At 67.9% G+C, this 112,937-nt stretch carries 103 protein-coding genes, 1 tRNA gene and 1 other RNA gene (1 of these 105 only partly in view); 41 read left to right on the forward strand and 64 right to left on the reverse strand.

From position 1 onward, the window contains the following. The 3 genes in view from A3AG_RS0119260 to A3AG_RS0119270 are tightly spaced (at most 56 nt apart) and all read right to left on the reverse strand, a layout consistent with a single transcriptional unit that may run on beyond the window. A protein-coding gene (locus tag A3AG_RS0119260) for a methylglyoxal synthase (protein WP_018007002.1) crosses the window boundary here: on the reverse strand, window positions 1-115 show its 5' portion. The gene continues 284 nt to the left of window position 1, outside the view; only the first 115 of its 399 coding nucleotides appear in the window; the start codon lies at window positions 113-115; its stop codon lies off the left edge, out of view. A gap of 47 nt (window positions 116-162) precedes the next feature. Beyond that, a complete protein-coding gene (locus tag A3AG_RS0119265; RefSeq protein ID WP_012352178.1) occupies window positions 163-951 on the reverse strand; it encodes an SDR family oxidoreductase in 789 nt (262 codons plus the stop codon). A gap of 56 nt (window positions 952-1,007) precedes the next feature. Beyond that, window positions 1,008-1,895 (reverse strand): DMT family transporter, encoded by an 888-nt coding sequence (locus A3AG_RS0119270; protein WP_026164312.1) that lies wholly within the window; start codon window positions 1,893-1,895, stop codon window positions 1,008-1,010. A gap of 215 nt (window positions 1,896-2,110) precedes the next feature. Between A3AG_RS0119270 and A3AG_RS0119275 the strand changes: the two genes are divergently transcribed. Further along, on the forward strand, window positions 2,111-2,587 hold the full coding sequence (locus A3AG_RS0119275; RefSeq protein ID WP_018007004.1) for a MarR family winged helix-turn-helix transcriptional regulator: 477 nt from the start codon (window positions 2,111-2,113) through the stop codon (window positions 2,585-2,587). Between the two features lie 147 nt (window positions 2,588-2,734). Here A3AG_RS0119275 and A3AG_RS0119280 read toward each other — a convergent pair whose 3' ends face one another. Beyond that, entirely contained in the window at window positions 2,735-5,023 is a 2,289-nt protein-coding gene (locus A3AG_RS0119280; RefSeq protein ID WP_018007005.1) for a xanthine dehydrogenase family protein molybdopterin-binding subunit, read from the reverse strand. A gap of 83 nt (window positions 5,024-5,106) precedes the next feature. On the opposite strand from A3AG_RS0119280, the gene A3AG_RS0119285 reads away from it, so the two are divergent. Then, window positions 5,107-5,862 (forward strand): TetR/AcrR family transcriptional regulator, encoded by a 756-nt coding sequence (locus A3AG_RS0119285; protein ID WP_018007006.1) that lies wholly within the window; start codon window positions 5,107-5,109, stop codon window positions 5,860-5,862. Window positions 5,863-5,888: 26 nt separating this feature from the next. Here A3AG_RS0119285 and A3AG_RS0119290 read toward each other — a convergent pair whose 3' ends face one another. Genes A3AG_RS0119290 through A3AG_RS0119305 form a run of 4 tightly spaced genes read right to left on the reverse strand, consistent with a single transcriptional unit; the run spans window position 5,889 to window position 9,216 of the window. Beyond that, window positions 5,889-6,524, reverse strand: a complete 636-nt coding sequence (locus A3AG_RS0119290; protein ID WP_018007007.1) for an N-carbamoylsarcosine amidohydrolase — start codon at window positions 6,522-6,524, stop codon at window positions 5,889-5,891. Further along, window positions 6,517-7,605, reverse strand: a complete 1,089-nt coding sequence (locus A3AG_RS0119295; RefSeq protein ID WP_018007008.1) for a 2,5-dihydroxypyridine 5,6-dioxygenase NicX family protein — start codon at window positions 7,603-7,605, stop codon at window positions 6,517-6,519. The genes A3AG_RS0119290 and A3AG_RS0119295 overlap by 8 nt, the downstream gene beginning before the upstream one ends. A 16-nt stretch (window positions 7,606-7,621) precedes the next feature. After that, a complete protein-coding gene (locus A3AG_RS0119300) occupies window positions 7,622-8,452 on the reverse strand; it encodes an alpha/beta fold hydrolase (RefSeq protein WP_018007009.1) in 831 nt (276 codons plus the stop codon). Between the two features lie 11 nt (window positions 8,453-8,463). Beyond that, on the reverse strand, window positions 8,464-9,216 hold the full coding sequence (locus A3AG_RS0119305) for a maleate cis-trans isomerase family protein (protein WP_010812897.1): 753 nt from the start codon (window positions 9,214-9,216) through the stop codon (window positions 8,464-8,466). A 378-nt stretch (window positions 9,217-9,594) separates the two neighbouring features. Between A3AG_RS0119305 and A3AG_RS0119310 the strand changes: the two genes are divergently transcribed. The 6 genes from A3AG_RS0119310 (at window position 9,595) to A3AG_RS33530 (ending at window position 17,385) form a co-directional block, all read left to right on the forward strand. After that, entirely contained in the window at window positions 9,595-10,755 is a 1,161-nt protein-coding gene (locus A3AG_RS0119310; protein WP_018007010.1) for an FAD-dependent monooxygenase, read from the forward strand. 90 nt (window positions 10,756-10,845) lie between these two features. Then, entirely contained in the window at window positions 10,846-11,343 is a 498-nt protein-coding gene (locus A3AG_RS0119315) for a (2Fe-2S)-binding protein (RefSeq protein ID WP_018007011.1), read from the forward strand. Next, window positions 11,340-14,291 carry a c-type cytochrome gene (locus A3AG_RS0119320; RefSeq protein ID WP_018007012.1) on the forward strand — a complete coding sequence of 984 codons (2,952 nt, stop codon included), beginning with the start codon at window positions 11,340-11,342 and terminating at the stop codon, window positions 14,289-14,291. Before A3AG_RS0119315 ends, A3AG_RS0119320 begins: the two co-directional genes overlap by 4 nt. Before the next feature lie 601 nt (window positions 14,292-14,892). Then, a complete protein-coding gene (locus A3AG_RS0119325) occupies window positions 14,893-16,293 on the forward strand; it encodes an MFS transporter (RefSeq protein WP_018007013.1) in 1,401 nt (466 codons plus the stop codon). Window positions 16,294-16,442: 149 nt separating this feature from the next. Beyond that, the gene (upp, locus tag A3AG_RS0119330; RefSeq protein ID WP_012352165.1) at window positions 16,443-17,093 is read left to right on the forward strand and encodes a uracil phosphoribosyltransferase; all 651 of its coding nucleotides are present in this window, start codon (window positions 16,443-16,445) and stop codon (window positions 17,091-17,093) included. A 127-nt stretch (window positions 17,094-17,220) separates the two neighbouring features. Then, window positions 17,221-17,385 carry a DUF3149 domain-containing protein gene (locus tag A3AG_RS33530; protein WP_018007014.1) on the forward strand — a complete coding sequence of 55 codons (165 nt, stop codon included), beginning with the start codon at window positions 17,221-17,223 and terminating at the stop codon, window positions 17,383-17,385. Window positions 17,386-17,562: 177 nt separating this feature from the next. On the opposite strand, the gene A3AG_RS0119340 is transcribed toward A3AG_RS33530, so the two are convergent. Next, on the reverse strand, window positions 17,563-19,086 hold the full coding sequence (locus tag A3AG_RS0119340) for a helicase HerA-like C-terminal domain-containing protein (RefSeq protein ID WP_018007015.1): 1,524 nt from the start codon (window positions 19,084-19,086) through the stop codon (window positions 17,563-17,565). 209 nt (window positions 19,087-19,295) lie between these two features. Between A3AG_RS0119340 and A3AG_RS0119345 the strand changes: the two genes are divergently transcribed. The 8 genes from A3AG_RS0119345 to rng all read left to right on the forward strand — a co-directional run bounded on the left by A3AG_RS0119345 (window position 19,296) and on the right by rng (window position 26,797). Beyond that, window positions 19,296-20,021, forward strand: coding sequence for a YebC/PmpR family DNA-binding transcriptional regulator (locus A3AG_RS0119345; RefSeq protein WP_018007016.1), 726 nt, complete (start codon window positions 19,296-19,298; stop codon window positions 20,019-20,021). 89 nt (window positions 20,022-20,110) lie between these two features. Next, a complete protein-coding gene (gene purD / locus A3AG_RS0119350; RefSeq protein ID WP_026164314.1) occupies window positions 20,111-21,379 on the forward strand; it encodes a phosphoribosylamine--glycine ligase in 1,269 nt (422 codons plus the stop codon). A gap of 143 nt (window positions 21,380-21,522) precedes the next feature. Next, a complete protein-coding gene (gene hemF / locus A3AG_RS0119355; protein ID WP_018007018.1) occupies window positions 21,523-22,434 on the forward strand; it encodes an oxygen-dependent coproporphyrinogen oxidase in 912 nt (303 codons plus the stop codon). Window positions 22,435-22,444: 10 nt separating this feature from the next. Beyond that, entirely contained in the window at window positions 22,445-23,182 is a 738-nt protein-coding gene (locus A3AG_RS0119360; RefSeq protein ID WP_018007019.1) for a nicotinate-nucleotide adenylyltransferase, read from the forward strand. Window positions 23,183-23,245: 63 nt separating this feature from the next. Continuing rightward, a complete protein-coding gene (gene rsfS / locus A3AG_RS0119365) occupies window positions 23,246-24,004 on the forward strand; it encodes a ribosome silencing factor (protein WP_018007020.1) in 759 nt (252 codons plus the stop codon). A gap of 62 nt (window positions 24,005-24,066) precedes the next feature. Next, window positions 24,067-24,546: a 23S rRNA (pseudouridine(1915)-N(3))-methyltransferase RlmH gene (gene rlmH, locus A3AG_RS0119370; protein ID WP_011614787.1), complete on the forward strand. Its 480-nt coding sequence runs from the start codon at window positions 24,067-24,069 to the stop codon at window positions 24,544-24,546. Between the two features lie 44 nt (window positions 24,547-24,590). Next, window positions 24,591-25,205, forward strand: a complete 615-nt coding sequence (locus A3AG_RS0119375; RefSeq protein WP_018007021.1) for a Maf family protein — start codon at window positions 24,591-24,593, stop codon at window positions 25,203-25,205. Window positions 25,206-25,330: 125 nt separating this feature from the next. Next, the gene (rng, locus tag A3AG_RS0119380) at window positions 25,331-26,797 is read left to right on the forward strand and encodes a ribonuclease G (RefSeq protein WP_018007022.1); all 1,467 of its coding nucleotides are present in this window, start codon (window positions 25,331-25,333) and stop codon (window positions 26,795-26,797) included. Window positions 26,798-26,864: 67 nt separating this feature from the next. On the opposite strand, the gene A3AG_RS0119385 is transcribed toward rng, so the two are convergent. Further along, complete coding sequence (locus tag A3AG_RS0119385) at window positions 26,865-27,194, reverse strand: hypothetical protein (protein WP_026164316.1); 330 nt, start codon at window positions 27,192-27,194, stop codon at window positions 26,865-26,867. Between the two features lie 303 nt (window positions 27,195-27,497). On the opposite strand from A3AG_RS0119385, the gene A3AG_RS0119390 reads away from it, so the two are divergent. After that, window positions 27,498-28,004 (forward strand): hypothetical protein, encoded by a 507-nt coding sequence (locus A3AG_RS0119390; RefSeq protein WP_018007024.1) that lies wholly within the window; start codon window positions 27,498-27,500, stop codon window positions 28,002-28,004. Between the two features lie 44 nt (window positions 28,005-28,048). On the opposite strand, the gene A3AG_RS0119395 is transcribed toward A3AG_RS0119390, so the two are convergent. After that, window positions 28,049-28,639 carry a peroxidase-related enzyme gene (locus A3AG_RS0119395; protein WP_018007025.1) on the reverse strand — a complete coding sequence of 197 codons (591 nt, stop codon included), beginning with the start codon at window positions 28,637-28,639 and terminating at the stop codon, window positions 28,049-28,051. A 180-nt stretch (window positions 28,640-28,819) separates the two neighbouring features. On the opposite strand from A3AG_RS0119395, the gene waaC reads away from it, so the two are divergent. Beyond that, window positions 28,820-29,797 carry a lipopolysaccharide heptosyltransferase I gene (waaC, locus tag A3AG_RS0119400; protein WP_018007026.1) on the forward strand — a complete coding sequence of 326 codons (978 nt, stop codon included), beginning with the start codon at window positions 28,820-28,822 and terminating at the stop codon, window positions 29,795-29,797. Window positions 29,798-29,870: 73 nt separating this feature from the next. On the opposite strand, the gene msbA is transcribed toward waaC, so the two are convergent. Both msbA and A3AG_RS0119410 read right to left on the reverse strand, forming a co-directional pair. After that, window positions 29,871-31,595, reverse strand: a complete 1,725-nt coding sequence (msbA, locus tag A3AG_RS0119405; RefSeq protein WP_172583517.1) for a lipid A export permease/ATP-binding protein MsbA — start codon at window positions 31,593-31,595, stop codon at window positions 29,871-29,873. Window positions 31,596-31,694: 99 nt separating this feature from the next. Continuing rightward, window positions 31,695-32,468, reverse strand: coding sequence for a glycosyltransferase family 25 protein (locus A3AG_RS0119410; protein ID WP_026164317.1), 774 nt, complete (start codon window positions 32,466-32,468; stop codon window positions 31,695-31,697). Window positions 32,469-32,781: 313 nt separating this feature from the next. Between A3AG_RS0119410 and A3AG_RS0119415 the strand changes: the two genes are divergently transcribed. Both A3AG_RS0119415 and A3AG_RS0119420 read left to right on the forward strand, forming a co-directional pair. Next, the gene (locus A3AG_RS0119415) at window positions 32,782-33,546 is read left to right on the forward strand and encodes a glycosyltransferase family 2 protein (protein WP_018007029.1); all 765 of its coding nucleotides are present in this window, start codon (window positions 32,782-32,784) and stop codon (window positions 33,544-33,546) included. 46 nt (window positions 33,547-33,592) lie between these two features. Continuing rightward, window positions 33,593-34,663 (forward strand): glycosyltransferase family 4 protein, encoded by a 1,071-nt coding sequence (locus A3AG_RS0119420; protein ID WP_018007030.1) that lies wholly within the window; start codon window positions 33,593-33,595, stop codon window positions 34,661-34,663. Between the two features lie 28 nt (window positions 34,664-34,691). Here A3AG_RS0119420 and dnaE read toward each other — a convergent pair whose 3' ends face one another. Beyond that, window positions 34,692-38,204 (reverse strand): DNA polymerase III subunit alpha, encoded by a 3,513-nt coding sequence (gene dnaE / locus A3AG_RS0119425; RefSeq protein ID WP_035849280.1) that lies wholly within the window; start codon window positions 38,202-38,204, stop codon window positions 34,692-34,694. A 208-nt stretch (window positions 38,205-38,412) separates the two neighbouring features. Here dnaE and A3AG_RS0119430 point away from each other — a divergent pair, with 208 nt between their 5' ends. After that, on the forward strand, window positions 38,413-39,261 hold the full coding sequence (locus A3AG_RS0119430; RefSeq protein ID WP_018007032.1) for a sulfurtransferase: 849 nt from the start codon (window positions 38,413-38,415) through the stop codon (window positions 39,259-39,261). 20 nt (window positions 39,262-39,281) lie between these two features. Here the strand turns inward: A3AG_RS0119430 and A3AG_RS0119435 are convergent, their stop codons facing one another. The 5 genes from A3AG_RS0119435 to rpsP all read right to left on the reverse strand — a co-directional run bounded on the left by A3AG_RS0119435 (window position 39,282) and on the right by rpsP (window position 42,413). Then, window positions 39,282-39,962, reverse strand: a complete 681-nt coding sequence (locus tag A3AG_RS0119435; protein ID WP_026164318.1) for a CoA pyrophosphatase — start codon at window positions 39,960-39,962, stop codon at window positions 39,282-39,284. A gap of 143 nt (window positions 39,963-40,105) precedes the next feature. Then, window positions 40,106-40,498, reverse strand: a complete 393-nt coding sequence (gene rplS / locus A3AG_RS0119440) for a 50S ribosomal protein L19 (RefSeq protein ID WP_012352117.1) — start codon at window positions 40,496-40,498, stop codon at window positions 40,106-40,108. A 74-nt stretch (window positions 40,499-40,572) separates the two neighbouring features. Next, window positions 40,573-41,355, reverse strand: coding sequence for a tRNA (guanosine(37)-N1)-methyltransferase TrmD (gene trmD / locus A3AG_RS0119445; protein WP_018007034.1), 783 nt, complete (start codon window positions 41,353-41,355; stop codon window positions 40,573-40,575). A 52-nt stretch (window positions 41,356-41,407) separates the two neighbouring features. Continuing rightward, complete coding sequence (gene rimM / locus A3AG_RS0119450) at window positions 41,408-42,097, reverse strand: ribosome maturation factor RimM (RefSeq protein WP_018007035.1); 690 nt, start codon at window positions 42,095-42,097, stop codon at window positions 41,408-41,410. Between the two features lie 64 nt (window positions 42,098-42,161). Then, entirely contained in the window at window positions 42,162-42,413 is a 252-nt protein-coding gene (gene rpsP, locus A3AG_RS0119455) for a 30S ribosomal protein S16 (protein ID WP_018007036.1), read from the reverse strand. Window positions 42,414-42,565: 152 nt separating this feature from the next. On the opposite strand from rpsP, the gene A3AG_RS0119460 reads away from it, so the two are divergent. From A3AG_RS0119460 to A3AG_RS0119475, 4 genes are all read left to right on the forward strand, one after another. Further along, window positions 42,566-43,690 carry a PQQ-dependent sugar dehydrogenase gene (locus A3AG_RS0119460; RefSeq protein ID WP_018007037.1) on the forward strand — a complete coding sequence of 375 codons (1,125 nt, stop codon included), beginning with the start codon at window positions 42,566-42,568 and terminating at the stop codon, window positions 43,688-43,690. Window positions 43,691-43,843: 153 nt separating this feature from the next. Further along, window positions 43,844-44,239: a hypothetical protein gene (locus tag A3AG_RS0119465; protein ID WP_018007038.1), complete on the forward strand. Its 396-nt coding sequence runs from the start codon at window positions 43,844-43,846 to the stop codon at window positions 44,237-44,239. A gap of 286 nt (window positions 44,240-44,525) precedes the next feature. Continuing rightward, window positions 44,526-44,684: a hypothetical protein gene (locus A3AG_RS34245; RefSeq protein ID WP_018007039.1), complete on the forward strand. Its 159-nt coding sequence runs from the start codon at window positions 44,526-44,528 to the stop codon at window positions 44,682-44,684. A gap of 143 nt (window positions 44,685-44,827) precedes the next feature. Beyond that, window positions 44,828-45,319: an NINE protein gene (locus tag A3AG_RS0119475; RefSeq protein WP_018007040.1), complete on the forward strand. Its 492-nt coding sequence runs from the start codon at window positions 44,828-44,830 to the stop codon at window positions 45,317-45,319. 315 nt (window positions 45,320-45,634) lie between these two features. Here A3AG_RS0119475 and A3AG_RS0119480 read toward each other — a convergent pair whose 3' ends face one another. Then, complete coding sequence (locus A3AG_RS0119480) at window positions 45,635-46,864, reverse strand: PA0069 family radical SAM protein (protein WP_172583504.1); 1,230 nt, start codon at window positions 46,862-46,864, stop codon at window positions 45,635-45,637. Between the two features lie 11 nt (window positions 46,865-46,875). Then, window positions 46,876-47,379 carry an Lrp/AsnC ligand binding domain-containing protein gene (locus A3AG_RS0119485; protein WP_018007042.1) on the reverse strand — a complete coding sequence of 168 codons (504 nt, stop codon included), beginning with the start codon at window positions 47,377-47,379 and terminating at the stop codon, window positions 46,876-46,878. 108 nt (window positions 47,380-47,487) lie between these two features. Between A3AG_RS0119485 and A3AG_RS0119490 the strand changes: the two genes are divergently transcribed. Continuing rightward, entirely contained in the window at window positions 47,488-48,792 is a 1,305-nt protein-coding gene (locus A3AG_RS0119490) for a D-amino acid dehydrogenase (RefSeq protein WP_018007043.1), read from the forward strand. Between the two features lie 78 nt (window positions 48,793-48,870). Here A3AG_RS0119490 and A3AG_RS0119495 read toward each other — a convergent pair whose 3' ends face one another. The 8 genes from A3AG_RS0119495 to A3AG_RS0119530 all read right to left on the reverse strand — a co-directional run bounded on the left by A3AG_RS0119495 (window position 48,871) and on the right by A3AG_RS0119530 (window position 57,119). Beyond that, window positions 48,871-50,655, reverse strand: coding sequence for an acyl-CoA dehydrogenase (locus tag A3AG_RS0119495; protein ID WP_018007044.1), 1,785 nt, complete (start codon window positions 50,653-50,655; stop codon window positions 48,871-48,873). Between the two features lie 126 nt (window positions 50,656-50,781). Then, window positions 50,782-51,717 carry an electron transfer flavoprotein subunit alpha/FixB family protein gene (locus A3AG_RS0119500; protein ID WP_018007045.1) on the reverse strand — a complete coding sequence of 312 codons (936 nt, stop codon included), beginning with the start codon at window positions 51,715-51,717 and terminating at the stop codon, window positions 50,782-50,784. A gap of 19 nt (window positions 51,718-51,736) precedes the next feature. Then, window positions 51,737-52,486, reverse strand: coding sequence for an electron transfer flavoprotein subunit beta/FixA family protein (locus A3AG_RS0119505; RefSeq protein ID WP_018007046.1), 750 nt, complete (start codon window positions 52,484-52,486; stop codon window positions 51,737-51,739). Between the two features lie 220 nt (window positions 52,487-52,706). Then, window positions 52,707-53,504 (reverse strand): MetQ/NlpA family ABC transporter substrate-binding protein, encoded by a 798-nt coding sequence (locus A3AG_RS0119510; RefSeq protein ID WP_018007047.1) that lies wholly within the window; start codon window positions 53,502-53,504, stop codon window positions 52,707-52,709. A 33-nt stretch (window positions 53,505-53,537) separates the two neighbouring features. Beyond that, window positions 53,538-54,191, reverse strand: coding sequence for a methionine ABC transporter permease (locus tag A3AG_RS0119515; RefSeq protein WP_018007048.1), 654 nt, complete (start codon window positions 54,189-54,191; stop codon window positions 53,538-53,540). Beyond that, window positions 54,181-55,215 carry a methionine ABC transporter ATP-binding protein gene (locus A3AG_RS0119520; protein ID WP_026164319.1) on the reverse strand — a complete coding sequence of 345 codons (1,035 nt, stop codon included), beginning with the start codon at window positions 55,213-55,215 and terminating at the stop codon, window positions 54,181-54,183. Before A3AG_RS0119520 ends, A3AG_RS0119515 begins: the two co-directional genes overlap by 11 nt. A gap of 164 nt (window positions 55,216-55,379) precedes the next feature. Beyond that, window positions 55,380-56,183 (reverse strand): enoyl-CoA hydratase, encoded by an 804-nt coding sequence (locus A3AG_RS0119525; protein WP_018007050.1) that lies wholly within the window; start codon window positions 56,181-56,183, stop codon window positions 55,380-55,382. Between the two features lie 12 nt (window positions 56,184-56,195). After that, window positions 56,196-57,119, reverse strand: a complete 924-nt coding sequence (locus tag A3AG_RS0119530) for a histone deacetylase family protein (protein WP_018007051.1) — start codon at window positions 57,117-57,119, stop codon at window positions 56,196-56,198. 169 nt (window positions 57,120-57,288) lie between these two features. On the opposite strand from A3AG_RS0119530, the gene mltB reads away from it, so the two are divergent. Further along, the gene (mltB, locus tag A3AG_RS0119535; RefSeq protein WP_018007052.1) at window positions 57,289-58,395 is read left to right on the forward strand and encodes a lytic murein transglycosylase B; all 1,107 of its coding nucleotides are present in this window, start codon (window positions 57,289-57,291) and stop codon (window positions 58,393-58,395) included. Window positions 58,396-58,465: 70 nt separating this feature from the next. Here the strand turns inward: mltB and cysM are convergent, their stop codons facing one another. The 11 genes from cysM to cmk all read right to left on the reverse strand — a co-directional run bounded on the left by cysM (window position 58,466) and on the right by cmk (window position 69,904). Beyond that, the gene (gene cysM, locus A3AG_RS0119540) at window positions 58,466-59,368 is read right to left on the reverse strand and encodes a cysteine synthase CysM (RefSeq protein ID WP_018007053.1); all 903 of its coding nucleotides are present in this window, start codon (window positions 59,366-59,368) and stop codon (window positions 58,466-58,468) included. Between the two features lie 124 nt (window positions 59,369-59,492). Beyond that, the gene (locus tag A3AG_RS0119545) at window positions 59,493-60,794 is read right to left on the reverse strand and encodes a solute carrier family 23 protein (RefSeq protein WP_026164320.1); all 1,302 of its coding nucleotides are present in this window, start codon (window positions 60,792-60,794) and stop codon (window positions 59,493-59,495) included. Between the two features lie 237 nt (window positions 60,795-61,031). Further along, a complete protein-coding gene (locus A3AG_RS0119550) occupies window positions 61,032-61,427 on the reverse strand; it encodes a ComEA family DNA-binding protein (protein WP_018007055.1) in 396 nt (131 codons plus the stop codon). Between the two features lie 164 nt (window positions 61,428-61,591). Next, window positions 61,592-62,587 (reverse strand): ADP-glyceromanno-heptose 6-epimerase, encoded by a 996-nt coding sequence (gene rfaD, locus A3AG_RS0119555; RefSeq protein ID WP_018007056.1) that lies wholly within the window; start codon window positions 62,585-62,587, stop codon window positions 61,592-61,594. Between the two features lie 27 nt (window positions 62,588-62,614). Continuing rightward, window positions 62,615-63,562, reverse strand: a complete 948-nt coding sequence (gene rfaE1 / locus A3AG_RS31790; protein WP_018007057.1) for a D-glycero-beta-D-manno-heptose-7-phosphate kinase — start codon at window positions 63,560-63,562, stop codon at window positions 62,615-62,617. A 77-nt stretch (window positions 63,563-63,639) separates the two neighbouring features. Further along, complete coding sequence (locus A3AG_RS0119565) at window positions 63,640-65,031, reverse strand: UDP-glucose dehydrogenase family protein (RefSeq protein ID WP_018007058.1); 1,392 nt, start codon at window positions 65,029-65,031, stop codon at window positions 63,640-63,642. Window positions 65,032-65,066: 35 nt separating this feature from the next. Beyond that, a complete protein-coding gene (gene lapB, locus A3AG_RS0119570; RefSeq protein WP_018007059.1) occupies window positions 65,067-66,296 on the reverse strand; it encodes a lipopolysaccharide assembly protein LapB in 1,230 nt (409 codons plus the stop codon). 3 nt (window positions 66,297-66,299) lie between these two features. Continuing rightward, window positions 66,300-66,641 carry a lipopolysaccharide assembly protein LapA domain-containing protein gene (locus tag A3AG_RS0119575; RefSeq protein ID WP_018007060.1) on the reverse strand — a complete coding sequence of 114 codons (342 nt, stop codon included), beginning with the start codon at window positions 66,639-66,641 and terminating at the stop codon, window positions 66,300-66,302. A gap of 284 nt (window positions 66,642-66,925) precedes the next feature. After that, window positions 66,926-67,345, reverse strand: coding sequence for an integration host factor subunit beta (locus A3AG_RS0119580; RefSeq protein ID WP_020384470.1), 420 nt, complete (start codon window positions 67,343-67,345; stop codon window positions 66,926-66,928). A 30-nt stretch (window positions 67,346-67,375) separates the two neighbouring features. Beyond that, entirely contained in the window at window positions 67,376-69,070 is a 1,695-nt protein-coding gene (gene rpsA / locus A3AG_RS0119585; protein WP_018007062.1) for a 30S ribosomal protein S1, read from the reverse strand. A gap of 165 nt (window positions 69,071-69,235) precedes the next feature. Continuing rightward, window positions 69,236-69,904, reverse strand: coding sequence for a (d)CMP kinase (cmk, locus tag A3AG_RS0119590; RefSeq protein WP_018007063.1), 669 nt, complete (start codon window positions 69,902-69,904; stop codon window positions 69,236-69,238). Window positions 69,905-70,029: 125 nt separating this feature from the next. Here cmk and A3AG_RS0119595 point away from each other — a divergent pair, with 125 nt between their 5' ends. Next, on the forward strand, window positions 70,030-70,275 hold the full coding sequence (locus A3AG_RS0119595) for a DUF2061 domain-containing protein (protein ID WP_018007064.1): 246 nt from the start codon (window positions 70,030-70,032) through the stop codon (window positions 70,273-70,275). On the opposite strand, the gene aroA is transcribed toward A3AG_RS0119595, so the two are convergent. The 7 genes from aroA to gyrA all read right to left on the reverse strand — a co-directional run bounded on the left by aroA (window position 70,265) and on the right by gyrA (window position 79,677). Continuing rightward, entirely contained in the window at window positions 70,265-71,569 is a 1,305-nt protein-coding gene (gene aroA / locus A3AG_RS0119600) for a 3-phosphoshikimate 1-carboxyvinyltransferase (protein ID WP_018007065.1), read from the reverse strand. The two genes, A3AG_RS0119595 and aroA, sit on opposite strands and share 11 nt — an antisense overlap. Before the next feature lie 49 nt (window positions 71,570-71,618). Next, entirely contained in the window at window positions 71,619-72,518 is a 900-nt protein-coding gene (locus A3AG_RS0119605; protein WP_018007066.1) for a prephenate dehydrogenase, read from the reverse strand. A gap of 87 nt (window positions 72,519-72,605) precedes the next feature. Continuing rightward, on the reverse strand, window positions 72,606-73,736 hold the full coding sequence (hisC, locus tag A3AG_RS0119610; RefSeq protein ID WP_018007067.1) for a histidinol-phosphate transaminase: 1,131 nt from the start codon (window positions 73,734-73,736) through the stop codon (window positions 72,606-72,608). A 28-nt stretch (window positions 73,737-73,764) separates the two neighbouring features. Next, window positions 73,765-74,928, reverse strand: coding sequence for a prephenate dehydratase (gene pheA, locus A3AG_RS0119615; protein WP_018007068.1), 1,164 nt, complete (start codon window positions 74,926-74,928; stop codon window positions 73,765-73,767). A 103-nt stretch (window positions 74,929-75,031) separates the two neighbouring features. After that, window positions 75,032-76,189, reverse strand: a complete 1,158-nt coding sequence (gene serC / locus A3AG_RS0119620; RefSeq protein WP_018007069.1) for a 3-phosphoserine/phosphohydroxythreonine transaminase — start codon at window positions 76,187-76,189, stop codon at window positions 75,032-75,034. A 160-nt stretch (window positions 76,190-76,349) separates the two neighbouring features. Beyond that, window positions 76,350-76,913, reverse strand: coding sequence for a DUF2059 domain-containing protein (locus A3AG_RS0119625; protein ID WP_018007070.1), 564 nt, complete (start codon window positions 76,911-76,913; stop codon window positions 76,350-76,352). 94 nt (window positions 76,914-77,007) lie between these two features. After that, complete coding sequence (gene gyrA, locus A3AG_RS0119630) at window positions 77,008-79,677, reverse strand: DNA gyrase subunit A (protein ID WP_018007071.1); 2,670 nt, start codon at window positions 79,675-79,677, stop codon at window positions 77,008-77,010. Window positions 79,678-80,110: 433 nt separating this feature from the next. On the opposite strand from gyrA, the gene ompA reads away from it, so the two are divergent. The 6 genes from ompA to A3AG_RS0119655 all read left to right on the forward strand — a co-directional run bounded on the left by ompA (window position 80,111) and on the right by A3AG_RS0119655 (window position 84,679). After that, the gene (gene ompA, locus A3AG_RS0119635) at window positions 80,111-80,764 is read left to right on the forward strand and encodes an outer membrane protein OmpA (protein ID WP_012352078.1); all 654 of its coding nucleotides are present in this window, start codon (window positions 80,111-80,113) and stop codon (window positions 80,762-80,764) included. Between the two features lie 114 nt (window positions 80,765-80,878). Next, complete coding sequence (gene ubiG, locus A3AG_RS0119640) at window positions 80,879-81,637, forward strand: bifunctional 2-polyprenyl-6-hydroxyphenol methylase/3-demethylubiquinol 3-O-methyltransferase UbiG (protein WP_018007072.1); 759 nt, start codon at window positions 80,879-80,881, stop codon at window positions 81,635-81,637. Continuing rightward, complete coding sequence (gph, locus tag A3AG_RS0119645) at window positions 81,634-82,308, forward strand: phosphoglycolate phosphatase (protein WP_018007073.1); 675 nt, start codon at window positions 81,634-81,636, stop codon at window positions 82,306-82,308. Before ubiG ends, gph begins: the two co-directional genes overlap by 4 nt. A gap of 85 nt (window positions 82,309-82,393) precedes the next feature. Then, window positions 82,394-82,752: a transfer-messenger RNA gene (ssrA, locus tag A3AG_RS33535) on the forward strand. Between the two features lie 404 nt (window positions 82,753-83,156). Then, window positions 83,157-84,179: a fimbrial protein gene (locus tag A3AG_RS0119650; RefSeq protein ID WP_051073544.1), complete on the forward strand. Its 1,023-nt coding sequence runs from the start codon at window positions 83,157-83,159 to the stop codon at window positions 84,177-84,179. Window positions 84,180-84,277: 98 nt separating this feature from the next. Then, entirely contained in the window at window positions 84,278-84,679 is a 402-nt protein-coding gene (locus A3AG_RS0119655) for a hypothetical protein (protein WP_026164322.1), read from the forward strand. A 54-nt stretch (window positions 84,680-84,733) separates the two neighbouring features. On the opposite strand, the gene A3AG_RS0119660 is transcribed toward A3AG_RS0119655, so the two are convergent. Both A3AG_RS0119660 and A3AG_RS0119665 read right to left on the reverse strand, forming a co-directional pair. Then, window positions 84,734-85,228, reverse strand: a complete 495-nt coding sequence (locus tag A3AG_RS0119660; protein WP_018007076.1) for a cyanophycin metabolism-associated DUF1854 family protein — start codon at window positions 85,226-85,228, stop codon at window positions 84,734-84,736. Further along, window positions 85,218-87,512 carry a cyanophycin metabolism-associated ABC transporter gene (locus A3AG_RS0119665; RefSeq protein WP_018007077.1) on the reverse strand — a complete coding sequence of 765 codons (2,295 nt, stop codon included), beginning with the start codon at window positions 87,510-87,512 and terminating at the stop codon, window positions 85,218-85,220. The genes A3AG_RS0119660 and A3AG_RS0119665 overlap by 11 nt, the downstream gene beginning before the upstream one ends. A 238-nt stretch (window positions 87,513-87,750) precedes the next feature. On the opposite strand from A3AG_RS0119665, the gene cphA (A3AG_RS0119670) reads away from it, so the two are divergent. Beyond that, the gene (gene cphA / locus A3AG_RS0119670) at window positions 87,751-90,384 is read left to right on the forward strand and encodes a cyanophycin synthetase (protein WP_018007078.1); all 2,634 of its coding nucleotides are present in this window, start codon (window positions 87,751-87,753) and stop codon (window positions 90,382-90,384) included. Between the two features lie 42 nt (window positions 90,385-90,426). Further along, complete coding sequence (cphA, locus tag A3AG_RS0119675; protein ID WP_018007079.1) at window positions 90,427-92,997, forward strand: cyanophycin synthetase; 2,571 nt, start codon at window positions 90,427-90,429, stop codon at window positions 92,995-92,997. Window positions 92,998-93,246: 249 nt separating this feature from the next. Here cphA (A3AG_RS0119675) and A3AG_RS0119680 read toward each other — a convergent pair whose 3' ends face one another. From A3AG_RS0119680 to A3AG_RS0119695, 4 genes are all read right to left on the reverse strand, one after another. Next, window positions 93,247-93,906, reverse strand: a complete 660-nt coding sequence (locus tag A3AG_RS0119680; protein WP_018007080.1) for an amino acid ABC transporter permease — start codon at window positions 93,904-93,906, stop codon at window positions 93,247-93,249. A gap of 109 nt (window positions 93,907-94,015) precedes the next feature. Then, complete coding sequence (locus A3AG_RS0119685; RefSeq protein ID WP_018007081.1) at window positions 94,016-94,837, reverse strand: transporter substrate-binding domain-containing protein; 822 nt, start codon at window positions 94,835-94,837, stop codon at window positions 94,016-94,018. Window positions 94,838-95,031: 194 nt separating this feature from the next. Continuing rightward, window positions 95,032-95,943, reverse strand: a complete 912-nt coding sequence (locus A3AG_RS0119690; protein ID WP_026164323.1) for a glutamate/aspartate ABC transporter substrate-binding protein — start codon at window positions 95,941-95,943, stop codon at window positions 95,032-95,034. Window positions 95,944-96,048: 105 nt separating this feature from the next. Further along, on the reverse strand, window positions 96,049-97,332 hold the full coding sequence (locus A3AG_RS0119695; RefSeq protein WP_018007083.1) for a D-amino acid dehydrogenase: 1,284 nt from the start codon (window positions 97,330-97,332) through the stop codon (window positions 96,049-96,051). Window positions 97,333-97,475: 143 nt separating this feature from the next. On the opposite strand from A3AG_RS0119695, the gene A3AG_RS0119700 reads away from it, so the two are divergent. Together A3AG_RS0119700 and paeA are read left to right on the forward strand one after the other, a co-directional pair. Next, entirely contained in the window at window positions 97,476-98,441 is a 966-nt protein-coding gene (locus A3AG_RS0119700) for a LysR substrate-binding domain-containing protein (RefSeq protein WP_026164324.1), read from the forward strand. An 83-nt stretch (window positions 98,442-98,524) separates the two neighbouring features. Continuing rightward, window positions 98,525-99,844: a polyamine export protein PaeA gene (gene paeA, locus A3AG_RS0119705; protein ID WP_018007084.1), complete on the forward strand. Its 1,320-nt coding sequence runs from the start codon at window positions 98,525-98,527 to the stop codon at window positions 99,842-99,844. Here paeA and A3AG_RS34575 read toward each other — a convergent pair. From A3AG_RS34575 to A3AG_RS0119735, 7 genes are all read right to left on the reverse strand, one after another. Then, the gene (locus A3AG_RS34575) at window positions 99,726-100,457 is read right to left on the reverse strand and encodes a phosphatase PAP2 family protein (RefSeq protein ID WP_081610756.1); all 732 of its coding nucleotides are present in this window, start codon (window positions 100,455-100,457) and stop codon (window positions 99,726-99,728) included. The two genes, paeA and A3AG_RS34575, sit on opposite strands and share 119 nt — an antisense overlap. Next, window positions 100,418-100,855 carry a hypothetical protein gene (locus tag A3AG_RS34580; protein ID WP_051073545.1) on the reverse strand — a complete coding sequence of 146 codons (438 nt, stop codon included), beginning with the start codon at window positions 100,853-100,855 and terminating at the stop codon, window positions 100,418-100,420. Before A3AG_RS34580 ends, A3AG_RS34575 begins: the two co-directional genes overlap by 40 nt. Then, window positions 100,848-101,786, reverse strand: coding sequence for a DUF1653 domain-containing protein (locus A3AG_RS0119715; RefSeq protein WP_018007085.1), 939 nt, complete (start codon window positions 101,784-101,786; stop codon window positions 100,848-100,850). The genes A3AG_RS34580 and A3AG_RS0119715 overlap by 8 nt, the downstream gene beginning before the upstream one ends. Before the next feature lie 167 nt (window positions 101,787-101,953). Then, a tRNA-Ser gene (locus tag A3AG_RS0119720) sits at window positions 101,954-102,043 on the reverse strand. 102 nt (window positions 102,044-102,145) lie between these two features. Beyond that, a complete protein-coding gene (serS, locus tag A3AG_RS0119725) occupies window positions 102,146-103,450 on the reverse strand; it encodes a serine--tRNA ligase (RefSeq protein WP_018007086.1) in 1,305 nt (434 codons plus the stop codon). A gap of 75 nt (window positions 103,451-103,525) precedes the next feature. Next, complete coding sequence (locus tag A3AG_RS0119730; RefSeq protein ID WP_018007087.1) at window positions 103,526-104,920, reverse strand: replication-associated recombination protein A; 1,395 nt, start codon at window positions 104,918-104,920, stop codon at window positions 103,526-103,528. A 78-nt stretch (window positions 104,921-104,998) separates the two neighbouring features. Then, on the reverse strand, window positions 104,999-106,132 hold the full coding sequence (locus A3AG_RS0119735; protein ID WP_018007088.1) for an ABC transporter ATP-binding protein: 1,134 nt from the start codon (window positions 106,130-106,132) through the stop codon (window positions 104,999-105,001). 153 nt (window positions 106,133-106,285) lie between these two features. Between A3AG_RS0119735 and A3AG_RS0119740 the strand changes: the two genes are divergently transcribed. Beyond that, window positions 106,286-107,929, forward strand: coding sequence for an ABC transporter permease (locus A3AG_RS0119740; RefSeq protein WP_018007089.1), 1,644 nt, complete (start codon window positions 106,286-106,288; stop codon window positions 107,927-107,929). 105 nt (window positions 107,930-108,034) lie between these two features. Continuing rightward, window positions 108,035-108,706: a hypothetical protein gene (locus A3AG_RS0119745; protein ID WP_018007090.1), complete on the forward strand. Its 672-nt coding sequence runs from the start codon at window positions 108,035-108,037 to the stop codon at window positions 108,704-108,706. A 101-nt stretch (window positions 108,707-108,807) separates the two neighbouring features. Here the strand turns inward: A3AG_RS0119745 and A3AG_RS0119750 are convergent, their stop codons facing one another. Together A3AG_RS0119750 and A3AG_RS0119755 are read right to left on the reverse strand one after the other, a co-directional pair. Continuing rightward, entirely contained in the window at window positions 108,808-109,845 is a 1,038-nt protein-coding gene (locus A3AG_RS0119750; protein ID WP_018007091.1) for a Fe(3+) ABC transporter substrate-binding protein, read from the reverse strand. Window positions 109,846-110,026: 181 nt separating this feature from the next. Continuing rightward, window positions 110,027-110,380, reverse strand: a complete 354-nt coding sequence (locus A3AG_RS0119755) for a hypothetical protein (RefSeq protein ID WP_018007092.1) — start codon at window positions 110,378-110,380, stop codon at window positions 110,027-110,029. 243 nt (window positions 110,381-110,623) lie between these two features. Between A3AG_RS0119755 and A3AG_RS0119760 the strand changes: the two genes are divergently transcribed. After that, window positions 110,624-111,724 carry an NAD(P)-dependent alcohol dehydrogenase gene (locus A3AG_RS0119760; protein WP_018007093.1) on the forward strand — a complete coding sequence of 367 codons (1,101 nt, stop codon included), beginning with the start codon at window positions 110,624-110,626 and terminating at the stop codon, window positions 111,722-111,724. A 27-nt stretch (window positions 111,725-111,751) separates the two neighbouring features. Here A3AG_RS0119760 and A3AG_RS0119765 read toward each other — a convergent pair whose 3' ends face one another. Both A3AG_RS0119765 and lolA read right to left on the reverse strand, forming a co-directional pair. Next, entirely contained in the window at window positions 111,752-112,189 is a 438-nt protein-coding gene (locus A3AG_RS0119765) for a hypothetical protein (RefSeq protein WP_018007094.1), read from the reverse strand. Window positions 112,190-112,197: 8 nt separating this feature from the next. After that, on the reverse strand, window positions 112,198-112,833 hold the full coding sequence (gene lolA / locus A3AG_RS0119770) for an outer membrane lipoprotein chaperone LolA (protein WP_018007095.1): 636 nt from the start codon (window positions 112,831-112,833) through the stop codon (window positions 112,198-112,200). Window positions 112,834-112,937: the final 104 nt, after the last annotated feature.

Consider the following 112,937-nt stretch of genomic DNA (forward strand, 5'->3'; position numbering starts at 1 on the left):
TGCCGGTGGCAAGCAGTTCGCACTGCGACAGGAAGTCGCGATGGCGTGCGGCGAAGGCGACGATGTCGTCCTTCTTGTGGTCATGGGCGATCAGCGCGATACGGGGCCGGGTCATTCAGGGCTTCCTTTTGCGGGGTACGGGTAAGGTCTGGACACTGCGGCTCAGAACGTGCCAGGGAAGGCGCCGCCGTCGAGCAGGATGTTCTGGCCGGTGATGTAGCCGGCATGGCGGCTGCACAGGAACGCACAGGTGGCGCCGAACTCGGCCGGTTCGCCAAAGCGGCGCGAGGGGTTGGCCGCGGCGCGGCGCTGCGCCACTTCCTCGACGCTCAGGCCGGCCTTCTTGGCGCCGCCTTCCATGGTCTTGAACAGCCGGTCGGTATTGAACGGACCGGGCAGCAGGTTGTTGATGGTGACGCCGTGCTGCGCCACTTCGCGCGCGACGCCGGCGACGAAGCCGGTCAGGCCGGAGCGTGCGCCGTTGGACAGGCCCAGCACATCGATCGGCGCCTTGACCGCGCCGCTGGTGATATTGATGATGCGGCCCCACTTGCGCGCGATCATGCCGTCGACGGTGGCCTTGATCAGCTCGATCGGGGTCAGCATGTTGGCGTCGAGCGCGGCCAGCCAGTCGCTGCGCTCCCAGTCGCGGAAATTGCCCGGCGGCGGGCCGCCGGCGTTGTTGACCAGGATGTCGAGGTCGCCGAGTTTGGCGGCGGCGTCCAGCGCCGCCTTGCGCCCTTCCGGCGTGGTGATGTCGGTCGCCACCGCGATCACGCGGCGGCCATGGCGCGCGCGCAGGTCGGCCGCGGCCTTTTCCAGGGCCTCGGCGCCGCGCGCCACGATCACCACGTCGACGCCCTCGGCGGCCAGCGCATCGGCGCAGGCGAAGCCCAGGCCCTTGCTGGCGCCGCATACCAGCGCATGCTTGCCGCGCAGTCCCAGATCCATGTGTTTCTCCCTAGTCTGTTGTCTGTGACGGACCCGCACCCGGCGGGTCCCCCGAATCAGTTTTTCCTTGCCGACAGCAAGTACATGCCGCCCATCACCAGCGCGCTGCCGGCCAGCTGCACGCCGCTGACGGGCTCGCCGAGCAGCCAGAACGCCAGCAACAGCGTCGACACCGGCCCGATCATGCCTGCCTGCGACGCCATTGGCGCGCCGATGCGCGCCACCGCGACCATGGTCAGCGACACCGGCAGCACGGTGCAGAACACCGCGTTGACGAGCGACAGCCACAGCACCGGCGCCGGCTGCGCGAGCTCCGCCAGCGGCCGGCCCAGCACCAGGTACTGGATCACGCAGCAGGCGGTGGACACGCACATGGCATACGCTACCAGCCGCAGCGAGCCGATGCGCTGCACCAGCTCGCCGCTCAGGATCAGGTAGATACCGTAGGTGATGGCGCTGCCCAGCACCAGCGCGCCGCCCAGCCACACCTGGCTGCCGCTGACATCGAGGTCATGCGCGAACACCAGCACGATGCCGGCATAGGCCAGCAGCAGCGACAGCCACTGGTGCCTGCCGATCGGCCGGCGCAACAGCAGCGCGGTGGCCAGCAGCACGAACGACGGCGTCAGGAACAGGATCAGCCGCTCCAGTCCGGCGGTGATGTACTGCAGCCCGATAAAGTCCAGGAAGCTGGACAGGTAGTAGCCGATAAAGCCGAGAAACACCACCCGGCCCCGGTCCGCCCACGACAGCGGCGCCAGCCGCCGCGACTGCCACCAGCCGATCGCCATGAACAGCGGCACCGCGAACAGCATGCGCAGCGTGATCACCATCACGGCATCGACGTTGTAGCGGTACATCAGCTTGGCGACGATGGCCTTGGCCGAGAACAGCACCGCGCCCACGGCGGCGATGACAAGGCCCGAGCGCTGCGGCGACGGCAGCGCGGCGGGCACGGCGAGAGACTTCTGGGAGGCGGCCACGAAGCGTACGGGGAAGCGAGGGAGAGCGGGCCGGCACGGCGGCCCCGCAAAACGACCCGACGATTGTATTCGAAAAGGCGCGAGGGCATCGGACGCCGCCCCGGGCGCGCGCGGCCCCCTGTTCCACGGCCTTCCTCGGTATACTCTGGGTCACCTCAAGCCACCGCGCCTGCTTCGTGCCCCAGCCCGCCGACACGCCTTCCGGCAAGCCCGCCGCCGACTATGACTTCACCGAGCAGGTGGGCCACCTGCTGCGGCGCGCCTACCAGCGCCATGTGGCGATCTTCCAGCAGACCATCCCCGATTCGCAGCTGACCGCGGCGCAATTCGTGGTGCTGTGCGCGGTGCGCGACCGGCAGCCGTGTTCGATGAACGAGGTGGTGCGGGCCACCGCGATCGACCAGGCCACGGTGCGCGGCATCATCGACCGGCTCAAGTCGCGCAAGCTGATCGCGGTCTCGCACGATCCCAACGACCGGCGCAAGGTCGTGGTGACGGTCACGCCCGCCGGGCTGGCCCTGATCGACGAGACCGTGCCGTTCGCAAAGGAAATCTCGGAGCAGACCTTCGGCAGCCTGAATCCGGCCGAGCGCGTGGCGGTGACTTACCTGCTGCGCAAGATGAGCGAGATCGACGAGGGGAATGGCGGCTAGCGCCGCCGAGGGTTTTCTCCCCTCTCCCGCTTGCGAGAGAGGGGCCGGGGGAGAGGGCAGGCGCTTGCGTACCGCGGCGGCCGCACTTCGTCGACGCTCCCGCCCTCACCCCAACCCTCTCCCGCAAGCGGGAGAGGGAGTACACAATCAGCCTTTGTTTGCGGACATCGCCGCCATCGCCGCCAGCACCGTCTCCGGCACGAACGGCGGCCGGCGCAGGCGCACGCCCAGCGCATCGAACAACGCATTGGCAAGCGCCGGCGCGCCCGGCAGCGACGCCGATTCGCCGGCGCCCAGCGGCGGCTCTGACTGGCGCGGCATCAGCACCACATCGATCGGCGGGATTTCCGGGAAGGTCAGCAGCGGATAGCTGCCCCATTCGCGACTGGCGACACCGTCGGCATCGAAGCGGACCTGCTCCTTCAGCACGCGGCTGAGGGTCTGCACCACATTGCCGTGGACCTGGTGGCGCACGCCGTCGGGATTGACGACCATGCCGGTGTCCTGCCCCACCACCACCTTGTCGATGGCGATGCGGCCCGTGCCCGCATCGACGGACAGGTCTACCACCCAGGCGGCCCAGGCCGCGCCGAATCCGGGAAAACGGCTGTGGATATAGCGCGCGTAGGCCACGCCCCGGCCGCGCAACCGTCCGTCGGCATCCGGCACGCCGCGGGATCCGGCAGTACCGCGCCGCCAGCCGGACGCGTCGGCGACGGCCCGCAGCAAATCCGCGGCGCGTTCGTCAGGCAGGTGCCGCAGGCGGAAATCGACCGGGTCGGCGCCCGCCGCCAGGGCCAGTTCGTCGATCACGCACTCGTGCGCGAAGGCATTGGGCAGCGCCGATACGCCGCGCAGCCACGACGCGCGCACGATCGCCGGCGTGTCGTCGCAGCCGATGCGGCGCGCGGCATAGGCATAGGGCGGCACGGCGGTACGGTCGCCCATCTCCAGCGTGCGCGGGGCATTGGATACGGCACCGGTCAGCACCAGCGCCAGCGTGGGCGCGTCGTTGGACGGATAGCGGCTGGTGAAGTCGTAGCCGAGCAGCGCGCCGTCGGCGCCGAGCGTGGCGCTGACGTCCATCAGCTGGGCCGCGCCCTTGGGCTCCCACAGGTGCTCCTGCTCGCGCGACAGCTGCACGCGCACCGGCCGCCCCACCGCGCGCGACAGCAGCGCCGCGTCGGCACAGACGTCGTCGGCGCAATTGCGCCCGTAGCAGCCGGCGGCCTCCATGCGCACGATCTCGATGCGGTCCTCGCCCAGTCCGCACAGCCGGGACAGGTCGATGCGCAGCATGTGCGGGTTCTGCGTGCCGGACCATACCGTCAGGCCCTCGTCGTGCCAGTCGGCCACGGCGCACGACGGGCCGATGGAGCCGTGCATCTGGTACGGCCACACGTAGCGCCGCTGCAGTACCGCGCCGGCGCCGCTGGCGGGCAGCTCGCCCTCTGTCAGCAGCTCGCGCCGCGTGGCGGGATTGGCGCGCAGCGCCGGCTCCGGATCGTCCAGCGCGGGCAACGGCGGCACCGGCTTCCACTGCACGCGCAGCCGGCGCGCGGCCTGCACCGCATATTCCTCGCGCTCGGCCACCACGCCGATAAAGTCGCCCTGTACCACCACCCCGACCAGGCCGGGCACGTCGCGCACCGAATCCCGGTCGACGGCCAGCAGGCTGTTGCCGACGCAGGCACCGCTGTCGCGCCCCGCATACGGCGGGCGCACCACGCGGCCGTGCAGCATGCCGGGCACGCGCACGTCGTGGACGAAGGTCAGCGCCCCGCGCGCCTTGTCGGGGATATCGACGCGCGGCGCAGCGCGCCCGACGATTCGGTAGGACTCGACCGGCTTGACCGGCACGTCTTCGGCCAGCGGCAGCTCCACGTGCTCGCCGGCCACCAGCGCGGCGTAACCGATGTCGGCCTGCGTGCCGCGCACGCGGAATACGCCGTTGTCCGCTGCCAGCGCGGCGACGTCGACGCCGAGCTGCCGCGCCGCGCGCGCCTGCAGCCACGCGCGCGCCTGCGCCGCGGCGCGGCGCAGCGGCAGTGCCGAGATCTGGATCGAGGCGCTGGCGATGGTCGGGCCCTGGTTGGGCGTGGCCTCGGTATGGCCCAGCACCATGCGCACGTTATCGAGGGATACATCGAGTTCCTCGGCGACGATCTGCGCCAGCGCGGTGCGGATGCCTGTGCCGAGGTCGACGTGCCCGTTGAAGGCGAGCACCTCGCCGTTGTCGCGCACGGCGATAAACAGGTCCGGCAGCGCCGGCACATAGTCCGACGCCGCGCCGGGCTGGCCCGGCGCCGGGCGCGCGGCTGCCTGCGGGGCGCGCGTCACCAGCAGCACGCCGGTGGCCTGCAGCAGCGCCAGCCGCAGCGCGCGCGGCGTGGCGGCATCGGCCTGTGCCGGGGGTTGCAGCTGGGTTGCGGTCATGGTTCTACTCTCTTCATCATCGGCCGTGGCGCGGGGCCGCCGTTATACTGCCAGCCAACAGGCACACGGCAAGAACATCCACCATGACCACCAAGACTGCGGCCGCGCCCGCCACCCGTCGGGCGGCAGCCGGCACCCGGGCCCGGCAGGCGCAGGACAGCCGCGAGCGCATCCTGAAGGCGGCCATCAAGGTTTTCGCCCAGCGCGGCTACGACGGCGGCCGCATCGAGCGCATCTCGTCGCTGGCCAAGACCTACGACCGGATGATCTATTACTACTTCGGCAGCAAGGAGAAGCTGTTCGTCGAAGTGCTGGAGACCATCTACCTGCAGCTGAACCAGGCCGAGCAGCAGCTCGAGCACGAGCTCGATGCCGCCGACCCGGTGCGCGCGCTGTCGCAGCTGATCGATTTCGTCTGGCAGTACTACCTGGACCATCCCGAGTTCGTCGCCATCCTGACCAGCGAGAACATGAGCCAGGGCAAGCACGCGAAGAAGTCGGTGCGGCTGCGCGAGATCTCCAGCTACGCGCTGTCTGTGCTCGACGGCATCCTCGCGCGCGGCAAGGCCGCCGGACTGTTCCGAGCGGACGCCGGCGCGCGCGACGTGTATATGGTGATCGCTTCGCTCGGCTACTTCTACAACTCCAACCATCATACGCTCAGCGCCTTCCTGGGCGAGCCCATGATGAGCCCGCCCGCGCTGGCGCACTGGCGCGATGTGATCCAGCAGACCGTCCTGCGCACGGTGGCCATGCCCGGCGCCGTGCCGGAGGCGCCTGTGCCAACCGCTGCCGCGCCGCGCAATGCGGCACGCGGCAGGCGCGCGGCGGCAGGCTGAGACCGGCACGGCGCCATCGGCCAGGCTCAGGCGGCGGCGCGCACGCCTGCCACCTGCGCCAGCGCCTCATCCCGCGTCAGCACCGTGGCGTACTTCTGCGCCATGTCGAACAGGTTGGCCTCGTGCGGTCCCAGCGCGCGGTCGCCCACGCAATCCGACACCACCAGCGGGCGGAACCCCAGCGACATCGCATCGACCACGCTGGCGCGCACGCAGCCGCTGGTGACGCAGCCGGCCACCAGCAAGGTCTGCACGCCACGCTGCGTCAGCCATGCCGCCAGCGAGGTGCCGAAGAACGCCGACGGCACCGTCTTGCGCACCACCAGCTCACCCGGCGCAGGCGCGAGTTCGGGCACGATCTGGCTGTTGTGGCCCGCTTCCTTCAGCGTCAGCATGCCCGGCACCTTCAGCGTGAAGATGTTGTGGTCGCTGTCGTCGTCGGCGAACACGATGCGGCTGTGCGCCACCGGCCAGCCTTGCTCGCGCGCGGCGCGCAGCAGCGGCTGGGTGTTGCGGATGGCCTCGGGGATATTGCCGCCGCCGAACACCGCCGGATCGGCAAAGCCGTTGACGAAGTCGATGATCAGCAGCCCGTACGGCGCCTTCGGTTCCATCGCCGCGCCGAAGCCCTGGCGCTGGTAGGTCTGCACTGCGTCATCCATGGCGCGAGTCCTTGTCTGCCTTGTAGAGCGATGCGGCCGGGGCATGGTGCCCGTCCATCACCTTGCCGCGCACCACCACCGGCTCGCCGTCGAGGCTGACGGTGCAGTGGCGCACGGGGATATCGATATGGCAGGCGGTGGTGCGGCTGCCGCCGGCTTCGTTGTTGGGGCCGAACGAGCACAGGAAGTTGCCCTCGTACGCGCGCGCATCCATGCCGATGGTGGCCTCGCGGTCGTACATCGCCAGCGCCGACCAGCTCGCGCGCGGCTGCAGGCCCCAGCCGATATGCGACATGGCATACGCTTCCGGGTCGTTGAACGAGGCCATGTAGTCGGCCAGCAGCTCGGCATCGACGCCGCCTTCGATGCGGCGCACGTAGCCGGCCTCGACCGTGATGCGGATCGGCGCCTGCAGATAGGACTTCATCGGCAGCAGGATGTCGCCGCGGTCCAGCACGATGGTGCCGTCGGTGCCGCCCTCGTCGGGCCAGGTCAGCACGAAGCCGCTCGGCCAGTGGTCCCAGCGTCCGGGCTCGTCGACAAAGCCGTACTCGCTGATCGCGGGGAATTCGCCCAGGCGGCAGCGCAGGTCCATGCCGGCATCGGACACGATATGCATCTCGCGCGCCTTGCCCAGCCGCTGCGTGGCAGCCTTGACGCGGGCGCGGTCGGCCTCGGTCGGCACCAGCCGCGCCAGCACTTCGGGCGGCTCCACCGCCAGCAGGATTTTGGTGCCGCCGGACAGGATCTCGTGCTGCTCGGGCGAGAACAGCAGCGTCATCAGGTCCAGCACCAGGTCGCTCGCCTTCAGCGCGGCGATCGCCGCCGGATTGCCGGTCAGCGGCGTGGTGCCCAGATAGGCCAGCGCATCGCGGCTCAATGCCTTCTCGCCGTTGACCGGCGGCAGGTCGAGCCGGTTGACGATGGCGCCCATCGACGCCGCCGCCACCATGGCCGTGCGCAGCGTCTGCGGATGCGTGGCGGCACCGGTCAGCACGGTGACGGTCTGTCCCGGCTGCAGCTTCGACAGCGTCAGCACCTGCTTCCACGCTGCCGTCAGGTCGTAATCGCTTACGGGCATGTTCGCTCCCTATCCATCAATTCAGCGGCGCGCCGAGGAAATCGCCGAAGGCACGGTAGAAGCCGGCCTCGTCGTCCCACGGGATCATGTGCCCGGCATTGGCGACGTGCGCGACCAGCAAGCCCGGCAGCAGCGTGCGCATCTCCTGCACGTCATCCGCGCGGATCACGTCGCCGCGGCCGGCCGTCATCAGCAGCGCCGGCACGGCGACCCGCGGCAGGTCGGCGTGGATATCGTCCTCATGGAAGCCGTTGAAGCTGGCCAGGATCGCGCGCTCGTCGCAGGTATGCAGCCATTGCGCGCGCAGGCGCAGCTGGTCTTCGGTCCACGTCGGGCAGAAGGCGCGCATGCCTTCGGCGTCGATGCCCTGCTGCGCCAGCCGGATCGAGTCGATGTACCACGGCAGTTGCGACGGATAGGCGCGGCGGCCCGGGCCCGACACCGGCGGATCGACCAGCACCAGCCGCGTCAGGCCCGCGGGCCTGGCGCGCGCGGCGCGGATGCCGATGCGCGCGCCCATCGAATGGCCAACCACGGCATAGCGCTGCAGTCCCAGCGCCGCGGCCAGGGCGACCACGTCGGCGGCCTGCGCATCGAGGCTGTAGTCCAGCTCCGGGCCGGCCTGCGACAGGCCGCGGCCGCGCACGTCGAGCACATAGGTATCGAACTGCTGCCCGAAGCGCTCGCCGACGAAGCCCCAGGTCACCGCGGGGCTGGTGATGCCCGGCACGATGATGACGGCATCGCGCTGCGCGCGCGCGCCCTGCTGTCCGCCATAGCGAAGGTAGTGCTGGCGGATGCCGTTGGCGTGGACGTGGGCGCCGTAGAGAAAGGTGCTGTCTGCCATGGCCCGCCCCTTCAGTACGCGCCCGACAGCAACGCGCCGGCGCCCGGCACCACCGGCTCCAACCCCAGCCGCTTGAGCAGCGCATACGTGGTGGCAACGGCGGCGGTCACGACCGGCTTGCCGGTCATGGCCTCGACCTTGGCGACCGCGGGCAGCGACGGCATCTGCACGCAGGCCGACAGCACGATGACGTCGGCGTCGGCGGTGTTCATCTGCGCGACGATCTCCGGCAGCCTGGCCGGGTCATGGCGGCCGACCTCCAGGTTGTCGGGAATCTCCAGCGCGCGGTAGTCGACCACCTCGTAGCCTTCGTTGCGGATGTAGTCGACCACCAGCTCGGTCAGCGGCTTCATGTACGGCGCCACCACCGCGATGCGCTTCGCGCCCATCACCTTGAGCGCATCGACCAGCGCGCCGGCGCTGGTGATCACCGGCGCGTCGCCGCCGTTCTCGGCGGTATGCGCCTGCAGGCGCTGCTCGGAGACGCGGTGGTAGCCGTGGCCCATCGCCATGATCGCCACCAGGCAGGCGTAGCCGAGCACGTCGACGCGGGCGTCGCTCAGTTCCACCGCGCAGCGGTCGGATTCCGCATCCATCGCGGCCAGCTCTTCCTTGACCACCTTCTTCATCCGCATCCGGCTCGAATGGAAGGTGAAACGCTCCGGGCGCACCAGCTGGCGCGCGGCCAGCATCGCCGGGATCTCGGTTTCCATGGTGGTGTTGGAGCTCGGCACGATCTGGCCGATTCGGAAAACTTTCTGCACTGTCGACTCCGTCATCTGTTTGTCTGCCCTTGGTTGCGCTTTGGTCGCGCTCTCGGTCGGTATGCCTGCAGCGACCCGGGGGCCTGCATACTGCGAACGATTGTAGTGTACACACTTTATATAGGCAAACAGATTCTGCACCGGCCGCGATTCACTCGTTCAGTGCACACTGAATCCATGAATCCCTGTTTTTGCGCATGATTTCCCCATTGCAGCGCATCATTGCAAATCCATCACATCGTCATCAGGGTTTTCCATAGGTTCATCTGATTTCGCCTTTACCTCGATATTTTGAGTGTGTACACTCGTTTTCAACGGTAGGCCGCGTGGCCGCCCCAGCCCCCCATCGACTTTTGTGTCATTGCCAGGAGAAATAACGTGCAAGGCAAACCGCGAATCGCAGTTGTCGGCGCCGGACTCGGAGGGACGGCCGCGGCCGCCCTGCTGCAGCGAGCCGGCTTCCAAGTCAGGCTGTATGAACAGGCACCGGCGTTCTCGCGCCTGGGCGCGGGCATCCATGTCGGGCCCAACGTGATGAAGATCATGCGGCGCATCGGCATCGAGGACGCGCTCAACGACATGGGCTGCCACCCCGACTACTGGTACAGCCGCGACGGCCTCACCGGCGAAGTGATCGCGCAGATCCCGCTTGGCGACTATGCGGTGCGCCACTACGGCGCCAGCTACCTGACCGTGCATCGCGGCGACTTCCACAAGCTGCTGACCGACGCCGTCGCGCCCGGCACGCTGTTCTTCAACAAGAAGCTGGAAAGCGTCACCGACCAGGGCGATGTGGTGCAGCTGCGCTTCACCGACGGCACGGTCGAGGAGGCCGATATCGTGATCGGCGCCGACGGCGTCAATTCCCGCATCCGCGAGACCCTGCTGGGCGCCGAGCCGCCCAAGTACACCGGCTACGTCGCGCACCGCGCGGTGTTCCCGATCTCGCGCGTCAAGGGCTTCACGCACGACCGCTGCACCAAGTGGTGGACCGATGACCGCCACATGATGGTCTACTTCGACACCAGCAAGCTCGACGAGATCTACTACGTCACCGGCGTGCCCGAGCCCGAGTGGGACATGAGCAAGAGCTGGGTGCCGAGCAGCATCGAAGAGATGCGCGCGGCCTTCGACGGCTGGCACGAAGGCGTGCAATCGCTGATCGAAGGCACGGTCGAAGTGACCAAGTGGCCGCTGCTGGAGCGCGACCCGCTGCCGCTGTGGAGCCGGGGCCGCCTGGTGCTGCTGGGCGACGCCTGCCACCCGATGAAGCCGCATATGGCGCAGGGCGCCGCGATGGCGATCGAGGATGCCGCCATGCTGACGCGCTGCTTCGCCGAAGCCGGCACCGACGACTACGCCGCCGCCTTCGCGCTGTACGAGGCCAACCGCGCCGAGCGCGCCGGCAAGGTCCAGCTGGTCTCGCACAACAATACCTGGCTGCGCAGCAACGAGAACCCGGACTGGTGTTTCGGCTACGATGTGTTTAACGTGCCGCTGGTGTCGGCCGGGAGCAAGCCGCTGTCCGAAGCCGCCTGATCGCCTGACCGCCCCTGCCCGCCGCCGCCCCTCGCCAAGGAAGGGGCGCGGCGCCGCGATGCGTGATGTTCAAACCGCCCCCAGCCCCCGATGAACACGCCCCGCCCCCTGACCCTGCAGGTCAACCACGCCGAGCACACGCTCGAGGTGGCGCCTGACACGCCGCTGCTCTACATCCTGCGCAACGACCTCTGCTGCAACGGGCCCAAGTACGGTTGCGGCCTGGGCCAGTGCGGCGCCTGCACGGTGCTGGTGGACGGCCTGCCGGCGCGTTCGTGCGTGCTGCCGGTCAAGGCCGTGGTGGGCCACGCGGTGACCACGCTCGAGGGCCTGGGCACGGCACAGCATCCCGACCCCGTGCAGCAGGCATTTATCGAAGAACAGGCCGCGCAATGCGGCTATTGCCTGAACGGCATGATCATGACCGCCAAGGCGCTGCTGGCGCAGAACCCCGATCCCGACGAAGCCCAGATCCGCGAAGCCTTGCGCTTCAACCTGTGCCGTTGCGGCACGCATGTGGAAATCGTGCGCGCGGTCAGGCGGGCCGCGGTGCTGCAGCGGCAGGCCGCGCAAGGGGCGGCGTCGTGAGCTCGGGCATCGTGCAAGCCTCCACGCAAGCGACGGCACTGGCCACCGGCCTGCCGCCGCACGCCGCCGATTGCCTGGTGGCCCATGTGCTGACACCGCCGGGCCTGCGCTGGGTGGGCGGCGAGCCGCTCGCGGCGCGCCTGCTGCACGCCGGGCGCGATGCCGCGCTGGCGCTGCCCGGCATCCGCGCCGTGCTGGTCCGCAACAACTTTGCCGGCGTGGCCGCGGTCTCGGCCGCCCAGGCCGCCGACGCGGCGCGCGCCCTGCGGGCGCGCTGGTCTGGTCTGCCGCGCGCCAACGCCACCCCTGCGGCGCGCCACACACTGGCGCAACGCGGCGATGCCGCCTCTGCGCTCGAACATGCCCGCGCAACCCACACACAGCATTACCAGTGGCCGCTGGCGGGCACCCGCGACGATGGCTGCTGCACCGTTGTCGCCGAGTGGCGCGACGGCACGCTGACCGTATGGCTGCCGGCCACGCGCCCCGGCGCGCTGCGCGCCGAACTGGCCGCGCTGCTGGGCATCGCGCCAACGCAAGTGCGACTGGTCTGCTGGCAAGACCAAAACGACCGCGCCGACCCCACGCTGCTGGCTCCGCACGCCGCCGCCGACGCGGCCCTGCTGGCGCACGCCAGCGGGCAAGCGGTGGTGCGCCGGCTGCGCGCCGCCGAGGTGGGCCTGGCCGATGCCGCGCTCGATATCCGCGTCGATAGCGCGCGCAGCGGCGCCACTGTCGACGCCTACGCCGCCACGCTGGCGGGCACGCCACCCCCGGCAGCGCCGCTGGCGCTGTGGCTCACGCTCACGCCGGCGCCGGTGGCCGACGCCATCGAGGCGAGCCATGACGGCGACGCTGCGCTGCCGCCGTATGGCATCCCGCATGTCGAACTGTCCGTGTCCGGCGACCCGGCTGCATTCGCCGCCGCGCCGCTGACGGCAGCCTGCGCGCAAGTGTTCGCGCGCGAATCGCATCTCGACGAGCTTGCCGCCGCCAGCGACGCCGACCCGGTGGCGCTGCGCCTCGCGCATCTGGACGACCCGCGCGGCGCCGCGCTGGTGCGGCAGGTGGCCGGGCGCGCCGGCTGGGACCCGGACGCCCATGCCGCCGCGCCGCGCGCGACCCCCGCCGCAGGCAATGTGCGGCGCGGCCGCGGCTTTGCCTACGCCCACACCATCGACCACGACGCCGGCCAGAGCTGGTCGGCGTGGGTCGCGGAAGTCGAGGTCGACGGCACCACCGGCGAGCTGGCGGTCACGCGCGTCACGGTCGGGCATGACAGCGAATCGCTGCCGCCACCGCAAGCCGCCGCAATAACGCGCTCGATGCCGCGCTCGATCGAGCGGGACGTGGCCGCAACCGCGCTGCAACTGACCGCCGCCACGCCGGCGTTCGACACCTGGCCGGCCGACACGCGTGTTGCGGGGGAAACCTTGCCTGCCATGCCGGCCCGGGCCCTGCCGGAAGTGCGGCTGGCCGGCACGCTGGCCACGCCCGATGCGCTGGCTGCCGGCCCCACCGATTCGATGCCCGCGGCCGCCGCCGTCGCCAATGCCATCTTCGACGCCACCGGCGTGCGCCTGCGCAAGCCACCGTTCAGCGCCGAACGCATCCGCCTGGCGCTGGCCGAGGCCAATCCCGGCAAGCAACGCAAGAAGCGCGGCTGGATCGCAGCGGCGGCCGCCGCCGCGGCCGGCGTGTGCGCCACGCTGTTGCCCTGGCGCGCGCCGATCGCGCCGGTGGCGCCGCCCGAGCCCGGCTTCTATTCCGCCGCCACGCTCGAACGCGGCCGGCTGGTGGCGGCCGCCGGCGACTGCGCGGTCTGCCATACCGCGCCCGGCGGCGTGAAGAACGCCGGCGGCCTGCCGCTGGAAACACCCTTCGGCACGGTCTACAGCACCAACATCACGCCGGATGTGCAGACCGGCATCGGCAACTGGTCGTTCGCCGCATTCGAGCGCGCCATGCGCGAAGGCATCCACCGCGACGGGCGGCGCCTGTATCCGGCATTCCCGTACACCGCCTTCGCCAGGATCAGCGATGGCGACATGCAGGCGCTGTACGGCTACCTGATGTCGGCCCAGCCGGTGACATCCGCGGTGCCGCAGACGCAGCTCGCCTTCCCGTTCAACCTGCGGCCGCTGCTGGCCGGCTGGAACCTGCTGTTCCATCGCAACGAACGCTTTACGCCGGACCCGGCGCAATCGGCGCAATGGAATCGCGGCGCATACCTGGCCGAGGGGCTGGGCCACTGCAGCGCCTGCCATTCGCCGCGCAACGCCCTGGGTGCCGAGCAAGGCGGCCGGCGCTACCTGACCGGCGGCAGCGCCGAAGGCTGGGAAGCGCCGGCGCTGACCGCGCTGTCGCACGCCCCGGTGCCGTGGACCGAGGCCGCGCTGTTCACTTACCTGCGCGGCGGCTATGCACCGCATCATGGCGCCGCGGCGGGACCGATGGCGCCGGTGGTGGAAGAGCTCGCGCAACTGCCCGAGGACGACGTGCGCGCGATCGCGCATTACGTAGCCTCGTTCGGGGCGCCCGCGCCGGCACCGTCGGTGCTGGCGGCGCAGGCCGCGCAGGTCGAACAACGCAGCCAGCAGGCCGCGCGCACGCTTGGCGGTGCCGCCGAACGCCTGTACCAGAGCGCCTGCGCGGTCTGCCACCAGTCGGACCAGGGCATCGCGCAGTTCGGCGTCAAGCCGTCGCTGGCGCTCAATACCAACCTGCACAGCAAGCTGCCCGACAACGTGATCCAGGTGCTGCTGCGCGGCATGCCGGCACCTCCCAACAGCGAACTGGGCGCGATGCCGGCCTATGCCGACACGCTCGACGACCGGCAGATCGCGCAACTGGTGCAGTACCTGCGCGCGCGCTTTGCGCCCGACAAACCCGCCTGGCAGGACCTGGAGAACACCGTTGCGCGGCTGCGCGCGACGCCTGCCCACTGAACCACCGGAGCACCGTGCACCACGCTGCGGGCCTTGCGCATCGGCGCCGGGCGCCTGGGCGTGACCCACCCTGCGCCAGCCGGCTTGCGCGCGGGAAAACCCCGAGGAGAGAAACGCAATTCGGCCTTGCCCGCCAGTTTCATGTAGCTTACGCTGAACGATCATGTAGTGCGCACTACATGAGTGCCAGCGGGCACGCAGCGGTGCCTCCCCGCACAAGGACGGCGCGCCGCATGCGGCGGACAAGAACACAAAACCATAAGACCGGCCCGATACATCACCGGACGCGCTGGCGCGGGGCTTGCATGGTTCCGCCAGACCACCGGCGCGCCGGGACACCGGTCGGGCCTGACCAAACCAAGGGTAGACAACCAGGAGTGACTATGTCGTATCAGATCCAGCAAGCTGTTGCAGGCGTACTACCGGGCTAGTTCCAGCCTCGCCAGGCGGAAGCCATCGCCCCCGCCGGGATGCCCCCACGGTGCCAATCGTGCCGGTCGTGCCAGCCAGCCCGGCGCCGTTGCATGCCGCAGCTGCCGGCATCGCCCCGAGCGTGCTTCCGAGTTCCAGAACCAGCCTATAACGAGACAGGTAGACCAACATGTCGTCATCCATTTCATCCATGGCCACCACGACCATCCCGGACGCCACGCTAGGCTCGGCCCCGCAGCCCAGCGCGCGCGCAGCGTCGTCGCAACCCATCACGATCGAGCAAGGCATCCGCGCCGCCGGCGTCGGCCGCTTCCAGTACCGGCTCTTCGTCATCTTCGGCCTGGTGTGGCTTGCCGACGCGATGCAGGTGCTGTCGATCGGCTTCACCGCGCCGTCGATCGCGGCCACCTTCGGCATCCCGGTGCCGACCGCGCTGCAGACCGGCACCATGTTCTTCGTCGGCATGCTGATCGGCGCCTTCGCCTTCGGCCGGCTGGCCGACCGCATCGGCCGCCGCCCGGTGCTGATGATGGCGGTGGTCATCGACGCCATCTGCGGCGTCGCCTCGGCCTTCGCGCCGGACTTCCAGTGGCTGCTGCTGCTGCGCTTCCTGACCGGCATCGGCGTCGGCGGCACCCTGCCGGTCGACTACACCATGATGGCCGAGTTCCTGCCGTCGGACCGGCGCGGCCGCTGGCTGGTGCTGCTGGAGTCGTTCTGGGCGGTCGGCACCATCCTGCTGGCAATCCTGGCGCTGATCGCGGTGTCGCGCGGCAATGACGCGTGGCGGCTGATCTTCCTGGTCACCGGCATCCCGGCGCTGGTCGGCGTGGTGTTCCGCTTCTTCGTGCCCGAGTCGCCGCTCTACCTGAACAAGTCAGGGCGCTCGGACGAGGCCCGCGCGGTGCTGCAGCGGGTGGCCGCGGCCAACCGCGTGTCGGTCGAGATCGGCGCGCTGCAGCCGCAGAAGATGGAGCGCAAATCGGTGTTCGCGCTGTTCGCCGCCGGCTGCCGGCGCCGCACCATCTGCCTGCTGGCGGCGTGGATGCTGATCTCGATCGCCTATTACGGGGTCTTCGTCTATCTGCCGGTGAAGCTGGCGGGCCAGGGCTTCGGCTTCATGCGCGGCCAGGTGTTCCTGATCGTGCTGGCGCTGGTGCAGCTGCCGGGCTTCGCGCTGGCCGCGCATGGCGTCGAGCGCTGGGGCCGCAAGCCGACCCTGATCGGCTTCCTGCTGCTGAGCGCGGCGGGTTGCATGCTGTACAGCCTGGGCCAGTCGCCCGCGCTGGTGATCGGCTCGACCCTGCTGATGAGCTTCTCGCTGCTCGGCACCTGGGGCGCGCTGTACGCCTTCACGCCCGAGGTGTACCCGACCGACCTGCGCGCCAGCGGCATGGGTACCGCGGGCGCGATGGCGCGCTTCGGCGGCCTGTTCGCCCCGTCCATCGTCGCGCCGATCATGGCCAGCCAGTTCACGCTGGCGCTGGCGCTGCTGTCCTCGTTCCTGGCCGTCGCGGCGCTCGCCATCTTCCTGGTGGATATCGAGTCGAAGAACCGCGCGCTCGACTAGCCCGAGGCGCCACGCGGCCACTGCGGGCCGCTGCCGGGCGCGGCGGCCCGCTTCCATTACAATCCGGCTGCAACGGCGCGGCGCGCGAGCCCCAACTGGCCTCGCGCGCCCGCTTCACTCGCCATCCCGCCGAGCCCTCGCCGCCAGCCATGAAACAAGACCCGCGCTTTCCCAATCTCTTCATCCTCGACCACCCGCTGATCCAGCACAAGCTCTCGCACATGCGCGACAAGGAAACGTCGACGCGCACGTTCCGCGAGCTGCTGCGCGAGATCACGCTGCTGATGGGCTACGAGATCACCCGCAACCTGCCGCTGACCACGCGCCGCATCGAAACCCCGCTGGTCGAGCTGGACGCGCCGGTGATCGCCGGCAAGAAGCTGACCATCGTGCCGGTGCTGCGCGCGGGCGTGGGCATGAGCGATGGCCTGGTCGAGCTGATCCCGTCGGCGCGCATCGGCCATATCGGCGTGTACCGCGACGAGCAGCACCGCCCGGTGGAATACCTGGTGCGCCTGCCGGCGCTGGAAGACCGCAGCTTTATCCTGTGCGATCCGATGGTCGCCACCGGCTATTCCGCCGCGCACGCGGTGGAGGTGCTCAAGCGCCGCGGCGTCAAGGACGAGGCCATCACCTTCGTCGCGCTGGTAGCCGCGCCCGAGGGGGTGGAAGTGTTCCAGAAGGCGCATCCGGGGGTGAAGCTTTTCGTCGCCTCGCTCGACAGCCACCTGGATGCCGATGCGTACATCGTGCCCGGACTGGGCGATGCGGGCGACCGGCTGTTCGGCACCAAGAACTGACGGCACGGACCCGGGCTGGCCGGCGCTTGACCGGCCTCAATAGCCCGCCTGGTGCGGCTCCCTACACTGGCGGCAAGCGCCGGCGCAACCACGCCGCGCGCCGCCATCCACACCAAGGGAGCCACACATGGAAGCCTTCAAGATCCTGTTCAGCACCAGCACCGGGCTGATGAGCCTGGGCGTGATCGCCTTCATCATCGGCATGGGCTGGTTCTTTGCCCGCCTGTTCGCGCGCAAGATGCGCGAGGACGCTGAAGCGGCGAGAACCAGAGACGCGGCGCAGCGGCGTTGACGCTCGAACTACCTACCGCTGGGGTACTCCCTCTCCCGCCTGCGGGAGAGGGTCGGGATGAGGGCGGGAGCTTCCACGAAGTAACAGCTGCCGCAATTGCCGGCGCCCGCCCTCACCCCCGGCCCCTCTCCCGCGCGCGGGAGAGGGGAGCAAACCGCGGGCAAGCTTGCACTGCCTTTACTTTTTCTTCCCCAGCAAACTCCCCAGCACGCCCCGAATCAGCTCGCGCCCGACCTGCGAGCCCACCGTGCGCGCCGCCGACTTGGCCATCGATTCCAGGATCGAATCGCCGCGGCCGCTCTTGCCAGTGCCCTTGGTCAGCGTGCCGAAGATTTCGCCGGCGGTGCCGAGCCAGCCGCTGTCCTGCTCGCCCGCCGGCTGCCCGGACTGTGCGCCGCCCGCGCCCTTGCCGCCATTGGCCACGGTCGGAACGCTGCCGCGCAGCTTTTCATAAGCGGATTCGCGGTCGACGGTCTTGTCATAGGTGCCGGCCACCAGCGAGTTTGCGATCAGCTGCCGGCGTTCGTCCTCGGTGGCCGGGCCGATGCGGCTGCCCGGCGCCAGCACCCAGGCGCGCTCGGTCACGCACGGCGTGCCCTTGGCGTCGAGGAACGACACCAGCGCCTCGCCCACGCCCAGTTCGCCGATGGCGCTCTCCAGGTCCAGCTTCGGGTTGGCGCGCATGGTGGTGGCCGCCACCTTGACCGCCTTCTGGTCGCGCGGGGTGAAGGCGCGCAGCGCATGCTGCACGCGGTTACCGAGCTGCCCCAGCACCGTATCCGGGATATCCACCGGGTTCTGCGTGACGAAGTACACACCCACGCCCTTGGAGCGCACCAGCCGCACCACCTGCTCGATCTTGTCGAGCAGCGCCTTGGGCGCATCGTTGAACAGCAGGTGGGCCTCGTCGAAGAAGAACACCAGCTTGGGCTGGTCCAGGTCGCCGGCCTCGGGCAGCTTCTCGAACAGTTCGGACAGCATCCACAGCAGGAAGGTCGCGTAAAGCCGCGGCGAGTTCATCAGCTTGTCGGCGGCCAGGATATTGACCACGCCCTGGCCCTGGTCGGTCTGGATGAAGTCTTCCAGGTTCAGCATGGGCTCGCCGAAGAAGACGTCGCCGCCCTGCGATTCCAGCGCGATCAGCCCGCGCTGGATCGCGCCGATCGAGGCGGCCGAGATATTGCCGTACTCGGTGGTGAACTGGCCGGCGTTGTCGCCGACATACTGCAGCATCGCGCGCAGGTCCTTGGCGTCGAGCAGCAGCAGGCCGTTGGCGTCGGCAATGCGGAACACCAGATTCAGCACGCCCTGCTGCGTATCGTTCAGCTCGAGCATGCGCGACAGCAGCAGCGGCCCCATGTGCGAGACCGTGGCGCGCACGGGATGGCCCTTCTCGCCGAACACATCCCACAACGTGGTGGGGCAGCCGCCCCACGCCGGCTCGGGCAGGTTCAGGTCGGCGAGCCGCTGCTTGAGCTTGTCCGACGGCTGGCCGGGCTGCGAAATGCCGGTCAGGTCACCTTTGACATCCGCCATGAACACCGGCACGCCCAGGCGCGAGAACCCCTGCGCCAGCGTCTGCAGCGTGACGGTCTTGCCGGTGCCGGTGGCGCCGGTGATCAGCCCGTGCCGGTTGCCCATCTGCGGCAGCAGCACCAGTTCATGTTCGGCATTCTTGGCGATGAGGATGGGGTCGGCCATGATGTTCCTGGATTCCGGTGAGGGTCGGTACGGTGTGGGCGGCGCGGACAGGCCCGCGTGATAAAATCCCGGGCTGATTATAGCCAGCCGCCAGGCATACCCGTCACCTGGCGCGCGCCGCCCGCCCGCCTTGCGGATGCCGCCGCGGCGCGCCTGGCGACCCCGCACAACATCACCGCAGATCACCGCATTCCGCTTCGGAGAGAATCATGGCCGGTCACTCGAAATGGGCCAATATCAAACACAAGAAAGCCGCCGCCGACGCCAAGCGCGGCAAGATCTGGACCCGCCTGATCAAGGAAATCACCGTGGCCGCCAAGCTCGGCGGCGGTGATCCCGACTCCAACCCGCGCCTGCGCCTGTCCATGGACAAGGCCATGGACGCCAACATGCCCAAGGACAACATCCAGCGCGCGATCCAGCGCGGCGTGGGTGGCCTGGAAGGCGTGAACTACGAGGAAATCCGCTATGAAGGCTACGGCCTGAGCGGCGCCGCGATCATCGTCGACTGCCTCACCGACAACCGCACCCGCACCGTGGCCGAAGTGCGCCATGCGTTTTCCAAGCACGGCGGCAACATGGGCACCGAGGGTTCGGTGGCCTTCATGTTCACCCACTGCGGGCAATTCCTGTTTGCGCCCGGCACGCCGGAAGACAAGCTGATGGAAGCCGCGCTGGAAGCCGGCGCCGACGATGTCGTCACCAACGACGACGGCTCGATCGAGGTCACCTGCCCGCCCAACGATTTTTCGGCGGTCAAGGCCGCGCTGGAGGCCGCCGGCTTCAAGGCGGAAGTTGCCGACGTGGTGATGAAGCCGCAGAACGAAGTCAGCTTCAGCGGCGACGACGCCGCCAAGATGCAGAAGCTGCTCGACGCCCTGGAAAACCTGGACGACGTGCAGGAAGTCTTCACCAACGCGGTGATCGAAGACTAAAACGGTAACAAGCTCCCCAACGGCGGCGGCCCGGCTTTCAAGACCCAGCTGCCGCCTTTTTGCATGCGTTTCTTTTCTGGCAGTGGATCATGAAAGTATTGGTTGTCGGCTCGGGTGGACGTGAACACGCGCTGGCCTGGAAATTGGCCCAGTCGCCCAAGGTGCAGGTGGTGTACGTCGCGCCGGGCAACGGCGGAACCGCGCTCGACAAGCGCCTGCAGAATGTTCCGCTGACCGATCCCGAGGTCATCGCGGCGTTTGCCGAGCGTGAAGGCGTGGCCTTCACCGTGGTCGGCCCCGAGGCCCCGCTCGCCGCGGGCATCGTCGATATCTTCCGCGCCAAGGGGTTGCGCATCTTCGGCCCGACCCAGGCCGCGGCGCAGCTGGAATCGTCCAAGGATTTCGCCAAGGCGTTCATGCAGCGCCACGGCATCCCGACCGCCGCCTACCAGACCTTTGCCGACGCCGCCCAGGCGCATGCCTATATCGACGCGCAGGGCGCGCCGATCGTGATCAAGGCCGACGGCCTGGCCGCGGGCAAGGGCGTGGTGGTGGCGATGACGCTGGAGGAAGCGCACCAGGCGGTCGACATGATGCTCGACGGCAACAAGCTGGGCGACGCCGGCGCGCGCGTGGTGATCGAAGAGTTCCTGGAAGGCGAGGAAGCCAGCTTCATCGTGCTGGTCGACGGCAAGAACGTGCTGGCGCTGGCCACCAGCCAGGACCACAAGCGCCTGCTCGACGCCGATGCCGGCCCCAACACCGGCGGCATGGGCGCGTACTCGCCGGCGCCGGTGGTCACGCCCGCGCTGCACGCGCGCGCGCTGCGCGAGATCATCCTGCCGACCGTGCGCGGCATGGAAAAGGATGGCATCCCTTACACCGGCTTCCTCTACGCCGGCCTGATGATCGACCAGGACGGCAATCCGAAGACGCTGGAATTCAACTGCCGCATGGGCGATCCCGAGACCCAGCCGATCCTGGCGCGCCTGAAGACCGACCTGGTCGACGTGATGGAAGCCGCCGTCTCGGGCAAGCTCGACAGCATCGAGCTGGACTGGGACCGCCGCACCGCGCTGGGCGTGGTGATGGCCGCCCACGGCTACCCCGACGCCCCCCGCAAGGGCGATGCCATCACCGGCATCCCGGCCGAAACCGACGACAGCGTGACCTTCCACGCCGGCACCACGCTCAAGGACGGCACCCTGCTGACCTCGGGCGGGCGCGTGCTGTGCGTGGTCGGCCTGGCCGATACCGTCAAGGCCGCGCAACGCGCCGCCTATGCCGCGGTCGAGCAGATCCGCTTCGACGGCATGCAGTACCGCACCGACATCGGCTACCGCGCCATCAAGCGCTGACGCGCCGCCCGCGGCGGGCCTGGCGACCAGAAGGCCGCCCAGCCGGTACAATCGTGACAATGCTGTGACGCACCCGGCAGCCGACTGGCTGCCGGCGTGCCATCCGGCCGGTCCATTCGTCGGTTTATCCGATTCAGCCCACCATGATCGATTCCCAGGCAGTCCGTGCCTATCTGCTCGGTCTGCAAGACCGCATCACCGATGCCATCGGTGCCATCGACGGCCAGCCGTTCCTGACCGACGCCTGGGAGAAACCGCCCACCGAACGCCTGCGCGGCAGCGGCCGCACCCGCATCCTGGAAGGCGGCGCGGTGATGGAGCGCGCCGGCGTGGGCTTCTCGCACGTGAGCGGCGACACCCTGCCGCCGTCGGCCACGGCCAACCGGCCGGAACTGGCGGGGCGCAGCTTCGAGGCCATGGGCGTGTCGCTGGTGTTCCATCCGCGCAATCCCCACGTGCCCACGGTGCATATGAACGTGCGCTGCTTCCTGGCGGTAAAGCCGGGCGCGGAACCGGTCTGGTGGTTCGGCGGCGGCATGGACCTGACGCCCTACTACGGCAACGCCGACGACTGCACGCACTTCCACCGCACCTGCCGGCAGGCACTGGCGCCGTTCGGCGACGACCTGTATCCGCGCTTCAAGCAGTGGTGCGACGAGTATTTCTTCCTGAAGCACCGCAACGAGGCGCGCGGCATCGGGGGGATCTTCTTCGACGACTTCTCCGCGCTCGGCTTCGAGCGCAGCTTCGCCATGATGCAGGCGGTCGGCGACGCCTTCCTCGACGCCTACCTGCCAATCCTGCAGGCGCGCAAGGACATGCCCTACGGCGAGCGCGAGCGCGCATTCCAGGCCTACCGGCGCGGGCGCTACGTCGAATTCAACCTGGTGTTCGACCGCGGCACGCTGTTCGGCCTGCAATCGGGCGGCCGCGCCGAATCCATCCTGATGTCGATGCCGCCGCTGGCGGCCTGGCGCTATGACTGGCAACCGGAGCCTGGCAGCCCCGAAGCGGCGCTGTACGCCGACTTCCTGCCGGCGCGCGACTGGGCCTGACGGCTAAGCCATGGCCCATCCCCCGCCCCCCCGCAAGCCCGCCGCCGACGCGGGCGCCTCGCCACAGGCCGGCGCCGCCCGCCCCTACCGCCTGGGTATCCTGGGCGGCACCTTCGACCCGCCTCACGTCGGCCACCTGGCGCTGGCGCGGCTGTGCATCGACCATCTCGGGCTGGACGAGCTAGTGTGGATTCCCACCGGCCAGTCCTGGCAGAAAGGCGACGACGTGACCCCGGCCGCCGACCGCCTGGCGATGACCGAGCTGGCCGCGGCGGCGCTTGGCGACAGCGGCGCCCGGGTCCGCGTCAGCCGCATGGAAGTGGACCGCGCCGGCCCCAGCTACACCATCGACACGGTGCGCCAGCTGCGCGACGAATACGGTCCCGAGGCGTCGCTGTGCTGGCTGATGGGCGCCGACCAGCTGCTGCGCCTGCACACCTGGCATGGCTGGCAGGAGCTGTTCGCGCACGTGCATTTGTGCACCGCGACACGGCCGCGCTTCGCGCTGGAGGCGCTGGAGGGTCCGGTGCTGGCCGCACTGGCCGAGCGCCAGGCCGACACGCACCTGATACAATGCACGCCCTCCGGCCGGATGTGGATCGACCAGACGCTCGCCGTCGACCTCTCTTCCACCCATCTGCGCCAGCGGCTGGCGGCCGGCCAGCCGGCGGATGACCAACTGCCGCCCGGCGTGGCACACTACATTGCCAGCCACGGGCTGTACCGCAACGCCCCGGCCCGGGCCTGACCAGGGTCGCATCGATCCCGGCGCCCACCCCCAAACCGATCTCAGCTGAACAAGAAGACACCCATGGATATTCGTAAACTGCAACGCGCCATCGTCGACGGCCTCGAGGATGTCAAAGCGCAGGACATCAAGGTGTACGACACCAGCCACCTGACGGAACTGTTCGACCGGGTGGTGATTGCCAGCGGGACATCCAACCGGCAGACCAAGGCGCTGGCAGCGTCGGTGCGGGATACGGTGAAGGAAGCGGGCGGCCATATCGTCGCGGTCGAGGGCCTGGAAACCGGCGAATGGGTGCTGGTCGACTGCGGCGATGCCGTGGTCCACATCCTGCAGCCGCAGCTGCGCCTGTACTACAACCTGGAAGAGATCTGGGGCGACAAGCCGGTGCGCATGAAGCTGGCCAGCGGCGCGCGCAGCCTGGCCAAGGCCAGCGAGCCGATCGACGAGGACCAGGACGAGCGCGAGGACGAGGCCCCGGTGCGCACCGTGCGCCGTGCCAGCAACCTGCGTCCGGCGCTGGCGCGCCTGCCCGAAGGCATGAAAGAGCCGTCGCCGCCGATGGGCCACGAGGACACCGACGCGGACGCCATCGCCACCATCCGCAAGCCGGCCCGCAAGACCGCCACCAAGACGACGGCGAGCAAGACCGCCGGCACCCGCGCCGCCGCGCCGCGCAAGACCGCCGCCGGCACCACCGCGCGCAAGACCGCGACCAAGACCGCTACCAAGACGGCCACCAAGACCGTGGCAAAGAAGGCACCCGCCAAGACCGCCGCGGCCAAGCCGGCCGCGCGCAAGCGAGCCACGCGCCCGGCCTGAGTCCGGTGCGCGGCCACTCGACGAGTCCGGCGGCCGCGCCGCCCCATCCCATCGCCTGACCCATGCAACTGGTGATCGTGGCCGTCGGCCACAAGATGCCCGGCTGGATCGAAACCGGCTTCAGCGAGTACGCCAAGCGCATGCCGCCCGAGCTGCGCATCGAGCTGCGCGAGGTCAAGCCCGAGACCCGCTCGTCCAGCAATAACGCCGCCACCGTGATGCAGCGCGAAGCCGCGCGCATCGAGGCGGTGCTGGGCAGCCTGTCGAAGCAGTGCCGCATCGTTGCGCTGGACGAACGCGGCCGCGACTTCACCACGGTGCAACTGGCCGCGCAGCTGACCGACTGGCAGCGCGAGGGCGGCGACGTGGCCTTCCTGATCGGCGGCGCCGACGGGCTCGACCCCGCGCTCAAGGCCCGCGCCAGCACGCTGATCCGGCTCTCCAGCCTGACCCTGCCGCACGGCATGGTGCGCGTGCTGCTGGCCGAGCAGCTGTACCGTGCGTGGTCCGTCACGCAGAACCACCCCTACCATCGGGCCTGATTCGACGACTGATCTCCGGCCGTCGCCGGAAGGCCCCCGCCGCGATGCCCGACACCCTGCACGACTACCTCTACCTCGCCTCGCAAAGCCCGCGCCGGCGCGAGCTGCTGACCCAGCTCGGCGTGCGCTACGAACTGCTGCTGGCCGACGACGACGAAGACGCCGAAGCGCTCGAAGCGGTGCTGCCCGCCGAGACCCCCGACGACTATGTCCAGCGCGTGTGCGCGCTCAAGGCCGAAGCCGCGCTGCGCCGGCGCGAGCGCCGCGCGCTGCCCGATGCGCCGGTGCTGACCTCGGACACCACGGTCTGCCTCGGCGGCCGCATCCTCGGCAAGCCCGCCGACGGCGCCGACGCCGCCGCCATGCTGGAGGCGCTGGCCGGCACCACCCACCGCGTGCTGACCGCGGTGACGGTGGTGTCGACCACCGGCATGCGCCATGCGCTGTCGGTTTCGGAGGTCACCTTCCGCCCGCTGCAGCCGGCCGAGATCGAGCGCTACGTCGCCAGCGGCGAGCCGCTCGGCAAGGCCGGCGCCTACGGCATCCAGGGCCGCGCGGCCGAGTTCGTGGCGCGGATTGCAGGCAGCTATTCAGGTATCATGGGCTTGCCCTTGTTTGAGACGGCCGCGTTACTTCGCCAGGCCGGCCTGCGGTTCTGAGCGGCACCGCCGGCCAACCGTATTCCGCCGCAAGACCGGTCGCTTACGCGCCGCATATCCGCCGCATATCCGCCGCATGTCCGGCCCCTCACCGGGCCGGCTCCCGGCGACGCGTTTCACCCGCTATGACTGAAGACATACTCGTCAACATCACGCCCCAAGAGACCCGCGTCGCAATCGTGCAGCAGGCCGCCGTCCAGGAACTGCATGTCGAACGCACGCTCACGCGCGGGCTGGTCGGCAACATCTATCTGGGCAAGGTGGTGCGCGTGCTGCCCGGCATGCAGTCGGCCTTTATCGACATCGGCCTGGAGCGCGCCGCCTTCCTGCACGTTGCCGACATCTGGCATCCGCGCGACCCGGACCGCAACAACTCCACGCCGCAGCTCGCCATCGAGAAGACCCTGTTCGAGGGCCAGGCGCTGATGGTGCAGGTGATCAAGGACCCGATCGGCACCAAGGGGGCCCGGCTGTCGACCCAGGTCAGCATCGCCGGGCGCACGCTGGTGTACCTGCCGCAGGACCCGCATATCGGCATCTCGCAGCGCATCGAAGGCGAGATCGACCGCGAGGCGCTGCGCAGCCGCGTGCAGGGCCTGGTGCCCGCCGACGAGCGCGGCGGCTTTATCGTGCGCACCATCGCCGAGGAAGCGACCGACGAGGAACTCGGCAACGATATCGCCTACCTGCGCAAGATCTGGGGCGCGATCCGCCAGAACGCCACCACGCTGCCCGCGCCGAGCCTGCTCTACCAGGACCTGAACCTGGCCCAGCGCGTGTTGCGCGACTTCATCAACGACGCCACCGGCGTTATCCAGATCGACTCGCGCGAGAACTACCAGATGCTGCTGGAGTTCGCCAAGGAATACACGCCGGCGGTGCTGCCGCGGCTGTCGCACTACACCGGCGAGCGGCCGATCTTCGACCTGTTCAATATCGATGCCGAGATCGAGAAGGCGCTGTCGCGTCGGGTCGACCTGAAGTCGGGCGGCTACCTGATGATCGACCAGACCGAGGCGATGACGACCATCGACGTCAACACCGGCGGCTACGTCGGCGCGCGCAACTTCGACGACACCATCTTCAAGACCAACCTGGAGGCAGCCCACACCATCGCGCGCCAGCTGCGGCTGCGCAACCTCGGCGGCATCATCATCATCGACTTCATCGACATGGAGAACGCCGAGCACCGCGACGCGGTGCTGTCCGAACTCAAGCGCGCGCTGTCGCGCGACCGCACCCGCATCACCGTCAACAGCTTCTCGCAGCTGGGCCTGGTCGAGATGACGCGCAAGCGCACGCGCGAGTCGCTGGCGCACGTGCTGTGCGAACAATGCCCGGTGTGCCAGGGCAAGGGCCAGGTCAAGACCCCGCGCACGGTCTGCTACGACATCCTGCGCGAGATCATGCGCGAATCGCGCCAGTTCAACCCGCGCGAGTTCCGCATCCTGGCCTCGCAGGAAGTGATCGACCTGTTCCTGGAAGAGGAAAGCCAGCACCTGGCGATGCTGGGCGACTTCATCGGCAAGCCGATTTCGCTGCAGGTGGAATCGACCTTTCACCAGGAGCAGTACGACATCATCCTGATGTGAAGCGGCCGGCGCGCTGTTCCGCCACCGCCATAGCGAAACAGCCCGCCGACTGGCGGGCTGTCTTGCTTTACGGCCGGATCACCACGTGCGGGCTGATCACAAGCGCCGGTTCAGGCTGGTAATACACCGGCGGTGGCGGCGGCGGCTGGTACACGACCGGACGGTCCTTGCACTTGCGCACTTCCTTGTACTCGCCGTTGTCCTTCCACTTGCGCTTGATCTTGCAGTTGCCGACCCAGAATTCTTCCTTGTAGTCGTCGCCCTTGTCATAGCGGCCATGGTGCCGCCCATAGTAACGGTCATCGTCGTCCCAGTCGTCGTCGGCATGGGCGCTGGCACAGAAGGCGCCAAGGAGCACGGGCAGGACCACGAGGGATACCAGGAGACGGGGCTTCATGTCGGAACGGGCAAGAACAGGTTGGGGCGAGGCTAGCACGCGTGCGCGCACTGCAGTGTTTCAAGCTGTTTAATTACGTAACCGCGAACCCGACTGCGAACGCAAGCGCAAGGCATGGACGGCGCTTGTCCGATGGCTGGCGCAAGCAGGGTTCTGGACTCGGTATTGGCCCTAGCCCATTCCGTTTGCCAATCCGCTATAACTAAACGAAGGTAGTCAGCGGCCTTCGCACGAAGGCCGCATCCGGCTGTGCGCGCGAGCCGTTCGGGCGCGCAGGGCCGCTCGGCAAGCAAGGAGTCCGGCATGAACGCCACGAACCATGGGGCCTGTGTGCTGGCCCTCCTGTTATCGGTGGCGTGCGCGCCATTGCCGATCGCCAGGCGCGCGCCGCCGCCGCCCGCCGCCAAGGTAGAAGTCCCCGAGGCACCCAAGGAACGCGCCACGCCGATCGCACCCAGGGTCATCAACCTGGCCGCGGCGTGCAAGCGCACCGAGGAAGACGGCTTCCGCGAAGACGCGCTGATGGACGTCAAGGCCAACGAGGTGCGCGCGCTGAAATGGAAGCTGTGGGTATCGCGGCGCGGTAGTTGCGAATTCAACCTGGCCCAGTTCCGCCAGATACGCGAGACCCCGCACATCGAGCTGCAGGCGATCGACGGCAGCCAGTGCAAGCTGCTGGTCTGGCAGGATCCGCGCCGCGTCACGCTGGCGCACAACCGCTGCGAGAAGTACTGCACGCCCGGCATCTATGAGCAGGCGTGGCCGGTGCTGTTCGATCCCAAGAGCGGTGCCTGCGCCGAAGTGCGCTGAGCGAAAGACGCTGAACCACCTGGCGCCGCAGCACCGCGGCGCCGCTATTTCGCCTTGGGCACCCGGCCCATCAGGTAGAACTCGTCATTCGGGCGCATGCCGATGGTATTGGCCATGCGGTTGGACAGGCCGAAGAACGCGGTGATCGCGGCGATATCCCAGGCGTCCTCGTCGGAAAAGCCGTGCGCGCGCAGCGCATCGAAATCGGCCTCGTTGACTCCATGCGAAGCGGTGCAGACCTTCATCGCAAAGTCGAGCATGGCGCGCTGGCGCGGCGGGATGTCGGCCTTCAGGTAGTTTACCGCGACCTGGTCCGCGACCAGCGGCTTCTTCTCGTAGATGCGCAGGATCGCGCCATGCGCCACCACGCAGTACAGGCACTGGTTGGCGGCGGACGTGGCCACCACGATCATTTCGCGCTCGCCCTTGGTCAGGCCGCCGTCCTTGAGCATCAGCGCATCGTGATAGGCGAAGAAGGCGCGGAACTCGTCGGGACGGTGCGCCAGCGCCAGGAACACGTTGGGAACGAAGCCGGCCTTTTCCTGGACCTCAAGGATGCGCGCGCGGATATCGTCGGGAAGGTCGGCCAGCGCCGGGATGGGGTAGCGGCTGATCGGGAATGCCGTGTCAGACATGGTGGTCTCCGGTTGGGATTGGCGTCATCGTCGTGAGGCTTCTGCCACCAATACTACCGGATCGCGCGCAAGCCGGCGGACCGCATGTCGCCCATGCATCGCACGGACAGATGCCGGCCGGATCAGGCATACTACGCACCTTCCGAACCAGGCGGGCCCCTGACCGCGCTACTGTTCCCGATGAAACGCATTCTCATCGTCAAGCTGACTTCGCTCGGCGACATGGTGTTCACCCAGCCGCTGGTGGCTGACCTGCAGCGCGCCTTTCCCGGCGTCAAGATCGACTGGATCGCCGACTCGTACTGCGCCGACGTGCCGCGCTGGAACCCCAACATCGATCGTGTGATCGCCGCACCGCTGCGCGGCTTCAAGAAGGCGCGCAGCTGGGCCGGGCTGCGCGAGATCTTCGGCGCCCTGCGCGCCTTGCGCCGCGAGAAGTACGATGCGGTACTGGACGTCCACGGCGTCTACAAGAGCGCCATCGTCACCTTCCTCGCCCGCACGCGCCACCGTTACGGCCTGCCGGTCCAGGAACTGGGCGAGAGCGGCGCGCGCTTCGCCTACAACCATGTGTTCCAGCCGTTCGTGGAAGAGGACTGCGCGCGCAACCGCATGCGCCGCGCCGTCAGCCGCGCGCTAGGCTACGACATGACGCGGGAGATGGAGTACGGCCTGAAAATGCCGGCCGACACGCCCGCCGCCGCCGCCAAGGGCCCGTATGCGATGCTGTTCCACGCCACCTCCAGCGAGGAAAAGAAGTGGCCGGTGGCCGACTGGATCAGCGTCGGCAGCGCCATCTCGGCGCGCGGCCTGCGCGTGCTGGTGCCCTGGGGCAATGACGCCGAGCGGCTGGAAGCCGAGACCATCGCCGCCAGCGTGCCCGGCGCCGAGGTGATGCCGCGCCTCAGCATCACCGGCGTGGCGCAGATGGTGGGCAAGGCGTCGCTGGTGGTCGGCATGGATACCGGTTTCGTGCATATTGCCGACGCGCTGCGCCGGCCGACGGTGATCCTGTTCACCACCACTTCGCGCCACCTGTATGGCGTCGATGCGCCGGGTCGCGCGGTGTCGCTGGGCGGCGGCGGCGTGGTGCCGCAACGGGCCGAGGTGCTGGCGGCCATCGACGAGGTGATGCCGCAGGTCACTTCGACAAACTGATCCTCCCAGGCAACGGGAATAAAAAAGGGCCGGCGCGAATGCGCCGGCCCTTTTGCCTGATGATGCCCGCCGCCTAGTGGCTGGCGAACTGGATCCGGTGCAGCCCGGCGTACAGGCCGTTGGCCGCCAGCAGCTGCGCGTGGGTGCCGGTCTCGGCAAGGCGGCCGTGGTCGAGCACGGCGATGCGATCGGCATTCTCGATGGTCGACAGCCGGTGCGCGATCACCAGCGTGGTGCGGCCCTTCATCAGCTCCTCCAGCGCCGCCTGCACCTGCCGCTCCGATTCCGAATCCAGCGCCGAGGTGGCCTCGTCCAGGATCAGGATCGGCGCATCCTTGTACAGCGCGCGCGCGATCGCCAGGCGCTGGCGCTGGCCGCCGGACAGCTTCATGCCGTTGTCGCCGATATTGGTCTGCACGCCCTCGGGCAGGCCCTTCACGGTTTCGGTCAGGTAGGCCGCCGCCAGCGCGCGCTCGACGCGGTCCATGTCGATCTCGCTGCCGGGCTGCGCGCCATAGGCCACATTGGCCGCGACCGTGTCGTTGAACAGCACCACGTCCTGGCTGACGAAGGCGATCTGGTTGCGCAGGTCCTTCAGCGACAGCTCGGTCAGCGGCACGCCGTCGAGCAGGATGCGCCCCGAGGTGGGATCGAAGAAGCGCGGCACCAGGTTGACCAGGGTGGTCTTGCCGCTGCCCGACGGGCCTACCAGCGCCACCACCTCGCCCGGGCTGACGCGCAGGTCGATGCCATCGAGCGCGGCGCGCGGCGCCTCGCCATAGCGGAAGCCGACCTGCTCGAAGGCCAGTTCGCCGCGGGCGCGCGCGAGCGGCTTGCCGCCATCCTGCGGCTCGACCGGCTCGTCGATCAGCCGGAAGATCATCTCGGCGGCGGTGATGCCGCGCGTCAGCGGCTGGTTGATGTCGGTCAGGTGCTTGAGCGGCGAGATCAGCAGCAGCATCGCCATGACGAAGCCGGTAAAGCCGCCCACCGTGGTCTGGTTGGCCTGCGCCTGCACCATGGCAATGGTGATGATCACCGACAGCGCCAGCGCCGCCAGGAAGGCCGTGACCGGCTGGTTCAGCCCGCCCGCCACCGCCATGCGCATCGAGTAGTTCTTGAGCCGCTCGGCCACGGTGCGGAAGCGCCGCAGTTCATAGGCCTCGCCGCCATGCAGCTTGACCACCTTGTAGCCGCCCACCGCCTCTTCGACCACATAGGCGGCATTGTTGGTATAGGTCTGGTGATCGCGGTTGAGCTTGCGCAGCCGGCGGTTGATCTTGGACATCAGGTAGCCGATCACCGGCAGGATTACCGCGACGATCAGCGTCAGGCGCCAGTTGGTGTAGAACAGGTAGATCAGCAGCGCGACCACGGTCAGCGAATCGCGCACCAGCGTGATGAACACGCTGGTCAGGATCTGCAGCACCTGGTTGACCTCGAAGATCACCGCGTTGATCAGCGACGCGGCGGTATTGCGGTGGTAGAACGATGCCGGCGCCTGCAGCAGGCGCTCGAACATCTGCAGCCGCATCTTCAGCAGCACGCGGTTCGAGATCAGGTTCAGCAGGTAGCCTGACGCAAACTGCGCCACGCCACGGATCAGCGCCACGCCGGTCAGGATCGCCGGCACATGCCACAGCGTGCCGGCGTAGTCGCCGCCGAAGCCCTTGTCGAGCAGGTCGTTGACGACCTTGGGGATCACCCCTTCGCTGGCGGCCACCACCGCCATCGCGAGGATGGCGCCGATGAAGATGCGCAGCTCGGGGCGCAGGTAAGACCAGAGCCGGCTGGCCATGCTGGACGGCACGGCGGCACCTGGCGAAATGGGCGGTTTGGATGTGGTCACTGGGTTTTCTTCTGGATGAGGGCGGCGTTCCGGCACCAGGGCATGGCGCTAGCCCGGCCGCTTCTGGCGCGCGACGCGCAGGAACGGCCTGACGAAGACCTGGAACAGGAAGCGCTGGTAGACATAGCGGCGCAGATAATAGCCGACACTGCGACGCGCCTTGTCGGTGGCGTCGAGGTCGGCGCGATGCGTTTCCAGCGACGAGGCTTCGGCCAGTTCGGTCAGGCCGATGCAATACGGGACCACGGCACGGACCGAGACCAGCCCGCGCCGCTCGAACGCCGACCAGTAGTCGGCGGCGCACCAGGTCGGTTGCAGCCCGGCCACCAGCCGCTCGGCGGCGGCGCGGGTGACGACATAGCCATGCGCGCGCCACCATTCGCCATAGCGCCGCACCAGCTTGCGTCGTTGGCCGAGCGGCCTGATGCCCCAACGGGTGAATTTGTCGACATGCGACAGCAGCACGACGTCGGGACGGTCAGGGTCCAGCTCCGACGCCAGGGCCTCGAGCACCGCCGGCACGTCATCGCCCAGCAGTGCATCGTCTTCCAGCACCAGCGCCAGGCTGGCGCCGTCCTCGAGCATCTTGCGGTAGACCCCCAGATGGCTCAGCGCGCAGCCGATCTCGCCGCGGCTCATCGGACGGTAGCTGGTGCTGGCGGCCTGCGCATCGTAGCGGCGCGCGACCTCGTCCTCGGCCAGCGCGCGCCCGTTCACCGCGGCAAACACCTGGAACGGCACGCCCAGGCGCGTCAGCTGGCCGGCAATGCGCTCGCGGCGCGCCTGCGCGGTTTCGAGGTTGATCACGTAGGCGCCGATCATGCCGCCACCGCCCGTGCGTGCTGGCCGATCCGGCGTGAAAGGGAGATCGATGCGGCGGCGATCGATGCGGCACATGCCACCAGGGATAAAACAGTTTCCATCCCTGTGAATCGGGACCAATGTGCTCGTGTCATCAATTTGGCAACTGAGATCTGGGCTTCGGCGCGCGCGGCGCGCACCGGCAATCGCAGGCAGGCGGCTGCGGGGCCACTGCGCCGGTGCGGTAGAATACGCGCTCTTCCATCAGCGCCCGGCTGGCGGCGACGCCGGCGGCTGGCCGGCCTGGCCCGGACGGGGCGCGCCCCTACGTTCCATGAAAGTCTCCGCCGTCATCATTACCAGGAATGAAGCTCACAATATCGGGCCATGCCTTGAAAGCGTGTCCTGGTGCGAAGAGGCGATTATAGTGGATTGGGCCAGCACGGACGACACGGCGGCGATCGCGCGTGCCGCCGGCGCCACCGTGATCCAAACCGACGACTGGCCCGGCTTCGGCCCGCAGAAAAACCGCGCGGTCCAGGCCGCCAGCGGCGACTGGATCCTCAGCCTGGACGCCGATGAACGCGTCACCCCCGCGCTGCGCGACGAAATCCTGCACCACCTGCAGCAAGCCGATGCGCGGGCACTGGCACTGCCGCGCCTGTCCGCGTTCTGCGGCACCTTCGTGCGCCATGCCGGCTGGTATCCGGACTACGTCACCCGGGTGTTCCGCAAGGGCCGCGGCCGCTTCACCGACGATCTCGTGCACGAACACCTGAAGGTGGACGATCCGGTCACGCGGCTGCGCGAGCCGCTGATCCACTACAGCTACCGCTCGCTGTCCGACGTGCTGCGCAAGATCGACAGCTATTCCAGCGCCGGCGCGCAGCAGGCCTATGCCCGCGGCAAGCGCAGCTCGGTCGCGTCGGCGGCGGGCCACGGCTTGTGGGCGTTCGTGCGCACCTACCTGCTCAAGCGCGGCTTCCTCGACGGCAGTGCCGGCTTCGGCGTCGCGCTGATGAATGCGCAGGCCAGCTACTACAAGTACGCCAAGCTGGCGCAGCTGCACGCCGCGGCGGACCACAAGGCCGCCGGCTGAAGCGCAAAGCAGCCGCGCGCCGCCCCACCCCTTACCTTCTCGATCGATGAAAGTTGGCATCTCCTGCAATCGCTTCGGCGCCGGCGGCGGCCTGGAGCGCTACGCGCTCGACATCAGCCGGGCCATGGCGAAGCGCGCCGATACCGACGTCTCGGTCTACGCGCGCCGCTTCGACGCCGGCGTGGCGGCATCCGCCGGTGTTGCGGCGCATCGGATCGTGGTGTCGTGGCTGCCGGGCAAGCTGCGCGACCGCTTTTTCTCGTGGCGGCTGCAGGGGCTGCGCGATGCCGGCGAAGTGCTGATCGGCTGCAACCGCGTGCGCGGTTCCGATATCGCCATCTGCGGCGGCACCCATCGCGGCTATCTCGCCGCGCGCGGCACGCCGGCGCGGCGCTCGGACCAGTGGCAGATCGATCTCGAAAGCGCGCAATATGCCGGCGCGCACCGCGTGGTGGCGCATTCCGCGCTGATGCGGCGCGAAGTGGTCGAGCTGTACGGGATCGCGCCCGAGCGCGTCGAGCTGGTCTACCCGCCGGTCGACACGCAGCGCTTCACGCCCGTCGATGCCGACGCGCGCGCGGCGCTGCGGCGCGAATTCGGCTTCGGCGACGACGAGATCGTGTTCCTGTTCCCGTCGTCGGGCCATGCGCGCAAGGGCTTCGACCTGCTGGCCGACTATTTCTCGCGCTCGGACTTGCCGATCACGCTGGCCGTGGCCGGGCGCCCGGTCGGGCGCACCATCCCGCGCGTGCGCGAGCTGGGCTATAGCAGCCGCATCGACGCGCTCTACCGCGCCGCCGATTTCACCATCCTGGCGTCGGGCTATGAGCCGTTCGGGCTGGTGGGGGTGGAATCGGTGCTGTGCGGCACGCCGCTGGTGTTTGCCGACAATATCGCCTGCCTGGAAGTGATCCGGCCGCAGGCGGTGCATGCGTTCTCGCGCGCGCGCGGCGAGACCCTGGACCATGCCATCCGCGCCGCGGTGGCATCGGTACGCAGTGGCCGGGCGCGGCTGTCAAACCCGCTGGCGCTGCTCGACTACGATCCGGATATCGGGGTCCACGTCGACACCCTGCTGCGGCTCGCTGCCGACGCGCGCGCCGCCCGGCACGCCTGACGCAGCGCGGCGGGGATGCAGGGGCCGCTTATTCGTAGACCGTGCTGACGGCATCCGCCGACAGCACCTGGCGCAGCGCGGTCAGCGCCTCGTCCGACGGCACCACCTGCCAGTCGGGGCCGAGCATGGCCTCGCAACTGGCTGACTTCGCCTCGTAGCGGATCCGCACCGGCAGGCCCTGCACGCCGCTGGCACGCGCCAGGTGGGGCATCAGCAGCTCGCGCAGCATGCCGGTCGAGGAATTGCCGTTCATCGACAGCCGCACCGCGCTGGCAAAGCGCACCCGCGCGGCGACCAGGTCCATCACCGATTCGGCGGTGAAGCGCACGCCGCCGGTGAAGGTATCGTGGCGCGCATTGCCGGTGGCGATCAGCAGTTCGTCCTCGCGGAACATCTGCCGGTTGGCGTCGAAGACCTCGTTGAACACGGTCATCTCGACCAGGCCGGTGCCGTCGTCGAGCGTGACGATCAGCATCTTGCCGCGCTGCGTCATCTGCGTGCGCATGCCGCTGATCACGCCGGCGATGGTCTTGCCGCGCACGTCGCGGCCGAAGCCGCCGCCGTTGCCCTGCACTTCCTTTTCCAGCGCGGCCAGCGTGCCCTTGTTGAAGCGCCGCACCTCGTCGCGGTAGGCGTCGAACAGGTGGCCCGAAAAGTAGTAGCCGAGCGCCTGCTTCTCTTCCTGCAGCGTGCGCTTGGGACTCCAGCGCGGCTCGTCGAGCAGCTCAGGCCGGTGCGCGTCGCCGGCATCGCCCATCAGGTCGAACAGCGACACCTGGTTGGCCGACTCCGCCTTCTGCTCGGCGGCTTCCATCGCGATCGGCACCGACGCGAGCAGCTGCGCGCGGTTGTCGTTGAGGCTGTCGAAGGCGCCGGCGCGGATCAGCGCCTCGATGGTGCGTCGGTTGACCTGGCGGCGATCGACCCGCTCGCAGAAATCGAACAGGTCGGTGAAGGGCCGCTCCTCGCGCGCGCGCAGGATGTCCTCGATCGCGCCCTGCCCGCTGCCCTTGATGCCACCGAGGCCGTAGCGGATGGTCTTCGGGTCGGTCGGCGCGAAGCGGTATTCGCTGGCGTTGACGTCCGGCGGCAGCACCGCGATCTTGTTGAGCTTGCAGTCCTCGTAGAGGATCTTGACCTTGTCGGTGTCGTCCATGGCCAGCGACATGTTGGCTGCCATGAATTCGGCCGGGTGGTGGGCCTTGAGCCACGCGGTGTAGTACGCCAGCAGCGCATAGGCGGCGGCGTGCGACTTGTTGAAGCCGTAGCCCGCGAACTTCTCCATCAGGTCGAAGATGTCGTCGGCCTGCTGCGCGGACAGCCCGTTCTTGTCGGCGCCCTCGCGGAACATGACGCGGTGCTGCGCCATTTCCTCGGGCTTCTTCTTGCCCATGGCGCGGCGCAGCAGGTCGGCGCCGCCGAGCGAGTAGCCGCCGATGATCTGCGCCATCTGCATCACCTGCTCCTGGTAGACCATGATGCCGTAGGTCTCTTTCAGGACGGGTTCGACGCGCGGATCGGGATACTCGACCTTCTCGCGGCCGTGCTTGCGCGCGCAGAAGCTGGGGATCAGGTCCATCGGGCCGGGACGGTACAGCGCCACCAGCGCGATGATGTCCTCGAAGCGGTCGGGCTTGGCGTCCTTGAGCATGCCCTGCATGCCGCGGCTTTCCAGCTGGAACACGGCGACCGTGTTGGCGGTCTTGAGGATGTCGAAGGCGGGGCCGTCGTCGAGCGGGATATGGCTGCAGTTCCAGTCGGCCTTGCTCGGGTCGAGGCGGCGGATATAGCGCTCGGCCCAGTCCAGGATGGTCAGCGTGGTCAGGCCCAGGAAGTCGAACTTGACCAGGCCGGCGGCCTCGACGTCGTCCTTGTCGTACTGGCTGACCACGCCGCTCATGCCGTCGTTCTGCGCGCCCTGCGTGTACAGCGGGCAGAAGTCGGTGAGCTTGCCGGGCGCGATCAGCACGCCGCCGGCGTGCATGCCGACGTTGCGGGTCATGCCCTCGACGCGTTGCGCCAGCTCCAGCAGCTGGCGCACTTCTTCCTCGTTGCGCTCGCGCTCGGTCAGCAGCGGCTCTTCTTTCTTCGCTTCCTCGATGGTGACCAGCTTGCCCGGCTTGAACGGGATCAGCTTGGCAATGCCGTCGACGAAGCCGTAGCCGAGGTCGAGCACGCGGCCCACGTCGCGCACCGCGGCCTTGGCCGCCATGGTGCCGAAGGTGGCGATCTGCGACACCGCGTCCTTGCCGTACTTTTCCTTCACGTAGGTGATCACGCGATCGCGGCCGTGCTGGCAGAAGTCGATGTCGAAGTCGGGCATCGAGACCCGTTCCGGGTTCAGGAAACGCTCGAACAGCAGCGCGTACTTGAGCGGGTCGAGGTCGGTAATGCCGAGCGCATAGGCGACCAGCGAGCCGGCACCCGAGCCCCGGCCCGGGCCCACCGGCACACCGTTGTTCTTGGCCCAGTTGATAAAGTCCGCCACGATCAGGAAGTAGCCGGGGAAGCCCATCTTGATGATGGTGCCGGTCTCGAACTCCAGCCGCGCGTAGTATTCCGGGCGCTTCGCCTCGCGCACCGCCTCGTCCGGGAACAGCACCGCCAGGCGCTTCTCCAGGCCTTCCTTGGCCATGAACACGAGATAGTCGTCGAGCGACATGCCGTCCGGGGTCGGGAACAGCGGCAGGCGCGGCTTGCCCAGTTCCAGCGTCAGGTTGCAGCGGCGCGCGATCTCGACCGCGTTCTCCAGCGCCGACGGGATGTCGGCGAACAGCGCGCACATCTCGTCCTGGGTCTTGAAGTACTGGTCGGTGGTGAAGCGCCGAGTGCGGCGCGGGTTGGCCAGCAGCTCGCCCTCGGCGATGCACACGCGCGCCTCGTGCGCGGTGTAGTCGTCGGGCGTCATGAACTGCACCGGATGCGTCGCCACCACCGGCAACTGCAGCGCCGCCGCCAGCTGCACCGCCTGCTGCACGTAGGCGTCGGTGCCGGCATGGCCGGCGCGCTGCAGCTCGATGTAGAAGCGCTGCGGGAATACCGCGGCCCAGTGCTGCGCGGCACAGCGCGCGCCGTCGGCATTGCCGTTGGCGAGCGCCATGCCGATATCGCCGCCCATCGCGCCCGACAGCGCGATCAGGCCCGTGGCCAGCGGCATGTCGTCCTCGCCCGGTTGCAGGAACCACGACGGGTCGATCTCGGCGCGGCCGCGGTGCTGGTTGCCCAGCCACGCGCGCGACAGCAGCATGCAGAGGTTCAGGTAGCCGCGCCGGTCCTGCACCAGCAGCAGCAGGCGCGCGGGCTTGTCGCGGTCCTCGGCATTGGTCAGCCACACGTCGGCGCCGACCACCGGCTTCACGCCCTTGCCGCGCGCTTCCTTGTAGTAGCGGATCAGCCCGAAGGCGTTGGCAAGGTCCGTCAGGGCGAGCGCGCCCATGCCATCGGCGGCGGCGGCCTTGACGGCATCATCGAGGCGGACAATGCCGTCGACGATGGAGTATTCGGAATGCAGGCGGAGGTGTACGAAGCGGGGTGCAGACATGGGCGACATTGTACCGGCTCGGCCCGCCCGCATGCCGCCAATGTTGCGCGCCACCGGAGCCGGCGCGCGCGGGCGCATAGCGGAGTGGCGTGCTTGGGAATGCGCCACGCGCAGGGTCCGCGCACGCTATAATTTCGCCTTTCCAATCAGGCAGTTATCGCAGGCTGTCGGCGCCCTTCGGGACGCCGCGGCAGCGGCGCAGGGTCCCATGCAGATCGTCAATATTTCCGCTTACAAGTTTGTCTCGCTGGACGACATCGAGACCCTGCGTCCGGCCATGCGCGAGCGCTGCGAGGCGGCCGGCCTGAAGGGCACGATCCTGCTCGCGCCGGAAGGCATCAACCTGTTCCTGGCCGGCCCGCGCGCAGCGATCGACGGCTTCATGGCGTGGCTGCATGCCGATGCGCGCTTTGCCGATATCGCGCCCAAGGAAAGCCTGTCGGACCACCAGCCCTTCAAGCGCATGCTGGTGCGCGCCAAGAAGGAAATCATCACCATGAAGATGCCGCTGATCCGCCCCGAGGCGGGCCGCGCGCCGTCGGTGCGGCCGGTGGACCTGAAGCGCTGGCTGGACCAGGGCCACGACGACGAAGGCCGTCCGGTGGTGATGCTCGATACCCGCAATGATTTCGAGGTCGCCGTCGGCACCTTCGAGGACGCGATCGAGTACGACATCGCCAAGTTCAGCGAATTTCCCGACGCCGTCGCCGCGCACAAGGCAGACCTGGCAGGCAAGACCGTGGTCTCGTTCTGCACCGGGGGCATCCGCTGCGAGAAGGCCGCGATCCATATGCAGGAAGTCGGCATCGAGCGCGTCTACCAGCTCGAAGGCGGCATCCTGAAGTACTTCGAGGAGGTCGGCGGCAGCCACTATCGCGGCGACTGCTTCGTCTTCGACTACCGCACCGCGCTGAACCCCAGCCTGGAACCGGCCGGCCCGAAGCAGTGCTTTGCCTGCCGCGCCGTGGTCACGCCCGAGCAGCAGCAAAGCCCGCACTATGTGGTCGGCAAGAGCTGCCCGCACTGCATCGGCGGCAAGGACCGGGCCGCCGCCTGAGGACTGCCCGCGTACGCGGCTCAGGCCGCCAGCAGGTGGTAGAGGTTGCGCAGCATGCCGGCGGTGGCGCCCCAGATAAAGCGCTGGCCGCCGTTCTCGCGCGGATAGGGCATGGCGTAGAACATGCGTTCGCCGTCGACCCAGCGGAACAGGCGCCGCTCATGGTGCGACGGATCCATCAGGAAAGCCAGCGGCACTTCGAACACATCGGCCACTTCCGACGCGTCCGGCCGCAGCGTGAAGCCATCGCGCACCAGGCCCACCACCGGGCTCACATGGAAGCCGGTGCCGGTGATGTAGTCCGGCAGCGCGCCCAGCACCTCGACATAGTCGCGTGCCAGCCCCACTTCTTCTTCCGTCTCGCGCAGCGCGGTATCGATGCGGTTGACGTCCCACGATTCCTGCCGCCCGCCCGGAAAGCTGATCTGCCCGGCATGCGCGCTGAGATTGGCATTGCGCTGCGTCAGCAGCACCGTCAGGCCATCGCTGCGCTCGACCAGCGGCACCAGCACCGCGGCATCGCGCAACCCGCGGCTGCGATCGTAGACCCGCGATTCGTCCGTCAGTTCTGGCGCCCACGCCGGCGGGGCCAGGAAGCGGTGCCGGATAAAGTCGACCTGCAGGCGCGGCGCGCTCAGCGCCCGGTTGCGCAGGTCGGTATCGATGACGGGAAGGGATTCGGGATCGAAGGCGGGACGCATAACATCGCAAGTATGACAGAAGCGCGCCATCTGGCGCCGCAGCAAAGCGCGGCCCTGGATCCGCGCGACCATGCAAAAAGGGCACCCTGGGGTGCCCTTCCTGAGGAAACGCTGGCCGGGTCGCCCCGGCCGGCATGCCCGGCTTACTCCGCGGCCTTGGCAGCGGCGGCAGCCTTCGACACCAGCTTTTCCTTGATACGTGCGGACTTGCCCGAACGCTGGCGCAGGTAGTACAGCTTGGCGCGACGCACGTCGCCGCGGCGCTTCACTTCGATGCCGGCGATCAGCGGCGAGTACAGCTGGAACGTACGTTCCACGCCTTCACCCGACGAGATCTTGCGCACGATGAAGGACGAGTTCAGGCCGCGGTTGCGCTTGGCAATCACGACGCCTTCGTAGGCCTGCACGCGCTTGCGGTTACCTTCGACCACATTGACGCTGACGACGACGGTGTCGCCGGGCGCGAATGCGGGGATGGTCTTGTTCGCGGTCAGGCGCGCGATCTCTTCCTTCTCGATCTGTTCGATGAGGTTCATCGTTTCTTCTCCGTAACCATCGTGCCGGCGTTGTATGCCCCAGGATTTCCCGGGCCCCGGCAGAGGATGGGGTTTTACCTGGCGGGAGTTTCCCCCCACCCTTCCTTCGCCGCCCATTCCGACAGGAACTTCTCGTCGGCGCGGGTCAGCAAACCTTGTTCGCGGGCCGCCTCGATCAGGTCGGGACGCTTGCGCGCGGTATTGGCTAGCGCCTGCTGGCGCCGCCATTTTTCAATCTCGGCATGATGGCCACCGAGCAGGATGTCGGGGACCCGCACGCCTTCGTATTCTTCCGGCCGGGTGTAGTGCGGGCAATCCAGCAGGCCGTTGACGAAGCTGTCCTGCACCGCCGACTGCGCATCGCCCAGCACGCCGGGCAGGTGGCGCACCACCGCATCGATCAGCGCCATCGCCGGCAGTTCGCCGCCCGACAGCACGAAATCGCCGAGGCTGATTTCCTCGTCCACGCGGCGGTCGATCAGCCGCTGGTCGATCGCCTCGTACCTGCCGCACAACAACACCAGGCCCGGCCGCTGCGCCAGCTCCATGACCTTGGCATGCGTCAGCGTCTTGCCCTGCGGCGACATCAGCACCACATGCGGCTTCGCCACGCCGGCTTGCGCCTGCGCCGCCACCGCGGCATCGATTGCGTCGTCCAGCGGCTTGGCCAGCATCACCATGCCGGGACCGCCGCCATAGGGCCGGTCATCGATGGTGCGATAGTTGTCGACGGTGAAATCGCGCGGATTCCAGCTGCGCAACACATACCGCTGCTGCTTGGCCGCCCGGCTGGTAATGCCCCAGTCGGTCAGCGCGCGAAACATGTCGGGAAACAGCGTGATCACGTCGAACTGCATCCGCTCTCTCCCTTCCTATGCCGCACTTGACCCGCACCTGCGCGGGCACTGCTCAGTAATCGAGCCCCCAGTCCACCACGATGCGCTTGCCCGCGGTATCCACCGTGCGCAGGAACGCGTCGACAAATGGAATCAGCCGTTCGCCGGCCTTGCCGTCGGGCTGCACGAAGGCAACCTGCAGGATCTGGTGGGCACCGTTGTCGATCAGCCCGGATACCTCGCCCAGCAACTCGCCTTGCTCGTTGCTGACGCTGCAGCCGATCAGGTCGACCCAGTAGAACTCATCTTCTTCCGGCGCCGGAAAATCCGCGCGCCGGATCCACACGCGGCGGCCACGCAGCGCTTCCGCAAGATTGCGGTCGGCCACGCCGGCAGCCTGCGCCACCACGGTGCCGCTGTGCTCACGCGACTGCGCGATCTTCACGCAGACGGGCTCGGCTCGAGCCCCCTCGGCCGCCTGGGCCGCCACCAGCCCCGCCTGCGGCGGGCTCAGCAGCCACCAGCGGCGGGCATGCAGCAGCGCCGATGCATCGTCGGCATGCGGCTGGACCTTGATCCAGCCACGGATGCCATAGGCGGCGCTGACATAGCCGACCTCCACCAGGTCCTCCGGCAGGGGCTCGGCATGCAGCAGCGCCGCGGGCAGCCTGAGCGCCTTGGCGGGCTCGCCCTGCGGCCGGTTCACGGACCGGTTCAGCGGCAGCCTTGTCGGCCGCCCGGCGTCCTGCTTTCGCTCGGTCACGGGTGCGCGTGGTCCAATGCAAACGCGCCCCGCCGGCTACGGCAGGGCGCGTTGCAAACGGCAATCAGGCAGCAGCCTTGGCGCCTTGCTTGACCAGGCGGGCAACGGTCGGCGACAGCTGGGCGCCGACGCCTTGCCAGTAGGCCAGGCGGTCTTGCGACAGGCGCAGGCCTTCTTCACCTTCGGCTGCCAGCGGGTTGTAGAAACCAACGCGCTCAATGAAACGACCATCGCGACGGTTGCGCGAGTCGGTGGCGACGATGTTGAAGAACGGGCGCTTCTTGCTGCCGCCGCGAGCCAGACGGATAACGACCATGGAATGATTCCTCAGAAAACGGGGTGTTCAAGGGCGTTCGAACACGAAACGCAAGAGTATAGCCCAATTCCCAAGGCCAAACAAACACTTAGGCGATTGACGCGTGAACGCGGCGCAGGCATCGTGGCAAAAACCGCGACAGGAGGCCACGCATGCGCCCCGCTCTGCACTTCATGGCCGGCATGGTACCGCGTACGCTGCTGGCGCTCATGGTACTGGCAACGAGCCAGTTCGCGCTGGCCGCGCTGCCGCTGGACCAGCTGCGCCTGCCGCCCGGCTTCCGGATCGAGGTGCTGAGCGACGACGTGCCGGGCGCGCGCGCCATGGCGATGTCGCCGTCCGGCACGCTCTTCGTGGGATCGCGCAGCGAAGGCAAGCTCTATGCGGTCAGCGATGCGCTCGGCACGCGCCCGCGCGTGCGCACGGTGGCTACCGGCTTGCGCAATCCGCTGGGCGTGGCCTTCCATGACGGCAGCCTGTACGCGTCCTCGGTCTCCAGGATTGTGCGGCTCGACCAGATCGAGGCGAGGCTCGAGCAGCCGCCCGCACCCAGGGTGGTAAGCGACCGCTTCCCGTCGGACGGCCACCACGGCGGCAAATTCATTGGCTTCGGCCCGGACGGCTACCTGTACGTGGCCACCGGCGCCCCGTGCAACGTGTGCGAGCCCGACGAAACCCGCTATGCCAACATCGTCAGGATGAAGCCCGACGGCACTGGCCTGCAGGTGGTGGCGCGCGGCGTGCGCAACACCGTCGGCTTCGACTGGCACCCCGCCACGCGCGAACTGTGGTTCACCGACAACGGCCGCGACCGCATGGGCGACGACGTGCCCGACGACGAACTGAACCGCGTCACCGCGCCCGGCCAGCATTTCGGCTACCCCTACTGCCACGCCGGCAACGTCGCCGATCCGGAATACGGCGGCAAGCGTGCCTGCTCGGATTTCGTGGCGCCGGTGGCCCGCCTGGGCGCGCACGTCGCCGCGCTGGGCATGCGCTTCTACACCGGCACGCAGTTCCCGCCGGAGTACCGCAACAACGTGCTGATCGCCGAACACGGCAGCTGGGACCGCAGCGAGCCTTCCGGCTACCGCGTGGTCCGCGTGGTGCTGGACGGCGCCGGCAAGGCCGTGCGCCAGGAGGTGTTCGTCGAGGGCTGGCTGCGCGGCGGCAGGGCCTGGGGCCGGCCCGCCGATGTCCTGGTCGCGCCGGACGGCTCGGTGCTGGTCAGCGACGACCATGCGGGGGCGATTTACCGCATCCGCTACCAGCCCTGAATCCGGCGGAAACCCGCGCCCGGCGCGGCTTTGTGCGGAAGAAACAATCCGTTACACCGGTAACGGGATTGGCATAGGCGCCCCGATGCCCCATGCGTACCATGAACCCATCTTCCAACAGCAACACAGCGCGACAGGACCCTGGGAATCCGCATGCTCACCCGCTCCCTCCTGCGCGACCTGGTGGCTGGCATCCTGGTGGCCTCGGGCCTGGTCGGCGCGGTAGCCACCAGCCATGCCCAGGTCGCGTTCTGGCAACAAGTCCGTTCCGACGGCCGGCCCGGCCGGGTCCAGGCCGGCGATGGCTGGCAAATGGCCAGCGTGCGCGCCGAAAGCCGTGAACACGTGCAGGCCCAGATCGACCGCATGGAGGCGCGCGCCCGCGCCGACGACCGCCTCAGCGGCCGCCGCGCCGCGCTCGCCGGCGCCCGCGACGACAACCGCGGCCGCGGCCAGGAACGCAATCCCGCCAATGACGCCCGCAACGAGCCGCGCCAGGGCCAGGTCGGTCCCGGCTGGCAGGCGCGCGGCCGCGACAACGGTCGCTGACCGGGGCCGGCGCCCGCAGCCGGCGCCGTTGCCTTGGCGCTGAATACCACGCGCCGTCCCTCGCTGCGGAACTCCGCCCCCGCCCTGCCTGTCTCTACTTAAGTGTGTGCCCCGATTCCGGGCGCGCGCACAGGCTGCCGCCCGGCGCTGTCCGGGGCTCACAGCGTGCCGTCATGTGCGGACGGCAATCGAACTGACCTGCCTCTGCCCGACACCTCCTGCCGGGACCCGACCAAGACGGCCCGGGCGCAGCCTCCAGAATGACAATAATTCTGTGAGGTTTGTCATGTCACCCCTGCTTAGCGACCTGGCCGAACACGCGGGCCAGCTCTCGCTGTCCATTCTGTTCATGGGCATCCTGACTTTGGTGCTCTACAGCGAAACCCATATCAGCGAGCACGCCTCGGCCCTTATCCGCGGCCTGATCGCCGGCGGCTGGCATTAGCGCCGCTGGCGCCTTTTGACGCACTTCCCTTCCTTGCGCTGACTGCCGGCGTACAATGTGGGCCGGCCGGTACCCCTTGTGCCGCCACTCCCGTGCCGGCGCACGCCGGCCTGCACCCCAGGCCTGAAACCTTCTTTCCGACCATGCCCGCAGCCACGCCAGCCCGCCACGCCTCTCCGCTCGCCGCACCGTCCGCGCGCGGCAAATCGAAGCTGCTGACGGTTGCGCTGGCGTTCCTGTTCGGCAGCCTGGGCGCGCACCGCTTCTACCTGGGCGGACTGCGGGACCTGTATGGCTGGGCGCACCTCCTGGCGCTGCTGGCGGGCGCCATTGGCGTGGCCTCGATGGCCACCGAGGCGGGCAACCCGGCACTGAACTGGACCTTTGCCGTGGCCGGCGGCGTCTCTGTCATCAGTGCCTTCCTGGCGGCGATCGTCTACGGACTGCGCCCGGACGACAAATGGGATGCCCGCTTCAACCCGCACGGCCAGCCCACGCGCTCGGGCTGGCCGGTGGTGATCCTGGTGATCCTGTCGTTGCTGATCGGTACCGGGCTGCTGATGGCGGGGCTGGCGATCAGCTTCCAGACCTTCTTCGAATCGCAGGTCGAGGCCGCACGCGAACTGTCGCAGTAGGCGCCTGCGCTCTGCTCCCCTGGCGCATCGTTTGAGCGCGGTCAATACGGCCGCAATCGCCGGTTTCCCTTTCGCCCAATTCGCCCATACTGGTAGAGCCGTCCTATCCTGGCGGCGCGACGCGCGGCGCGGGCACGCCCGGCAGCGCAAAGGAGCAAGAATCGACATGCCAAGCTATGAGGAAGGACGCCTGGCGGCAATCGCCGTCAGGCTGGCGCTGTCCTCGGGACTGCCGCCATCGAGCGCCAAGGCCGCGCTGGAACTCGCCAGCAGCATGATCGGCGATCAGCTGGCCACGGCAGCCGCCCTGAAGGCTCAGAACAGCGAACCCTGCGGATCGTCCTTGCCGCTGGGAGCCGCCGCCGGCCGGCGGAAACGCGAAGTATCCAGTTCAAATCGGTTGTAGCGGAAGCCGAGTCGTTCGGCGGCCTTGTAGAAGCGCTGGCGCAGCAAGTCCGCCCACACGCCGGTCCCGCGCATGCGCGTGGCAAAGCTCGCATCGTAGGCCTTGCCTTCGCGCATGTCCCGCACGCGGTTCATGACGCGTTCGGCCCGCTCGGGGAAGTGCGCCTGCAGCCATTCCTCGAACAGCGGCCGCACCTCCCACGGCAATCGCAGCACGATGTAGTTCGCATAGACGGCGCCCGCCTCGCGCGCCGCTTCCAGCACGCGCTCCAGGTCGGGTTCGGTGATGAAAGGGATCACCGGGGCGATGCTGACCCCGACCGGGATGCCGGCGTCGGTCAGCGTGCGGATGGTGCGCAGCCGGCGCGACGGCGTCGCCGCGCGCGGCTCCAGCGTGCGTGCGATGCCGGCGTCGAGCGTGGTGATGGTGAGCGCCGCCACCGCCAGCCGCTTGGCCGCCATCGGCGCGAGCAGGTCGATATCGCGCTCGATCAGCGACGACTTGGTGATCAGCGCCACCGGGTGGTCGCATTCATGCAGCACTTCCAGCAGGCTGCGCGTAATGCGCTGTTCACGCTCGATCGGCTGGTAAGCGTCGGTGTTGACGCCCAGCGCGATGGTCTCGCAGCGGTATGACGGCCGCGCCAGCGCTTCGCGCAGGCGCTCGGCGGCATTGGTCTTGGCAAAGAGCCGGGTTTCGAAGTCCAGCCCCGGCGACAGGTCCAGGTAGGCGTGTGTCGGCCGGGCGAAGCAATAGATGCAGCCATGCTCGCAGCCGCGGTAGGGATTGAGCGAAACATCGAACGGCACGTCCGGCGAGGCATTGCGGGTCAGCACGGCGCGGGCGCGCTCGAGATGGACTTCGGTGCGCAGCGGTGGCAGCGGCGCGTCGTCGGCGCCGGCGATGGCTTCTGGCGCCGCAGCGGTGTCTTCCGGCACGGGGCCCCAGCCATCGTCGAACGCCTCGCGCTGGTCGCGCTCGAAGCGCCCCTGCAGGTTGCTGACGGCGCCGCGGCCCTTGCGCGCCACGGGCGGCCGCGCGCCGGCCTGCGCCGCCTGCGCATCCGGGTCGGGCTCTCGCCGCGTCGCGCTGGCGAGAGGTCTGGCGGGGGATTTGGGTTTAGGCGGGGGGCGCTCCATGCTGGCCTTCGTCACGCGGCCTGGCTCTTCTCCTCTACCGAGATGGCCAGTGTCTCCTTGATCTCTTCCATCACCACATAGCTCTTCGACTGCGCGGCGCCCGGCAGCTGCAGCAGGATGTCGCCCAGCAGCCGGCGGTATTCGCCGATCTCGCGGATGCGCGCCTTGATCAGGTAGTCGAAATCGCCTGAAACCAGGTGGCATTCCAGCACTTCCGGAATGCGCAGCACTTCGCGGCGGAACTGCTCGAACATATTGCCCGACTTGTTGCCCAGCGAGATCTCGACGAATACCAGTAGTGCGCTGCCCAGCAGTGCCGGGTTGAGCCGCGCGTAGTAGCCCATGATGACACCATCGCGCTCCAGGCGCTTGACGCGCTCGATGCACGGCGTAATGGTCAGCCCGACCGCCTCGGCCAGGTCTTTCATCGACATCCTGCCGTCGCTCTGCAGCGCGGTCAGGATCCTGCGGTCGAGCCGGTCGAGCGTGCGCTGGGGCTGGCGACTCGTTCTCATGAGTTTTTCCTGTTTTCCTGAGAAATTCGGTAACTATGACTGGAATGCATTCAATAGTATAGAGACAAATCCTCTATACCGTAGTCATCGCAGTTGGAGTCCCCCGAAATGCGCGTTCTCGTACTTGGCAGCGGCGTGATTGGCGTCACCAGTGCGTGGTACCTGGCCAAGGCCGGTCATGAAGTGACCGTGGTAGACCGCGAGGCCGGCCCCGCGCTCGGCACCAGCTTTGCCAATGCGGGTCAGATCTCGCCCGGCTACGCGTCGCCGTGGGCGGCGCCCGGCGTGCCGCTCAAGGCAATCAAGTGGATGTTCCAGGAACACGCGCCGCTCAGCATCCGTCCCGACGGCACGCTGTTCCAGCTGCAATGGATCTGGCAGATGCTGCTGAACTGCAGCGCCGGCCGCTATGCCGTCAACAAGGAGCGCATGGTGCGGCTGGCCGAGTACAGCCGCGACTGCATCCGCGCGCTGCGCGCGGAAACCGGCATTGCCTATGAAGGCCGCCAGCAAGGCACGCTGCAGGTGTTCCGCACCGACCAGCAGCTGCATGGCGCGGCCAAGGACATCGCGGTGCTGGAACAGGCCGGGGTTCCCTACCAGTTGCTTTCGCGCGAAGAACTCGCCGCGAGCGAACCGGCGCTGGCCGCCGTCCGCCACAAGCTGGCCGGCGGCCTGCGCCTTCCCAATGACGAAACCGGCGATTGCGCGCTGTTCACGCAGCGCCTGGCCAACATGGCCGGCACGCTCGGCGTCCGCTTCCTGTACAACCGCTCGATCGACGGCCTGATGAGCCAGGGCGACGCCGTGACCGGCGCCGTGGTCGATGGCGAGCCGATGGCGGCGGACCTGGTGGTGGTGGCGCTGGGCAGCTGGTCGACGCAACTGGTCAAACCCTTCCTGCGCGGCATGTCCAACCTGCCGGTATATCCGCTGAAGGGCTTCTCGATCACCGTGCCGCTCAGCGATGCCTCGCGCGGCCCGGTCTCGACGGTGCTGGACGAGACCTACAAGGTCGCCCTGACCCGTTTCGACGACCGCATCCGCGTCGGCGGCATGGCGCAGATCGTCGGCTATGACCGCACCCTGGACCCGGCCAAGCGCCGCACGCTCGAGCATGTGGTGACGGACCTGTTCCCCGGCGCCGGCGATGTCAGCCAGGCCACCTTCTGGACCGGCCTGCGCCCCATGACCCCGGACGGCACGCCCATCGTCGGCCCGACCCAGGTGCGCGGCCTGTGGCTGAACACCGGCCACGGCACGCTCGGCTGGACCATGGCCTGCGGCTCGGGCAAGCTGCTGTCGGACCTGGTGTCGGGCAAGTCCCCGGCGATCCGCGCCGACGACCTGTCGGTCAGCCGCTACCTGAAGCCGGCGCGCCATCACCTGGCGCCGCGCCCGGCGGCCGCCTGATACAGGGCCGGCTTCCGCGAGCAAAAAAGGGCGACCTTGCAGGTCGCCCTTTTTCTATCCGCGCGCCGCGCGCAACGCTCAGAACTGCTCGGCGCTCAGGGCATTGGCCGGCACCCCGCCGCCGATCACGGCATCGCGCAGCGCCGGTGCCTGCGACAGGATATGTTCGGCAAAGAAGTGCGCGGTCGCGATCTTGGCTTCGTGGAAAGCCGGATCGTCGGCCCGCTTCGCATCGGCTGCAAGCATGGCGCGGCCGAACTGCCAGCCGGAGAACACGATGCCGCACAACTTCAGGTAAGGCACGCTGCCGGCGAACACCGCGTTCGGATCGGCCTTGGCATTGGCGACCACGAATTCGACCACGGCTTCCAGCGCGGCGCGGCCCTTGGCCAGCTGCGCCTGCACCGCGGCGAAGGCAGCGCCGCCGTGCCGGCCCAGCGCGGCCTCGGTCTCGGCGATCTGCGCGCAGATCGCACGGGCCACGGCGCCGCCGTCGCGCACGGTCTTGCGGCCGACCAGGTCGTTGGCCTGGATCGCCGTGGTGCCCTCGTAGATCGGCAGGATGCGCGCGTCACGGTAGTGCTGCGCCGCGCCGGTTTCCTCGATAAAGCCCATGCCGCCGTGCACCTGCACACCGAGGCTGGTGACATCGATCGACAGCTCGGTGCTCCAGCCCTTGATCACCGGCACCATGAACTCGTAGAACGCCTGGCTCTGGCTGCGCACGGCTTCGTCGGGATGCTGGTGCGCGGCATCGCTGGCGGCCGCGGCCACGTACGCGACCGCGCGCGCGCCTTCGGTCAGCGCGCGCATGGTCATCAGCATGCGCTTGACGTCGGGATGGTGGATGATGGTCACCGCCTCGCGCGCCGAGCCATCCACGGGGCGGCTCTGCACGCGCTCGCGCGCATACGCCACCGCCTGCTGGTAGGCGCGCTCGGACACCGCGATGCCCTGCATGCCGACCGAGAAGCGCGCCGAGTTCATCATGATGAACATGTACTCGAGGCCGCGGTTCTCTTCGCCAACCAGCGTGCCGATCGCGCCGCCGTGGTCGCCGAACTGCAACACCGCCGTGGGGCTGGCCTTGATGCCCAGCTTGTGTTCGATCGAGACGCAATGCACGTCGTTGCGCGCGCCGGTGCTGCCATCGGCATTGACCAGGAACTTGGGCACGATGAACAGCGAGATGCCCTTCACGCCCTCGGGCGCGTCGGGGGTGCGGGCCAGCACGAGATGGACGATGTTCTGCGCCATGTCGTGCTCACCGTAGGTGATGAAGATCTTGGTGCCGAACAGCTTGTAGGTGCCGTCGCCCCGTGGCTCGGCGCGGGTGCGCACCGCGGCCAGGTCCGAGCCCGCCTGCGGCTCGGTCAGGTTCATGGTGCCGGTCCACTCGCCCGAGATCAGCTTGGGCAGGAAGGTAGCCTTCTGCGCGTCGGTACCGGCCGTCAGCAGCGCCTCGATGGCGCCGTCGGTCAGCAGCGGGCACAGCGCGAACGACAGGTTCGCGGTGTTCAGCATCTCGTTGCACGCCGTGGCGATCAGCTTGGGCAGGCCCTGCCCGCCGAATTCCTGCGGATGCAGCACGCCCTGCCAGCCGCCCTCGCCGAACTGGCGGAAGGCTTCCTTGAAGCCGGGCGTGGTGGTGACCACGCCGTCCTTCCAGCTGCTCGGATCGAGATCGCCGGCGCGGTTCAGCGGCGCGACCACCTGCTCGTTGAACTTGGCGGCCTCGTCGAGCACGGCCTCGGCGGTCTCGGGGGTGGCTTCCTCGAAGCCGGGCAGCTGGCTGACGGCCTCAAGGCCGGCCAGCTCGTTCATGACGAACAGCATGTCCTTGATCGGCGCACGGTAGGTCATCGATGTCTCCCAACATGTATGAAAAAGCCGTTCGCGGGTCGCCCCCGGAACGGCTCGTTACTTGCTGCCACTGCCAGCCGTGCCGGCCGCACTGCGGCCGGCACGGCTGGCGAGGCCGGCGCGGCATCAGCCCAGTGCCGCCACCAGCTCCGGCACCACGGTGTTCAGGTCGCCCACCAGGCCGTAGTCGGCCACGGAGAAGATCGGGGCCTCGGCATCCTTGTTGATCGCGACGATCACCTTGGAGTCCTTCATGCCGGCCAGGTGCTGGATCGCGCCCGAGATGCCGACGGCGATATACAGCTGCGGCGCGACGATCTTGCCGGTCTGGCCGACCTGGTAGTCGTTCGGCACGAAGCCGGCGTCCACGGCGGCGCGCGAGGCGCCCAGCGCGGCGTTGAGCTTGTCGGCCAGCGGCGTCAGCACCTTGGTGTAGTTCTCGCCCGAGCCCACGCCACGGCCACCCGAAACGATGATCTTGGCGGCGGTCAGTTCCGGACGGTCGCTCTTGGCCACTTCGCGCGACACGAATTGCGAAACGCCTGCGTCGGCCACGGCCGGCAGGGTTTCGACGGCGGCCGAGCCGCCTTCGGCGGCGGCGGCGTCAAACGCGGTGCCGCGCACGGTGATCACCTTGATCTTGTCTTCCGACTTGACCGTGGCGATGGCGTTGCCGGCGTAGATCGGGCGCTCGAAGGTGTCCGGGGCGTCGACCTTGGAGATTTCCGAGATCTGGGCCACGTCCAGCTTGGCGGCCACGCGCGGCAGGATGTTCTTGCCGTACGGGGTGGCCGGAGCCAGGATGTGCGAGTAGTCGTTGGCGATGGCCAGTGCCTGCTCGGCCACGTTCTCGGCCAGGCCGTCGCCGAAGTAGGCGGCGTCGGCCAGCAGGACCTTGGTCACGCCGGCGATCTTGGCGGCGGCATCGGCCGCGGCCTTGGCGTTGGAACCGGCCACCAGCACGTGTACGTCGCCGCCGCATTGGGCCGCGGCGGTCACGGTGTTGAGCGTGGCGCCCTTGATCGATTGATTGTCGTGTTCAGCAATGACGAGTGCAGTCATGTTCTCTCTCTCCCCGCGCTCAGATAACCTTGGCTTCGTTCTTCAGCTTCTGCACCAGCGTCGCGACGTCCGGCACCATCACACCCGCGCTGCGCTTGGGCGGCTCGACCACTTTCAGGGTCGACAGGCGCGGCTTGACGTCGACGCCGAGGTCTTCCGGCTTGACGGTGTCGAGCGGCTTCTTCTTGGCTTTCATGATGTTCGGCAGCGTGACGTAGCGCGGCTCGTTCAGGCGCAGGTCGGTGGTCACCACCGCGGGCAGGTTCAGCGACAGCGTTTCCAGGCCACCGTCGACTTCACGCGTGACCGAAGCCTTGCCGTCGGCCACCACCACCTTGGAGGCGAACGTGGCTTGCGGCAGGCCGGCCAGCGCGGCCACCATCTGGCCGGTCTGGTTGGAGTCGTCGTCGATGGCCTGCTTGCCCAGGATCACCAGTTGCGGCTGTTCCTTGTCGATCAGCGCCTTCAGCAGCTTGGCCACGGCCAGCGGTTGCAGGTCTTCGTTCGATTCCACCAGGATGCCGCGGTCGGCGCCGATGGCCATCGCGGTGCGCAGGGTTTCCTGGCACTGCGTCACACCGCACGACACGGCGACCACCTCGGTGACAACGCCGGCTTCCTTCAGGCGCACGGCCTCTTCCACGGCGATTTCGTCGAAGGGGTTCATGCTCATCTTCACGTTGGCCAGATCGACGCCCGAACCGTCCGCCTTGACGCGGACCTTGACGTTGTAATCCACCACCCGCTTGACTGCGACGAGTACTTTCATGCGCTCACTCCACTGATAGCTGATAGTCAGAAATTTTGTTCGCTCGTCATTATAACCACCGGGTTGGCGGCTCTCCTATTTTTCGAACGATCGTACTATTTTATCGGCAAAATGATGCCGGGCATAGGCCCGGCACCTTTTTTACCGGTCAGGCGATTGTGCCGCAAAGCCAGGGCGGCAGGCCTCGTCCGATTGGATGAAAGCCTCGAGTGACGCCGGCTTACCAGGCGGTGATGACCGAGTCCTTGAAGGTCGATGTGACGTATTGCTTGATTTCCGGCGAGTGATAGGCCTTCACCAGCTTGGCCATCCAGGGCTTGCTCTTGTCGGTCTCGCGGATCGCGATCAGGTTGGCGTACGGCCCCTTCGGGCCTTCCATGGCGATCGCGTCCTTGGTCGGCGACAGGCCGGCGGATTCGGCATAGTTGCCGTTGATCGCGGCGGCGTCCAGGTCATCGAGCGAACGCGGCAGCTGCGCGGCATCGAGCTCGACGATGCGGATCTTCTTCGGGTTCTCGGCGATGTCCAGCGGCGTGGCCTTCAGGCCGGCGTTGGGCTTGAGCTTGATCACGCCCTTGCTCTGCAGCAGCAGCAGGCCGCGGCCGCCGTTGGTGGGGTCGTTGGGCACGCCCACGCGCGCGCCCTGCTTGAGCTGGTCGAGCGACTTGATCTTCTTCGAGTACACGCCCATCGGGAACGTCACCGTGTAGGCGATATGCGTGAATTTGTAGCCGCGGTCCTTGATCTGGGCTTCCAGGTACGGCAGGTGCTGGTAGCTGTTGGCGTCGAGGTCGCCGGCGGCCAGCGCGGCATTGGGCTGGATGTAGTCGCTGAACTCGACCACCTGGATGTTCAGGCCGTCCCTGGCGGCGACCTTCTTCACCTGTTCCATGATCTGGGCGTGCGGGCCGCCGGTGACGCCGATCTTGATCGGCTTGTCCTGGGCGATCGCGCCGGTAGCCAGCGAGGCGCCGAGCGCGGCGCCGAGCATCCATTGCAGCAGGTTGCGACGTTGCATGATGTGCGTTCCTATCTCAAGAAGTAGTTTGGGTCAGCGATGGCTGATGCGGCGGACCAGCCAGTCGCCGAAGCTCTGCACCGCCTGCACGAATACGATCAGGATCACCACCACCGCCACCATCACCTCGGTGATGTAGCGCTGGTAGCCATAGCGGATGCCGAGGTCGCCCAGGCCGCCGCCGCCGATCGCGCCGGCCATGGCCGAATAGCCGACCAGGCTGACGAAGGTGATGGTCAGGCCGGCGACGATGCCGGGCATGGCTTCGGGCAGCAGCACCTTCCATACGATCTGGCCGGTGGTGGCACCCATCGACTGGGCGGCCTCGACCAGGCCCTTGTCGACCTCGCGCAGCGCGCTTTCGACCAGGCGGGCAATGAACGGGATCGCCGCGATTGTCAGCGGCACGATCGCCGCGGGGGTGCCGATCGACGAGCCGACGATAAAGCGCGTGAACGGGATCACCACTACGAGCAGGATGATGAAGGGGATGGAGCGCACCGCGTTGACCACCACGCCGATGGTGCGGTTGAACAGCGGGTGCGACAGCACGCCGCCGCGGTTGGTCAGGTGCAGCAGCACGCCCAGCGGCACGCCCAGCAGCGCGCCGACCACGCCCGAGATCGCCACCATCAGCAGGGTCTCGTTGAACGAGGTCAGGAACAGGTCAAACATTTCAGACCACATGCTCGAACTCCTCCACCACGACGCCTTGCGCCTGCAGGTATTCCATTGCCGCCTTCACATCGGCCAGCTCGCCCGTGGCCATGATTGCCAGCGAGCCGAAGGCCTGGCCCTGGATCTCGTCGATATGGCCGTGCAGGATGTTGAAGTCCAGCCCGTAGCGGCGGATCGCCTGCGCCAGCACCGGCTGGTCGACGCCCTCGCCGGTGAAGGCGAGGCGGTAGACGTGGTCGCGGCCATTGCCGAGCCGGCTTTCGACGCGCTTGAGCACGCTCGCCGGCAGCTCCTGCGAGATGACGTCGCCGATCATGGCGCGCGTGACCTCGTGCTGCGGACGCAGGAACACGTCGATCACGCGCCCGCTCTCCACCACCTGGCCGGCCTCGAGCACGGCGACGCGGTCGCACACCTGCTTGATGACTTCCATCTGGTGCGTGATCATCACGATGGTCAGGCCCAGCTCGCGGTTGATCTGCTTGAGCAGGTCCAGGATGGAACGCGTGGTTTCCGGATCCAGCGCCGAAGTGGCCTCGTCCGACAGCAGCACCTTGGGCTTGCTCGCCAGCGCGCGCGCAATGCCCACGCGCTGCTTCTGCCCGCCGCTGATCTGCGACGGGTAGCGGTCCTTCAGCGCCGACAGCCCGACCAGCTCCAGCAGCGGCAGCACGGTTGCGGCGATTTCAGCCCCGGGCTTGCCGGCCAGCTCCAGCGGCAGCGCCACGTTGTCATAGACGGTGCGCGACGACAACAGGTTGAAGTGCTGGAAGATCATGCCGATGTCGCGCCGCGCCAGGCGCAGCGCGCCGTTGTCCAGCGCGGTCAGGTCCTGGCCGTCGACGATGACGCGGCCGCTGGTGGGCCGGTTCAGCAGGTTGATGGCGCGGACCAGCGTGCTCTTGCCGGCGCCGCTGCGGCCGATGATGCCGAAGACTTCGCCCGCCGCAATCGACAGGCTGACGTCCCGCAATGCATGCACGTCGCCAGACGCGCCCGGGAAGCGCTGCGACAGTCCTTGCAGTTCGATCATGGAAAAGGTGACCAAAAGAAAACGGCAACAGGCGAGGGATCTCCAGCGCTGTTGCCGCTCGTTATTTTTCTGAAGCGCGTATTTTATGCGATTCGCTTCATACCTTAAACGACTTTTTGCCGATGTCTTTATGCGTTCCCGGCATATAAAGCCCGACAAGTCGATCAGGAGGCACGCCAGGATGGCGGCCGCTTGTCGATGAAGGCCTGCACGCCCTCCAGCGCCGACTCGTCCATCATGTTGCAGGCCATGGTCTGGCCGGCAAGCTGGTAGGCGGCCTCGATCCCCATCTCGAGCTGGCGGTAGAACAAGCCCTTGCCGGCGGCGACCGCGGCGGCCGGCTTGGCGCAGATGCTGGCGGCCAGCCGCGCCACTTCCGCGTCCAGTTCGCCGGCCGGCACCACGCGGTTGACCAACCCCCGCTCACGCGCACCGGCGGCGTCGATCATGTCGCCGGTCAGCAGCATCTCCATGGCCTGCTTGCGGTGCAGGTTGCGTGACAGGGCCACGCCCGGGGTCGAACAGAACAGCCCCAGGTTGACGCCCGACACGGCAAAGCGCGCATCGTCCGCGGCCACCGCCAGGTCGCACATCGCCACCAGCTGGCAGCCGGCCGCGGTGGCGATGCCGTGGACCCGCGCGATCACCGGCTGCGGCATCTGCTGGATCGCCATCATCATGCGCGTGCAGCGGTCGAACAGGCGCCGGTAGTAATCGTGCGAGGGCGCCGCGCGCATCTCGCGCAGGTCATGTCCGGCGCAAAAGGCCTTGCCGGCACCCGCCAGCACCACCACGCGCACGCTGTCGTCGGCGGCGAGCCGGCGCAGCGCGCCGGTAAGCGCATCGAGCAGCCCCTCGGACAAGGCGTTGAAGGCCTGCGGCCGGTTCATGGTCAGGCGCGCCACGCCGGCGGCGTCGCGCGATTCGGTCAGCAGCGGCGCGTCGACGCGCGCATCGTTCTCGGCCATGGCGGCGGTCTCCTAATGTTCGAGCAGCACCTTCAGGTGGGCCAGCACGCTGCGGCCCAGCGCGCTGAGGTTGTAGCCGCCCTCGAGGCAGCTGACGATGCGGCCCTGCGCGTGGGCGCGCGCGACGTCGACCAGCTGGCCGGTGATCCAGGCGTAGTCCGCCTCCACCAGGCCCATCTGGCCCAGGTCGTCCTCGCGGTGCGCGTCGAACCCGGCCGAAATGAACAGCATCTGCGGGCGGAATTCATTGAGGCGCGGCAGCCAGATGGTCTCGACCACCTCGCGCACCGCCATGCCGTTGCTGTACGCCGGCAGCGGGATATTGACCATGTTCGGTGCCAGGTGCTCGGTGCCGCTGTAAGGATAGAACGGGTGCTGGAAGATGCTGCACATCATCACGCGCTCATCGCCGCGGAACGCCGCTTCGGTGCCGTTGCCGTGGTGCACGTCGAAGTCGATGATCGCTACGCGCTCCAGCCCGTGCGCTTGCAGCGCGTGGCGCGCGGCGATGGCCACGTTGTTGTAGAAGCAGAAGCCCATGGCGCGACCGGGTTCGGCGTGGTGGCCTGGCGGGCGCACGCAGCAGAACGCATTCTCGAACTCGCCGGCGATCACCGCATCGGTGGCCGCCACCGCAGCGCCCGCAGCCAGCGTGGCGGCGGCAAGCGTGTGGGGGTTCATCGAGGTGTCCGGGTCGATCGCGTGGTAGCCGCTCGACGGGCTGGCGCTTTGCAGCGCGTCGACGTGCTCGGGCCGGTGCACGCGCTCGAGTTGCTCGCGCGTGGCGGGCGGCGCCTCGCGGCGCTCCAGCAGCCCGTCCAGGCCATGCGATATCAGGTGATCCTCGATCGCCTGCAGGCGCTCCGGACACTCGGGGTGGAAGTGCCCCATCTCGTGCCGCTGGAACTCTGGGTGCGTGTAATAGCCTGTCGGCATCTCTTATCGTCGCAATGGGTTGCAGTGCGTCGCCATGTTGTCTCCAAACGTTACGTTAGCACACGCCGGGCCAGGCCACCCAGCCGCGCCGGCGCGGCTGGCCGCACCCGCCCCGACGCGGATGCCGCGGTGGCATCCGCTATACTCGGTGCGACTTGCAAAGGACACCATGACCGACACCCAGCGCTCACTGCGACGCCCCCTGCTGGGCGCCGCGCTTTCCGCTGCCGCACTCGGACTCTGCGGCCTCTCCCCCACCCTGCTCGCGGCCGGCAAACGCCGCGTCAGCGTGCGCGAGGAAGAAATCGAACCCGGCCGCTACCGCGACAACCCGCAAGCACGCGCATTTATCGACGAGATGGTGGCGCGCCACGGCTTTGACCGCGGCATGCTGCAGGACTGGTTCGGACAGGCGGTCTATTCGGCCACCGTGGTACGGCTGATCATGCCGCCCACCACCACCGGCCGCAAAAGCTGGCGCACCTACCGATCGCGCTTTATCGAGCCGATCCGCATCAATGCGGGCGTGCGCTTCTGGCAGGACAACCGCGACACGCTGCGTCGCGCCGAGTCCGAGTTCGGCGTGCCGGCCTCGGTCATCGTCGGCATCATCGGCGTCGAAACCATCTATGGGCGCGACATGGGCACGTTCCGCGTGCTCGATTCGCTGTCGACGCTGGCCTTCGACTACCCGGACACGCCCAACCGCGAAGCCCGCAGCACGCTGTTCCGCAACCAGCTCGCCGACTACCTGCTGTGGTGCCGCGACACCCGCACCGACGTCTACTCGGTGCTGGGCTCGTATGCCGGCGCCATCGGCATTCCGCAGTTCATGCCGACCAGCCTGCGCGAATACGCCATCGACTACGATAACAACGGCCACATCGACCTGCGCAACAGCCCCACCGACGCCATCGGCAGCGTGGCGCGCTTCCTGCAGCTGCATGGCTGGGAGGCGGGCCGTCCGGTGGCGTGGCGCATAGCCGATGACGCGGGCAGCCTCGGGGTCGCCGCCGCAGCGGCCGATGGCGAGCCCTGGCCGACCCGCACCCTCAACCAGCTGACCCGCGCCGGGCTGCGCGTGGACGAGCCCATCAACCTGGCGCGCGAAGGCGAAACCGGCGTGCTGGTGGTGGACCTGCCCACGCCCGACCAGCCCACCGAGTACCTGCTGGGCCTGCGCAACTTCTATGTGCTGACGCGCTACAACCGCAGCTTTTTCTATGCGCTGGCGGTGTACCAGCTGGGCGAAGCGGTCAAGGCGGCGATGGCCTGAGGCGGCACGGCCAGAAGCAAGAAAGGCCTCGCATGAGCGAGGCCTTTCTTGTTTGCGGCGGCGCTGCGGATCAGGCCGGGAACACGCCGGTCGACAGGTAGCGGTCGCCGCGGTCGCACACCACGAAGACGATGGTGGCGTTCTCGACTTCCTCGGCGACGCGCAATGCCACGCACAGCGCACCGGCGGCGGAGATGCCGCAGAAGATGCCCTCTTCGGATGCCATGCGGCGCGCCATGTGCTCGGCATCGCCCTGGCTGACCGGCTCGGTGCGGTCGATGAACTTGGGATCGTAGATCTTGGGCAGATACGCTTCCGGCCACTTGCGGATGCCCGGAATGCGCGAGCCTTCGGCCGGCTGCGCGCCGACGATCTGGATCGCGGGATTCTGCTCCTTGAGGAAGCGCGACACGCCGGTGATGGTGCCGGTGGTGCCCATCGCCGAAACGAAGTGGGTGATGCGGCCGTCGGTATCGCGCCAGATTTCCGGGCCGGTGCCCTCGTAGTGCGCCTGCGGGTTGTCCGGGTTGGCGAACTGGTCGAGGATCACGCCCTTGCCGTCGCGCTCCATCGAATCGGCCAGGTCGCGCGCGTACTCCATGCCGCCCTTGACCGGGGTCAGGATGATCTCGGCGCCGTAGGCGGCCATGCTCTGGCGGCGCTCGAGGCTCAGGTCCTCGGGCATGATCAGCACCATCTTGTAGCCACGGATGGCGGCCGCCATGGCCAGCGCAATACCGGTATTGCCCGAGGTCGCCTCGATCAGCGTATCGCCCGGCCTGATGCGCCCGCGCGCCTCGGCCCGGGCGATCATCGACACCGCCGGACGGTCCTTGACCGAACCGGCCGGATTGTTGCCTTCGAGCTTGCCGAGGATCACATTGCCGCGCGCGTCGTTGGCGGCGCCGGGGATGCGCTGCAGTCTGACCAGCGGCGTATTGCCGATGGTGTCTTCAATTGTCTTGTAGGCCATGGGGCGAAGGAAGGTCAAAACGGGGGGATGCCGGGGGATTCCAGTTCGCCGGCCATTGTAATGCAGACCCCTATCCCCTCGCCGGCAGGCGGGATTTGCCCCGCCGGCCAGGCTTCGCCGTGGCTCAGCCTTCCTCGCGATTGCCTTCGCCCAGCAGGTGGTACAGCAGGATGCAGCCAAAGGTGGCGGTGCCGATGCCACCCAGCGTCATGCCGCCCAGCTTCAGCGTCAGGTCGCCGGCGGCTACCGTCAGCGTGGCGCCCACCGTGATCAGGTTGCGCGAGCTGGAGAAGTCGACCTTGTTCTGCACCCAGATCCGGCCCGCGGTAGCCGCGATCAGGCCGAACACGACGATGGTCAGGCCGCCGATCACCGGCCCCGGGATGGTCAGGATCAGGGCGCCGAACTTGGGCGAGAAGCCCAGCAGGATGGCCACCGCGGCCGCCACGACGAAGATCAGCGTCGAATAGATCTTGGTGACCGCCATCACCCCCATGTTCTCGGCATAGGTGGTCACGCCGGTGCCGCCGCCGCTGGCCGACAGCATGGTGGCGATGCCGTCGCCGATAAAGGCGCGGCCGATGTACGGATCCAGGTTGCGGCCGGTCATCACGCCGATGGCCTTGATATGGCCGAGGTTCTCGGCCACCAGCACGATCGCCACCGGCGCGATCAGCAGCATCGCGCCGAGCTCGAACGTCGGCGCGGTGAACGCCGGCAGGCCGAACCAGCTGGCGGCGGCCACGCCGGAAAAATCTATCGGCTTGCCCAGCCCCATCACGTTGGTGCCCAGGTAGTAGGCAACGTAGCCGGCCAGGCCGCCGATCAGCACCGGCAAGCGGCCGATCATGCCGGGCGCGCGGACCGCTACCAGCCCGACCGCGACCACGGTGAGCAGCCCCACCCAGGTATCGAGCGCAGCGCCGCTGACCGCCTTGACCGCCACCGGGGCCAGGTTCAGCCCGATCGCCGCGACGATGGCGCCGGTCACCACCGGCGGCATCAGCTTTTCCACCCAGGCGTAGCCTGCCGCCTGCACCACCAGGCCGATCACGGTGTACAGCGCACCGGCGGCAATGATGCCGCCCAGCGCCACCGGGATATTGAGGTTGGGGCCGCTGCCGGCATAGCCGGTGGCGGCGATCACCACCGCAATGAAGGCGAAGCTGGAGCCCAGGTAGCTGGGCACCCGGCCGCGCACGCACAGGAAGAAGATCAGCGTGCCGATGCCGGAAAACAGGATGGCGATATTGGGGTTGAAGCCCATCAGGATCGGCGCGATGGCGGTCGAGCCGAACATCGCCACCACGTGCTGGATCCCGGCCAGCAGTGTCTGCCCAGCGGGCAGCCGCTCATCGGGGCCGATTACGCCCTCGGTCTTGAGCCGCCATTGCGGCAGGAATCCCGCGTCCTCGCCATTCGCCATATTGTCTTGCTCCCTGTGGTCCGGGCTGGCCACCGGATCGGCGGCCGCCACGCTTGTGCCTGGTTGTAGGTTGTGGAATGCCGGTCGGCAGCCGCACGGCAGGTCCTGCCTGCACGGCGTCCGCATGATACTCCGCCGCCACGGGGGCTGCGAAGCCGGCTACGTTTAGCACAACGCGTACCAGCCACAACGCACCCGGCCGCAGCACGACCGGGCACAGGGCAGCGGCTGGCCGTGCTAGCGGGCCGGCTTTGCCGGTGCGGGCGTCGCCTTCGCCCCCTTGGCGGGCGCCGGCGTGGCGGCCGGCGCGGCGGCAGGCGTAGCGGTGGCCGCCCCCTTGCCGGAGATGGTCAGGCCGGCGTCCTGCAGCTTGGCCACGGACTTCGGCCCGATGCCGCTGACGCGCTCGGCCAGGTCGGCGGCGTCCTTGTACGGTCCGCGCTTGTTGCGCTCTTCGACGATGTGGCGGGCCGTGGCCGGGCCCACGCCCTTGACCGAGGTCAGCGCCGCCTCGTCCGCGGTGTTGACGTCGACCGCGGCACGCGCGGTGCCGCCGGCAAGCAGGCACAAGGTTGCCGCGAGGGAGATCAGGGAATAACGCCGGGCAAGTTGCCGGATCCAGTGCATGGCCATGAAGGCTCTCCTTTCCTGTGGATGGTCTGAGGTACCACCCCCGCCGGGCGGCGAGGTCAGGTCAGGATAGGGGCGCGCCGCGAGCGCGGCGCATGCGGCAACAAAAGTTGACACCGGCCGCATGAAAGCGTGTCGGCCGGCGTGAAGCGGGGATGAGGCGCGGTTCAGCCGTTGCGCTCCAGCAGCCAGCGGCAGTAGCGCGCCACGCCTTCCTCCACGGTCAGGAAGCGCTCGCCGTAGCCCGCGCCGCGCAGCTTGGACACATCCGACTGCGTAAAGCACTGGTACTTGCCGCGCAATGCGTCGGGAAACTTGACGTACTCGACCAGCCCTTCCTGCACCAGGTCGTCCAGCGACAGCGGCGGCTTGCCTTCGGCTTCGCGCAGCGTGTTGACCACGGTCGCGGCGATGTCGTTGAACGGCTGGGCACGGCCGGTGCCCAGGTTGAAGATGCCGGACTTCTCGGGATGGTCGAAGAAGAACAGGTTGACCTTTACCACGTCCTCGACCGAGATGAAGTCGCGGCTCTGCATGCCGGGACCATAGCCGCCGTATTCGCCGAACAGCTTCACGGTGCCGTCGGCGCGGAACTGGTTGAAGTTGTGGAACGCCACCGACGCCATGCGGCCCTTGTGCGTTTCGCGCGGCCCGTACACGTTGAAATAGCGGAAGCCGACGATCTGCGACAGCGCCGACGGCAGGCGGCGCCGCACGATCTGGTCGAACAGGAACTTGGAGTAGCCGTACACGTTGAGCGGACGCTCGAACTCGCGGTCTTCGCGGAACACCTGCGAGGCGCCGTAGGTCGCCGCCGACGATGCATAGAGGAACTGCGTGCCCTGCTCCAGGCAGCTCTCCATCAGCGACAGCGTGTAGCGGTAGTTGTTCTCCATCATGTAGCGGCCGTCGGTCTCCATGGTGTCGGAGCACGCGCCTTCGTGGAATACCGCGCGCACCTTGCCGAACTCGCCGCGCGCAAAGCGCGCGAGGAAGTCCTGCTTGTCCAGGTAATCCGAGATCTCGCAGTCGACCAGGTTGTGGAACTTGTCGGCGCGGGTCAGGTTGTCGACGGCGATGACATGGGTCTCGCCGCGTTCGTTCAGGCCCTTGACGAGATTGCTGCCGATAAAACCCGCGGCGCCGGTGACGATGATTGTCATGGTCGGATCAAAAGAGGGCGCCGGGCCTCAGGCGGCGGCGCCGAACAATTCGGGATAAGTGACGACGGCGGTGCCCAGCTTGCCGACCACGATGCCGCCGGCGCGATTGGCATGCTGCACGGCTTCCTTGAGCGGCACGCCGGCACCCATCATGGTGGCGAGCGTGGCGATCACGGTGTCGCCCGCACCGGATACATCATAGACCTCGCGCGCCTGCGCGGAGACGTGCAGCACTTCGGCTTCGGTATAGAGCGTCATGCCCTCTTCCGAGCGCGTCAGCAGCAGCGCTTCGAGCTGCAGCGCGCGGCGCAGGTTCTGCGCGCGGATGGTCAGGTCGGCCTCGGTCTTCCAGGCCCCGACCACGGCACGCATCTCGGCCCGGTTGGGGGTGATCAGCGTGGCGCCGCGGTAGCGCGAGTAGTCGTCGCCCTTGGGGTCGACCAGCACCTTGCGGCCGGCCGCGCGACCGGCGTCGATCATGCGCGTGACATGGGTCAGCCCGCCCTTGCCGTAGTCGGACAGCACCAGCACCTGGTAATCGTTGACCAGGCCCTGGAAGCGGTCCTGTACCGCGAGCAGCACTTCGTGCGCTGGCGTATTCTCGAAATCCACGCGCAGCAGCTGCTGCTGGTGCGCCACCACGCGCAGCTTGATGGTGGTGTTGATCTTGGCATCGCGGTGCAGGTAGGGCTGCACGTGGCTCTCGGCCAGCAGCGCCTCGAGCGTGCGCGCCGGCTCGTCGTCGCCGACCACGCCCAGCATGCCGACGCGCGCACCGAGCGCCGCGGCATTGCGGGCCACGTTGGCGGCGCCGCCCAGGCGCTCGTCGCTGCGCTTGACCTGCACCACCGGCACCGGCGCTTCGGGCGAAATGCGCTCGACGTCGCCGAACCAATAGCGGTCCAGCATCATGTCGCCGACCACCAGGATATGGGACTGCCGGATCTGCTCCTGCGGAATGACGGTCTTGTTCATGAAGATCCTTGGCAATATCGCGGCGGCAGCGGCCGCCGCGTAGCTTATCGGTTGATGAGTCCGTTGACCCGCGCGCCTCATTCGTGCGCCGGCGGCGCAGCCTTGCGGGTGGGGCGGCCGATGGCGTGGTATTCCACGCCGGTCTCGCGCATCGCCTCGGGCTCATACAGATTGCGTCCATCGAAGATCACCGGCGACTTCAGCCGCCGCTTGATCTGCCCGAAATCGGGGCTGCGGAACACCTTCCATTCGGTCACGATCGCCAGCGCGTCGGCGCCGTCGAGCGCATCCATCTGGTGCTGGTGGAAGCTCACGCGCGCGGCGCCGCCCGGCACGTCGGCCAGGTCGGCCTCCAGCACGCGACGGGCCTCGGCCATCGAAACCGGGTCGTGCACGCGCAGCGACGCGCCGCGCGACACCAGCTCGCGCGCCAGCACGCGCGACGGCGCTTCGCGCATGTCGTCGGTATTGGGCTTGAAGGCCAGGCCCCAGACCGCGAACACGCGACCGCTCAGGTCGTCGCCGAAGCGGCGCACGATCTTCTCGCCCAGCACGCGCTTCTGCGCGCCGTTGACGGCCTCCACCGCCTCCAGCACGCGCATCGGCTTGCCGTGGTCGGCGGCGGTGCGCATCAGTGCCTGCACGTCCTTGGGGAAGCACGATCCGCCATAGCCGGCGCCGGCGTACAGGAAACTGTAGCCGATGCGCGGGTCCGAGCCGATGCCCATGCGCACCAGCTCGATATCCGCGCCGACTTCGTCGGCCAGGTTGGCGAGCTCGTTCATGAACGAGATGCGCGTGGCCAGCATCGAATTGGCGGCGTACTTGGTGAACTCGGCCGAGCGCACGTCCATATAGAAGGTGCGCTCATGATGGCGGTTGAACGGCGCGTACAGCTGCCGCATGGTCGCCTGCGCGTGGCGCCCGGCGGCGTCGGCATTGCAGCCCAGCACGATGCGGTCGGGGCGCATGAAGTCTTCGACCGCGGCGCCCTCCTTCAGGAACTCGGGGTTCGACACCACCGAGAACTGCAGGTCTTCCAGACCGCGCACGGCCAGTTCCTCGCGGATCGCGGCGGTGACGCGGTCGCCAGTGCCCACCGGCACGGTCGACTTGTCGACCACCACCTTGAAGCCGGTCATGTGGCGGCCGATATTGCGCGCCGCCGCCAGCACGTACTTGAGGTCGGCCGAGCCGTCCTCGTCCGGCGGCGTGCCCACCGCGATGAACTGCACGTCGGCATGCTCGACGCTGGCTGCCACGTCGGTGGAAAAGGTCAGGCGGCCGGCCTCGCGGTTGCGCTGGATCAGTTCCTGCAGGCCGGGCTCGTAGATCGGCACGCCGCCCGCGTTGAGCAAAGCGATCTTCTGCTCGTCCAGGTCCAGGCAAAACACGTCGTTGCCCTGCTCCGCCAGGCAGGCGCCGGTGACGAGACCAACGTAGCCGCTGCCGATAATGGTGACTTTCATAGCTTCAATTCACATCCGTTGCACGGCCACCGGGGTCAGCCGAGCGTTTCGGAACGCCGCGGGGCATAGGTTTCCCAGCGGTTGCAACCAGGGCATTGCCAATAGAACAGCCGCGCACGGAAACCGCATTCGCGGCAGGTATAGCGCGCCAGGTTGCGCGTGCGCAGTTGCAGCAGGTCGCGGATGGCGGTGGTTTCCCTGGCCTCGTCGCCGTCTTCGGCGCCTTCGGCCTGGCCGGCAGCGGCCTCGACCACCGCGGCCTGCGTGGCGGGCGCGGCGGCCACTGCCGCCTGCGCCTCGAAGTACTTGGTCAGCGCCAGCAGCGTCGGCTGGCGGCGCAGCTGTTCGCGCATCAGGCGCGCCGCGGCCTCGGCACCATTCACTTCCAGCTCGGCCTTGTAGGCGGTGTCGAGCACCTCGGGGGCGAGCTTGCCCTTGAGCAGGCCACGCAGCCATTCCAGCGCCACGCCTTGCTCGTTCAGGGCGGCATAGGCCTTGACCACGCGCTCGGCCACCAGCGGCAGGAACGAGGCGTCCTGGCGCTCGATGCCGAGCCAGTGGCCCAGCGCCGCGCGCGCATCGCCCGCCGCCGCGGCCACGTCGCCCAGCAGGATCGGCGCGCGCACGTTGGCGGGATTCTCGGCCACGGCCTGGTTCAGCCATTTCACCGCGTCTTCCGGGCGCTTGCGCTGCAGCGCGTCCTGCGCCAGCTCGCAGCAGAACTGCGCGATCTGCAGGCTGTAGCTCTTCTGCTCCAGCGTCTGCAGTTCACGCGCGGCATCGATCGCCTTCTGCCATTCCTTTTCGACTTCATAGAGTTCGAGCAGCACCCGCTTGGCCGACGCCGCGTAAGGCCCGGACATCAGCCGGCGCAGCGATTCCTCGGCGCGGTCGAGCAGGCCCGCGCGCAGGTAGTCCTCGCCCAGCTCGAACAGCGCGTGCTCGCGCTCGGGCTCGGGCAAGTCGGGGCGCGTGGCGAGGTTCTGGTGCACACGGATGGCGCGCTCGGTTTCGCCGCGGCGCCGGAACAGCGCGCCCAGCGCAAAGTGCAGCTCGGTGGTTTCCGGGTCCAGCCGGGCGACTTCGACAAAGGCATCGATGGCCTTGTCGGGCTGCTCGTTGAGCAGGAAATTGAGTCCCTTGAAGTAGGAGCGCGGCAAGGCGCCCTGCTCGCTGATCATCTGGCGCACGTCGAAGCGCGCCGCCATCCAGCCAAGGCCAAAGACAAGTGGCAGCACCAACAGCCACCAGGTTTCGAACATCATGGATCAGACTTTCGGGCCGACTACGTTATAGGGAGACTTGCCGTCGCGCGGCACCGGCGCGGCGCTCGCCGGTGCCGCCGATGGCGCCGCGGTCGACGCCCGTGCATCCGCGGCCGCGCGCCGCAGCCTGGCCAGTTCCATGCGCTGGCGCATCAGGCCCGGCGCCACCGAGGCCAGCGCAGCCACCGCACCCAGTGCAAACGCGGCAAACAGGATCAGGATCAGCGGCGCATGCCAGACGGCATTGAAGAACAGCTGCAGCGAGGCTTCTGCGGTATTGCGCAGGGCCAGCACGAACAGCAGCACGAATACGACGATGCGGACGATCCAGGCAAACAGTTTCATGCGGGTAGGCGGCGAGGCAGCATGGCGTTGGGCCGGGCAAGCACAAGCACTGCGGCTGGCAGGACGCCCTGTGCAAGGCCCGGCAAAGACCCCGGCATTGTAACGGAATCACTTCACGGTTTCGGTAACGTGGCGGTAACGGCGTCCCGCCTCGCGCCTCGCAGGCGGCGACGCTCCGGATGGCAGACGCCGCGGATGCCCTCCGGCTCTGATCGACCATAAAAAAAAAGCGCCCCAAGGGGCGCTTTCTTGACAACACAGTGGCAGGCAGGAACCCGTTGCAGTCAGGAGCGGATGAAATCCAGTCCGCTCTCGTGCAACCCCGTCGGCGCGGCGGCTGCCGCGCCCTGGCCTGCCTTGGCCGGCAGGGCTTGCGCCGTGCCGCCGGAATGGCCGTTGCCGTTGGTGCCCGCAGGCACCGGCTGGCTGCGGTCAACCCGTTCGCGCAATTCCTTGCCCGCCTTGAAGTGCGGCACCCGTTTTTCAGGGACCAGCACCCGCTCGCCGGACTTGGGATTGCGCCCCACGCGAGGCGGACGCTTGTTCAGACCAAAACTGCCGAATCCGCGGATCTCGATGCGGTGGCCGTCGGCCAGCGCTTCGGACATCGCGTCGAGTATCGTTTTCACCGAGATGTCCGCATCCCGCAGCAGCAGCTGGGGGAAGCGGGCAGCCAGTTTTTCGACAAGCTCCGACTTGGTCATGGGCATTCGCGCAAGCGCGGGGGCCTGCGATTACTGGTTGTCCTGGCCGAGCTTGGCCTTCAGCAGAGCGCCGAGGTTGGTCGTGCCAGCCGTGCCGGTGTCGGCCTGGAACTTCTGCATCGCTTCCTGCTGCTCTGCGCTGTCCTTGGCCTTGATCGACAGGTTGATGTTGCGCGACTTGCGGTCGACGTTCACCACCAGGGCGGTGATCTGCTCGCCTTCCTTCAGCACGTTGCGGGCGTCTTCCACGCGGTCAGCGGAGATTTCCGATGCACGCAGGTAGCCTTCGACGTCGTCGGCCAGCTGGACCACGGCACCCTTGGCGTCAACGGCCTTGATCGTGCCGTTCACCAGCGAGCCCTTGTCGTTGGCCGAGATGAAGTTGTTGAACGGATCGCCCGACAGCTGCTTGATGCCCAGCGAGATGCGTTCCTTGTCGACGTCGATGCCCAGCACCACGGCTTCGACTTCGTCGCCCTTCTTGTACTTGCGCACGGCCTCTTCGCCGGACTCTTGCCAGGACAGGTCGGACAGGTGCACCAGGCCGTCGATGCCGCCCGGCAGGCCGATGAACACGCCGAAGTCGGTGATCGACTTGATCTGGCCGCTCAGCTTGTCGCCCTTCTTGTGGTTGCGCGAGAAATCGTCCCACGGGTTGGCCTTGCACTGCTTCATGCCCAGGCTGATACGACGCTTGTCTTCGTCGATATCCAGCACCATGACTTCGACTTCGTCGCCCAGCTGGACCACCTTGGACGGGGCCACGTTCTTGTTGGTCCAGTCCATTTCCGACACGTGCACCAGGCCTTCGATGCCGGCTTCGATCTCGACGAACGCGCCGTAGTCGGTCAGGTTGGTGACCTTGCCGAACAGGCGGGTGCCTTGCGGGTAGCGGCGCGAGATGCCGACCCACGGATCTTCGCCCAGCTGCTTCACGCCCAGCGAGACGCGGTTCTTTTCCTGGTCGAACTTGAGGATCTTGGCGGTGATTTCCTGGCCAACCGACAGCACTTCGCTCGGGTGGCGGACACGGCGCCAGGCCAGGTCGGTGATGTGCAGCAGGCCGTCGATGCCGCCCAGGTCAACGAACGCACCGTAGTCGGTGATGTTCTTGACGATACCGTTGACGATGGCGCCTTCCTTCAGGGTTTCCATCAGCTTCTGGCGCTCTTCGCCCAGCGTGGCTTCGACCACGGCGCGGCGCGACAGCACCACGTTGTTGCGCTTGCGGTCCAGCTTGATGACCTTGAATTCCAGGGTCTTGCCTTCGTACGGGGTGGTGTCCTTGATCGGACGCACGTCAACCAGCGAGCCCGGCAGGAACGCGCGGATGCCGTTGACCATCACCGTCAGGCCGCCCTTGACCTTGCCGGTCACGGTACCCGAGATGATTTCGCCGTCTTCCAGGGCCTTCTCGAGGTTCAGCCACGAGGCCAGGCGCTTGGCCTTGTCGCGCGAGAGGATGGTGTCGCCATAGCCGTTCTCGAGTGCGTCGATGGCCACGGAGACGTAGTCGCCGGCCTGCACTTCGAGTTCGCCCTGGTCGTTCAGGAACTCCTCCACCGGCACGAATGCCTCGGACTTGAGGCCGGCATTGACGACCACGAAGTTGTGGTCGATGCGCACGACTTCAGCGGAGATCACTTCGCCAGCCTTCATATTGGAGCGGGCGATCGATTCCTCGAACAGTGCGGCAAAGGATTCGTTAGTTTGCAGGTCGGACATAAACGTAAGGTGAAATCCGCGATACGCTGGCCGGCGCGACGATCGCGCTCAGTCTGCCAGGGCAGCGGGGTCAGGTTTGACAAAAGCCAGCCAGGGCACGGGCCCGGACCGACGCCATCGGGTACGGAAGGGGTGCGCCGCTTCTACGGATGCGCCCGCTGCATGTCATGCATCGGGCCGCACAGCGGCAAACCACTCCAGCACCTGCGCCACTGCCTGATCCACCGTCATGTCGGAGGTATCGAGCAGCTTTGCATCTTCGGCGGGACGCAGCGGTGCGGCGGCACGGGTGCGATCCCGCGCGTCGCGCGCCTCGAGGTCACGCAAAAGGTCTTCGATATTAGCAGAAATTCCCTTATCAATCAATTGTTTATAGCGCCTGCGCGCGCGCGCCTCGACACTCGCGGTCAGGAACACCTTGAGCTGGGCGTCCGGGAAGATCACGGTGCCCATGTCGCGGCCGTCCGCCACCAGCCCGGGCAGCTTGCGGAAGCTGCGCTGCAGCTGCGTCAGCGCGTCGCGCACCGGCTGGTGCACCGCGATGGCCGAGGCGCGGTTGCCGATCGCCTCGGCGCGGATCGCCAGGCTCACTTCCTCGCCCTGCAGCCACACGCGGTCGGGTCCGAACTTCACATCGAGGCGCGCAGCGATCCGCGCCAGGGTGTCCATGTCGGCCAGGTCAACACCGGCGCGGTCGCTGGCCAGCGCTACCAGCCGGTACAGCGCGCCGCTGTCGAGCAGGTGGAAGCCCACCGCGTCGGCAACCTTGTGCGCAACCGTGCCCTTGCCGGAGGCGGTCGGCCCGTCAATGGTGATGACGTTGACGATAGTCATTGCTTATGGCACCCAGTGAAACGATTGATTGTTAATTCTATTGAGAATCATTATTATTTGATCCATGGCCCCGCGCCGCGGCAAGCGCGGCGCATCCCTCAGTATTGGTCGCGAGGCAATCTACCATGGCAAAAACCCTGACGTTCGGCATCATGCACCTCGGCATCGCGTTCAGCGTGACCTATGCGCTGACCGGCAGCCTGGCCGTGAGCGGTGCGGTCACCTTTATCGAACCGGCCGTCAATACCGTGGCCCACTACTTCTTCGACAAGTACTGGGACAAGCGCCAGCACCGCCAGGCGCCGGCCAGCCGCGACAGCGCCGCAGCCCCGGCCGGCAACGTTGCCGAGGCCGGCCTGGTCAGCGCGTGACGCCGGCAAATACGCTGAAATAGTCCGGGAACGTCTTCGCCACGCAGCCCGGATCATTGATCCGCACCGGCAACGGGCCGAACGCCGCCAGCGAGAAACACATCGCCATGCGATGGTCATCATAGGTGCCAATGCCGTCGGCCGGGGTCTGCCACGGCTGCGGCGGCGTCACGCGCAGGTAGTCGGCGCCCTCCTCGACCACGGCACCCAGCTTGCGCAGTTCGGTCGCCATCGCCGCGATGCGGTCGGTTTCCTTGACGCGCCAACTGGCAATATTGGTCAGCGTGGTCGTGCCTTCGGCAAACAGCGCCGCCACCGCCAGCGTCATGGCGGCATCGGGAATATGGTTGCAGTCCAGCTCGATGCCGTGCAGGCGCCCGTCGTCGCGTTCCGTGCCGCGCACCTCGATCCAGTTGTCGCCCGCCATCACGTTGGCGCCCATGCGATTGAGCGCCTCGGCGAAACGGACATCCCCCTGGATGCTGGCCATGCCGACGCCTTCGACCCGCACCGGGCCGCCGCCGATCGCGCCGGCGGCCAGGAAGTACGAAGCCGATGACGCATCGCCCTCGACAAAGATCTCGCCCGGCGAACGGTAAGCCGCCCCCGCGGGCAGAATGAAACGCTCCCAGCCCTGCCGCTCGACCTCGATGCCGAAGCGCGCCAGCAGGTTCAGCGTGATCTCGATATACGGCTTGGAGATCAGCTCGCCCACCACTTCGATCTCGATGCGGCCGCTGGCAGTTTGCGCCAGCGGCAGGCTCATCAGCAGCGCGGTCAGGAACTGGCTCGAGACATCGCCGCGCACGCGGATCGGCGCGTCGATGCGCAGGCTGGCCGGCTGGATATGCAGCGGCGGGAAGCCTTCGTTGCCAAGGTAGTCGATCACCGCGCCCACCTGGCGCAGCCCATCGACAAGGTCGCCGATCGGCCGCTCATGCATGCGCGGCACGCCGGACAGCTTGTAGCTGCCGCCCTGCAGCGCCAGCGCGGCGGTCAGCGGACGGATCGCGGTGCCGGCATTGCCCATGAACAGCTCGGCCGACTTGTTGGGGAAATTGCCGCCGGCGCCGGTAACGATGTAGTCGGCGCCTTCCTGCCGCCAGGCCACGCCCAGCGTGCGCAGCGCCTGCAGCATCACGCGCGTGTCGTCGGAGTCGAGCAGGTCGCGCACGCGGGTCTCGCCGTTGGCCAGCGCGGCCAGCAGCAGCACGCGGTTGGAGATGCTCTTCGAGCCCGGCAACCGGACGGTGCCGTGGGCGCGGGTCAGGGGGCCTAGCGTCAGGTGTTCCATGGATGTCGTGGGCGCCGGGGCGCCGCGTTCAGGCGATGGGCCAGGGCCATCAGGGTTCGATATGGTTGTTGCCCGCGGCACGCTCGGCGCCCCAGGCCAGCCGGGTCTTGCTGGCGCGCGTGAAGATGCGCTCGAGCGCGTCGCCGTCGCCCTTTTCGATCAGCATCTTCAGGTGTGCCAGCACCGACTGGTAAGTATTCAGCTCGCGCAGCAGCGCGTCGCGGTTGGCCACGCAGATGTCGCGCCACATCTCCGGCGACGAGGCCGCGATCCGCGTGAAGTCGCGGAAGCCGCCGCCGGCGAAATCCAGCTTCAGCGCCGCATCTTCGGCATTGGCCACCTGCGCCACCAGCGCGTACGACAGCACGTGCGGCAGATGGCTGACCGCGGCAAACACCGCGTCGTGCTGGACCGCCGACATCACGTGGCAATGCGCGCCAGCGCTTTCCCACATGGCACGCACGGCGGCCACGTCGGCGCGCGCGTTTTCCTGCAGCGGACACAGCACGGTGTTCTTGCCGTCGTACAGGTCCGGCAGCGCGGCCGCGACGCCGTTGAGCTCGCGCCCGGCGATCGGATGGGCGGGCACGAACTGCGCGGCCTTGTCGCCCAGCGCGGTCTTGGCGGCAATGATCACGTCGGACTTGGTACTGCCGGCATCGGTGACGATGGTGCCCGGCTGCAGGTGCGGCTCCAGCGCATGCAGCAGCGCAAAATTCTGCGCCACCGGCGCGCACAGCACGATCACGCTGGCGCCGCGCGCGGCATCGGCCAGCGTCGCGGCCTCGTCGATCACGCCGAGGTCGAGCGCCTTCTGCAGCGAGGCGGCCGAGCGCCCGACCCCGACCACCGTGCCCACCACGCCGGCGCGCTTGAGCGCCAGCGCGAGCGAGCCGCCGATCAGGCCGACGCCGACAATGACAACACGGGAAAAATGCAATGCACTCACAATCACAAGCCGCAAGCGGCGGTAGTTCGGTTCAGACCGAGGTCAATCAAGGGGCGGCACGACCGGCGGCGCTTGCAGCGGCCAGCCTCAGGCCAGCGCCCGCTCCAGCGCCGCGATGAACGCCGCGTTCTCTTCCGGCAAGCCGATGGTCACGCGCAGCCAGCGCGGCAGGTTGTAGTTGCCCACCGGGCGCACGATCACGCCCTGCCGGAGCAACGCCAGGTTCACGCGCGCGCCGGCGCCGTCATCGTCGCCCACGCGCACCAGCACGAAGTTGCCGGACGACGGCACGTATTCCAGACCCATCCGCTCGAACGCCTGCGTCAGTTGCCGCTTGCCGTCGCGGTTGAGCTCGGCGCTGCGGCGCAGGAAGTCGGCATCGGCCAGCGCGGCGATGGCCGCGGCTTGCGCCACGCTGTTGACATTGAACGGCTGGCGGATGCGGTTCAGCAAGTCGGTCAGTTCGGGCTGCGCCACCGCGTAGCCGATGCGCAGGCCCGCCAGGCCATAGGCCTTGGAAAACGTGCGCGACACCATCAGGTTGGGGTAGCGGCGCACCCAGGCAATCGCGTCGTATTGCTGGTCGGCGTCGAGGTACTCGTTGTAGGCCTCGTCCAGCACTACCACCACATGGCGCGGCACGCGCTGCAGGAAGGCCTCGATCTGCGCCGCCGGCAGGAAGGTGCCGGTCGGGTTGTTCGGGTTGGCGATAAAGACCAGGCGCGTATCCGGCGCAATCGCCGCGGCCATCGCGTCGAGGTCGTGGCCGTAGTCGCGCGCGGGCACTTCGATGGCGCGCGCGCCGATCTCCTGCGTGGCCAGCGCGTACACCGCGAACGAGAATTCGGCATAGACAATCGACTGGCCCGGTTCCACCAGCGCATGCGCGGCCAGTTCCAGGATGTCGTTGCTGCCGTTGCCCAGCGTCAGCCAGTCGGCGGGCACGCCGAAGCGCGCCGACAGCGCGCCCTTCAGCGCAAAGCCGTTGGCATCGGGATAGCGGCCCAGTTCGGCCACGGCCGCGGCCACCGCGGTGCGCGCCGATTCCGGCATGCCCAGCGGATTCTCGTTGGAGGCGAGCTTGACGATGCCGGCCTCGTCCAAACCGAACTCGCGCGCGACTTCGGCAATCGGCTTGCCCGCCACGTAGGGCGAAATCGCCCGCACATAATCCGGCCCGAAAGCCGTTGCGCCGCCCTGCCTGCCCTGCTCTGCCATCTCGTCTCCTTGTGCTGTCCCGGCTGCCTTACTTGCTCGACGGATACGAGCCCAGCACCTTCAGGTAGGCGGCGTTGCGGCGCAGCTCTTCGATCGCGCGCGCCACCGCCGGCTCATGCTGGTGCCCTTCCACGTCGACGTAGAAGTAGTATTCCCACGCGCCGCTGCGCGCCGGGCGCGACTCGAAGCGGCACATCGACACGCCGTTCGCGGCCAGCGGCGCCAGCAGCTGGTACACCGCGCCGGCCTTGTTGGGCACCGACAGGATCAGCGAAGTCTGGTCGCTGCCGGAAGGCTCGGTCTCATAGCGGCCGATCACGGCAAAGCGCGTGCGGTTGTGCGGATCGTCCTGGATATGCGTGCGCACCAGGTGCAGGTGGTAGCGGTTGGCGGCGGACTCGCCGGCAATCGCGGCCACGGTCGGGTCTTCGCTGGCCATGCGCGCCGCTTCGGCATTGCTCGACACCGCCTGGCGCTCGAGCTGCGGATAGTTGGCGGTCAGCCAGTGCTGGCACTGCGCCAGCGCCTGCGCATGCGCGCGCACCACCGTGACGCCCTTCATGTCGGGCGTCGACGCCATCAGGTTGTGGTGCACCTTGAGCGCGATCTCGCCGCTGATCTTCAGCGAGGTCTGCAGGAACAGGTCAAGCGTGCGCGACACCGCGCCTTCGGTGGAGTTTTCGACCGGCACCACGCCGTATTCGACCGTGCCCGCCTCGACCGCGCGGAACACCTCGTCGATGCTGGGGCAAGGCACGCCCGACACCTCGTGGCCAAAATGCGCGTACAGCGCCTGCTCCGAGAACGTGCCGGCCGGGCCCAGGAACGCCACCTCCAGCGGCTTCTCCAGCCCGCGGCAGGCGGACATCACCTCGCGCCAGATGGCCGCCACGCTTTCGCCCAGCAGCGGACCCGGGTTGGCCCCCTGCACCTTGCGGATGACCTGCAGCTCGCGCTCGGGCCGGAACACCGGCGCGCCGTACTTTTTCTTGACCTCACCCACCTCGAGCGCCAGCTTGGCGCGGCGGTTCAGCATCGCCAGCAGCTCGCGGTCCACGGTATCGATCTGCTCGCGCAGCGGGCCCAGTTCGACCGACAGCTTGCGCTCGGCATCACTCAGGTGGCTGTCGCCGTTCTGCGGCGCATTGGGCGGCGTCTCCTCGCGCGCGGGGGTGCGGTCTTGGCTTGTCATGTTGTATCTATCCGGTGGGCCGCCGGGCGCGACGGCCAGAAAACTGCCCGCGCGGGCCGGCATGCCGAACCTGGCATGCGCGGCCCGCCAGCGGGAATGCGCGTCAGGCGGAGGTCCGCTCGAACTCGCGCATGAATTCGATCAGCGCCATCACGCCTTCCAGCGGCATGGCGTTGTAGATGCTGGCGCGCATGCCGCCCACGGTCTTGTGCCCCTTCAGCTGCACCAGGCCGTTGGCCCGGGCCTGCTGCAGGAAGGCCTCGTTGCGCGATTCGTCGCCCAGGAAGAACGGTACGTTCATGCGCGAGCGGCAGCTCGGGTGGATCTCGTTGCGATAGAAATCGCTCTGGTCGAGGTAGTCGTACAGCGCCGACGCCTTGGCGATATTGCGCTGTTCGATCGCGGGCACGCCGCCCTGGCGCTTGAGCCACTGGAACACCAGGCCGGCGATATAGATCGCGTAGGTCGGCGGCGTGTTGTACATCGAGTTGTGCTCGGCCACCAGGCGCCAGTTGAATGCCGACGGGCACAGCGGATGGGCATGGCCGAGCAGGTCCTCGCGCACGATCACGATGGTGACGCCGGCCGGGCCGATGTTCTTCTGCGCGCCGCCGTAGACCACCTGCACGCGCGACCAGTCGATGGGTCGCGAGAGGATATGGCTGGAAGCATCGGCCACGACGACGCGGTCGCCCTTGACCTGGCCAATGTCGGGAATGTCCTGGAACTCCACGCCGACGATGGTCTCGTTGGTGCACAGGTGGACGTAGCCGGCGTCGTCCGACAGCTTCCAGTCGGCCACGGCGGGAATGCGGTGGTATTTCTGTGCCTCGCTGCTGGCCGCGATATTGACCGCGCCGTAGCGGCGGGCCTCCTGCTCGGTCTTGACCGACCAGGTGCCGGTGACGACAAAGTCCGCCTTGGGCGCGTCGGCATGGCGCAGGCGCATCAGGTTCAGCGGCACGATGCCGTTTTCGCCGATGGCGCCGCCCTGCAGGAACAGCACGCGGTAGTTGGCGGGAATATGCAGCAGCTCGCGCAGGTCGGCGATGGCCTGGTTGTGGATGCCCTCGAACTCGCGGCTGCGGTGGCTCATCTCCATCACCGAGACCCCGGTCCCGCGCCAGGACAACATCTCCTCGGCGGCCTGTTGCAGCACTTCGGCAGGCAGCGCTGCCGGGCCCGGCGAGAAGTTGTAGACGCGTTCGGCCAATGCACGCTGCATCATGCCGGCAAGAGCGGGATTCTGGGGATCGTTCATGAGACGGGGGATGGAAAAATGGCTGCCGGTGTTACCCAAGCAGCCATTATCCCTCAAACCCGCGCCCCGTTGGGCGCCCGGGGTTCAGCCCCGGGTTGCCGCGCCCGCCCGAACATGCTCGGACAAGCGGCGGGCGGATCCGTTGCGGCTCACGCCGGCATCACTTCGAAGCGGCGGTGATTTCCTTCTCGGCGGCGTCGCGCATCGACTTGCCGACCTGCGGACCGTACTTCTGCATCATCGAGCCCCAGATTTCCTGGGTCGCCTTGCCCTGGTTGGCCATGAACTTCTGGCCGGTCGGCGACTTCAGGAAGGTGGTCAGGTCCTTCAGTTCCTGCGTGGTGTAGTACTTGCCGAAGGCATCGTAGTGCGCCTGGATGGCGTCCTTGCGGAAGCCGTCGGTGGTGAACGCCGTGCCGGCACCGTCCACGATGCGCTGGACCGCGCCGTTCTTCTTCAGCTTTTCAACCGCGGCCTGCTTCTGCTTGTCGCTCAGGGTCTTGTTTTCGACCAGCACCTGCTCGAGGACCAGCGGCGCTTCCTGCTTGGCGCCCTGCTGCCAGTTCTCTGCCTGGCCCTTCACAGCCTGGTCTGCCTGCATGACGGAAAGCAGTTCCTTGATGGCCGCCGTCTTTTCCGCGTCCTGTGCGTGGGCATGCTGCGCCATCATGAAGGTCGGGACAAAAGCAGCCAGAACAGCGATACGTCGATAGGTTTTGAGCATTGTGACTCCCTGGTAAATACGTCCGTTTTAGTCCGGACAGCCGCGAGGCGAGTTCCGGCTGGCGTCCTATTGTTGCAACAACTTACGTTTTGTCTTACGGCTTGGCGTCGGCGTCCGCGCCGGCGGCACCTTCGGCGCCCTCGGCCTCATCCGGCTCTTCCCCGTTGCCGCCGTTGTCGGCATCGCTTTCGACGATGCGCTGCAGCCCGGACAGCTTGGTGCCCTCGTCCACGTTGATCAGCGTGACACCCTGGGTGGCGCGGCCCATTTCGCGGATTTCCGCCACGCGGGTACGGATCAGCACGCCGCCGGTGGTGATCAGCATGATTTCGTCCTCGGGCGAAACCAGTGCAGCAGCCACCACACGGCCGTTGCGCTCGCTCGTCTGGATCGCAATCATGCCCTTGGTGCCACGGCCATGTCGAGTGTACTCGGCGATGGGCGTGCGCTTGCCGTAACCGTTCTCGGTCGCGGTCAGCACGCTGCCGCGCACGCCGGCCTCCGCCGACTCTTCAGCGGTCTCGGCCGGCGCCACCAGCATCGCGATCACGGCCTGGCCGTCTTCCAGGTTCATGCCGCGCACGCCGCGCGCCTGGCGGCCCATCGGGCGCACGTCGTTCTCGTCGAAACGCACGGCCTTGCCGGCGTCCGAGAACAGCATCACGTCGTGCTGGCCGTCGGTCACCGCCGCACCAATCAGGTAGTCGCCCTCGTCGAGGTCGACCGCGATGATGCCGGCCTTGCGCGGGTTGGAGAACTCCGTCAGCGCGGTCTTCTTGACCGTGCCGCGCGCGGTCGCCATGAAGATGAAGTGCTCGGCGTCGAACTGCCGCACCGGGAGGATGACGTTGATCTTCTCGCCTTCCGACAGCGGGAACATGTTGACGATCGGCCGGCCGCGCGAGTTGCGCGAGCCTTGCGGCACCTCGTAGACCTTCAGCCAGTACAGCCGGCCGCGGTTCGAGAAGCAGAGGATGTAGTCGTGGGTATTGGCCACGAACAGGGTGTCGATCCAGTCGTCTTCCTTGGTCGCCGCCGCCTGCTTGCCCCGGCCGCCCCGCTTTTGCGCGCGGTATTCGGAGATGGGCTGGCTCTTCATATAGCCGCTGTGCGACAGCGTGACCACCATGTCCTGCGGGGTGATCAGGTCCTCGGTGTCCAGCTCGGTCGCGTTCAGCTCGATCTGCGAGCGCCGTTCATCGCCGAACTCGGCGCGGATTGCCGTCAGTTCGTCGATGATGATGGTGGTAATACGTTCAGGGCGCGCGAGGATATCGAGCAAGTCCGCGATTTCCGCCATGATGTCGCGATATTCCTGAACGATCTTGTCTTGTTCGAGCCCGGTGAGGCGTTGCAGGCGCATTTGCAGGATTTCCTGCGCCTGGCCATCCGACAGACGGTACAGGCCATCCGCCTGCATGCCGAACACCGCGGGCAGGCCGTCCGGCCGGTACGAGGCACGCCCGCCCGGGGTTTCGCCCTCGGCCCGGGCCAGCATTTCGCGGACCAGCGCGGAATCCCACGCCTTGCTCATCAGCTCCTGCTTGGCGATCGGCGGGGTCGGCGCGGCCTTGATGATGGCGATGAACTCGTCGATGTTGGCCAGCGCCACCGCGAGGCCTTCCAGCACATGGCCGCGCTCGCGCGCCTTGCGCAGCTCGAACACCGTCCGGCGGGTCACCACCTCGCGGCGGTGCGCCAGGAAATACTCCAGCATCTGGCGCAGGTTCAGCAGGCGCGGCTGGCGGTCGACCAGCGCCACCATGTTCATGCCGAAGGTGTCCTGCAGCTGGGTGTTCTTATATAGGTTGTTGAGAACGACCTCGGGCACCTCGTTGCGCTTTAGCTCGATCACTACCCGCATGCCGGACTTGTCCGACTCGTCGCGGATATCCGAGATGCCTTCGATCTTCTTCTCGGTGACCAGCTCGGCAATGCGCTCCAGCAGGGTGCGCTTGTTGACCTGGTACGGCAGCTCGTCGACGATGATGGCCTGGCGCTGGCCACGGTCGATATCCTCGAAGTGCGTCTTGGCGCGCATCACCACGCGGCCGCGGCCGGTGCGGTAGCCTTCGCGCACGCCCTGAATGCCATAGATAATGCCGGCGGTCGGAAAATCCGGAGCCGGAATCAATTCAATCAGCTCGTCCACCGTCGCCTGCGGGTTGCGCAGCAGGTGCAGGCAACCGTCGACGATTTCATTCAGGTTATGCGGCGGGATATTGGTGGCCATGCCCACCGCAATACCCGACGAACCATTGATTAGCAGATTGGGAATACGCGCCGGGAGAATCGAAGGCTCTTTTTCAGAACCGTCGTAGTTGCTGTCGAAATCGACGGTTTCCTTGTCGATGTCATGCAGCATCTCGTGGGCGATTTTCGACAGGCGGATTTCGGTATAACGCATGGCCGCGGCGTTATCACCGTCCACCGAACCGAAATTCCCCTGCCCGTCGACCAGCATGTAGCGCAGGGAGAAGTCCTGCGCCATGCGCACGATGGTGTCGTAGACAGCGGTATCACCGTGCGGGTGGTACTTACCGATCACATCCCCGACGATACGGGCCGACTTCTTGTAGGCGCGGTTCCAGTCGTTGTTGAGCTCGTGCATCGCATACAGCACGCGCCGGTGCACCGGTTTCAGGCCATCCCTGACATCGGGAAGCGCGCGCCCGACGATCACGCTCATGGCGTAATCCAGGTAGGAGCGGCGCATTTCCTCTTCTAGGGAGACCGGAAGGGTTTCTTTTGCGAATGGATCCATTGCGGCGTGGTTTATGCGGCAGGTTTAAGCAAATGACAGGCCTTTGGCACGTGGCGCCGGCGGGCGCCTGACGGCTGGGCAACGTGCCATTCTAACATGCCGGCACCCCCTGCCCGGCGCTCTCCGGACAGGCTCCCCGGGGGCCCGCGAAGGTCGCTACTGAAACCCGGAATCCCTGATGCCACAAGGCTTTGCGGGCGATACAAGACCCATGTTGCACAAACACCACAGGCCCAAAACCCGTGCGGCGAATCGAATATATTTACTTCTTAGGAAACGACCCTTGTGGCACAATTCCCCAGCGAAGAGCCAGACATTGTTCGAAGTGGAGCATCCGCCACATCGAGAATGTTATACTCCGAAGAATGTATGACTTGTTTTCGTCCATTTGCTCGCAGTAACCCTGCGGTGATCTCATCCTGAGAGGAGAAATATGAAAAAATTTGCCAAGCTCGCGCTCGTTGCAGCTACCGCAGTAATGGCTGCATCCGCTCAAGCTCAGTCCGTCCCTTATGAAAAGAAGGCAGTGAACGACAACTGGGGCAACGGTACGAGCGAGTACGTGTGGAAGAATGGCACGAACGAGCTCTGCTGGCGCGACAGCTCCTGGACCCCGGCCACGGCCAACGCGCTGTGCGACGGCGCCCTGGCCCCGGCCGTGGCTGCACCGGCCCCGGCTCCGGTGGCCCCGCCGGTTGTCTCGAGCGAGAAGGTCACTTTCGCTGCTGACACCCTGTTCGACTTCGACAAGGCTGTGCTGAAGCCCGAAGGCAAGGCCAAGCTGGACGACCTGGTCTCGAAGCTGCAAGGCATCACCCTGGAAGTCATCATCGCCGTTGGCCACACCGACTCGTTCGGCTCGGACAAGTACAACGATCGCCTGTCGATCCGCCGCGCTGAATCGGTCAAGGCTTACCTGGTGAGCAAGGGCGTCGAAGCCAACCGCGTCTACACCGAAGGCAAGGGCAAGCGCCAGCTGAAGGTTGATCCGAAGTCGTGCAAGGGCAACCGCAAGTCGCAGATCGCCTGCCAGCAGCCGAACCGCCGCGTGGAAGTCGAAGTGGTCGGCACCCGCAGCGCACGTTAATCGGAACCCTTCCGATCCAAGAAGCCCAGCGCAAGCTGGGCTTTTTTTTTGGTACAGTTGCCCGGACTGTCCCTTCCTTCACCCGCCGCGGCAGCGCGGCCGGACCCGCATACGATGACGTTGCAATCGCAAACCCTCCCCGCAGCCGACGCCGCCAGCCAGCACCCGCAGCGCCGGAACGCCGACCCCAAGGAAATCGACAAATTCAGCGAACTGGCCCATCGCTGGTGGGACCCGCAAAGCGAGTTCAAGCCGCTGCATGAGCTGAACCCGCTGCGCCTGGGCTGGATCGACGGCATTGCCGGGCTGGCGGGCAAGCGGGTGGTCGACGTGGGCTGCGGCGGCGGCATCCTGTCCGAGAGCATGGCGCGGCTCGGTGCCACCGTGCGCGGCATCGATCTCTCCAGCAAGGCGCTGAAGGTGGCCGATCTGCATAGCCTGGAGTCCGGCGTTGCCGTGACCTACGAGGAGATCGCCGCCGAAGCGCTGGCCGCGCGCGAGCCGGCCAGCGTGGAGGTGGTCACTTGCATGGAGATGCTGGAACACGTGCCGGACCCGGCTTCGATCGTGCAGGCGTGCGCGACGCTGGTGCGGCCGGGCGGCCACGTGTTCTTCTCCACCATCAACCGCAACCTGAAGGCGTACCTGCTGGCCATCGTTGGTGCCGAATACGTGCTCAACATGCTGCCGCGCGGCACCCACGACTACGAGAAGTTCATCACGCCGTCCGAACTCGCCCGCTTCGCGCGCCAGGCCGGCCTGGACCTGGTCGAGATGCGCGGCATGACCTACAACCCCCTGTCCCAGGTCTATACGCTTGGCCGCGACACGGACGTGAATTACCTGATGGCGTTCCGCCGGGTGGCGGCATGAGCGCGGCGATCGCAGGCGTCTTCTTCGACCTCGACGGCACCCTCGCCGACACCGCGCCGGACCTGGCTGCGGCGGCAAACCGGCTGGTGGTCGAACGCGGCCGCCCGCCGGTGGCCTATGACAAGCTGCGACCCGTGGCCTCGCATGGCGCGCGCGGACTGCTGGGCGCCGCTTTCGGCCTGCGCCCCGAAGACGCGGAATTTCCGGCCCTGCGCGATATCTTCCTGGATTATTACGAAGCCGACATCGCGGTGCACACGTGCCTGTTCGACGGCATGCCGCAGGTGCTCGCCGCGCTCGAGGCGGCGGGCATTCCGTGGGGGATCGTGACCAACAAGATCGCGCGCTTCACGGTGCCGCTGGTCGCCGCGATCGGCCTGGCGCCCCGCGCCAGCGCCGTGGTCAGCGGCGACACCACGCCGCACGCCAAGCCCCACCCGGCGCCGCTGCTGCATGCCGCCGCAAGTGCGGGCGTCGACCCGAGCCGCTGCGTCTACGTGGGCGACGATCTGCGCGACATCCAGGCCGGCAAGGCCGCCGGCATGATCACCGTGACCGCCGCCTATGGCTACTGCGGCGACGGCGAGCCGCCCGAGGCCTGGGGCGCGGACCACCTGATCCGCCACCCGGCGGAGCTGATCCCGCTGCTGGTGCCTGCCGCGATCGCCTGAAAGTGCGCTGGCAGTATCCACGCACCCGGCCTGGAACTCCCCAAGACAGCTTGCGTCCAACCGGGTACAATCCAGCTTCCTCACTGGGGCCGACCTGGTTTCGACGTGGGTTACAAAGCAGTGGAGGGCATACCGAGGACCCGTCACCTCGTTAATCAATGGGAATGCAATAACTGCTAACGACGAACGTTACGCACTGGCAGCCTAAGGGCCGCCGTCCTCGCACTGGCTCGCTGACGGGCTAGGGTCGCAAGACCACGCGAGGTCATTTACGTCAGATAAGCTCCGGAAGGGTCACGAAGCCGGGGACGAAAACCAAGTGACTCGCCGTCGTAGAGCGTGTTCGTCCGCGCTGCGCCGGTTAAATCAAATGACAGAACTAAGTATGTAGAACTCTCTGTGGAGGGCTTGCGGACGCGGGTTCGATTCCCGCCGGCTCCACCAGTATTCAGTCCGTGCAGTACCAGCAGGACCCGAAACCCGCGACAGCTCAGGCTGCGCGGGTTTTTTGCTTGCCCGGCGGGGCCACGGGCATGCGCCGGAAAAAACCGCATCCCCAGATTTGGGGATGCCGGGCACCGCCATGCTGGCCGATGATGGATGCGGGCGATCCGCGACTCGCCCGCTGCCACTTCGAGCCCTCGCCCGCCCGGCCGAGGGCTTTTTCTTTTTGCGCGACGGACTGGGACGGGAAAATTTCCGACCCCAAAATAGGCGAAGCCTTATCGCTTCACGAGTGTGCGGGTCCTATCGTAGCGAGGAACTTTGACTGGCATGCCGCTGGTTGTCATTGGCTGGTTCCCGCGCCACGCGGGCGCCGGCGAGCAAGCCGCATCCGTGACCCTGCTATGAACCGAACCCAACTCTTCCGTCTCCTGCGCCGCTGGCTGCTCGTGGTGGCGTGCCTTGCGGCACCGCACCTTGCCCATGCGAAGTGCACCGCCACGCCATCGCTGCCTTATGAGCAGACTCTCAACAGCATGGCCATCGCGGTCAACCTGACCCAGGGCAGCACGATTCCCGGAACGGTGCGCAGCTACCAGTTCAGCGGCAGCTGTGCCACCGTGCTGCCCTGGGTGGTGCCCGGGGCTCCGATCGTCTCGTGCTACTACGGGTCTGGTACGGAAGTGCTGCCCGGCGTCTATTCCACCGGTGTCCCGGGCGTCGGCATCCGCCTGCGCAATGCCGCCGGCCAGCCGATGACCAATGCTGCAGGGGTCTGGTGCGACACCCGCGCGGCCAACCTGGGCTACCTCAATGCCGACATGACCTATTCCGTGTCGGTCACCATCGAGTTCGTCAAGACCGGGCCGATTTCGCCCGGCAACCTCGACCCCGCCCAGACCCGCTTCGGCTTCGGGGTCTATAACGGGTCGTTGGAAGGCGCGCTGGGCGGCACGGGTAACCGCGATAACTACATCGGCTTTTCCGGCACCATCGCAACGCGCGAAATCGCCTGCAATGTCGCGGCTCCCACCACGGTGAGCCTGCCCGCGATCAGCGCCAGGACCCTTGCAACACAAGGCGCGGGCGGCAACACGCCGTTTGCCATCCAGCTGAACTGCAACAGCGCAGCCATCGTCGGCATCACGCTGGACGGTGCCGCCGGCACGCCGGTGATGTCGGCCGCGTCCGGCATCCTCGGCCTCAGCAACGCCGGGGCCCCGGGCGCGGCGAGCGGCGCGGGCGTGCAGATCATGAATGCCAGCGGCACCGCGCCGGTACCGCTGCAGGTGCGCAACGCCATGGGAAGCATCCAGGCCAACGTGCCCGCCACCTATCGTTTCGGCGCCCGCTATGCGAGCCTCGGCGGCACCCCTGCGCCGGGTAATGTCACCAGTTCGATGGTATTTACGCTGGACTACCAGTAACGCTATCGCGGCAGTGATGCAACGCAGGCATGGTTCATCGCTACATCGCGGAATCGAAGGACTACAATAGCCCGCTGCAGTCCTTCAAGGTTTTCGCGATGTCCGACCATCCCCGCTTCACCATCAACCGCTCCATGATCGCCCTGGTTCCGGAGCAGCCGTTCCTGGACTGGATCCAGGCGGTCGATCCCCAGCCCGTGGCCGGCCTCACGCTGGAGCAGGTGCGCGAAGATCAGAGCGTGTTCCTGCTGCCCGAGGAGCTGGCGGACACGCACGAGAACGCCGTACGCTGGGTCGAGAAGCGCTGGCAGGATTTCTTCGAATTCATGCTCGGCGAATGGTTCGACGACTCGGCGTGGCCCGAGGAACTGTCGCTGAAAATGTTTCGCGAGTGGTTCAGCGTGCGCTATCACTCGATGGTGTTCGACATGGCGCCCGATGTGCCGGTGATGCACGACGACTGGGACGACGAGGACGATTCGTCCGAGCTGCTGCACTGATCTCCCGGCTGTGCCGGAACGGCAACCAGGCAAGCCTTCCGCGCACCCCTACCCTCAAAGGAAGCGGTCAAGTATCTTGCGGCTGTGCTTGTCCAGCGCCATCAGGTCGCGGATCAGGTAGTGGATGCCGTGCGTGTCCGAGATCAGCAGCGTGCTGCCCGCCAGGCGCCGGATCGCTTCTTCGCCGCGCAGCACCAGATCGGTCTGGCCGCGGTCGGTCTTCACCGTCCACACGCTGGGCGTGGCGTAGGTCGAAACACTGACGATGCGCTCGATCTCCGGCATGAACTCACGCGAGGCGAGCTCCGCCTCGATCATGTCGCGCTCGGCGATCGGCAGGTCTTCGAGCCGCGGGATCCATACCACCTCATGCCCGTCGGCGCTCATCATGCCGATGCCTCCCTGCGGCGCCGAGATCGGGAAGGCACGCACCGGCACCACGCCTTCGTGGACGGTGCCGTCTTCGGCGATCAGCACCAGGCGGCCGAACGGATTGCGGTCCAGCGTGAACACGGGGGCCGGCGCGGCGGCGGCGATGTCATTGGGCATGGGCGGTCTCGGGAATCTGGATGGGCTCTTGGGCGTCGTCGTCTTCGGTATCGACATTGCGCGCCTGCGCCTGGTAAAGCTTGTAATACGCGCCTTCGCGCAGCAGCAGTTCGTCGTGACTGCCCACTTCGACGATCTGGCCGCGGTCCATCACCACCAGCCGGTCGGCCTTGCGCAGCGTCGACAGGCGGTGCGCGATGGCAATCGTGGTACGGCCCTGCACCAGGTTGTCGAGCGCCTTCTGGATTTCCTTCTCGGTCGCGGTATCGACCGACGAGGTGGCCTCGTCCATGATCAGGATGCGCGGGTTGATCAGCAGCGCCCGCGCAATCGAAATGCGCTGGCGCTCGCCGCCCGACAGCGCCTGGCCGCGCTCGCCGACCAGCGAGTCATAGCCGTGCGGCAGCCGCAGGATGAACTCGTGCGCATGCGCGGCGCGCGCCGCGGCGATGATCTCCTCGCGCGTGGCGTCCGGCTTGCCGTAGGCGATGTTGTCTGCGATCGTGCCGAAGAACAGGAACGGCTCCTGCAGCACCAGGCCGATATGGCGGCGGTACTCCGAGACCGGCAGCGAGCGGATATCGACCCCGTCGACCCGGATCGCGCCCTCCGAGACGTCGTAGAAGCGGCAGATCAGGTTGACCAGCGTGCTCTTGCCCGAGCCGCTGTGGCCGACCAGCCCGATCATCTCGCCCGGCGCGATCGACAGGTTCAGGCCGCGGATCACCGCGCGGTTGCCGTAGCGGAAGCCCAGGTCGCTCATGTCGATGGCGCCCTCGACCCGCTCCAGCCTGGCAGGCCGCGCCGGCTCCGGCACGCTCGAGACATGGTCAAGGATGTCGAAGATGCGCTTGGCACCGGCGGCGGCCTTCTGCGTCACCGAGACGATGCGGCTCATCGAATCCAGCCGCGTATAGAACCGGCTGATATAGGTCAGGAACGCCACCAGCACGCCCACGGTGATGGCGCTGTGCGAAACCTGCCAGATGCCGAATACCCACACGATTAGCAGCCCGATCTCCGTCAGCAGCGTCACGGTCGGCGTGAACAGCGACCACACCGCGTTGACGCGGTCATTGATCGCCAGGTTGTGCTTGTTGGCCTCGCGGAAACGCGTGACTTCGCGCTTCTCCTGGGCAAACGCCTTGACCACGCGGATGCCGGGGATGGTGTCGGCCAGCACGTTAGTGATCTCGGACCAGATCCGATCGATCTTTTCGAAGCCGTGACGCAGGCGGTCGCGCACCAGGTGGATCATCCAGGCGATAAATGGCAACGGTACCAGCGTCACCAGCGCCAGCCACGGGTTGATCGAGACCAGGATCACCGCCGTCATCAGGATCATCAGCACGTCGGTGGCGAAGTCCAGCAGGTGCAGCGACAGGAACACGCAGATGCGATCGCTTTCCGAGCCGATGCGTGCCATCAGGTCGCCGGTGCGCTTGCCGCCGAAATACTCAAGCGACAGTTTGAGCAGATGTTCGTAGGTGGTCGTGCGCAAATCGGCGCCGATGCGCTCCGAAACGCGCGCAAGCAGGTAGGTGCGCGCCCAGCCCAGCGACCAGGCCACCAGCGCCGCCCCGAGCAGCCCCGCCAAGTACAGCCGCACCAGCCCGTAGTCGATCGGCACGCCGTTCTGGAACGGGATCAGCACCCGGTCCATCAGCGGCATGGTCAGGTACGGCGGTACCAGCGTGGCGGCGGTAGACAGTAGCGTCAGGAGGAAGCCGCCGAGCAGCTGCCAGCGGTAGGGGCGGGCAAAGCGCCAGAGCCGCAGCAGCGCCCAGGTCGACGGCGGCGTCTCCAGTTCGCGGCTGCATTGCGGGCACTGTTCCTCATCCGGCGGCAGCGGCGCCTTGCAGGTGGGGCACAACACCTCGCCCGCGGCGGCGGCCGGCCGCGACGCGGCGGCATCGCGCTGGGCCTCGAACTGGTCCGCCAGCCGCAAGGCCGCGGGATTGTAACCAAGCGTATATCGCCAGGTGGCGAGCCGGCCCGCCGGGCCGCTCAGTTCCAGCGTGCCTACCCCCGCGTGGTCGGTATGCGAAAGGCGCAGCGCCGGTGCGATGTTCCATTCCCGCACAATTTTTTCGCCGGGGGCGCGGGCAACGATGCGCTGGTCGGTCACAACCAGCCACCCTTGGGTAAAATGCAGCCTCGCGTCGAGGTCCAGCCCCAGTCCGGCCAGGACAGTCTCGCCGGGTCGGAGCCACGATCCGGCTTCATCCCGCCAGGGTTCATCGGCGGCAGTGGCAGTAGGGACAGGCAGGGAGGACTGGGTCATGGATGGCGCGGCGTGCGTCCAGGAGTTGCGGACATAACTTGAAACAATTTAGGCCGGGCACGCGCTGGCGGCCCGCGAATTCGCCCGCAGTATACATAACGACGAACGGGCGGGTATTCCTGATGCATTGCACAATCACTTTTAGACCAAGAAAGTCAACCCGCTCTGTGCTGTAACGTTACTGAAAGGTTAGGCTTCCATTTCTCGGGCGTTCCGCCCACTGCCTCAAGCTAATTCAATGAAAAAGAAGGACATTGAGATTTTCGATGTCATGTCGCTGCGCGGCCCGAATATGTGGACATATCGGCCCGTTCTGGAGGCATGGGTCGATATCGGGGAACTGGAGGATTTTCCCTCCAACACGATTCCGGGGTTCTACGAGCGCCTGTCGGCCTGGCTGCCGTCGCTGATCGAGCATCGATGCAGCATCGGCGAGCGGGGCGGCTTCCTGCAGCGGCTGAAGGAAGGCACGTGGCCGGGCCATATCCTGGAACACGTGACGCTTGAGCTGCAAAACCTGGCCGGGATGCCGGGCGGCTTCGGCAAGGCCCGCGAGACCCCGGTGCGCGGCGTCTACAAGGTGATCGTGCGCGCCTGGCACGAGGAAGTCACCCGCGCCGCCCTGTTCGCCGCGCGCGACCTGGTCATGGCCGCGATCGAGGACCGTCCCTACGACGTCCCGGCCACGGTGGACCACCTGCGCCGCCTGGTCGACAAGCATTGCCTCGGTCCCAGCACCGCCTGCATCGTCGATGCCGCCGACGACCGCGACATCCCCGCGATCCGCCTGTCCGACGGCAACCTGGTGCAGCTGGGCTACGGCGCGCGCCAGCGCCGCATCTGGACCGCCGAGACCGACCGCACCAGCGCCATCGCCGAAAGCATCTCGCGCGACAAGGACCTGACCAAGAGCCTGCTGGAATCCTGCGGCGTGCCGGTGCCGGAAGGCCGCCTGGTCGAATCGCCGGAGGACGCCTGGGACGCCGCCGAGGACATCGGCGTGCCGGTGGTGGTAAAGCCCTATGACGGCAACCACGGCCGTGGCGTGTTCACCAACCTGATGACCCGCGAAGAAGTCGAAACCGCCTACGGCGTGGCCATCGACGAAGGCAGCGGCGTCATCGTCGAGCGCTTCATCCCCGGCAACGAGCACCGCCTGCTGGTGGTGGGCGGCCGCCTGGTGGCCGCGGCCATGGGCGAGAGCGCCAGCGTGGTCGGCGACGGCAAGTCCACCATCGACGAGCTGATCGAGCTGCAGATCAATTCCGATCCGCGCCGCGGCAGCACCGAGGACCACCCGCTCAACCGCGTGCGGCTCGACTCCGCCGCGCGGCTGGAACTGAAGCGCCAGGGCATGGACGGCAGTTCGGTGCCGCCGGAAGGCCGCACCGTGCTGATCCAGCGCAACGGCAACGTCGCCTTCGATGTCACCGACCGCGTGCACCCCAGCGTCGCCGCGCATGCCGCGCTGGCCGCGCGCGTGGTGGGGCTGGACATCGCCGGCGTGGACCTGGTGGCCGAGGATATCTCGCGCCCGCTGCACGAACAGCGCGGCGCCATCGTCGAAGTCAACGCCGGCCCCGGCCTGCTGATGCATATCAAGCCGGCCGAAGGCACGCCGCGCCCGGTGGGCCGCGCCATCGTCAACCACCTGTTCCCCGAGTCGGAAGACGACCAGGGCCGCATCCCGGTGGTGGGCGTGACCGGCACCAACGGCAAGACCGTGGTGGCGCGCCTGGTCGCGCGCCTGCTGCAGTTGTCGGGCAAGCATACCGGCCTGGCCTGCAGCGATGGCCTGTTCCTGGACCGCCGCCAGGTCGAAAGCGGCGACCGCGCCAACTGGGAAGCCGGCCACCGCATCCTGATGAACCGCGCGGTCGAGGCCGCCGTGTTCGAGAACGACAGCGGCAGCATCCTGTCCGAGGGCCTGCCCTATGACCGCTGCCAGGTCGGCGTGGTCACCAACTTCGACCAGCCCGACCATCTCGGCGACTATTACGTCGAGGACGAAGACCGCATGTACAACGTGCTGCGCACGCAGGTCGACGTGGTGCTGCAGAACGGTGCCGCCGTGCTCAACGCGCGCGACGAGCGCCTGGTCGAGATGGCCGGACTGTGCGACGGCGACGTGATCTTCTTCGGCCTGACCCCGGAGCTGCCTGCGATCATGTCGCACCGCGCCGCGGGCAAGCGCGCGGTGTACGTGCGCGAAGGCAAGATCGTGCTGGCCAGCGGCACCAGCGAGACCGCGCTGGTCGACGTGGCCGCGGTGCCGCTGACCTACGACGGCCGCGTCGCGTTCCAGATCGAGAACGTGCTGGCGGCCGTGGCCGCCGGCTGGGCGCTGGGCATCTCCAATGACCTGATCCGCGCCGGCGTGGTGACCTTCGATGTGGGCCAGGTCGACGTGCCGGGCCGCTTCACGCTGTTCGAGCGCAACGGCGCCACGGTGGTGGTCGACGACGCCCACAACGCTCCCGCGCTGGAAGCGCTGGCGACCGCGCTGGAGCGCTTCCCGGCCGAGCGCCGCATGGTGGTCTACGGCGCCGGCGTGCAGCGCCGCGACGACGACCTGGTGCGCCAGGGCAAGGCCCTGGGCCAGCATTTCGACCGCGTGTTCCTGTGCGAGGATCGCAGCGTCAAGCGCGCCCTGCCCGACGCCGAGGCGCGCGCGCTGCTCAAGCAGGGCCTGTACGAAGGCCGGCGCGTGACCAAGATCATCGACGAAGGCACGCGCGCCAGCGCCATCGAAGCCGCTCTCGGCCAGCTGGTGCCGGGCGACCTGCTGGTGCTGCAGTGCGATGAGGCCGCCACCGGCGCCACCGTCGACCTGGTGCACCACTGGATGGGCCAGCCCCCCCGCCGCGCCTGACGCCCCAGCCCAACCGCGCATAGAAGACACGGAAACCGTTCCATGGAAGTCTCCCGAATCAGGGCCCTGCGGGGCCCGAACCTGTGGTGCCGCCACACCGCCATCGAAGCGATCGTGGCCTGCCAGGACACCGCCAACATGCTGTCGGCCCTGCCCGGCTTCGAAGACCGGCTGCGCGCCCGCTTCCCCGAGATCGGGCCGCTGCGCCCGGACGAGGAATCGGTCGAGCTGTCGCTGGCCCACGTGCTGGAAGTGACGGCGCTGCGCCTGCAGGCCGCCGCCGGCTGTCCGGTCACGTTCAGCCGTACCGCGCAGACGGTCGAGCCCGGCATCTACCAGGTGATCGTGCAATACAGCGAGGAAGAAGTCGGCCGGCTCGCCTTCGAGCTGGCCGAGGCGCTGTGCCACGCCGCGCGTCACGACACCCCGTTCGACCTGGCCGACGCGCTGCACCGCCTGCGCGAGCTGGACGAGGACGTGCGCCTGGGGCCAAGCACCGGCTCGATCGTCTACGCCGCGGTCGCGCGCGGGATCCCGTACCGGCGCCTGACGCAGGGCTCGATGGTGCAGTTCGGCTGGGGCAGCAAGCAGCGCCGCATCCAGGCGGCCGAGACCGACCGCACCAGCGCCGTGGCCGAGTCGATCGCGCAGGACAAGGAACTGACCAAGAGCCTGCTGCACGCCGCCGGCGTGCCGGTGCCGCTGGGCCGCTCGGTGCGCAGCGCCGACGAAGCCTGGGCCGCGGCGCAGGAAATCGACGCGCCGGTGGTGGTCAAGCCGCGCGACGGCAACCAGGGCAAGGGCGTGGCGGTGCGCATCCGCACCCGCGAGGAAGTGATGGCCGCCTACGAGGTCGCCTCGGACATCAGCTCCGACGTGATCGTCGAGCGCTATATCCCTGGTCATGATTTCCGCCTGCTGGTGGTCGGCAAGCAGCTGGTCGCGGCCGCGCGCCGCGATCCGCCGCAGGTGATCGGCGACGGCGTGCACACCGTGCGCCAGCTGGTCGAGGAAGTGAACCGCGACCCGCGCCGCGGCGAAGGCCATGCCACCTCGCTGACCAAGATCCGCTTCGACGATATCGCGCTGGCGACGCTGGCCAAGCAGAACCTGACCGCCGATTCCGTGCCGGCCGCCGGCACCCGCGTGGTACTGCGCAACAACGCCAACCTGTCCACCGGCGGCAGCGCCACCGACGTGACCGACGACGTCCATCCGGACATCGCGGCGCGCGCCGTGGCCGCCGCGCAGATGGTGGGCCTGGACATCGCCGGCGTCGACGCGGTGTGCGAGACCATGCTCAAGCCGTTCGAGGAACAGGCCGGCGGCATCGTCGAGGTCAACGCCGCGCCAGGCCTGCGCATGCACCTGCAGCCGTCCTACGGCAAGGGCCGCGCGGTCGGCGAAGCCATCGTCTCGACCATGTTCGCCGACGGCGACGACGGCCGCATCCCGGTGGTGGCGGTCTCGGGCACCAACGGCAAGACCACTACGGTCCGCCTGATCACCCACATCATGGCCAGCAGCGGCCTGCGCATGGGCATGACCGGCACCGACGGGGTCTATATCCAGGGCGAGCGCATCGACACCGGCGACTGCAGCGGCCCGCGCAGCGCGCGCAACGTGCTGCTGCACCCCGACGTCGACGCCGCCGTGTTCGAAACCGCGCGCGGCGGACTGCTGCGCGAGGGCCTGGCCTTCGACCGCTGCGACGTGGCGGTGGTGACCAACGTCGGCGAAGGCGACCACCTGGGCCTGTCCTACATCAACTCGGTCGAAGACCTGGCGGTGCTCAAGAGCGTGATCGTGCAGAACGTCGCGCCGCACGGCATGGCCGTGCTCAACGCCGCCGACCCGATGGTGGTGCGCATGGCCGACGCCTGCCCCGGCAGCGTCACCTTCTTCGCGCACGATCCCGACCAGCCGGCCATGGCCACGCACCGCGCGCAGGGCAAGCGCGTGGTGTTCGTCGACGGCGCCGAGATCGTCGCCGCGGAAGGCGATGCCGAAGTACGCATCGCGCTGGCGGAGATCCCGCTGACGCGCAACGGCACCATCGGCTTCCAGGTCGAGAATGCGATGTCGTCGATCGCCGCCGCATGGGCGCTGGGCATCGACTGGTCGGTGATCCGCCGCGGGCTGGCCACCTTCGTCAACGATGCGCAGACCGCGCCCGGACGCTTCAATGTGTTTGACTACCGCGGCGCCACGCTGATCGCCGACTACGGCCACAACCCGGATGCGATCCTGGCGCTGTGCAACGCGATCGAATCCATCCCGGCCCGGCGGCGCGTGGTGGTGATCAGCGGCGCGGGCGACCGCCGCGACGACGACATCCGCCGCCAGACCCAGATCCTGGGCGGCGCGTTCGACGAGGTCGTGCTGTATCAGGACCAGTGCCAGCGCGGCCGCGCCGACGGCGAGGTGCTGGCGCTGCTGCGCGAAGGCCTGCAGGGCGCGCAACGCACCAGCCAGGTCGAGGAAATCCGCGGCGAGTTCCTGGCCATTGATACCGCGCTGTCGCACCTGCAGCCGGGCGACCTGTGCCTGATCCTGGTGGACCAGGTGGAAGAGGCGCTGGGGCACATCGCCGGGCGCATCGCGCAGGGGTAAATCCCTTCGCTGTGCTGCGGGGGCGCGCCCCTCTCCCGCTCGCGGGAGAGGGGCGGAGGTTAGGGCCGGCGTTTCAACGGGCAAGTCGTGCTGTAAAAACCGAAGGCTTCGCTCGATGTGGTACCTCGCCAGACCACCCCTCACCCCGGCCCTCTCCCCATGAGGGGAGAGGGAGAACACCTTGCTTGGGCTAGTTCGGTCGGCTTGGGAGCACCCGACCCCACTCCCCTCTTCCTTGTCGGTGGGGTCTCAATGCCTCCCCGGCAGCGACAACCTCCGCTCCAGCCTGTGCTGCAGCCCTGACAACCCAGTGCTCAGCACCCAGTAGATCGCCGCCACCGCCAAATACAGCGGCAACGGCTGGTACGTGGCGGCGATCACCTCCTGCGCGGTGCGCAGCAGTTCGGTGACGGTGATCACCGATACCAGCGAGGTATCCTTGATCAGGCTGATCAGGCTGTTCGACAGGCTCGGCACCGCCAGCCGCAGCGCCTGCGGGCCCACCACGTAGCGCAGCGCCTGCGCCGGCGTCAGGCCCAGGCTGTAGGCCGCCAGCCACTGCCCGCGCGCCACGCCCAGGATGGCGCCGCGCATGCTCTCCGACAGATACGCGCCGACGTTCAGGCTCAGCGTCAGCACGCCCGCGGGCGTCGGTTCCAGCGCGATGCCGATGCCAGGAAGCCCGTAATAGACCACGAAGATCTGCACCAGCAGCGGCGTGCCGCGCATGATGCTGACATAGCCCCGCGCCGCCCCCTTGAGCGCGCGGCTATGGCTGATGCCCATCAGCGCCACCACCGTGCCCAGCATCAGCCCGAACACCATCGACCACAACGCGAACTTGATGGTCAGCAGCGTGCCCTGCAGCAGCACGGGCAGGGAGTCGATGACGAGCTGGAGAGCGGACATGGCGTGGCGGCGCGAAAAGGATCAGCAATAAAGGGCACAAAGCAAAGCGGCGCGGCAGCCATGCAGGCCGCCGCGCCGCGACATGATAACGCCCTGCCTGCCGTCCGGCTTACTTGACCGGCTTGCCGGCGGGCTTGGTCACATCGGTGCCGAACCACTTCACCGACAGCTTGCCGAGCGTGCCGTCCTTGGCCAGGTCCTCCAGCGCGTGGTTGATTGCCTGCGCGAACTTGGGGTTGTCCTTGCGGAACGGGATCGCCACCTGCGTGGTGGCACCCGCCACGATCGCGCCCGGGCGCAGCGGCAGGTTGGTGGTCTTGACCAGGTACGCGACCATCAGCCGGTCGTTCAGCGCGGCGTCGACGCGCTGTGCCGCCAGGTCGCGCAGGTACTCCGGCGCGCCGGGATAGGTCTTGACCTCGATGCCGGCCACCGACTTGGCCAGGTCGTTGTAGTTGCTGCCCAGGCTCACGCCCAGCTTGTGGCCCTTCAGGTCTTCCAGCGACTTGAACTGGCGCTTGTCATCCTTGCGCTGGATCAGCTGCGCATCCGAGTAGACGTAGGGCGTGGAAAAATCCAGCACCTGCTGGCGCTGCGGCGTGACGTTGACCTGGTTGACGATCACGTCGAACTTGCCCGCCTGCAGGCCGGCGATGATGCCGCTCCATTCGGTGGTGACGAACTCCGGCTTGACCCCGAGCTTGCCCGCCACCGCCCGCGCCACGTCGACGTCGAAGCCTTCCAGCTCGTTCTTTGCGCCACGGAAACCGAACGGGGGGTAGGTGCCTTCCAGCCCGATCTTCAGCACGCCGGCCTGCTTGACGGTGTCGAGCAGGTCGGCGGCATGGGCGGCGGTGGCCGCCAGGCCGGCGCCGGCCACCAGGGAAGCGGCCAGCAGGGATTTGAACCAGCCAGTACGAAGCGATCGCATATGTTCTCCAGTCGATGCGGATAAGCAGTGTGGGGCAGCGCCGGCCGGCCTCTTTTGGAGCGCCGACGGCTGTTGTGCTGCTATGAGCCTATATCGGGCTCAACACTACCGCAAACACTATCGAACGCTAAATATCGATTCATCATGGCTAAATAACCGCGGGGCACGATTGCGCTCCCGCGGGCCATCCTGCCCTACTGGTAGGCCTTGTCGTTGGGCGCCGCGAACAGCGCCTTCATGTCGGCCGACAGCGGGTAGTTCATGTTGATGCCGCGCGGCGGAATCGGCGACATGAACCACTTGTTGTACAGCTTCTCGGCGCGGCCGCTGGTCTGCAGGTCGGCGATCACGCCGTCGGCCAGCTTCTTGAACGAGGGATCGTCCTTGCGGAACATGCAGGCGTAGTTCTCGGTCTGCAGCGGCGCGCCCACCACCACCCAGTCGGCGGCGTTCTTGGCCTTGGTGCGCTCGCCGTACAGCAGCGGCTCGTCCATCACGAACGCGGCGGCACGGCCCGTTTCCAGGATCAGGAAGGACTGGCCGTGGTCCTTGGTGCTGATCAGGTTCATGTTCATGGCCTTCTCGCCGTTCATCTTGACCAGCAGGCGCTCGCCGGTGGTGCCGGCGGTGGTAACCACGTTGCGGTCCTTCAGGTCGGCAAACTCCTTCACGCCCGAATCCTTCTTGGTCAGCATCTTGATGCCGTAGACGAACAGGCTGTTGGAGAACGCCACCTGCTTCTGGCGCTCGAGATTGTTGGTGGTGCTGCCGCATTCGATGTCGATGGTGCCGTTCTGCACCAGCGGGATGCGGTTCTGCGAGGTGATCGGCGTCAGGCGCACCTGCAGGTTGGGCATCTTCAGCTCGCTCTTCACCTTGTCGACGATCTGCAGCAGGATCTCGTGCGAGTAGCCCATGACCTCCTTGCCGTCGGTGTACGAGAACGGGATCGACGATTCGCGGTAGCCGAGCGAGATCACGCCGCTGTCCTTGATCTTCTTCAGCGTGTCGCCGTCGGCGGCATGGGCAGCGCCGGCGGCGAGCAGCAGCGTGGCGGCGGCAAGCGCGCGGCGGGTGGCGGTTCGATGGGGGTGCAGCGTTTGCATGTGGCGCTCCTTGTAGTGGGGCTTGGTCATTGAGGCATGCTTCATGGACAGCTTCAGGTACTGCGGACTTGCCGGTACGGCAACAACCCATGCTCGGCCGCGGCGCTAGGCGTGCGCCGCGTCGAAATCTTCTGCGTCGATGGCGGGGCGGCGCCCCGCCAGGCGGTCGGCCAGCAGGCCGGCACTGCCCATCGCCAGCGTAAAGCCCAGCGCGCCGTGGCCCAGGTTTAGCCACAGCCCCGACACCCGTGACGGCCCCACCAGCGGCAGGCCGTCCGGCGTGGCCGGGCGCAGCCCCGCCCACGGCTGCAGCTGCGCCAGCGGCTGGTCCGGCACGATGCCGGGAAACAGCGCGCGGGTCTGGGCCACCAGCGTGCCGACGCGCTCCGGATCGATGCGGGTGCCGCCGCGTACCAGGTCGGCCATGCCCGCCACCCGCAGTGTATTGCCGATCCGGGCATAAACGATCTTGTTGGCAAAATCCGTCACGCTGATATGCGGCGCCGGCGCGCCGCCGGCCAGCGGCACCGTGATGCTGTAGCCCTTGAGCGACCACAGCATCGGCCGCACCCCGAGCGGACGCAGCAGCGGCACGCTGCCAATGCCGCCCGACATGATCACCACGTCGGCGGGCACCACCCCGGCCGGCGTGCGCACCCCGGTGACGCGCCCGCCCTGCTGCACCAGCCCCTGGACCACGGTGCCGAAGCGCAGCGACACGCCCGCGTACGCGCCGTCTTGCAGCAACCGTGCCAGCGACAGGCAGAAACGATGGCAGTCGCCCACCTCCTCGCTCGGGGTATGGATGGCGCCGGCGATCTGGTCGCGGATGCCGGCCAGCGCGGGCTCCAGCGCCACGCAGGCATCGCGGTCCAGCGCCTGCTGCTCGCAGCCCAGGCTGGCCTGGTAGTCCAGCAGCCGGCACGCCGAAGCGAACGCCGCCGCATCGCGGTGCACCACCAGCTTGCCGCGCCGCGCAAAATGGAAGCCGGCGCCGCCGCCGTCATGCTGGTGCCGGGCCACGAAGGCCTGCATCAGGTCGCGCGAATAAAAGCCCAGCCGCAGCAGCTTGCGCGTGGTCGCCTCGCTGGTGGCGGCGTTGCAGGCGGACATGAAGGCGGCCAGCCAGCGCCACTGCGCCGGGTCCGCCGCCGGGCGGAAGCGCATCGGCGAATCGCGCCGCAGCAGCCAGCCCGGCACCTTGGCCATCACGCCCGGCCCCGCCAGCGGCGCCACATAGCTGTAGCTGAGCTGCCCGCCATTGGCAAAGCTGGTTTCCTCGCCGGGGCCGTCGTGGCGCTCGAGCACCGTCACCTGGTGGCCATCCTCGGCCAGGCGCCATGCCGTAGTCATGCCCACCACGCCCGCGCCCACGATCACCACCTGCATTGCCTGTCCTTTGCTTGTGTCCACCAGGCAGAGCGTAGTGCAAGCGCGCCGGCTTGCCCAATGCGAATACGTGCCAGAATATGTCTTCAGGCTATGGCTGCCCCAGCCCCGCCTTGCGCCCCTTCCACCACCCCCCAGATGCCATGCGCCTGCGCCAGATCGAAGTGTTCCGCGCCGTAATGCTGACCGGCACCGTCAGCGAGGCCGCGCGCCTGCTGCACGTGTCGCAGCCGGTGGTCACGCGCGTGCTGCAGCATGCCGAGGCCTCGCTCGGCTTCCGGCTGTTCGAGCGGGTGCGCGGGCGGCTGCAGGCCACGCCCGAGGCCAACGCGCTGTCTGGGGATGTCGAAAGGCTATATGGCGAGATCGAACGCGTGCGCCGGGTCTCGGAAAGCCTGCGCCACAAGGGCGCCGGCCGGCTGCGCGTGGCCGCCACGCCGAGCCTGGCCAACCCGCTGCTGGTGCCGGCGGTGCGCAGCTTCTGCGCGCGCCATCCCGACACCCAGGTACAGGTGCTGACGCACCATACCGACGAGATCGTCGATGCGCTGCTGGCCAACCAGATCGACCTCGGCTTTGCCTTCGCTCCGCCGCGCCACGAAGCCATCTCTAGCGAACCGGTGGCCAGCGGCCGCATGCTGCTGGCGGTGCCGCGTACGCAGCCGCTGCCCGCCGGCGGACGCCGCGGCGTGGTGCCGATGCAGCGGCTGATGGAGCGCGCCTTCATCGGCTATGACGACAACAGTTCGCTCGGCCTGCTGGTGCGCCAGACCCTGGCGCGGCACGCGCTGGAACCGCGCTCGACGCTGGAGGTGCAGACCTACTCGCTGGCGCTGGCGCTGGTCGACGCCGGCCTGGGCATGACGCTGCTGGACCAGTACACCGCGCTCAGCGCCAGCGCCGAGCGCGTCGCGCTGCATGACGTGGCGCCGGTGCTGCCGTTCGAGATCCAGATGCTGCGCGCCAGCCACCGCGCCGGCTCGAGCCTGGCCGATGAGCTGCGCGCGCAGTTCGCGCAGGCCGCCGCGGCGCTCGCGTCAACGCTGCCGCAACGGCTCGAAGCGCCGACGGCAAGCTTCGACGCCGGCCCCGCCAGGCGCCGCGACTGACGGGGGCACAGATTGACAGCCGCGCGCGCCGTGCACCATCATCAAGCCGCCTGCAGACACAAGCTGCCAGCGCAACCCTGCCTATGTTCGTCCTGACCCTGATCCTGCTCGTCCTTGTCAGCGCGTTCTTCTCGATCTCCGAGATCGCGCTGACCGCTGCCCGCCGCACCAAGCTGCAGGTGCTGTCCGAACGCGGCGACGGCCGCGCCACGCGCGTGCTGCTGCTGAAGGAAGAGCCCGGGAATTTCTTCACCATCGTGCAGATCGGGGTCAACAGCGTCGCCATCCTGGCCGGTATCCTGGGCGAGAAGCATGTGTCCGACCTGCTGCTGGAAACACTGTCGCCCTACATGCAGGTGGTGCACGCGCAGCGCGTTGCCAATATCGGCTCGTTCCTGATCGTGACGCTGCTGTTCATCCAGTTCGCCGACCTGATCCCCAAGCGCATCGCCATGACCTTTCCCGAGGCCTGCGCGCTGGCGGTGATCGACCCGATGCTGACGCTGCTGCGCGTGCTCAGGCCGCTGGTGTGGGTCTTCAACGCCGCCGCCGATGCCATGCTGCGGCTGCTGCGGCTGCCAACCAAGCCGGTCGACCAGATCACCACCGAGGACATCGCCGCGATGGTCGATGCCGGCGCCGAGGCCGGCGTGCTGCACAAGCATGAGCTGCACCTGATCGAGAACGTGTTCGAACTCGACTTCAAGGGCATCACCGCGATCATGACGCCGCGCGACGAGGTGGTCTACCTGAGCCTGGACGAGCCCGCCGACAGCGTGCGCCGCAAGCTGGTCAACCAGCCGCACGCGCAATACCCGGTGTGCGGGCACGATCTCGACGACGTGCAGGGCTATATCGATTCCAAGGACATCCTGCAGCTGCTGCTGGCCGATGAAAGCGCCGCGGTGATGGGCAACATCGGCCGCCACCACGACAAGAACGTGCTGGTGATCCCCGACACGCTGACCCTGTCCGAGGCGCTGACGCGTTTCCGCGAGATGCACCAGAGCTTCGCCGTGGTCATGAACGAGTACGGGCTGGTGGTAGGCATCGTCACGCTGGACGACATCGTCGGCGCGCTGATGGGCGACATCCTCTATTCCAGCGAAGACGAGCAGATCGTGCGGCGCGACGACAGCTCCTGGCTGGTCGATGGCCTGACGCCGCTGGTGGACCTGAAGAAGGCGCTGGAGCTGGATACGCTACCGGGCGAGGACTACGTCGATACCGCGGCCGGGCTGGTGATCTATGCGCTCAAGCGCATCCCGAAGAAGTCCGAGTCGATCACCGTGGCGGGCTATCGCTTCGAAGTGCTGGACATCGACCATCACAAGATCGACCAGTTGCTGGTGTCGCGCCTGCCGCAAGCGCCGGAGGCCGCAGCGGCGGCGACGCCAGCGTAGCGGCACCGGCCAGGCGATAGCGCTCGAGCGTTTCCGGCAGCCGGAACCACGCCACGTAGCCGAACGCCGCCACCACCGCGACCGCCGTCACCATGCCGAGCCGCGACGGCGCCACCGAGCCCCGCGGGGCCGGCCCGTGCAGCGTGCGGTAGGCCGTGCCCAGCAGCGCGATCCACGCCAGCCCGAGCGCATAGTCCGCGGCCACGTCGGACAACCAGTGCATGCCCAGGTAAAGCCGCGACACGCCGATCGCCGCCACCGCTACCACGGTCAGCGCCAGCACCGGAATGCGCACGCGCCACGGCTGGCGCAGGCACATCAGCAAGGCCAGGAAGCCATAGGTGACCATGCTGCTGGTGGCGTGGCCGCTGGGGAAGGAGTACGACTCGAGGCCGCTGTAGATGCTGGCCGGACGCACCCGCGCCATGCCCAGCTTGAGCGCCATCACGCAGGCGCGCGCGCCAAGCAGCGCGGCCGCCCAGTACAGCGCCACGATCCAGGCCCGGCGCCAGCACAGCCACGCAAACACGGCCACGCCCACCGCCACCGAAATACGCCCGCCGCCGAGCTCGGTCACGGCGACCATCGCCAGGTCGAGCCAGTCGGTGCGCAAGCTGCGCAGCCTGCGAACACCTGCTGGTCGAGGCGTACCACCTCGGCGTTTTCGGCGATCTCGCCGGCCAGCCAGAACAGCGCGCAGCCGCAGGCGAGCAGCACGGCGCCGGCCAGCAGCACCAGCAGCAGCTCGGCCATGTCGCGCTCGAGCACGCGCAGCGTGAGTGTGCCCAGCCGCCGCGGCCGCGCCGCCACGCGCGACGACAGCGCGCCGGCGCCCCACACGCGCCAGCGGTCCAGCCAGCGCACCACCGGCCGCAACAGCGCCACCAGCAGCGGCACCAGGCTCAGCAGCAGCAACGTCACCAGCGCAAACAGCGCAAGCAGCCCTAGCGCCGTGCCCGGCGTGAGCCAGGCGTGGACCAGGCCGCTCGCGCGCGCCGCCGCGTCAGTCACTGGCCCCCTCCGCCGCGGCCACGGCGCGGGCGATATTGGCGCGCGCCAGCGCCTCGCAGTCGGCGAAGGCCGCGGTCAGGAACAGTTGCAGGCGCTGCGCCAGGTGGCTCAGGAATGCCGCGCGCCGGCGCATGAATTCGGCAAGCAGTGCATCGCCCTGCTTGCCGGTGCGCGCCGCCAGCAGCGCGCGGTTCTCGGCGAAGACGTCCTGGCTGTGGCGGTCGAACACGTCGGGCGGCGCGGCCAGCCTGAACAGGTCGAGATCGAGCACGATTTGCGCATCCGCGCTGCTCGGACGATGGTCGCGCGTATCGAGCACGATCCGCGCGGCACGCTCCAGCACCGCTCGTGCTTCGCCTGGCGCAACGGATTCGATCATGGCGGCCGAGGCGGCTTCGTTGTGCTCGCAGCCGGGCACATAGACCGCGTCGTGGCACAGCACCGCCAGTGCCTGCGCGCGATCCAGCGCCACGCCGCGCGCATGGGCGGCCTCGAACATCTCCAGGATATGGCGGCGGTCGTGGTAGCGGCGGTACGGCGTGTCGTGCAGCGCCAGCACGTCGAGCACCGCCTGGCGCGGCAGGAAGTCCAGGCAAGCCAGCGCCGCGGGCCAGTCGGGCGCGAAACGCGGCACCGCGCCCTGCGGCGTCGCCACCGGCTCGCTGAACACATCGGCGCGGCGCACCCACAGCAGGGACGGGTCGCGCAGGGCGCGGTAGACCACCACCGGCGCCAGGTCGGCCTCGAAGCGGCCGACGCCTACCGCCGCATAGGCGCCGCCCTTGTAGTGCCGGTACGGCATACCGTAGACCAGGTCGGGATCGGCCGGCAGTTCGGACGGATCGCCGTGAAAAGTCGGTGCGGCCGGCGCGGCCGCCGGTTTGTCGGGTGGCTGGGTCATGGTGCGGCATCCTGCGTTGCGGATCGCCATGATAGTGCACCGGCCGGCGCCGCCGGCGGCACCCTGTCGCCACGTGTGGCCGCAGCACGAAACCGGCCGCGGAAAAAACAAAACCGACGCCTGCTTGCGCGGGCGTCGGCCTGAGTTTTACTACGCTGTTGTTGCCTGCCGGTGGTCGAGCCGGTCAGCTTCTTGTATGGCGGAGAGGGTGGGATTCGAACCCACGGTACCGTCGCCGGTACGCCTGATTTCGAGTCAGGTACATTCGACCACTCTGCCACCTCTCCGGTAACTTGTTGCCGTGTGGCGAAACCGAGATTATAGCCACGCTCTGCCGGCCGATGCAAGAGGCTGGCAGCAGATTTTTTGCGACGCCTGGTTGCGGCGCCTTATAGTTCCGGCTCCAGGCGGGTAGTGCCGCCCATGTACGGCTGCAGCGCGGCCGGCACCGTGACCGAGCCGTCGGCGTTCTGGTAGTTCTCCAGGATCGCCACCAGCGTGCGGCCGACGGCCAGGCCCGAGCCGTTCAGCGTGTGCACCAGTTCCGGCTTGCCCTGCCCGGTGCGCATGCGGGCCTGCATGCGGCGCGCCTGGAAATCGCCCATGTTGGAGCACGAGCTGATCTCGCGGTAGGTGTTCTGCGCGGGAATCCAGACTTCCAGGTCGTAGGTCTTGGTGCTGCCGAAGCCCATGTCGCCGGTGCACAGCACGATGGTGCGGAACGGCAGCTCCAGCTTCTTCAGGATCACCTCGGCGTGACCGGTCAGCTGCTCGAGCGCGTCGAAGGACTGGTCGGCGGGCACCACCTGGACCAGCTCGACCTTGTCGAACTGGTGCTGGCGGATCATGCCCCGGGTGTCCTTGCCGTAGGAACCGGCTTCGGAGCGGAAGCAGGGCGTATGCGCGACGAAGCGCAGCGGCAGCTTTTCGCCGGCGACGATGGCGTCGCGCACGATATTGGTCAGCGGCACCTCGGCGGTGGGGATCAGGTAGAAGTTCTCGATGCGCTCCCCTTCCTCGCTACCCACCTTGCGCGGCACCTTGAACAGGTCTTCCTCGAACTTGGGCAGCTGGCCGGTGCCGCGCATCGACGCGGCGTTGACGATGTACGGCACGTACATCTCGGTGTAGCCATGCTCCTGCGTGTGGGTGTCGAGCATCAGCTGCACCAGCGCGCGATGCAGGCGCGCCATGCCGCCGCGCAGCATCGAGAAGCGCGAACCCGTGACCTTGGCCGCGGTGTCGAAATCCAGCCCCAGTTTCTCGCCCACGTCGACGTGGTCGCGCACGGCAAAGTCGAACCGGCGCGGCTCGCCGACGCGGCGCACCTCGACGTTCTGGGTCTCGTCGTTGCCGACCGGCACGCTCTCGTGCGGCAGGTTCGGGATCGACAGCATCAGCTCGCCGAGGTGCGCCTGGATTTCGTCCAGCCGCGCGGCCGAGGCCTTGAGCGTGTCGCCGATGCCGCCCACTTCCGCCATCACGGCCGAGGCATCCTCGCCCTTGCCCTTGAGCATGCCGATCTGCTTGGACAGGCTGTTGCGGCGCGCCTGCAGTTCCTCGGTCTGGGTCTGCAGTTGCTTGCGTTCGGCCTCGAGTGCCTGGAACGCCGCCACGTCGAGTTGGAAGCCGCGCGTGGCAAGGCGTTGCGCCACGGCGTCGATGTCTTTGCGGAACAGCTGGATGTCGAGCATGTTGCTAAGGTGGAGTGCAGGGCCAGCGACATGCCGGCGGACCCGCCATTTTACTGCACACCCGTTAGCAAGCCGTCAAACCTGTTCGCCCGACTTGCCGCCCCTGCCGTCGCCCCTCGCGCCGTCCTTCGCGCCGTCCTTTGCCTTCGTGGCGCGCTGTTCGCGCTGCCAGGCCTGGTCCAGCTCGCGCAGGTGGCGCAGCTTCTCGGCGATCTTGCCTTCCAGCCCGCGCGGCACCGGCTGGTACCAGCCCTGCGCCTTGAGGTCGTCCGGAAAGTAATGCTCGCCGGCGGCATAGGCCTCGGGCTCGTCGTGCGCGTAGCGGTAGGCGTGGCCGTAGCCCAGTTCCTTCATCAGCCGGGTCGGCGCATTGCGCAGGTGCACCGGCACCGCGCGCGACTTGTCCCTGGCGACGAAGGCGCGTGCGGCGTTGTAGGCGTTGTAGCCGGCATTGGACTTGGGTGCGACCGCCAGGTAGATCAGCGCCTGGCCCAGCGCCAGTTCGCCCTCGGGCGAGCCCAGCCGTTCATAGGTCTCGGCCGCGTCCAGCGTGATGCGCGCGGCGCGCGGATCGGCCAGGCCGATATCCTCCCACGCCATGCGCACGATGCGGCGCGCCAGGTAGCGCGGGTCGGCGCCGCCGTCGAGCATGCGGCAGAACCAGTACAGGGCGGCGTCGGGGTCCGAGCCGCGCACCGACTTGTGCAGCGCGCTGATCTGGTCGTAGAAGGCATCGCCGCCCTTGTCGAAGCGGCGCAGGTTCTCCGACAGCGCACTGCCCAGCAGCGCGGTATCGATCTGCGCGGCGCCGGCAGTGCGCGCGGCGCGCGCGACGATCTCGATGTTGTTCAGCAGCTTGCGGCCGTCGCCGTCGGCCGAGGCGACGATCAGCTGCAGCGCTTCATCCTGCCAGCCGATGCCGCCCAGTTCCTCGGAGGCGCGCAGCGCCAGCCGGGTCAGCTCGGCATCGTCCAGGCTCTTGAGCACGTAGACCGCCGCACGCGACAGCAAGGCGCCGTTGACCTCGAACGACGGGTTCTCGGTGGTGGCGCCGATAAACGTGAACAGCCCGCTTTCCACATGCGGCAGGAACGCGTCCTGCTGGCTCTTGTTGAAGCGGTGCACCTCGTCGACGAACACCAGCGTGCGCCGGCCGTGGGCGCGGAATTGCTCGGCGCGCTCGACCGCCTCGCGGATGTCCTTGACGCCCGACAGCACCGCCGACAGCGCGATGAATTCGGCGTCGAACGCATCCGCCATCAGCCGCGCCAGTGTGGTCTTGCCCACCCCGGGCGGCCCCCACAGGATCATCGAATGCGGCTCGCCCGACTCGAACGCCACGCGCAGCGGCTTGCCCGCGCCAAGCAGGTGCTGCTGGCCGATCACCTCGTCGATGGTGCGCGGGCGCAGGCGCTCCGCCAGCGGTTGCCGGGAACGATCGGGAGATTCGGAAAACAGCGTGTCCGCCACGGTAGTCAGGCCCTGTCAGTGCGCAAGATGCAGAACGCCACAGTGTAGACCATCGGCGCCTGCCGCTTGCGCGCGCGCTCAGGCGGCAAACGCCACCACGTCCTCGATTTCGACGCGGATGCCGATACGCTCGCCCACGGCGTGGTTGTGGTGCGAGGGCACCAGCGCCAGCACGCGCCCGCCGCTGGCCAGGCGCAGCGTGTACAGGATTTCGGCGCCGCGGAAAGCCTTGTGCACGACCTCGGCCCGCATCGGGCTGGCATCGTCGTGGATGATGTCGTCGGGCCGTACCAGCACGTCGACCGGCGCGCCGGGCGGCAGGTCCAGCGGCACGGCCGGGCGCAGCAGGCCCAGCTCCAGCTCGATCTGCGCGGCATCGCGCATCCGTCCCGCCATCAGCACGCCCTGGCCGATAAAGCCGGCGACAAAGCGCGACGCCGGCCGGTGGTACAGGTCGTGCGCGCTGCCCCATTGCTCGATCACGCCGTCGTGCATCACGCCGATCTCGTCGGCCATGGCGAAGGCTTCATGCTGCTCGTGCGTGACCAGGATGGCGGTGGTGCCCTGCGCCTTCAGGATCGCGCGCACTTCCAGGCTCAGGCGTTCGCGCAGGTCCACGTCCAGGTTGGAGAAGGGCTCGTCGAGCAGCAGCAGCTCCGGGCGCGGCGCCAGCGCGCGTGCCAGCGCCACGCGCTGCTGCTGGCCGCCGGACAGCTCGTGCGGGTACTGGCGGCCGGCGCCGTCCAGGCCCACCAGCTGCAACACCTCGTCCACCCGCGCCGCGCGCTCGGCCCGGCTGGCGCGGGTCAGGCCGAAGCCGACGTTGGCGGCCACGTCCAGGTGCGGAAACAGCGCGTAGTCCTGGAACACCATGCCGATGCGGCGCTGCTCCGGCGCCAGCAGCGTGCCCGACGAGGACACGGTCTGCCCGTCCAGCACGATGCGGCCGTCCTGCAGCGGCTCGAAGCCCGCGATCGCGCGCAGCACCGTGGTCTTGCCGCAGCCGCTGGGGCCCAGCAGGCAGGCGATATGGCCGCGCGCCACCGAGAACGACAGGCCCTTGACCACGGCATGGCGGCCGAAGGCGTGGCGGATACGATCCACCTCGATGACAGCCGGAGCGGGGACGGCCGCATCCGGAGCATCGGCACGGGTAGCCGGCCGAGTGCGGGCCTGGGTGCCGGGCAGGCGTGAATAGGAATCGGTTCGCATGTGCGCATTATAGGGACGTGCCGGCCCGTGCGGCCGGTGTCCCAGCCTCGCCCGACGCGCCGACGCCGCCGGCATTGCTAGAATGCGTCAGCCCGCACACCGCGCCGCCAGGCACAGGTTCGGCGGGCGGCACTTTGCTCACCGTTCCCGCGCATGCTCCCGTCCAGCCGCCGCCGCTTCCATCCCCTGACCCTGGCCACCGTGGCGATGGCGCTGCTGATCGCCGTGCCGGTGCTGGTGATCGCCTCGGCCGTGCTGCTGCCCGCCGGCGACACCCTGCGCCACCTGATCGACACGGTGCTGGCCGAGTACGTGCTCAATACCGTCTGGCTGCTGTGCGGCGTCGCCGCGGGCGTGCTGCTGCTGGGCGTGAGCACCGCCTGGCTGGTCTCGACCTACCGCTTCCCCGGCCACGCCGTGATGGAATGGGCGCTGGTGCTGCCGATGGCGATGCCGGCCTATGTGATCGCCTACGCCTACACCGACGCGCTGCAGTTCGCCGGCCCGGTGCAGGGCTGGCTGCGCGAGCTGACCGGCTGGCGCGCGCGCGAGTACTGGTTTCCCGAGATCCGCTCGCTCGGCGGCGCGATCGTGCTGTTCTCGCTGGTGCTGTACCCGTACGTCTACCTGACCGCGCGCGCTGCCTTCCTGCAGCAGACCCAGAACACGCTCGAGGCCGCGCGCCTGCTCGGCCACGGCACCTGGAGCCGGCTCTGGCGCGTGGTGCTGCCGCTGGCACGACCGGGCATCGTCGCCGGCACCGCGCTGGCGATGATGGAAACGCTGGCGGACTTCGGCACCGTCGCCTATTTCGCCATCCCGACCTTCTCCACCGGCATCTACCGCGCCTGGTTCTCGCTGGGCGACAAGAATGCCGCGGCGCAACTGTCGGCCTGCATGCTGCTGTTCGTTGCCGCGATCCTGCTGATGGAGCGCGCCAGCCGCGGCCGCGCGCAGGTGTTCGGCAACCAGCGCCGCGCCGCGGCCTGGACGCTGGACGGCGCACGCGGCTGGCTGGCGCTGGCGGCATGCCTGGTGCCGGTGCTGCTGGGTTTCCTGGTGCCCGCGTTGATGCTGTGCCGCATGGCCTTTACCGATGGCGACGCGCAGTTCGGCCCGCGCTTTGTCGGCCTGGTGCGCAACAGCTTCCTGCTGGCCAGCGCCACCGCGCTGGCGGCGGTGGCGGTCGCGCTGGCGGTGGGCTATGCCGCGCGCGCGGTCAACGGCAAGCGCAGCTGGCTGATGCGCGGCCTGACCCGGCTGTGCGGCATGGGCTATGCGCTGCCGGGCTCGGTCATCGCGGTGGGGGTGCTGGTGCCGGTGGCGCGGCTGGACAATGCGCTGTCGGTCTGGCTGCAGCAGCAGTTCGGTCTTTCGGTGGGGCTGCTGCTGACCGGCGGCATCGCCGCGCTGGTCTATGCGCTGCTGGTGCGCTTCCTGGGGGTGGCGCTGCAGGCCGTCAATGCCGGGCTGGGCAAGATCACGCCCAGCATGGACGCCGCCGCGCGCAGCCTCGGCCACGGCCCCGGCGCCACGCTGCGGCGCGTGCATTTGCCGATGCTGCGCGGCAGCCTGCTGACCGCCGCGCTGATCGTCTTTGTCGACGTGATGAAGGAGCTGCCGGCCACCTTCGTGATGCGGCCGTTCAATTTCGACACGCTGGCGGTGCAGGCCTACAACCTGGCCGCCGACGAGCGCCTGACCGAGGCCGCCACCGCCTCGCTGGTGATCGTGGCGGTCGGGCTGCTGCCGGTGATCGTGCTGTCGCGCACGATCCGCCGCCAGGCGCAGCGCTGAGCCGCGCCGCTCGCGCTAAAGTCGCGCGCGCCTCGCGCCGATAGCCTCTTATGGCCCGGCATCCGCCCGGGCGCGACCCGCGGCATGCCCGCCGCGCAAGAGCCTATGCTGCGATATCACATCCTGCTGTTCAAGTTGAACCGGCTCAGCCGCACCAGGCTGAGCGGCGTGGAAGAAGTCTCGCTGGCCGGACAGCTGGCCGAGATGATCGGCTCGGCCGACACCGCCGCGCGCGTGATCGACGACCTGTTCGACCATGCCAACCCGCAGGTACGCCGCATCGCCCTTAACGCGGTGCGCCGCGCGCGGCAATTTTCCGCGCCCGCGCTGCAGCCGGCGCTGGTGCGCCGCATGGCCGACGCCGAGGCGGCGGTGCGCCACGACGCCGTCTGGATCGTGCAGGAAACCCGCATGGACGGCGCCGAACTGCGCGCCGCGCTGCGCCGCCTGGCCGGCAAGGTGCAACTGCCTTGGGACGCCGAGCGCGCCCGCGCCAACCCGGGCGATACCGCGCTGGCCGCGCAGGTGCGCGCCCGCATGGCGCTGGACAAGCTGCTGGAGAAAAGCGCGGCGCAGCGCAACCAGGCGCTGGCGGCGATGGCGCTGGGTTCGACCTCGGGCCAGCCCTATGCCGAAGGCACGGTCGGCCACAAGGGCTTGCTGCACCGGGCGCTGGTGCGCAGACAGGCGGGACGGCGGCTCAACAGCAGCGTCAAGCTGACGTTCCGCAAGGTTGAGCCGACCCAGGTGACGGGAAACAAGCGGTTTTTGCTGTGACCGCGCCGTCCGGCAGCTGACAGCTCGGCAATCGCTTGCCTGCTTCCTCTCCCGCTTGGGGGAGAGGAGAGAAAAAACCGCGGCAAGCCAAGCGCTTCGATTTACTTGAAACCCGCCCGATCCACCAGCTTCTGCGCCTGCGGCTGGTACTTGCCCAGCTCGGCCACGTTGATGGTGTCGGACTTGAACTCGCCCAGCGCCTCTAGCACGGGGTTGCTGACCTTCACGCCTTTCACCACCGGCCATTCGTTGTTGCCGTCGGCAAAGTAGCGCTGCGCCTCGTCGCTGGCCAGGTACTCCAGGAACTTGACCGCCGCGTCCTTGTTCGGCGCATGCTTGAGCATGCCGCCGCCGGAGACGTTCATGTGCACGCCCTGGCTCGACTGGTTGGGCCATACCACGCCCAGCTTGTCGGCCACGGCCTTGTCTTCGGGCTTGGTCGACTTCAGCAGGCGCGCGATGTAGTAGGTGTTGGCGATGGCCACGTCGCACTCGCCGGCGGCAACCGCCTTGAGCTGGTCGGTGTCGCCGCCCTTGGGCACGCGAGCCAGGTTGGCGGCCACGCCGCGCGCCCATTGCTCGGTGCGGGCCTCGCCGTCGTGCGCGATCAGGCTGGAGATCAGCGACAGGTTGTAGACATGGCCGCTGGAACGCGTGCAGACCTTGCCCTTCCACCTGGGATCGGCCAGGTCTTCATAGCTGGCGATGTCGCCGGGCTTGACCGTGGCCTTGTTGTAGGCAATCACCCGGCCGCGTGCCGAGAAGCCGAACCACTCGCCATTGGGATCGCGGTAGTTGGCCGGGATGCGCGACTCCAGCACCTTGGACTTCACCGGCGCGAACACGCCGGCCTGCTGGGCGCGCCACAGGCGCCCGATATCCACCGTGATGAACACGTCCGCCGGGCTGTTGGCGCCTTCATTGCGGATGCGCTCCAGCAGCGGGTCTTCCTGGCCTTCGATGCGGTTGATCTTGATGCCGGTCTGCTTGGTGAAGTTGGCGTACAGCGCTTCGTCGGTCTGGTAATGCCGCGCGGTGTAGAGGTTGAGTACCTTTTCCTGCGCCGCCGCGGCAAGCGGCAGCGTCAGCAGGGCCAGTGCCGCGGCGCGCGGCAGCAAGGTTCGGAGGGTGGTTTTCACGCGGTTGGCTCCCCAGCATGGTTCGGGCAGCCGCCGGGCACCCCCGAGGCCGCCCGGTGTTTGGATTCCGGTTAGCGGAAAACAATATTGATTCTTGTTCAGGCGGTCAAATTACATTTCTGTCATGTTGGGCGGCGCTTGCGCCGGATCAAGATGACCCGTCAACAGCGGCACGGCGGCCTCAGCCGCGGCGCACCCAAACCACCTTGCCGGCCTTGATGCCAAGCGTGCGCCGCTGCGGGTTGTAGTCCATGGTGCCGGGGAACTGCTGGCCGTCGCGTTCGCCCAGGCGCCACGCACAGCCTTGCAGCAGGCCGATGGCTTCGGCCTCGGGCTTGCCGACCAGCGCATCGTCGGCCAGCTTGTCCGCGGCGCAGCCGGCCGGCGTGCCGAGCGAACCTTGCGGGCCGGGCGCCGGTGCCGGCGCCGCGGGCTCCGTCGGCACGGCCGTGCAGCCGGCCAGCAAGGCGCCGCCCGCGGCCAGCCACAACAGTTGATGGGTGCGGCTGCGCATGGTGGCAAGCATCGTGATCATGGGGGCTCCTGTCAGGGATGGCGAGTCAAAGGATTCTGGGACACATGGCGACGCATGGGGTTCAGTTTCCTTTCACTCAGATCTGAAACTTTTGCCGGATTGGCGCAGCCGCCGCGTTGTTGCTGTCTGGTCCGCGCTTGACCTGGATAAACCAGCCTATAACCCATGCGTGTTATCAAGGATCAGGCAGGGCCCGGCCACGGCCTGCCCTTTTGCCCCACCCGCACATATTGGGAGAAACGCATGACCACGATGATGAAAGCCGCCATCTTTGTCGAGCCCGGCCGGATCGAACTGGCCGACAAGCCCATCCCCGATGTCGGTCCCAACGATGCGCTGGTCCGCATCACCACCACCACCATCTGCGGCACCGACGTGCATATCCTCAAGGGCGAATACCCGGTCGCCCGCGGCCTGACGGTGGGCCACGAGCCGGTCGGCGTGATCGAGAAGCTGGGCAGCGCGGTGGCCGGTTACCGCGAAGGCCAGCGCGTCATTGCCGGCGCGATCTGCCCCAACTTCAATTCCTACGCGGCGCAGGACGGCGTGGCCTCGCAGGACGGCAGCTACCTGGTGCCGCAGGGGCTGTGCGGCTGCCATGGCTACAAGGCCACCGCGGGCTGGCGCTTCGGCAACCTGATCGACGGCACGCAGGCGGAATATGTGCTGGTGCCCGATGCGCAGGCCAACCTCGCGCCGATCCCCGACGGACTCACCGACGAGCAGGTGCTGATGTGCCCCGACATCATGTCGACCGGCTTCAAGGGCGCGGAGAATGCCAACATCCGCATCGGCGACACCGTCGCGGTATTCGCCCAGGGCCCGATCGGCCTGTGCGCGACGGCCGGCGCGCGGCTCTGCGGCGCGACCACGATCATCGCCATCGACGGCAACGACCACCGCCTCGAGATCGCGCGCAAGATGGGCGCAGATGTCGCGCTGAATTTCCGCAACTGCGACGTGGTGGACGAAATCATGAAGCTGACCGGCGGCCGCGGCGTCGATGCCTCGATCGAGGCGCTCGGCACCCAGGCCACCTTCGAGCAGGCCTTGCGCGTGCTCAAGCCCGGCGGCACGCTGTCCAGCCTAGGCGTGTACTCCAGCGACCTGACCATCCCGCTGGCGGCATTTGCCGCCGGGCTGGGCGACCACAAGATCAACACGGCGCTGTGCCCCGGCGGCAAGGAACGCATGCGCCGGCTGGTCAATGTGATCGAATCCGGCCGCGTCGACCTGGGCCTGCTGGTGACGCACCACTACCCGCTGGCGGATATCGTCGCGGCGTACGACCTGTTCGCCAACCAGCGCGACGGCGTGCTGAAGATCGCCATCAAGCCGCACTGAGCGGCTTCGCGCCGGCTCGCGACCGACTCAGCCCCTGGCGCGGCTGGCCAGGCTTTTCATCGCATCGGCCGGCAACGGACCGTGGCAGGTGCGTTCGCCGCCGGACTCGCTGACCACCAACCAGACCTGGCCGGGTTGGTCCTTCGGGTGCAGCAGCCAGGCCGGGCCGCGCGCGTTGCTGCTCGGCGGCAGGTCTTCCAGCACGCCGGTGCTGGCCGACTGCAGCATTACCGCACAGTCGGTGGCGGACACCCGGGTGGCGGCGAGAAAGGCCGGATTGCCGACCACTTCGGGCAACGCCGAGTCCGGCGCGCGCAGGAAGGCATCGACATCAAACTTGCTGGCGCCGCCGCCGCTGCTGGCGCATGCCGCCAGCATCAGCACGCCAGCGCCGGCCAGCAACGCCGCGCCATGGCGGCGCCAGCTTGCGCCCGATCCTGCCGATCCTTCGCTTGCATCCATCATGGCGGCCCTCATTGCTTCATCACGTCGGCGCCCTTGGGCACCGTGAACCGGAACGCATCGGCCGCCAGCGGCGGGTTTTTCTGCATGCCGGTGAAGGTCAGCAGCGTGGTGTTGCCGAACGCATCGCGCAGTTCCATGGCTTCGAGATTGCCGGCCTTGAAGCCGATGCCGATGCGCTCGAACTGCGTGTCTTTAGCCTTGGGCGTCAGCTCCAGCCATTCCACGCCATCGCGCGTCGGCCCGTTCCTGACCACAAAGTTCTTGTCCAGGTCGTTGCTGCCGAACAGGATCGCCGCCGGGCTGGAACCCAGCGCGCCATCGAGCTTGCGCTCGGTGACCTGGTTCAGGTCCTTGTCATAGATGTACAGGGTCTGGCCGTCGGCCTGCAGCAGCTGCTCGTAGGGCTTGGTATAGCGCCAGGTGAACTTGCCCGGGCGCGAGAACACGAAGGTGCCGCTGGAGGTACCGGTCACCTTGACGTTGGCGCCCTGCCCCTTGACCTGGCGCTGCGTGAATTCGCCGCGCGCGCTCTTCACGCCGGTCACAAAGCTCTGCAACTGGTCGGTGGCGGCGGCGTGGGCCGGCGCCTGCAGCGCAAACATCGCCAGCGCGGCGCAAGCCGACACGAGGATGCGGTTTCGCATGGTTCGGGTCCTGGTAGTTGTAGGGCGTATAGGGTGATTTGTTGCGTGTGCTGGGCTCAACGCCGTAGGCCGCTGCACGGGCAACTCGTCTGGTTAGAGCAGGG

The organism is Cupriavidus neocaledonicus, from assembly GCF_000372525.1.
Lineage (GTDB): Bacteria > Pseudomonadota > Gammaproteobacteria > Burkholderiales > Burkholderiaceae > Cupriavidus > Cupriavidus neocaledonicus.

Coding starts and splice junctions, on each gene's coding strand:
- A3AG_RS0119265 (WP_012352178.1), bottom strand. CDS start 951: ATGGATCTGGGACTGCGCGGCAAGCATGCGCTGGTATGCGGCGCCAGC.
- A3AG_RS0119280 (WP_018007005.1), bottom strand. CDS start 5,023: ATGACCGCAACCCAGCTGCAACCCCCGGCACAGGCCGATGCCGCCACG.
- A3AG_RS0119285 (WP_018007006.1), top strand. CDS start 5,107: ATGACCACCAAGACTGCGGCCGCGCCCGCCACCCGTCGGGCGGCAGCC.
- A3AG_RS0119290 (WP_018007007.1), bottom strand. CDS start 6,524: ATGGATGACGCAGTGCAGACCTACCAGCGCCAGGGCTTCGGCGCGGCG.
- A3AG_RS0119295 (WP_018007008.1), bottom strand. CDS start 7,605: ATGCCCGTAAGCGATTACGACCTGACGGCAGCGTGGAAGCAGGTGCTG.
- A3AG_RS0119300 (WP_018007009.1), bottom strand. CDS start 8,452: ATGGCAGACAGCACCTTTCTCTACGGCGCCCACGTCCACGCCAACGGC.
- A3AG_RS0119315 (WP_018007011.1), top strand. CDS start 10,846: ATGAACACGCCCCGCCCCCTGACCCTGCAGGTCAACCACGCCGAGCAC.
- A3AG_RS0119325 (WP_018007013.1), top strand. CDS start 14,893: ATGTCGTCATCCATTTCATCCATGGCCACCACGACCATCCCGGACGCC.
- upp (WP_012352165.1), top strand. CDS start 16,443: ATGAAACAAGACCCGCGCTTTCCCAATCTCTTCATCCTCGACCACCCG.
- A3AG_RS33530 (WP_018007014.1), top strand. CDS start 17,221: ATGGAAGCCTTCAAGATCCTGTTCAGCACCAGCACCGGGCTGATGAGC.
- A3AG_RS0119340 (WP_018007015.1), bottom strand. CDS start 19,086: ATGGCCGACCCCATCCTCATCGCCAAGAATGCCGAACATGAACTGGTG.
- A3AG_RS0119345 (WP_018007016.1), top strand. CDS start 19,296: ATGGCCGGTCACTCGAAATGGGCCAATATCAAACACAAGAAAGCCGCC.
- purD (WP_026164314.1), top strand. CDS start 20,111: ATGAAAGTATTGGTTGTCGGCTCGGGTGGACGTGAACACGCGCTGGCC.
- hemF (WP_018007018.1), top strand. CDS start 21,523: ATGATCGATTCCCAGGCAGTCCGTGCCTATCTGCTCGGTCTGCAAGAC.
- A3AG_RS0119360 (WP_018007019.1), top strand. CDS start 22,445: ATGGCCCATCCCCCGCCCCCCCGCAAGCCCGCCGCCGACGCGGGCGCC.
- rsfS (WP_018007020.1), top strand. CDS start 23,246: ATGGATATTCGTAAACTGCAACGCGCCATCGTCGACGGCCTCGAGGAT.
- rlmH (WP_011614787.1), top strand. CDS start 24,067: ATGCAACTGGTGATCGTGGCCGTCGGCCACAAGATGCCCGGCTGGATC.
- A3AG_RS0119375 (WP_018007021.1), top strand. CDS start 24,591: ATGCCCGACACCCTGCACGACTACCTCTACCTCGCCTCGCAAAGCCCG.
- rng (WP_018007022.1), top strand. CDS start 25,331: ATGACTGAAGACATACTCGTCAACATCACGCCCCAAGAGACCCGCGTC.
- A3AG_RS0119385 (WP_026164316.1), bottom strand. CDS start 27,194: ATGAAGCCCCGTCTCCTGGTATCCCTCGTGGTCCTGCCCGTGCTCCTT.
- A3AG_RS0119390 (WP_018007024.1), top strand. CDS start 27,498: ATGAACGCCACGAACCATGGGGCCTGTGTGCTGGCCCTCCTGTTATCG.
- A3AG_RS0119395 (WP_018007025.1), bottom strand. CDS start 28,639: ATGTCTGACACGGCATTCCCGATCAGCCGCTACCCCATCCCGGCGCTG.
- waaC (WP_018007026.1), top strand. CDS start 28,820: ATGAAACGCATTCTCATCGTCAAGCTGACTTCGCTCGGCGACATGGTG.
- msbA (WP_172583517.1), bottom strand. CDS start 31,595: ATGGCCAGCCGGCTCTGGTCTTACCTGCGCCCCGAGCTGCGCATCTTC.
- A3AG_RS0119410 (WP_026164317.1), bottom strand. CDS start 32,468: ATGATCGGCGCCTACGTGATCAACCTCGAAACCGCGCAGGCGCGCCGC.
- A3AG_RS0119415 (WP_018007029.1), top strand. CDS start 32,782: ATGAAAGTCTCCGCCGTCATCATTACCAGGAATGAAGCTCACAATATC.
- A3AG_RS0119420 (WP_018007030.1), top strand. CDS start 33,593: ATGAAAGTTGGCATCTCCTGCAATCGCTTCGGCGCCGGCGGCGGCCTG.
- dnaE (WP_035849280.1), bottom strand. CDS start 38,204: ATGTCTGCACCCCGCTTCGTACACCTCCGCCTGCATTCCGAATACTCC.
- A3AG_RS0119430 (WP_018007032.1), top strand. CDS start 38,413: ATGCAGATCGTCAATATTTCCGCTTACAAGTTTGTCTCGCTGGACGAC.
- A3AG_RS0119435 (WP_026164318.1), bottom strand. CDS start 39,962: ATGCGTCCCGCCTTCGATCCCGAATCCCTTCCCGTCATCGATACCGAC.
- rplS (WP_012352117.1), bottom strand. CDS start 40,498: ATGAACCTCATCGAACAGATCGAGAAGGAAGAGATCGCGCGCCTGACC.
- trmD (WP_018007034.1), bottom strand. CDS start 41,355: ATGCAGTTCGACGTGATCACGCTGTTTCCCGACATGTTTCGCGCGCTG.
- rpsP (WP_018007036.1), bottom strand. CDS start 42,413: ATGGTCGTTATCCGTCTGGCTCGCGGCGGCAGCAAGAAGCGCCCGTTC.
- A3AG_RS0119460 (WP_018007037.1), top strand. CDS start 42,566: ATGCGCCCCGCTCTGCACTTCATGGCCGGCATGGTACCGCGTACGCTG.
- A3AG_RS0119465 (WP_018007038.1), top strand. CDS start 43,844: ATGCTCACCCGCTCCCTCCTGCGCGACCTGGTGGCTGGCATCCTGGTG.
- A3AG_RS34245 (WP_018007039.1), top strand. CDS start 44,526: ATGTCACCCCTGCTTAGCGACCTGGCCGAACACGCGGGCCAGCTCTCG.
- A3AG_RS0119475 (WP_018007040.1), top strand. CDS start 44,828: ATGCCCGCAGCCACGCCAGCCCGCCACGCCTCTCCGCTCGCCGCACCG.
- A3AG_RS0119480 (WP_172583504.1), bottom strand. CDS start 46,864: ATGGAGCGCCCCCCGCCTAAACCCAAATCCCCCGCCAGACCTCTCGCC.
- A3AG_RS0119485 (WP_018007042.1), bottom strand. CDS start 47,379: ATGAGAACGAGTCGCCAGCCCCAGCGCACGCTCGACCGGCTCGACCGC.
- A3AG_RS0119490 (WP_018007043.1), top strand. CDS start 47,488: ATGCGCGTTCTCGTACTTGGCAGCGGCGTGATTGGCGTCACCAGTGCG.
- A3AG_RS0119495 (WP_018007044.1), bottom strand. CDS start 50,655: ATGACCTACCGTGCGCCGATCAAGGACATGCTGTTCGTCATGAACGAG.
- A3AG_RS0119500 (WP_018007045.1), bottom strand. CDS start 51,717: ATGACTGCACTCGTCATTGCTGAACACGACAATCAATCGATCAAGGGC.
- A3AG_RS0119505 (WP_018007046.1), bottom strand. CDS start 52,486: ATGAAAGTACTCGTCGCAGTCAAGCGGGTGGTGGATTACAACGTCAAG.
- A3AG_RS0119510 (WP_018007047.1), bottom strand. CDS start 53,504: ATGCAACGTCGCAACCTGCTGCAATGGATGCTCGGCGCCGCGCTCGGC.
- A3AG_RS0119515 (WP_018007048.1), bottom strand. CDS start 54,191: ATGTGGTCTGAAATGTTTGACCTGTTCCTGACCTCGTTCAACGAGACC.
- A3AG_RS0119520 (WP_026164319.1), bottom strand. CDS start 55,215: ATGATCGAACTGCAAGGACTGTCGCAGCGCTTCCCGGGCGCGTCTGGC.
- A3AG_RS0119525 (WP_018007050.1), bottom strand. CDS start 56,183: ATGGCCGAGAACGATGCGCGCGTCGACGCGCCGCTGCTGACCGAATCG.
- A3AG_RS0119530 (WP_018007051.1), bottom strand. CDS start 57,119: ATGCCGACAGGCTATTACACGCACCCAGAGTTCCAGCGGCACGAGATG.
- mltB (WP_018007052.1), top strand. CDS start 57,289: ATGACCGACACCCAGCGCTCACTGCGACGCCCCCTGCTGGGCGCCGCG.
- cysM (WP_018007053.1), bottom strand. CDS start 59,368: ATGGCCTACAAGACAATTGAAGACACCATCGGCAATACGCCGCTGGTC.
- A3AG_RS0119545 (WP_026164320.1), bottom strand. CDS start 60,794: ATGGCGAATGGCGAGGACGCGGGATTCCTGCCGCAATGGCGGCTCAAG.
- A3AG_RS0119550 (WP_018007055.1), bottom strand. CDS start 61,427: ATGGCCATGCACTGGATCCGGCAACTTGCCCGGCGTTATTCCCTGATC.
- rfaD (WP_018007056.1), bottom strand. CDS start 62,587: ATGACAATCATCGTCACCGGCGCCGCGGGTTTTATCGGCAGCAATCTC.
- rfaE1 (WP_018007057.1), bottom strand. CDS start 63,562: ATGAACAAGACCGTCATTCCGCAGGAGCAGATCCGGCAGTCCCATATC.
- A3AG_RS0119565 (WP_018007058.1), bottom strand. CDS start 65,031: ATGAAAGTCACCATTATCGGCAGCGGCTACGTTGGTCTCGTCACCGGC.
- lapB (WP_018007059.1), bottom strand. CDS start 66,296: ATGATGTTCGAAACCTGGTGGCTGTTGGTGCTGCCACTTGTCTTTGGC.
- A3AG_RS0119575 (WP_018007060.1), bottom strand. CDS start 66,641: ATGAAACTGTTTGCCTGGATCGTCCGCATCGTCGTATTCGTGCTGCTG.
- A3AG_RS0119580 (WP_020384470.1), bottom strand. CDS start 67,345: ATGACCAAGTCGGAGCTTGTCGAAAAACTGGCTGCCCGCTTCCCCCAG.
- rpsA (WP_018007062.1), bottom strand. CDS start 69,070: ATGTCCGACCTGCAAACTAACGAATCCTTTGCCGCACTGTTCGAGGAA.
- cmk (WP_018007063.1), bottom strand. CDS start 69,904: ATGACTATCGTCAACGTCATCACCATTGACGGGCCGACCGCCTCCGGC.
- A3AG_RS0119595 (WP_018007064.1), top strand. CDS start 70,030: ATGGCAAAAACCCTGACGTTCGGCATCATGCACCTCGGCATCGCGTTC.
- aroA (WP_018007065.1), bottom strand. CDS start 71,569: ATGGAACACCTGACGCTAGGCCCCCTGACCCGCGCCCACGGCACCGTC.
- hisC (WP_018007067.1), bottom strand. CDS start 73,736: ATGGCAGAGCAGGGCAGGCAGGGCGGCGCAACGGCTTTCGGGCCGGAT.
- pheA (WP_018007068.1), bottom strand. CDS start 74,928: ATGACAAGCCAAGACCGCACCCCCGCGCGCGAGGAGACGCCGCCCAAT.
- serC (WP_018007069.1), bottom strand. CDS start 76,189: ATGAACGATCCCCAGAATCCCGCTCTTGCCGGCATGATGCAGCGTGCA.
- A3AG_RS0119625 (WP_018007070.1), bottom strand. CDS start 76,913: ATGCTCAAAACCTATCGACGTATCGCTGTTCTGGCTGCTTTTGTCCCG.
- gyrA (WP_018007071.1), bottom strand. CDS start 79,677: ATGGATCCATTCGCAAAAGAAACCCTTCCGGTCTCCCTAGAAGAGGAA.
- ompA (WP_012352078.1), top strand. CDS start 80,111: ATGAAAAAATTTGCCAAGCTCGCGCTCGTTGCAGCTACCGCAGTAATG.
- ubiG (WP_018007072.1), top strand. CDS start 80,879: ATGACGTTGCAATCGCAAACCCTCCCCGCAGCCGACGCCGCCAGCCAG.
- gph (WP_018007073.1), top strand. CDS start 81,634: ATGAGCGCGGCGATCGCAGGCGTCTTCTTCGACCTCGACGGCACCCTC.
- A3AG_RS0119650 (WP_051073544.1), top strand. CDS start 83,157: ATGAACCGAACCCAACTCTTCCGTCTCCTGCGCCGCTGGCTGCTCGTG.
- A3AG_RS0119655 (WP_026164322.1), top strand. CDS start 84,278: ATGTCCGACCATCCCCGCTTCACCATCAACCGCTCCATGATCGCCCTG.
- A3AG_RS0119660 (WP_018007076.1), bottom strand. CDS start 85,228: ATGCCCAATGACATCGCCGCCGCCGCGCCGGCCCCCGTGTTCACGCTG.
- A3AG_RS0119665 (WP_018007077.1), bottom strand. CDS start 87,512: ATGACCCAGTCCTCCCTGCCTGTCCCTACTGCCACTGCCGCCGATGAA.
- cphA (WP_018007078.1), top strand. CDS start 87,751: ATGAAAAAGAAGGACATTGAGATTTTCGATGTCATGTCGCTGCGCGGC.
- cphA (WP_018007079.1), top strand. CDS start 90,427: ATGGAAGTCTCCCGAATCAGGGCCCTGCGGGGCCCGAACCTGTGGTGC.
- A3AG_RS0119680 (WP_018007080.1), bottom strand. CDS start 93,906: ATGTCCGCTCTCCAGCTCGTCATCGACTCCCTGCCCGTGCTGCTGCAG.
- A3AG_RS0119685 (WP_018007081.1), bottom strand. CDS start 94,837: ATGCGATCGCTTCGTACTGGCTGGTTCAAATCCCTGCTGGCCGCTTCC.
- A3AG_RS0119690 (WP_026164323.1), bottom strand. CDS start 95,943: ATGCAAACGCTGCACCCCCATCGAACCGCCACCCGCCGCGCGCTTGCC.
- A3AG_RS0119695 (WP_018007083.1), bottom strand. CDS start 97,332: ATGCAGGTGGTGATCGTGGGCGCGGGCGTGGTGGGCATGACTACGGCA.
- A3AG_RS0119700 (WP_026164324.1), top strand. CDS start 97,476: ATGCGCCTGCGCCAGATCGAAGTGTTCCGCGCCGTAATGCTGACCGGC.
- paeA (WP_018007084.1), top strand. CDS start 98,525: ATGTTCGTCCTGACCCTGATCCTGCTCGTCCTTGTCAGCGCGTTCTTC.
- A3AG_RS0119715 (WP_018007085.1), bottom strand. CDS start 101,786: ATGGCGATCCGCAACGCAGGATGCCGCACCATGACCCAGCCACCCGAC.
- serS (WP_018007086.1), bottom strand. CDS start 103,450: ATGCTCGACATCCAGCTGTTCCGCAAAGACATCGACGCCGTGGCGCAA.
- A3AG_RS0119735 (WP_018007088.1), bottom strand. CDS start 106,132: ATGCGAACCGATTCCTATTCACGCCTGCCCGGCACCCAGGCCCGCACT.
- A3AG_RS0119740 (WP_018007089.1), top strand. CDS start 106,286: ATGCTCCCGTCCAGCCGCCGCCGCTTCCATCCCCTGACCCTGGCCACC.
- A3AG_RS0119745 (WP_018007090.1), top strand. CDS start 108,035: ATGCTGCGATATCACATCCTGCTGTTCAAGTTGAACCGGCTCAGCCGC.
- A3AG_RS0119755 (WP_018007092.1), bottom strand. CDS start 110,380: ATGATCACGATGCTTGCCACCATGCGCAGCCGCACCCATCAACTGTTG.
- A3AG_RS0119760 (WP_018007093.1), top strand. CDS start 110,624: ATGACCACGATGATGAAAGCCGCCATCTTTGTCGAGCCCGGCCGGATC.
- A3AG_RS0119765 (WP_018007094.1), bottom strand. CDS start 112,189: ATGATGGATGCAAGCGAAGGATCGGCAGGATCGGGCGCAAGCTGGCGC.
- lolA (WP_018007095.1), bottom strand. CDS start 112,833: ATGCGAAACCGCATCCTCGTGTCGGCTTGCGCCGCGCTGGCGATGTTT.